This is a genomic window from Nonomuraea pusilla (genome assembly GCF_900109355.1).
Lineage (GTDB): Bacteria > Actinomycetota > Actinomycetes > Streptosporangiales > Streptosporangiaceae > Nonomuraea > Nonomuraea pusilla.
Genome location: NZ_FOBF01000006.1, coordinates 341026 through 427968, shown reverse-complemented (window position 1 = coordinate 427968; position 86943 = coordinate 341026). Strand labels below are relative to the sequence as shown.

The following is an 86943-nucleotide window of genomic DNA, read 5'->3' as shown; positions in this document are numbered from 1 at the left end:
AACGCCAAGAACTACCGCATCAGCCACGCCTTCCAGCAAGCCTGCGCCGAACTGGGAGCCCGCCAGAAGTTCACCCGCCCACACTGCCCGTGGACCAACGGCAAGGCCGAACGCTTCAACCGCACCCTGGCCACCGAATGGGCCTACCACCGGCCCTACACCAGCAACCAGCACCGCACCCAGGCCCTCGGCCCCTGGCTGAAGCACTACAACACCACGAGACCACACTCAGCCCTCGGCGGCCGGCCACCCATCAGCCGACTGACACCAAGTTCATGACCAAGTACATCTAGTTCACAGAGCTCTCCAGATGGGCGAGCGCGCTGTCCAACAGCGCGGGGGCGTCCATCTCCGGGTCCTTGGCCCAGTCCAGCCACACCGACAGCAGGATGCCGAACACCGCACCTGCGACGGCTCGCACTCGGTCGTCGGGTTGCGGACGGCCGAGCCTGGCGGCGACCAGTTCGGTGAGCGTCTGCTTGGTCCTGGTGATGTTGGCGAGGCTGGCCGCCCACAGCGAGGGGACGCTGAGCACCAGCGCCTGGCGCTCCTGCTTCGCGGTGACGTCTGCGTCGGTCAGGTCGCTGAACACGGCCCGGAAGGCGTTGCGCAGCGCCGGCACCGGGCCGAGTTCCGGCGGCTGAGCCGCACACGCCTCGGCGATGAGGGTGTCGTAGTCATCGAGGGTGACCAGCGCTTCCTTGGTCGGGAAGTAGCGGAACACCGTCCGGTGCGAGACGTCGGCCGCTTGGGCGATCTGCTCGACGGTGGTGGCGTCGTAACCCTGCTCACGGAACAGGCGCAGCGCGTGCCGCTGAATGGCGGCGCGAGTGCCGGCCTTCTTGCGCTCCCGCAGTCCGGGCTGCTCGGAATCTGACATCATGCGAAATCCTTCAGCGGGATGACCGTCCGGTACTTTCCGCCGGCGGATTGCTGCGGCGGCTCCTCAGCGCGTTCCAGGATGACATGGTCCAGCTTGTGGTCGGCGAGCAGGCCGCCGATCCCGTCACGCACCGCCCGCCATACTGTTTCCGGGTCCGCCCCGGGCAAGGGCAGCATCCGTATGCGCAGGCTCGCGGGGCTGGTTTGGACGATCTGGTAGAGCTGTACTCCAGGCGTGCGGTCCACCAGGGTGTTGAGCATCAGCGGCGCGATGACGACCTCGCCCCGTCCGATGGCGAACGTGAGCAGGTTGGCCACGCGTCCCTGTACCCGTATGGCCGGCAGGGGGTTGCCGCACGGACACGGATCAGGCCGTTGTAAGACGCTGTCGCCGAGGTCGTAGCGCAGGATCGGCTGTACTCGGTTGGCCAGATTGGTCACCAGAACGGTGTGGGACGGCCTGCCCGGCGGGGTCGGGGAGTAGTCGGCTTCGACCGGTTCGACCAGGGCCCAGTCGCTGTTGACGTGATACCAACCGTGCCCGCAGCCCTCCGTGAGGAAGGGACACTCGCTGGCGCCGTAGGTGTCGCGTACCTTGGCTTCGAAGGCGCCGGCCATCCGCGCGTAGTCACCGCTGGTCAGCGTCTCGCCGGCGGGTTCGACCACTACTGGCGCGATGCGCAGCCGTCCCGACTCCTGCTCGGCGGCGAGCATGCTGAGGACGCTGCCGTATCCGAGCAGGAGGGCGGGGCGGAACTCGTTGAGCGCCTCGACGAGTTCACCGAGAGGGGTGTGCACGGAGAAGAGGCGGATGGCCTTGCGCTGCAGCCGGTGTGCGCGCATGCGGGCGGCGCCGGCCGAGACCAGGAAGTGGCCGTTCGCCGCGGCCACGATGGCCATCCGTCCGCCGCCTGCCACGATCCGGGTGATATCGGCGAGGCCCAGCCAGGAGCCCATCATCCGGATGCTGAGGGCGTAGTTGACTGCGACGTCCCGATCGTCCTTGACGAAGATCGCGGGGTTTCCTGTGGTGCCTGAGGTGGTGACCAGCAGGTATCGGTCGAGGAACCGTCCACCTACCAGTCGCGGATCCGCGGCGAAGGCGCGCGCCCGTGCCAGCGTCACCTCGCGGTCGGTGGCCCAATCGTCGTAGTGCGCCATCAGCGCCTTCTTGTCGGTGACGGGCAGCGATGCGGAGTCGTCGACGCCGGGGGGCAGGCCGCTGTAGAGATCGCGGTAGTAGGGCGAGCCGGTGCGGGCGTGCTGGACGAGCTCGGCGAGCCGCCGTCGCTGAACTGCCGCCCACTCGTGGCGCCTCCTGGCGCGGCGTGCGTCTTGCAGCAGCCGTGGAACGCTTTCCTTCATGTCGAACATTATGTCACACGAATGCCAAATGTCAGTCTAATGACAGATTTTGACGTGACCTGCGATGTCTCGATTCGGCCCGTGTGCGTGCCGTGCAGGCGGGCTCAGCCGGGCCCGGGCGGTCCTTCCCCTCTGGTGTGCAGACGTCCGTCGGGCTTATAGTCATGTTCATGACTACTCATGTTCATGAGTATTGAGCCGATGGCCCTCAGGCATGCGGTGCTGGCGGCGTTGCTCGACGGCGAGTACAGCGGATACCAGCTCACCAAGATCTTCGACATCGGCGTGTCCAACTTCTGGTACGCCGCCCCGCAGCAGCTCTACGCCGAGCTGACCAAGCTGGAGGCAGGCGGCCTGGTCACGGGGCGGGAGGTGGTCCAGCGGGGTCGGCCCAACAAGCGGTTGTTCAAGGTGACCGACGCCGGGCTCCGCGAGCTGGCCGCCTTCGCCGCCACACCGGCCAAGCCCCTGCTCATCCGCGACGACCTGGCCGTCAAGGTGCACGCCGTCGACCTGCTCGACCCGGCGCCGGTGATCGAGCAACTGCACGACCGAGCCCGGGAGGCCGCCGCCAAGCTGGAGGTGTTCGAGCAGCTCCTGCTGCGCCTGCGCGGCGACCTGGACGAGGAGACGTTCCTGCGCCAGGGCGAGCACGTCGGCCCCTACCTGTCCTGCCTGGCGGGGTGCAGGCTGGAGCGTGAGACCCGAGCCTGGTGCCTGGAGACGGCGCGGACGCTCGGCGAGCGCATGGCGCGCGCAGGAAGGGACATCTCATGACCGTCTACACGCGTTACGTCGCGCTCGGAGACAGCCAGACGGAGGGGCTCGGTGACGGCGACGACGTCAACGGTCACCGCGGCTGGGCCGACCGACTCGCCGAGCACCTGGCCCGCGCCAACCCCGATCTCCTGTACGCCAACCTCGCGGTCCGCGGCCGGCTCGCGGGCCAGATCCGCTCCGAGCAACTGGCCCCCGCGCTGGCGATGCGTCCCGACCTGGCCACGGTCATGGCGGGCATGAACGACCTCATTCGCCCCGGGTGCGAGCCCGCCGCCGTGGCGGAGGTGCTGGAGGAGATGTACGCCGCCCTCACCAAGTCGGGCGCACACGTTGTTACCGTGACTTTTCCGGATATCGGGAAGATCGCCCCGATTGCCCGGCCGCTCCGGCCCAAGGTGCTCCACCTCAACGCCCGCATCCGCGCCGCCGCCGCCCGCCACGGGGTCACGGTGGTGGACACGTTCACGATGGGGTTCGTCACCGACGCCCGCATGTGGGGCACGGACCGGCTGCACGCCAGCCCGGCCGGCCACGCCCGCATCGCCGCCGCCCTGGCCCACTCCCTCGGCCTGCCGGGCAGCGACGACACGTGGATGCTGCCCTTCCCGCCGTCGCCCCCGGCGCCCGCGTGGCGGGTGGCGGCGGCCGAGGTGCGCTGGCTCGCCACGTTCGCGGGCCCGTGGATCGGCCGCCGCATCCGCGGCCGCTCCTCGGGCGACGGCCGCACGGCCAAGCGGCCGGAGCTCACGCCCTGGGCCGAGCCGGCCGCGGGCCGTGAGGGAACTCCTGGTACGCGATCTCGCTCCTGATCCCCGGTCGCCTCGGTGAGCTTCTTCCGCCCGCGCCTTTCGGCGTGTCAACTCCTGGCCACCAGGTCCCGGTCCCCGGCCGGGAACGCCGCGCATCGCCTTGGACAGGCGGTCAGGCGCGGCCCTTGAGCATGCCGTGCCAGTACATCGCGGGCAGGCCGTACCGCTTCAGCAGCCACATGTCCCTGCGCTCCTTGAGGGTGTCGATCAGCGGGAACGACGGCGTCGGCCGGAGGTCGTAGTCGAACTCCGCGAGCAGCATCTTGTCGCGCGCCGTCACCAGCGGGCAGGAGGTGTACCCGTCGTACCGCGCGGTGGGCGTGCGGCCCTTCGCCGTGGCGAGCAGGTTCTCGACGACCACCGGCGCCTGTTTGCGCACGGCGGCGCCGGTCTTGGACGTCGGCAGGTTGGCGACGTCGCCGAGCGCGAAGACGTTGGGGTAGCGCGGGTGGGCGAGCGTGTGCTTGTCGACGTGGACGTAGCCGAACGGGCTGGCCGCGTCCGCGAGGGGCGACGTCTTGACCCAGTCCGGGGAGCTCTGCGGCGGCACGGAGTGCAGCAGGTCGTAGCCGAGCGTCTGCTTCCCGCCGCCGCTCGTGATCGTCACCTCGCGGCGATCCGGGTCGACGCCCGCGAGCTCCGAGCCCAGCCGGACCTCGATGCCGTAACGCGCGGCGACGCCGGTCAGCACCCTCGCCCAGTCGGGCGCCTTGAAGATGACCTGGTCAGGGATGACCTGCACGATCCTGATGCGGTCGAGACGTCCCTGCTTCCGCCAGTGGTCGGCCGCCAGGTAGGCGATCTTCTGCGGTGCGCCGCCGCACTTGAACGGGCCGGAGGGCTGGGTGAACACGGCGGTGCCGGAGCGCAGGCCGCGGATGAAGTCCCAGGTGCGCGGCGCGAGTTCGGGCGAGTAGTTGCTGGACACTCCGTCACGCCCCAGCGTTCCCGCCAGGCCGGGCACGGCCTGCCAGTCGAGCTGGATCCCGGCGGCCATGACGAGGAAGTCGTAGCCGATCTCCGTGCCGTTCCCGGTGGTGACCGTCTGGACGTCGGGATCGACGGAGACGGCGGCGTCCTTGATCCAGCGGACGCCGCCGGGAATGACGGCGGCCTCCGGCCTCCGGGTGCCGCCGATCTCGGCCTGGCCCCCGCCGACCAACGTCCACAACGGCTGGTACCAGTGGACGTCGGACGGGTCGAGCAGGGCGATGTCCGTGACGCCGGCCCGGCGCAGGCGGGCGGCGACGGTGATGCCGGCGGTCCCCCCGCCGACGATGAGCACGCGATGCCGTTTCGAGGCGGATCCGGGCGTGATGGACATGGTTGAGCTCCTGAGATTCGGCGGCGACGGCTGTCGCACGCGAGAGGGGAAAGACGCCGGGGGCTGCCGGGACCGCGAGGGGCCCGCGCCCCCGGCTCGGCCAGTCGGATGCCGGGACGCGCGAGGGGTCCCGCCCCCGGCTCCGCCGGCCGGATGCCGGGACGCGCGAGGGGTCCGCGCTCCCGGCTCCGCCGGCCGTATGGTGACCTACGCCCCGGCGGCGGCGAAGGCGCGCTGCCAGGCGTCGTAGCCACCGATCAGGTCGGCCACCCGCTCTCGCCCCTCGTGCTCCAGCAGGCCGGCCGCGATGGCGGAGCGGGCGCCGCCCGCGCAGTAGACGACGACGGGACGGTCGGCCGGCACCTCGGAGAGCCGCCCGGCGAGCTGCGCGAGCGGGATGTTCACCGATCCCTCGATGGCGCCCCCGGCGACCTCTCCCTCGTTGCGCACGTCCACGAGCAGCGGCGGCTCCGCCCCCGCGAGCGCCTCGCGCAGGTCGAGCGCGGTGAGCCGCGTCGAGTGAGCCACCTCGCCTGGCGCGGCGAGGAAGGCGGCCTCGGGCTCGCGCAGGTATCCGGTGACCGTGTCGAAGCCGATCCTCCCGAGGCGGGTCACCACCTCCTCCTCCCGGTCCTGCGGGGCGATGACGACGATCTCGCTGCCCGGCCTGACCACCATGCCGACCCGTTCGGCGAACCGTCCGTCGGCCGGGACGCCGATCGAGCCGCGCAGGTGGGCGAGGGCGAAGTCCTGGGAGTCGCGGGCGTCGACGACGACGGCGCCGGCCGCCCGCGCGGCCAGGAACTCCTCGGGTGACAGCGGCCGGACGTGCGCGGCCACGTCGAGGAGTTCGTGGTTCTTCCTGTTCAGCACGGCGTCGTAGACGAAGTAGCCGGGCGCGGGCGGCTGGCCCTCCGTGACGATGGCCAGGAACTCGTCCTCGCTCATGGGCGCGCACGCGTAGTTGGTCAGCCGCTGCATGCCGATGGTGGACTGCCGCTCCGTCGAGAGGTTCTTGCCGCAGGCCGAGCCGGCGCCGTGCGCCGGGAACACCCGCACCGCGTCGGGCAGCCCCATCAGCTTGTGCTGGACGCTGTCGTACAGCATGCGGCCGAGCTGGTCGGCCGTCGTGCCGAGCGAGGCGAGCAGGTCCGGCCGCCCCACGTCGCCGATGAACAGCGCGTCTCCGGTGAGCACGCCGTAGGGCACGGTGTCGGAGGCCTGCTCGTACACCAGGACGCTGATCGACTCCGGCGTGTGCCCGGGAGTCTCCATGATCTCCAGGACGACGTCGCCGAGCTCGACGCGCTCGCCGTCGGTGAGCTTGCGGATGGGGTACTCGGCCTCGGCCCTGCGCCCGTAGCCGATCCAGGCGCCCGTGCGGGCGGCCAGTTCGAGGTGTCCGGCGATGAAGTCGGCGTGGAAGTGGGTGTTGATCACGCCCTCGATCCTCAGCCCGTGCGCCTGCGCGTCCGCGATGTACTCGGACACGTCGCGCCTGGGGTCCACCACTACGGCCCGGCCGGTCTCCGGGTCACCGATCATGTACGAGGCCTGCGAGAGGCAGTCCAGGTAGTACTGCGTGAAGAACATGTCGTCCTCCTGCGGTTCGATGGGGTTGTGTCGACTATACCCTGGGGGGTATATGGGTGGGTCGGGGCCCCGGTCCCCGACTCGGGGATCTCCCCGACCCGGTGCCGCCGACCGTCACCGGGCGCGTCTCGTACATGCGCACGGCGACGACCAGCCCGGACAGGCCGGTGAGCGCGGCGACCGTCCAGACCGCGGCGGGAATCCCGTACAGGTCCGCCACGACCCCGGCGAGCAGGGCGCCCGCGGCGAATCCGCCGTCACGCCACAGCCGGTACACCCCGACCGCCCTGGCCCGCCAGGCCGGATGGGCGACGTCGCCGACCGCGGCGAGCAGGGTCGGGTAGACCATGGCCGTGCCGAGGCCGAGCAGGGCCACGGCCGCCGCCCACACGGAGAGCGACGCGCCCACGGCCACCAGGGCGAGGGCGACGGCCTGCGTCGCCATCCCGCCGACGATCAGCCACTTGCGGCCGATCCGGTCCGACAGCGCGCCGGTGGCCAGTTGCCCGAAGCCCCAGACCGCCGGATAGAGGGCGGCGAGCAGCCCGATCCCTGCGGTCGAGAGCCCGTGGGCGGCGAAGAGGATCGGAAACAGCCCCCAGGCCAGACCGTCGTTCAGGTTGTTCACCATGCCCGCCTGGGAGGCGGCGGACAGCGCCGGCTCCCTGAAGCTGGTCAACGTCAGGATCCGGCGGGTGCTCAGCGGGCTCACCGCCGTCCCCGCCTCGTGGTGGGCGTGCCCCCGGGTCTCCCGTACGGCGAGCGTCGACAGGCCGAGCCCCAGGGCGGCGTAGGCGGCGCCCAGCAGGAACGGCGTCGGGCGCAGGCCGTACTCTCCGGCGAGATGCCCGGTGGCCATCGCCGTGACCGCGACCGCGACGTACCCGGCGGCCTCGTTGAGCCCCATGGCGAGGCCGCGGCGGCCGGGACCGACCAGGTCGATCTTCATGACGACGGTGGTGGACCAGGTCAGGCCCTGGTTCACCCCCAGCAGCACATTGGCGGCGATCACCCAGCCCCAGCTCGGTGCCCAGATGAGCAGCAGCGGCACGGGCAGGCCGATCAGCCACCCCGCGACCAGCACGGGCTTCCTGCCGTACCGGTCGGACAGGGTCCCGGCGAGGAAGTTCGTGATCGCCTTGACCGTGCCGAAGGCGAGGATGAACGTGAGCACGCCGATGTAGGCGTTCAGGTGGAAGGTCTGCCCGGCGAGCAGCGGCAGCACCGTCCGCTCCTGGCCGAGCATCCCGCCGACCAGCGCGTTGACGGCGACGAGCAGGGTGAACTGGGCGAGGTTGGCCCGCAGCCCCAGGCTCGGCGGGCGGACGGCGCCCATGCCGCCCGCCGCGGGAACCGGCCCGGCGCGCCGGGGTGGTCTCCGTGCCATGTCAGCGCCGGGCGGGCTGCCCGGCCACGTGGCGGCGGATCTCGGCCATGTCGAGCGCCCGGACCTGCGCGATGAGGTCGTCGAGCACGGGTTCCGGCAGCGCCCCGGGCTGGACGGCGACGATGACGCCGTCGCGGATCGCCATCAGGGTCGGGATGGAGGTGATGCGGAACGCGTTCGCCAGTTCCTGCTCCGCCTCCGTGTCGACCTTGCCGAAGACGATGTCGGGATGGCGCGCGGCCGCCGCCTCGAAGATCGGGGCGAACCGGCGGCACGGGCCGCACCAGGCCGCCCAGAAGTCCACCAGCACGATGCCCTCCGCGGCGACCGTCGCGCTCCAGTTGTCCCTGGTCAGTTCGGTGACCATGTCCCTTCCTCTCTCTTGACCCGCGGGGCGTCAGCCGCGGTTGGCCTCGGGGACGGGCACCGCCCGGTCCCCCCGCCCCTTCCTGAGGAGCAGGTACGTGACGGCCGCCAGGACCAGCGCGCCGCCGGCGAGCAGCGCCGCGACGCCCCACATGGTGTGGAACAGCGCTGACGGCGCCTGCTGGACGAGCACGAAGCCGCCCATCACGAGAACGAACCAGCCGAAGCCCTTGCGCAGGCGGTCCGCCTGGATCCGCCCGGCGAGTTGCCCTCCCACCAGCCCGCCGACGACCGCGGCCGCGGTGACGGGGAGCGCGATCGTCCAGTCGATGGGGACGGTCTGCAGGTATCCGGCGAGCCCGGCGAGCGACTTCAACGCGATCACCACCAGCGAGGTGCCGACGGCCATGCTCATGGGCATTCCGCCGAGCAGCACGAGCGCCGGGACGACGAGGAAGCCGCCGCCCGCCCCGACCAGGCCGGTGACCAGTCCGACGACGACGCCCTCGGCCAGCACGTGCGCGATGGGCAGGTCCTTGCGCGCCGGCGCCTGCTCGGGCGTCCTGCGGCCGCGGATCATCGCGGTCGCGGTGGCCAGCATCATCAGCGCGAACGCGGCCAGCAGCACCGCGGGCGGCAGGTGCGGCCCGATGAGGCCGCCACCGTACGCGCCCGCCATGCCCGCCGCGCCGAAGATCAGGCCGGTCTTCCACCGGATCCGCCCGGCGCGGGCGTGCCCGACGGCGCTGACGGCGCTGGTCACGGCCACGACGAACAGGGACATCGCGATGGCCGCCTTGGCCGGCACACCCGCGAGGTAGACGAGCAGCGGCACGGTCAGGATCGACCCTCCGCCGCCGAACAGGCCGAGCGTCAGGCCGACCACCACGGCGCCGGCAAGGGTCAGGGCGAGCATGGGATTCCTTCCCTTCATACCCTAGGGGGTATATAGGAGACAGTCTGCCCCGCCGTACGGCGGGGCCGGAGGTCAGGCCCTGGAGCGCGCGGGCTTGCGGATGCAGGCCATGGCTTCGTCGACGTCGACCCTTCCGCGGTTGTACGGCAGCCTGGAGAGCAGCATCCCCATGGCGCAGGTGTCGGTCAGCGCGGCGAAGGTCAGCCCCGCGCCGACGAAGGCGCCCACGAAGCGCGCGCCGGGCAGCCACAGGTCCGCCACGATCGACGTGAGCACGATGCCTCCGGCCACGAGGCGGACCTGACGCTCCAGGCTCCACTTCTGACGGCCGCGCACGACCGGCGCCCCCGAGGCGATCCAGGCGTTCATGCCGCCGGAGAGCACGACGGTGTCGGGCAGCCCGGCTTCGCACAGTTTGTTCTGCGCCTGGGTGGCCCGGCCGCCCGACTGGCAGATCAGCAGCATCCTGCCGCCGGCGTCCGCGACGATCTGCCGCAGGTGGGCGTCCACCTGGTCGAGCGGCAGGTTGACCGCACCCTGGATGTGCGCGGTCTCGAACTCGGCCACGGTCCGCACGTCGACGACGAGCACGTCCGGGTTGGACGCGATCAGGGCGCGCGCGCTGGCGGGGTCGATGGTCTGGGATGGGCGGTCCATGCTCATGGGTCTCTTCTCTTTCTCAGCGTCTCGCGGCGGTGCCCGCGAGGGGTCATGGCGCGGCCGGTCAGGCCGCGTGGCGGGCGGCCTTCGCCGCGACGACGTCGGGGACGCCGGCGCGGTCCAGCACCACCGCCCGGTAGCCCTCGCGGGCGAGCAGGGTCGCGGCGATCGACGCGCGGCGGCCGGAGCCGCACGCCACGAGCACCGGGCGGTCCCTGTCGAGCTCGGCGGGGACGCCCTCGGCGACCAGGTCGGGGAGGAAGCGCTCCACGGCTCCCTCCAGGCGTGCGGCGGCGCGCTCGTTCGGCATCCGCACGTCGAGCACCTGGGCGTCCGGCCGCTCCGTCAGCGCGACGAAGGCCGCGAGGTCCACCAGCTCGAACCGGCCGGTCGCGGCCGTGCCGACATCGCTGCCGACATCGCTGCCGAGGTCGCTGCCGAGGTCGCGCACGACGCCCCGCACGCTGTCGATCCCGATCTGGGCGAGCTGCGTGACCGCCTCGGCGACGTCCTGGCCGGGCTCCGCGACCAGGACCAGCGGCGACCCGTACGGCAGCAGCCACCCGGCCCAGCTCCCGAAGTCGGTGCCCTCCTCGATGCCGACGGAGCCGGGCAGGAAGCCCTCCGCCTGCGCCTTCCTCGGGCGGATGTCGACCACGTGGGCGTCGCCGGGCACGTCGGCGACCGCCAGCTCGGGAACCTCGATCGCGGGCATCGGCGGCACCCCGAGGGTGTTGGCCGGGCCCATGTACGCGTAGAAGGCCGGGATCGGCATGGGCGCGGCGAGCAGTTCGTCGGCCAGCCGGTCGGCGTCGTCGATGGCCAGCAGCGGGTTCGTGCTGATCTCGTCGCCGATGGTGGAGGTGTAGCGGCCCGCGCCGCTCGCGGTGCAGAACGACCCCTCGCCGTGCGTCGGGAGGAGCTCGACCTGCGGCGGCAGCGCCGCGAGCCTGCGCAGCGAGCCGTGCTGGAGCCTGGCCAGGGTGCGTGCCCTGGCCGTTCCCAGCAGGTCGGGACGGCCGGCCGAGGCCACCAGGAGGCTGCCGCCGGAGAAGACCGCGGTCGGCTCGCCGTCGATCAGCACGAGGTAGCTGGTGTGCTCCGGCGTGTGGCCGGGCGTGTGGATCGGGCGGATGACGAGCCCGTCCTCCCCGCCGATCTCCTCCAGGTGGAAGGCCGGCGTGTGGCGGTAGGCCGGGGCTGCGGCGGCGGGCAGGACCAGCTCGGCGCCGGTGCGCAGAGCGGCCTGCTCCCCGCCGGAGACGTAGTCGTTGTGCAGGTGGGTCTCCAGCACGAAGCGGAGCTCCACGTCGCGGTCGGCGGCGGCCCGCAGGAACCGGTCGATGTCGCGCTGCGGGTCGACGAGCACCCCCTTGCCCTCGTGCGTGAGCAGGTAGGTCTGGTCGCCGAGGCCGGGAGTGCGGAAGGACGTGATCTCCACGGTTACCTCACTTTCACGGAGAAGATACCCCAGGGGGTATAGTGGTGGCAAAAAGCGGCAGGCGAGCGCCGCCGGATTCGGGAAGGGTCAGGGAGAAGGGCGTGCGGGACGGGCTGCTGGACCACGGTCAGGCCGCACCCGCGACCACCTGGCCTCCTGCGCGCACCCACCCCTTGGTGCCGCCGGCCACCGAGTACGCCTCGATCCCGGCTCGGCGCAGGAGCGCAGCTCCCGCGCGGCTCCGGTTCCCCGAGGCGCAGATCACATAGACGGCGCCGCCGCGCGGCACCTCCGAGATCCGCCCGAGCAGACGGCCCAGCGGGATCGGCAGCGCGTCCGGCACATGGCCCGCGGAGAACTCGTCCGGTTCGCGGACATCGACCACCGTCGCGCCGTCGCGGTACGCCTCGGCGAAGCGGGCGAGATCGACTTCCGGGCTCATACGGTTTCCCAACGTGTTGGTTACCCCAGGGGGTATACAGAGGTTACAGTGAGTCACGCGAGGGCGAGGAACAGCTTCTCCATCTCGGCGGCGCTCATGGGCGGCTCCTCGCCGCGCTCCTGCGCCGCCTGGCAGTACCGCAAGCCGCTCGCCACGAGCGTGAAGCCGGCCCGGTCGAGCGCCTTGGAGACCGCCGCGAGCTGGGTGAGCACCTTCGCGCAGTCCTCCCCCGACTCGATCATCGCGATCACGCCGGCGAGCTGGCCCTGCGCACGCCGCAGGCGGGTCACCGCGCCGCCGACGTTCGCCTCGTTCATTCGCATGCCTTCAACATACCCCGGGGGGTACCGTGACTGCAAACGGACCGGGTCAGGCGGCGTCGTAGACGAGGAGCCCGCCGTCGACAAGGCGCGCGCCCGCGGTGGGCCGGTGTTCGCTGAGCCGCCCGTCATGGGCCAGGTGCAGGACGGGAACCCGGTGGACCAGCACGGCGTAGTCGGCGATGATCCGCCGATGACAGCGCCACCAGACCGCCTCGCTGCACATGATCGCGGTATGGGAGGCCGCCGCCTGGTCCAGGAGCTCCTTGAGGGCCGCGTGGAACTCCGGCCCGCGGCTGTAGCCGGCGTACCCCCGGAAGGAGTCGTTGCGCCAGAACGTGTCGGGCGAGTCCGGAGGCGGCCTGCGGAACCCGCCGAGCCGCCTCTCCCACCGGTAGCCGATCCCCTCCCCCGGCAGCCACGCGGAGAGCTCGTGCCTGCCCACGTGGGGGACGCGCCGGCTCCCCGGCGCCGTGCGGACGTCCACGACGGCCTCCGCGTCCACGCCGTGCAGGAGGGCGGCGATCAGGTCCTGGGAGGCGGTGCCGTGGCCGAAGGTGAACAGCGGAGGCGCCTGGACGCGACCGGCGGACGACGGACCCAGGTCGGCGGTGGCCACCGGCGGCCCCTACCCGGCGGCCCGAGCGCCAATCGCCTGACCAGGACGCCACCGCGGGTCACCCCGCTGCCGCGAGCGGTGCAAGCGGGGGGCAATCCCGGCGCAAGGCGCGGGGACTAGCGTCGCGGCGTGTCCACTCCACTGGTTCTCGGCGGCGCCGCCCTCGCGGCGGCCGCGACGCTGACGCTCGCCCCCGCCGTCCCCGCCTCCGCCGCCGCCCCTGCCTCCGCCCGGGTCGCCTCCGCGCCTCGGGACGTGGCGGACAAGCTGTTCGACGCCTGGCTGGCCCGCGACCGCACGGCCGCGGCGAGGGCGGCCACCCCCGCCGCCGTCAACGCGATCTTCGGCTACGTCTACCGGGCGCCCGACCGCTTCGGCGGCTGCTCGGGCGCCGTGTGCAGGTACGTCCACACCAGCGTGCGCGTGCCCGGCGGGCTCGACGGCATCGCCATGGTCGTGACCGGCTCGAAGGTCACCAAGGTCTACCTGTCGCGGCACCTCGTCAAGCCGTCCGCCGCGGCCGGGCACCTCTTCGCCGCCTGGAAGCGGAACGACAGGTACGCCGCACTGGAGGTCGGCAGCACGGCCGCGGTGAACACGCTGTTCCGGGTGAAGTACGACCCCCGCGGCGTCACCCACCACTTCCAGGGCTGCGGCAAGGAGCCCAAGGGGTACTCGTGCGCCTGGTCCTACGAGGGCGGGGCGATGCTGATGCACGTTGTCCGCGGCTCCGCGTCCGCCGGCTTCGAGGTCGGCTCGATCACCTACCTCGCCGACTGAGCGTCGCCGATCAGGTGTGAACGCGCCGGCCCGTGGTAGCCGACCCTCGAGGACGACGACACGGGAGGCGGCATGGCCCAGGCACTCCTGACCGACGAGGAGATCGACACCGCGCTGGTGGCGCTGGAAGGCTGGCGGCGCGACGGGAACGCCCTGGTCAAGGACGTACCGGTGCCGCCCGACAGCCACGACTGGCTGAGCAGGGCGGTGATGAACGAGGCCGAGGTGCTCGACCACCACCCCGACATCGAACGCGGCGAGCACGGCATCCGCTTCCGGCTGTCCACCCACAGCGCGGGCGGGGTGACCGCGCGGGACGTCGAGCTGGCCGCCCGCATCGACCAGGTGCTCGACGGCGGCGCCCGCGACCGCGGCTGAGCCGGGCGACCCGCCTTCCTGGGCGGGTGACCCCCTCCCGGATGACGGTGGCCCCTGCGCGTGCCCGAAGCTGGGATCCGACGATCACCCCAGCCAGAAGGACGTCATGGACAACCACCTCTCCGCCTCCGCCGGCGGGCGCGCCCGGGCGCGCTCGCTGGGCGTCGTCGTCGGCGCGCTGCCGACCGGCCCCCTGAACGCGATCACCGACGTCGAAGGGGTCCTGGTGGGTCACACCACCCTGGACGACGGCGCCGACCTCCACACCGGCGTCACCGCCGTCGTCCCCCGGCGGCTCGCGACCGCGCCCGCCGGGCTGCCCGCCGCCGTCCACACCGGCAACGGGTTCGGCAAGCTGGTCGGCTCCACGCAGATCGACGAGCTGGGCGTGCTGCAGTCGCCGATCGTCCTGACGGCCACGTTGTCGGTGTTCCGCGCGGCCGACGCGCTGCTGACGTACCTGATGGAGCTGCATCCGGACGGGCTGTCGTTCAACCCGCTCGTGGGGGAGACCAACGACGGCTTCCTGTCCGACATCCGGCGCCGTCCCGTCACCGAGCGGCACGTCCTCGACGCGCTGCGCGGGGCGTCAGGCGGCCTGCCCGCCGAGGGCTGCGTGGGGGCGGGCACCGGCACGACGGCCCTCGGGTTCAAGGCCGGCATCGGCACCTCGTCCAGGCGGGTGGCGCTGGACGGCGGCCCGGTGACGGTCGGGGCGCTGGTGCAGGCGAACTTCAGCGGCGTGCTCACCGTGCGTGGCGTGCCGATGCCGGTGGAGGAGCTCCTGCCCGGGGTGCGGCACGAGGAGCCCCCCGGCAACTCCTGCATGATCGTGGTCGCCACCGACGCGCCGCTCGACGCGCGCCGGCTCGGCCGCCTCGCCCGCCGGGCGATCTTCGCGATGGGACGGGTCGGGGCGGCGTACTCGCACGGGAGCGGCGACTACGCGATCGCCTTCAGCACCGCGCCGGCGCACCTCCCGCCCCTGCCCGACGACGCGCTGAACCCCGTCTTCGCCGCCGTGCTGGACTCCGTCGAGGAGGCGCTGCTCAACTCCGTCTTCATGGCCACGACCACGACGGGCGTCGGGGGCCGTACGAGCTACGGGGTGCCGTACGACCGGCTGCAGGGAGCGGGCGCGCGTCCCTGACCCGGTTGTGCGCCAGGCCGTGGGCGGTCTTCGTTGACGAGATCTTTCCCGTTGCCGGGGCCGCCACGGCCCCGGGCTTAGCCGGGTGTTACGCGCGCGCTTCTAAGGTGGCGTCCGAGCGTTCTCGGGAGTGTCGAATGTCACAGAGGAAGGTCAAGCGCAGGCGCGCCGAACTGCGGCGCGAGGAGGCCAGGCGGCGGGAGCAGGCCAGACGGCGGGCACGCCGGGCCCTGTGGGTCGCCGCCGGAGTGGTGACGACGGCGGCCGTCGTGACGGCGGCGCTGGTGCTCGTGTCGCTGCGTTCGCCGGGCACCGCCTCGGCGCCGGTCACGAACACCTCGCGGCCCAGCCCCGCCCCCGGCGGCTCGCCGCCCACGACGTCACCCTCCCCGGTGCGAACCGGCGGGTAGGGCCGCGCGATGTTTTACGGGTAAAACACCTGCTAAAGTTTCATGGTGCAGAGTGTCCCATTTGTCCAGCTTCGATCGCATATGTGGCTGCCCGTCCGCCGTGCTCTCCGGCTCGCGCCGCTCGGCGACATCTGGCACAAACCCGCGCTGAGCGCCGTGGCGGCACTCGCCGTGGTCCAGCTCACCCTGCTCGCCGCCGACCGGCTCGACCTCGTCCTGTACGCCTCCGCGGGCGCGATGTGCGCGCTGTACGGGCACGCCCTGCCGTACGCCGCGCGGGCCAGGGCGCTCGCCTGGGTGGTGCTGGGCATGCTGTCGAGCACCGCGATCGCGCTGGTCACGGCCGCGCTCACCGACTCGGTCGCCATCAGGGTGGCCGTGGCGGCGGCCCTCGCCGGGCTGCACAAGGCGGCGTGCGACGCGACCAGGATCGGGCCGCCGGGGAACGTCGTGCTCACCTTCATGGCGGCCGCAGCGGCGTTCGCGCCGCAGCGGCTCGGCGACGTCCCCCTGCACGTCGGGATCGGGGTGGCCGGAGGGGCCCTCGCCTGGATGGTGGGAATGGCCCCCGCCCTGGTCCGGCCGAGCGGCCCGGCGCGGATCGCGGCGGGGCGGGCGCTGGAGGCGGCGGCCCGGCTGCCGCGCGCCCGGGCCGGGGACCGGCACGCTCTCCGGCGGCCGCGGCAGGCCGCCGTCGCCGGTCAGGACGAGGCCGGGCCGGGCCGGACGACGTTCAGGCGGGTCCTCCTGGACGTGGCCGGCGACTGGCGGACCGTCGCGATGGTCACCGGGGGCACGGCGCTGGCGGGCTGGGCGTCGATGGCGCTCGGCGTCGGCAGGCCGTACTGGGCCGTCGTCACCGCGGCCGCGGTGTTCGCCGCCGGCACCACGGCGTCCTGGAACCGGGCCTTCCAGCGCGTCGTCGGCAACCTGCTCGGCGTCGCGCTGTTCACGCTGCTCGCGCCCCTGACCGGGCTCGGGCCGCTCGCGCTCGTCGTGACGGTGCTGGCGCTGCAGTTCGTGACGGAGGCCGCCATGACCCGCAACTACTGGCTGGGCACCGTGTTCGTCACGCCGATGGCCATCTTGATGACGGAGTTCGCGGGGAGGCAGCCGGTCGCCACGCTCGTGGCCGACCGCTGGCTGGACACCTGCCTGGGCGTCGCCGCCGGGCTGCCGGCCTGCCTCCTCCTGCTGCACCGGCGGGCGGCGCACCGGCGGGGACGGACGGCGAGGACACGAGGACGCGCCGCCCTCGCCCGGCTGTCCACGCTCCCCATGCTCCCCATGCTCCCCGTGCTCCGCACGCTCCCCGCAAGGAGCGCGCCGGCCGGCTCAGCCCGTCAGGCCGGAGGCGGTCGCGATCAGGCCGCCGTCGACGACCAGGTCGTGCCCGTTGACGTAGGACGCCTCATCTGAGGCGAGGAACGCGACCGCGTCCGCGACCTCCTCGGGCGTGCCGACGCGACCGGCGGCCACGGCCGCCACGACGGCGGCTTCGGCCTCGGCGGAGATGTTGTCCTCGAACATGGGGGTGCGGATGTAGCCGGGGCTCACGGAGTTGACCCGGATGCCGCGGGACGCGAGGTCGGCGGCGAGGGTACGCGCCAGATTGTGCACGGCGGCCTTGGTCGCCGCGTAGAGCGAGGCGCCCGGAAGGCCGCGGTGCAGCGTCCAGGAGGCGTTGATCACGATCGCCGCGCCGTCGGGCAGCAGCGGAAGCGCCTTCTGGATCGTGAAGAACACCCCCTTGACGTTGATGTCCACGGCCCGGTCGAACTCCGCCTCGGTCACGTCGCCACCGTGCCGGAACGAGGCCACACCGGCGTTGGCGAACACCACGTCCAGGCGCCCGTACCGGTCACGGAGCCCGGCGGTCAGCGCGTCCAGGTCGGCGAGGCCCGTCACGTCGCAGCGCACCGCGAGCACGCGGTCCCCGCCGCCTGACTCCTCGGCCGCGGCGTCCAGCCTGGCCTGGTCGCGGCCGGTGATGACGACCCGCGCGCCCTCGGCGAGCAGCCGCCGCGCCGTGGCCAGGCCGATTCCGCTCGTGCCGCCGGTGACGAGCGCGATCTTGTCCTCGAATCGGGAGGTTCTCTGCGTCATGGGACTCAGCGTCCCAACCGGCGTCCGGCGTATACAGTGCGTGCTCAGCCTGTGAGTGCCACCACCACCCTGGGGGCGTCAGGCCGGGAGCCGCGCGAGCTGTTCGAGCCGGCCCTCGGTGCCGGGCAGCGGGTTGTACAGCTCCAGGTGCCAGTCGGGACGGCCGGCCACGGTCAGGGTCGTCAGGTCGAAGAACAGATCACCGGCCTCGGGGTGGCGAACCGCCTTCACGGCCTGCACCGGCGCGCCCACCTCGTGCCGCGCCCACAGGCGGGCGAACTCGGGGCTCACGGCGGCCAGACCGTCCACCACCCGGCCGAACTCCGGGTCGTCAGGAGCATGCGCCGCGTCGGCGCGGAACGCGGCCACCACGGCCGCCGCCACCGAGGCCCACCGCGGGTGCGCGGCCCGGTGTCGGGGGTTGGTGAAGAACGAGGTCAGACAGTTGTGGTCGGCGTCGTCGTAGCCGAACACCGCCCGCGTGGCGTCGTTGACGGCGAGCAGGTTCCAGTACCGGTCGCGGAGGATGGCCGGGCGCGGCGCCCACGCCTCCACCAGCCGCCGCAGTTCCGGGGTGACGGGAGCGCCGGGCGACCCGCCCTCGCCCGGCGGCGGGTTGAGACCGGCCAGCAGGTACAGGTGCGCGCGCTCGGGCCCGTTCAGGCGCAGCGCCCCGCTGATCGCGTCGAGGACCTCGGCCGAGACGTTGATGTCGCGGCCCTGCTCCAGCCAGGTGTACCAGGACACCCCGACGCCGGCCAGCACGGCGACCTCCTCACGCCGCAGACCCGGAGTCCGGCGCCTGCCGGCCGCCGCCATGCCGACGTCGCCGGGCGTGAGCCGGGCCCGGCAGGCGCGCAGGAAGTCGCGGAGCTGCTCACGGCGGCCGTGCCGCCCCCTCTGGGAGGACTCGCTGGTCATGGATCGAGGAACAACGACGCCGGGCCCGCGCTTCCTCCCCCGGAGCGCCGGGGCCGGGCGGAGAGGGCGGGCTCGCGCGTACGATCGGAGTGATCAGGAAGCCGTACCCGACAGGAAGGACCGGCACGTGGAGGACGCCATGGCGGTCGCGCTGCGCCAGTGGCGGCAGGTCCTTCCTGACGCCGACCTCGACACGATCGCCGTCATCGGCAGGATCAACCGGTGCGCCGCGCTGCTGCAGCACGCGGCGGACACCCCGCTGGGACGGGCCGGGGTGAACCGGTCGGAGTACGACATCCTCTGCGCGCTCTTCCGTGTCGGCGGTGAGCTGACTCCCGGCAGGCTGGCCAGGGAGACGTTCGCGTCGGGCGCGGCCGTGACCAAGCGGATCAAACGCCTGGAGGATCTCGGCCTGGTGGCCCGGCGCGCCGACGAGCGGGACCGCCGGGTCGCCCACCTCTCGCTCACCGACAGCGGCAGTGACCTGATCAGCCGGCTGCTGCCCGAGCAGCTCGCGTACGAGAACGGGCTGCTGTCCGGCCTGCCTGACGACCGCGAGCGGCAGCTCGCCGAGCTGCTGGCCGAACTCCTGCTGCTGCTGGAAGGCCGCCTCGGCGGCATGATCGGCTGACAGCCCGCCCGCCCGCGCCGTCGCCCCCCAGCGGCATCGCGGCGGGCCACGGCGGGGAGCTCGGCGACCACCTGACGTCGCCCTACCGCCCCCGGGAAGGACTGCGCGGCCAGGAACTCCTCCCAGGTGCGGCGGCCGACGGCGCGCTCCGGGGCGAGGTTCGCGCCCGCCCGGTACGCGGCCGCCGCCCTGCCCGGCGTCCTGACCGGCAGGATCAGGCGGCGCCTGCCGCTCGCCCGCAGGTAGTCGCGGGCGAGGTCGTCCATCCCGTACACGCGCGGCCCCGCCAGGTCGGGCACGAGGCCCGCGGGCTCGCCGAGGGCGAGCTCCGCCAGCCGGGCGGCCACCTCCCCCGAGTCGACCGGCTGGAACCGGACGCCCGCCCACGTCGGGATCACCGGCAGCTTCGCCATCTGCCCCAGCGTCGCGAGGATCCACTCGTGGAACTGGGTGGCGCGCAGCGTCGTCCAGCCGACGCCGGACTCGGCGACGACGCGGAGCACGCGCACCTCGCGGCCGGTGGCGCGCAGCAGCGGCACGACCTGGCGGCCCAGCGTGCCCGTGCCACCGGTGACCAGGATGGAGGACGTCATGACTGCTCCGAACTCGTACGGTCCAGGGGCCTCGCGCCCCGGTCCCTCATGGGTCTTCACTGCCTCGACCCCTGGCACGGATCGAACGTGACACGACCGCCCGAGAATTTCTCGTCCGGGAGGGGGAGCAGGGCCGGTGACCAGCACGACAAGCCCACCGACGACCCTGAACGACCCCACGGCGGACGACCCGTCGAGCGACGAGAGCTTCCCCCCGGAGCGCCCCGCACCCCCGCCCCCACACGGGAGGCAGGGGCGCAGCCGGTTGGAGGGGATGGTCAGGCTTCTGCGAAGAGGCGGTCGTAGGCGGTGGAGTGGCGGCCGGCCATGAAGGCGAGGAACTCCCGGACGAAGGCGCTGCGCGAAAGACGCCCGTCGCCGCCGCGCGGCTCCCCACCGCGCGGCTCCCCACCGCGCGGCTCCCCACCGCGCGGCTCCCCACCGCGCAGTTCGCCCCCGCGCAGTTCGCTGCCGCGCAGTTCGCTGCCGAAGGCCGTGCGGAACAGCATGCGGTACTCCTCGGCGCTGACGCTCTGGTCGTCGTCGCTGTCGGTGGCGTCGAACAGCACCTCGGCGACCCGCATCAAGGCGGGGCTCGCCAGGGTGGTGACCGCCGAGGCGTACTCCTGAGCGGTGATGCGCCCGTCGCCGTCGGCGTCGAGACCGGAGTGGAGCTCCTGCCACCAGGCGGCGTACGCCGTGAAGAGGCGGTTCTCCATGTCCTCGTCGAGGTCGAGGCGGGAGGCGATCTCCCTGGCCATGGCGGCGAGGTCGGGCCAGTCGAGGTAGCCGTCGCCCGTCTGGTCGAGGACCTCGGCGAAGAACGCGGCGGCCGTGCGGCGGGCGGAGCCGCCACCCCCGCCGCCGCCCCCGCCGCCCCCGCCGTCGGCCCCGGCCCCGCCCTCGGCCGACCCGGCTCGCGCCGCGGGCTCCGCATGCGCGGGGCCGTCGGAGGCGTCGGACGCCTCCGCCCACGGGGACGGCTGGGCCTGCGGCTGCGTGAGCAGGCGCAGCAGCTCGCCCGCCCGCGCCGCCTGGTGCAGCAGCGCCCCCAGCACCCTGGTGGCGGGGTCGGGGGCGTCGTCGTCGCCGGCGTCGAGGACGCCGAGGACGGACGTGACCCGCGTCAGGGCCGGAGGCAGGACGCGGGTGGCGACACCCGCCGCCAGGTACGCCCCGCGCATGAGCGCCTGCGCCGCCGGTGTCACGGTGATGCCGGCCTGCCGGCGGTAGCTCTCGGGGAGCGAGGCCACAGTGATCGCGCTGCCCACCGGGCCCACCACGGCCCGGATCGCGGACCAGAGGGCGGGGTGGTCGCGCAGCAGGGGCGGCGGCGGCACCTCGGCGAACACCCGGTGCAGCACGGCCCTGACCGCCTCGTTGTCCTCCAGCCGCTTGCGGATCACCTCGTCGTAGTAGTCCCAGAACTCGGGGAGGGTCGGCGGCAGGTTGCCGGGGTCGTCGCCCATCAGGGCGAGCAGGCCGCGGAACTCGGCGTACATCTGCTCCTGCTCGCCGGTGCCGAGCGGCCGGCCCCCGAGGCGGCACATCGTGACGGTCGACTCGAACAGCGTGGCCATCACCCAGGCCCGCGCCTCGGGGTCGGTGGCGTCGTACGGGCGGCCGTGGGAGTCGGTGCCGGAGATGCGGGCGTGCAGGCGGTTGAGCCGGTGCGCCTCGCGGAGGCGCACCTGCTCGTCGTCGCCGACCAGCCGCTGCGTGCTGGTGATCGTGTTGCGCAGCCGCCGCCACGGGCGGGCGACGAACGTGGAGTTGCCCGTGAGCGCCCCGCCGATCGGCGGGTACGCCGCCTCCAGCACGCTCGCCCTGCTCGCCGCCAGCCCCCAGCGTGCCTCGTTGCAGTACTGCCGCAGCAGCGGGTAGGACCCGCCGGCGGCGTCGGTGGTGCCGGACATCTCAGCTCCTTCCTGTCGTCGCGGCGGGTGCCGCGACCCCTGCGGTGCGGGCGGGCGCCCCGACGCCGCCGAAGCGGCGCTCGCGCCGGCGGTAGGCGTCGAGGCATTCCCAGAAGTGCCCGGCACGGAAGTCGGGCCAGAGCACCTGGGGGAACATCCATTCGGCGTAGGCCACCTGCCAGAGCATGAAGTTGGAGATGCGTTGCTCGCCTGACGTGCGGATGACCAGGTCGACGTCGGGGGTGTCGGGGTGGGGCAGGTGGCGGGCGAAGCTCTCCTCGGTGACCTGCTCCGGTGGCACCCCCTCGCGGATGAGGGAGCGCGCGGCGCTCACGATGTCGCGGCGCCCGCCGTGGTCGAACGCCACGGTCAGGGTCATGCGTGTGTTGCCCGCCGTCAGCGTGGTCAGGGCGTCGATGTCGGCGGCCAGGGACGGCGGGATCCTGGTGTCGGCGTCGCCCAGGAACCTGCACCGGATGCCCCGGGCGTGCAGCATCAGGGCGTGTTTGCGTACCACGCGCTGCACGAGCCGCATGAGGAAACGGACCTCTCCCTGCGGGCGCCCCCAGTTCTCGGTGGAGAACGCGAAGAGGCTCAGCCACGGGATGCCGGCGGCGTGCGCGGCCTCGATCACGTCGATCACGGCCGCCTCGGCTGCCCGGTGGCCGTTGGTGCGCGGTGACGAGCGCAGCGCCGCCCAGCGCCCGTTTCCGTCCATCACGCACGCGACATGGCGCGGCAGACCGCTCACCGCTTCCCGCCCTCCCCTTCGACCGCCGGCCACCTGACGTGGCGCCCACCGAGACCGCCCGTTGGGCAGGGCTTTAACTGTAGCTTACGTTCAGTGCTCGAAACATCACTGACCGTGTCGAGGGGCGGCGGCTCCTGTCACAGCGACGCCTTCAGTCCCGAGCCGCACAGCGGCGCCACGACCGTGCCACCGAGCAGGGGCGAGCCCTCGGCGCGCAGCCGCCGCACGGCCGCGTACGGCACGGCGGCCGTCGGCTCCACCCACAGCCCGCGGGCGGCGAGCGCGGCGTGCGCGGCGGCGATCTCGTCCTCGGCCACGGTGACGACCCCGCCGCCCGTGGCCGCCACGGCCTCCAGGACGCGCGACCCCCTGGCCGGGGCGGCGACGGCGATGCCTTCCGCCACGGTCGGGAGCGCCGCCCGCACGGGCTCGGGCTCGGGGCGTCCGGCGGCCCAGGCGGCGGCGAGCGGCGCGCAGCGCTCCGCCTGGACGGCCACGATCCGCGGCACGCCGCCGCTCAGCCCGGCGGCACGCAGCTCCTCGAAGCCGCGCCAGGCCCCCAGGACGAGCGTGCCGTTCCCCGCCGGGAGCGCCAGCACGTCCGGGACCGCCCCGCCGAGCTGCTCGAAGACCTCCAGCGCGAACGTCTTGGTCCCTTCGTGGAAGTACGGGTTGTGGACGTGGCTGGCGTAGAACGCGCCCGTCTCGCCGACCCGGGCCATGGCGGCGGCAGCCGTGTCCTCGCGCGACCCCTCGACCACGGTCACCGCCGCGCCGTGCCCCCTGATCTGGGCCAGCTTCTTCTCGCTCGTACGGGCCGGCACGAACACCTCGGCGGGCAGACCGGCGCGGGCGGCGTACGCGGCGGCGGCGGCGCCCGCGTTCCCGCTGCTGTCGGCCACCAGCCGGGTCGCGCCGAGCGCCCTGGCCAGCGCCACCAGCACGACGGCGCCCCTGTCCTTGAAGGAGCCGGTGGGTGACGCGTACTCCAGCTTCAGCCGCAGCCCGCCGTCCTCCTCGACGAGCGGGGTGCCGCCCTCGCCCATGGTGACCTCCCGCCACGGCAGGTCGCCGGCGTCCAGGTAGCGCCACAGGGACGCGGTGTCGCGGCGCGGCGGCCACGGCAGGGCGGCGGGCGGCAGGTCGAGCAGGCCGCCGCAGTCGCAGCGCCAGCGGTCGGCCGTGGGCCGGTACGTCCGGCCGCACCGGCACGAGTAGGCAGTGATCATGACCTCATCGTCACCCGGGGCCGCGGCCCGCACCACCCCCACGGGTCAGGGCACCGGGTGCCAGGCCTCGTCCTCGGCCGCGAGGTCGTCGAACAGGTCGAGCGCGTCCGGCAGGCCGGGCACGGCGCACTCCTCGCCCGACAGCGACAGCTCCGCCCACACGGCCTTGCCCCTCCTGGTGAAGCGGGTGCCCCAGCGTTCGGCCAGCCGCGCGACGAGGAACAGGCCGCGCCCGCCCTCGTCGGTGACGGCGGCCCGGCGCGGGCGCGGCGACGTCTCGCCCGCGTCCCACACCTCGCAGATCAGCGTCCTGTCGAGGATGAGCCGCGCCTGGATGGGTTCGGCGCCGTAGCGGATGGCGTTCGTGACGAGCTCGCTGAAGATCAGCTGGGCACTGAACCCCAGCTCCTCCAGGCCCCACTCCGCCAGGGCCCGCGCGACCTGCGACCGCATCGGCGGCACCATCGCGGGGTCGGGCGGCAGATCCCAGCGGACGACCCGGTCGGGGCCGGCCACCCGCGTGCGGGCGACCAGCAGCGTCGCGTCGTCGGCCAGCGGCCCCGCCGGGACGCCGTCCAGCACGCAGGCGCAGGTCTCCTCGGCCGTGGCCGCGGGCCTCCCCAGGGTGCGGCGCAGCCGTTCGACGGCCGCCGCCTGGTCGCCGTGCCCGGCCACCAGCCCGTCCGTGTACAGCACCAGGCTGCTGCCCTCGGGCAGCTCCAGCTCGGCGGTGTCGAACGGCGGCCCGCCCCGGCCGAGCGGCGGCCCCGCCGGCACGCGGGGCACCTCCACCTCGCCGGAGGGGCGCACCACGGCGGGCGCCGGATGGCCCGCCGACGCGATCGCGCAGCGCCGCGTGGTGGGGTCGTAGACCGCGTACACGCAGGTCGTGCCGATGACTCCGCGGTCGGACGGGGCGTCGGGGGCGGGCTCCTCGCCGTCCTTCCCGGCCCGGCCGCCCTCCTCGCGGGCCATGCGCAGGACGAGGTCGTCCAGGTGCCCCAGAACGTCCTCGGGCGGCAGGTCGAGCGCGGAGAAGTTGCCGATCGCGGTGCGCAGCCGGCCCATGGTGGCAGCCGCGTGCAGGCCGCGTCCGGGGACGTCGCCCACCACGAGGGCGACCCGCGCGCCCGACAGCGGGATCACGTCGAACCAGTCGCCGCTGGCCCCCTCCTCGGCGGGCAGGTAGCGGTAGGCGGCCTCGACGGCGTTCTGCTCGGGCAGGCTGCCGGGCAGCATGCGGCGCTGCAGCGCCAGCACGGTGGCCCGCTCGCGGGTGAAGCGGCGGGCGTTGTCGATGCAGACGCCGGTGCGGGCGCCCAGTTCCTCGGCGAGCCAGAGGTCGTCGTCGTCGAAGGGCAGCGACCTGCTCGACCGGGTGAACGTCGCCAGGCCCAGGACGGTGCCGTGGGCGCACAGCGGGACGGCGATCACCGAGCGCGGCCCGTCGCCGTTGCCCGCCGGGACGGACCACATCACCGGGTCGCCGCCGGACAGGCATCTGGCCTGCTCGGCGCACAGGCGCCGGTCGACGGGCTCGCCGGCCTGCTCGGGGACGTGGACGCCCGCCGCGCCCTGGACGGCCACGCGGCGCAGCCCGGCGCACGGGTCGCCGCCCTCCTCGCCGCGCAGGACCGCGTCGGGGAGGTCCACGGTGACGAGGTCGGCGAACCGCGGCACCGTCACCTCGGCGAGCTCCTGCGCCGTACGGACGGCGTCGAGCGTCTGGCCGATGCCCATGGCCGCCTCGAACAGCAGCCGCAGCCGCCGCCGCGCCGACACGGCGAGCTGGCCGACGCCCGGTTCGCCCGCGAGGAACAGGGACGGGTCGGTGAGCGCGGGACGCGCCCGCGCGGCCTCCGCCGACCCGTTCACCGGTGAGCCGCCGCCCGCCTCCGCGCGCGGGGCCTCCGGGGACGGCCGGGCGGCCGGCGGGCCCCCGGACGGGACACCCCGAGGCGGTGGGGCGGACGTCGCCGGGAGGTGCAGGCGGGCCCCGGACTCGGGAGGCGGCGCCAGGGCCCCGACCGTCTCGGGCGTGCCGAGCAGGGGCACGTCCGCGAACGGCCGCCAGGACCCCTCGCCGATCCTGACCTGCGCCACCACCCCGACGAGCCCCGTGGCCTCCACGCGCGGCACCGCCCGCAGGACGGCGACCCCGCCGTGCGACAGCGGCACCTCGACCGCCGCGCGCCGGCCCCGGGCGATCAGCTCCATCGCCTTCTCCTCCAGCATGAGGCGGTCGCCGCGCGGCAGCCGGCCGATCGCCGGCTCCTCCTCCGCCTTCGGCGGCGGCACGTCGCCCGCGCTCATGAACGCCTCCAGCAGGCTGCGTTCGCGCTCGCTGCTCTGCTCCAGCAGGCGCTGCTCGACCGCCTCGGCCACCTCCCTGGCCATCGTCTCCATGGCGGGATGCGCCCGGCGCGCCAGGCTGCAGATCGTCACGACGCCCCAGGCCCGGCCGCTCAGCGGGTCGAGGATGGGCGCGCCGACGGCGGCGAACGGCTGCAGGCACGCCGCCATGTGCTCGTACCCGGAGATCGCGAAGGCGCGCCGCTCGAGCAGGGCGCTGCCGATGGCGTTGCCGCCGAGGCGGTCCTCGGCGTAGCACATGCCGGGGATGGCGCGGTTGGCGTCGAGCGCGCGGAGCAGGGAGCGGTCGCTCGCGTAGCGCAGCACCATCCTGGCCTGGTCGTCGGCGAGGATCAGGCCGACGTCGGCGTCGGCGATGGCCGCCCGCCTGCGCTCGAACACGGGCCTGGCGGCGCGGACGAGCGGGGTGTCCAGGTCGAGCTCTTCGGGCTCGGTGAAGCCGAGGCGCTCGGGGACGAGCCCCCTGTCCTGGCTCCGGCGCCACGAGCGCAGCACCGGCGGGCGCACGCGCCCCTCGACGGTCTCCCCGCCGAGGAAGCGCTGCAGGATCCGCTCGGTGTACTGGGCGCCGCCTCCGGCGCCCGCCGTGCCCTCGTGGCCGGTTGTCGGCTTGGTCACGCCTGATGCATCTCCCCCAAGATGGGTATCAGGGCGGCTGGAAATCAACCCAAAGGAGTCTATTCCTCACATACTCCACCAGACCTCAGGAAACAGTGTCATCAATCGGCAAAAACCGGCCCGGCCCGGGAACCGACCAGCGCGGCCGCCTCCGCAATCCCCGCAGCCGCTGCGCTGCCGGGCGCGACGCGCGACCGCCGAAGGCGGCTCGGAGGTGACAGAGTTCACACGGCGGGCTCCTCCGCGGTGAGGCCGCGTACGCGGTCGCGGAAGGCGCGAGCGCGGGCGCGGAGCGCGTCCAGGTCGCCGCCGTGCGGGGCGTCGCCGAGCACCTTCATCGCCTCGCGCAGCGCGGTCGAGCTGACGCCGAGCCGCGCCTGCAGGGCGGAGACGTCGAGGCTGTCACCCTCCCTGACCTCTCCACCGAAGATCATCGCAGCGATCGCCTCGACCGTCTGCCCGTGGAGCCCCCGCCCCCGTACGCCGTCGTCATGCAGAGTCCTTCACTATGCTCCATCCACCGTCCACGACGACGCCGGCGCCGGCGCCGGTCATGAACGCGGCCTCGTCCGAGGCCAGGAACGCGATCACCGCGGCGACCTCGCCGGGCGTGCCGAACCGCCCGAGCACGGTCGCGCGCACGCTGCCGGCCCGCCCCTCGTCGTCCACGCGGTCCCAGGCCGGGGTCATGATCGGCCCGGGGAGCACGCAGTTCACCCGGACGGCGGGGCCGTACTCGACGGCGAGCTGCCGGGTGAGCGCGGTCAGCCCGCCCTTGGCCGCCGCGTACGCGGGATGGCCGGGCAGTCCGACGAGGGCGTGCACCGAGGAGGTGAGCACCATCGAGCCCGTCTCCATGCGGGGCAGCAGCGTGCGGGCGGCGAGGAACGCGGCGGTCAGCCCGACGCCGAGCTGCCGGTTCCAGGACTCCAGCGTGGTCTCGTGGGCCGGGGCGACCTCGACGGCGGCGGCGTTGCTCACGATCACGTCGATCGGCCCCCACGCGGCGACGCGCTCCCAGGTGTGCTCGGCGGAGACGTCGCCGCGCAGGTACTCGACGCCGCCCGGCGCGCCCTCGGGGGGCGCGGGGGCGACGTCCACGGCGAGCACGCGGGCGCCCTCGGCGGCGCGCACCGGGTGGTCGTTGTGGTTCAGCAGGAACAGGTCAGGCCCCGGCCGCCCGGCAGGCGAGCTGCAGCGCGAGCCGCTGCTGCGGGTCGTCCAGGTCGGCCTGGAGCAGCGTCTCGATGCGGCGGATGTTCCTGCTCACCGCGTTGCGGTGCAGGTGCACCTCCTCCGCCGCGCGCGCCGGCGAGCCGTGGTGGTCGAGGTACGCGCGCAGGATGGCGAGCAGGTGCCTGGCCCGCTCACCGCCCAGGTCCAGCACCGGCTGGAGCAGGTCGCGCACCGCCTGCTGCGCGGCGTCGGAGGCGTACCACTCCTCCAGCATCCGGTCCAGCCCGGCCAGGTCGTACGTGGCGAGCGGGGCGGAGCTGCGGCGCAGCGCCGTACGCGCCTCCGAGGCGCACGTACGCAGCCCGAGCAGCCCCTGGTGGGCGGTGCTCACGCCGCACCGCAGCCGCGCGCCCGCCGGGCGCACCCGTTCCATCAGCCGCGCGGCGTCGCGCACCGCCTCGCGCGGCCCCGCCCGCCCGGGGTCGCGCGGCCGGCTGCGGACCACGACGAGCGCGTCACCGGCGATCGCGCCGTTCCACGACGGGCCGACCAGCTCCCGCGCCGCGCGGGCCGTGCGCGACGCCAGCGTGTCGAGCAGGGCGTAGCGCTCGGGGCCCTCGTCCATCACGGGCTCCAGGCGCAGCACGACGTGCCAGTCGTCGATCGGCAGGCCGAGCGCCCTGGCCCGCGGCGCCAGCTCCTGCGCCTGCTTCTCCGGCGCGACGAGCAGCTCGGTCAGGAGCTGGGCGCGCGAGCGGCCGGGCAGCTCGTCGGCCGGCCCGGCCGCGGCGGCCAGCGCCGCGAGCCTCAGCACGATCGACGCGGCCGTGCCGAGATGCCCGGCGGGCGCGTCGGCCGAGAACTCGTCGCCGTCAGCGCGTACCTCCACGCCGAGGGCGGCGCCCGCCTCCCGCGCGATGCGCTCGGGGACTCCGCCCGCGCCGCCCTGGCCAGCGCGTCCGACGCGTCGCCCGCGACCGCCCGTTCGAGCCCCGCGACCAGCCCCGCCAGGTCGGCGCCGTGGGCAAGGGCGAGCGTGACGCCCCCGCGCTCCGCCAGCGCCGCGGCACTGCGCGCGACCCCCGCCACCAGCCCCGCGGCCGCCGGGCGCGACGCGCCACCGGCGCCCGCGCCGCCCAGCGGGTCTCGATCGCCGAGGTCGCCGGTCAGCACGAGGGCCGCCGCCCCTGCCGCCGCCGCGTCGCGCAGGGCCACGTCGAGGCGGTAGCCGGTGGCCTGGACCGACGCCGCCCTGGTCAGCACGACGATCGAGCCGGGCGGCTGCGCCGCGACGTCCTTCAGGTCCTCCACCAGACGCACCCCGGACGCGTCGCGCGGCTCGCCGGGACCTGCCAGCACCATGAGCTCATCCTGCGGAAACATGCCTGAAGTGTGCCACGCGCACACCCGCGCCGCGAAAGAGGTGCTCGCAGTACATCGGGCTTGACCTGCGGGTTCATAACCTGGGCGGGTGCGCATCGACACCGGCCTGCTTCCCGCGTTCGCGCGGGGCTGCGCCGTCCTCGGATCGGGGGGCGGCGGCCCCGTCGCGATCGGCCGCGCCGCCGCCCGGCAGGCGCTGGAGGACCACGGCCCTGTCGAGGTCGTCTCCCCCACCGAGCTCGACCCGTCGCTGCTCGTCATGCCGGTCGGCACGGCCGGGTCGTCCGCCGTGATGTCCGAGCGGGTCGGCGGCACCGAGGAGCCCGTGCACCTGCGCGACAAGATCGAGGAGCTGTTCGGCGCGCCCGTCGGAGCCGTCATGGCCAGCGAGATCGGCGGCACCAACGGCTGCCTGGCCGTCGCCTGGGCCGCCCGGCTCGGCCTGCCGCTCGTGGACGCCGACGGCATGAGCCGCGCCTTCCCCGGCATGGACCAGACCGTGATGCAGCTGCGCGGCGTCTCCCCCACCCCGGCCGTCATGTGCGACGAGCGCGGCAGGACCGTCGTCATCGACCACGTCACCGGCCGGTGGCTGGAGCGGTTCGTACGCGCCTCGCTGGAGGCGTTCGGCGGGCAGGTGGCGACCAGCGAGTACGTCCTGCGCGGCCACCAGGTCGCCTCCTGCACCGCGCTCGGCTCCGTCACCAGGGCCGTACGGCTCGGCGAGCGCCTGCCCGAGCCCATCGTCACCGGCAAGATCGCGGAGGCCGGGGGGTCGGTGCTCGTCGAGGGGCTCGGCCCCGACGAGGGCCGGCTCGTGCGCGTCGAGGCGGGCAGCGAGTTCCTCGCCGTCATCGAGGACGGCGCCCCGGTGGCCGCCGTGCCCGACGTCATCGCCCTGCTCGACACCCGCACCCGCGAGGTGGTGCAGACCGAGCAGGTCAGGTACGGCCTGCGGGTCGCCGTGCTCACCGTGCCGTGCGACCCCGTCTGGCACACGCCCGAGGGCCTGCGCCTGGCCGGCCCCGCCGCGTTCGGCCTGACCGGCCTGACCGCCCTAGCCGCCCCCGGCGGCCTGACCGGCGGCAGCGGTACGGGCGGCCCCGGCGGCCCCGGCGGCCTTGGAGGTCCTGCAGGGGCGGCAGGTGCCGCAGGCCCGCTCGCCGACCGGCGTGAGGTGGCGCCGTGAGAGCGGGGATGGACGTCGAGCGCGAGGGTGCGTCGTGAGGGCCGGGGTGGACGTCGGGCCCACCAACACCGACGCGGCCCACCTCGCCGACGACGGTTCCGTGCTCGCCACCGTCAAGGTCGCGTCCGTGCCCGGCGACCCGGCCGCCGGCGTGCGGGCCGCGCTCGCCCGGCTGCCGCGGCGCGAGCTCACCCACGTCGCCGTCGGCCTGCGCGCCACCGCCGCGTCCGTGGTCAGGAGGCAGGGGCTGCGCAAGGTGGGCGTCCTGCGCATCGGCGGCGCGCCCGCGCGGGCCGTGCGCCCGCTGTCCGGCTGGCCGCCCGACCTGCGCGAGGCCGTCAGCGCCGGGTACGCCATCGTGGACGGCGGCGGCGGGCTCGACCCCGAGGACTGGGCGCCGCTCGACCGCGACGCCGTGGCCCGCTTCGCGTCCGGCGTGGCGGGCAGGGCGCAGGCCGTCGCCGTCGCGGGCCTGTTCTCCCCGCTGGACGGCGACCAGGAGCGGGAGGCCGCCGAGATCGTCCGCGCCGAGCTGGGCGACCTGCCGATCGCGCTGTCGGCCGACCTCGGCTCGATCGGCCTGCTGGAACGCGAGAACGCCACTGTGCTCGACGCCGCGCTGTCCGGCGTGGCGGGCGCGCTCGCCGACGGGCTGGCCGCGACGCTGGCCGAGCTGTGTCCCGGCGCCGCCGTGCTGGTGACGCGCGGCGACGGCACGCTGATGAGCCTGGAGCACCTGGCCAGGCATCCGGGGCTGAGCCTGGGCAGCGGTCCCGCGTCCGTGCTGCGCGGCGCGGGCGTGCTGGCCGGGCTGGGTGACGCCGTCGTGGCGGACGTGGGCGCGCGGCGCATCACGGTCGGCGCGCTCGCCGGCGGCTTCCCCGAGGAGGCCGTCGGCGGTGCGGAGATCGGCGGGGTGCCGGTCGGCTTCCGCGTCCCCAGCCTCATCAGGGTGCCCGTGCCGTTCGACCCGGCGGACCTGGCCGAGGCCGTGGACCGGCTGCAGCCCGGCCCTGGACGGCTGCCGCTCGTCGTGGTCGGCGGCGGCGCGGAGTCCGTGCCGCAGGGGCTGCACCCGCCCCACGGGAAGGCGGCGGGCGCGATCGGCGCGGCCGTCTCCCCCGTCGGCGGCCAGTACGAGCGCATCGTCCGCGCTCCCGACCGCTCCGCGCTCGCCCAGGCGATGGAGGCGGTCGCCGAGGAGGCGCGGGCGGCGGCCGTGCGCGCCGGGGCCGACCCCCGGCACGTCCGCATCCTGGAGGCGGCCGACACCCGGCTCGCCTACCTGCCGGGCCCCTTCGTCAAGCTCCGCGCCCGCGCCGCCGGCCCTCCCTCGCGCCTATGACCCCGCCCCCTCGGCCCCGCGCCCTCCTCCGCCTGTGAAACCCCCCGCAGAAAGGCAACGTCCGTGATCGACGCCGACTACCCACTCGAGCGGGTGCCGCCACGCGCCCGCTACTCCTGGTTCAACGTGGCCGTCCAGAGGTTCGGCCAGCTCTCCGACCTGACGCAGTTCCTGCTCGGCGCCACGCTCGGCGCGGGGCTGTCCTTCTGGGGCGCGTTCTGGGCCTTCACCCTCGGCTCGGTGATCCTGGAGATCGTGTGCATCTTCGTCGGCATCGCCGGCATGCGCGAGGGCCTGTCCACCTCGATGCTGGCCCGCTGGACCGGCTTCGGCCGCTACGGCTCCACGCTCATCGGCGTCGTCATCACGCTGAGCCTGTTCGGCTGGTTCGGCGTGCAGACCGCGGTGTTCGCGGCCGGCCTGCACTCGATCATGTCCTGGCTGCCGCTGTGGGCCTGGTCGCTGGTCGCGGGGCTCGGTGTGACGCTGCTGGTCGTGCGCGGGTTCAAGGCGATGGGAATGACGGCGTTCATCACCGTGCCCGCCTTCCTCGGCCTGGCCGGGTGGGCGATGTGGGTGGAGATCTCCCGCCACGACCTGGGCTCGCTGGTCGCCTCGCCGCCGTTCGGCGAGCCGATCACCATCGCGACCGGCGCGACGATCGTCGCCGGGTCGTACATCGTCGGCGCGGTCACCACGCCGGACATGACCAGGTTCAACCGCAACACCGGTGACGTCGTCAAGCAGACCCTCGTCGGCATCTCCCTCGGCGAGTACGTCCTCGGCCTGGCCGGGGTGCTGCTGGCGTACGCGGTGAAGTCCTCCGACGTCGTGGCCATCATCACCGCCTCGTCCGGCGTGGCGGGGGTCATCGTGCTGATCTCCGCCACCGTGAAGATCAACAACTGGAACCTGTACTCGTCGGCGCTGGGCCTGCTCAACGCCGTCGAGTCGACGACCGGCGTGCGGCTGAACCGGGTCGGCGTCACCGTCGGCATCGGCGTCCTCGGCAGCCTCCTCGCCGCCGCCGGCATCCTGGAGCGGTTCACCGACTTCCTGCTGATCCTCGGGGTCGTCACCCCGCCGGTCGCCGGGATCATGGTGGCCGAGTACTTCATCGTCCGGCGCTGGCGGCCCGCCCTGGACGCCTCCCGCGCCACCGGGCGCCTGCCCGACACCGAGCCCACCTGGGTGCCCGCGACGCTCGTCATCTGGGCGGCGTCCGCGCTGGTCGGCTGGCTCAGCGACCACTACCAGTGGTTCGGCATCCCCGCGCTCAACTCCCTCCTCCTGGCGGGCGTGGCCTACGTCGTCGCGGGCCGGCTCGGCCTCGTCCGCGGCACCCGCGAACAGGCCGTCGAACAGCCCGCCACCCTCACCGTCTGACGACAGAAAGCCCTCACATGCGCATCGGCATCGACGTCGGCGGCACCAACACCGACGCCGCCCTCATCGGCGACGGCGGGCAGGTGCTCGCCGCCGTCAAGTCACCCACCACCGAGGACGTCACCAGCGGCATCGCCGCCGCCCTCGACGCACTCGGCGCGACGGACGTGTCCGCCGTGATGATCGGCACCACCCACTTCGTCAACGCCCTCGTGGAGGCGGCCAGGCTGGAGCCGGTCGCCGCGGTGCGGCTCGGCCTGCCCGCCACGGCCGCGCTGCCGCCCCTCGTGGACTGGCCCGACCGGCTGCGCGAGACGGTCGAGGGCGCGGTGCACCTGTGCCACGGCGGCCACGAGTACGACGGCTCCCCCATCTCCGCGCTGGACGTGGACGAGCTGCGCGCGGTCGCCGCCGACATCAGGCGGCGCGGGCTGCGCTCGGTCGCGATCTCCTCGGTGTTCTCCCCGGTCAGCGACGACTCGGAGCGGCGCGCGGCCGAGATCCTCGCCGCCGAGCTCGGGCCTGACGTGCACCTGTCGCTGTCGGCCGAGATCGGCCGGGTCGGCCTGCTGGCCAGGGAGAACGCCACCATCGTCAACGCCGCCCTGCGGCCGCTCGCCGACCGCACGGTGGCCGCGTTCGGCGAGGCGCTGCGGCGGGCCGGCATCGACGCCCCGCTGTTCCTGTCGCAGAACGACGGCACGCTCATGGACGTGGACCACGCGCGCCGCTACCCGGTCGCGACGTTCGCCTCGGGCCCGACCAACTCCATGCGGGGCGCGGCGTACCTGTCGGGACTCACCGACTGCGCCGTGGTCGACATCGGCGGCACCACGTCCGACGTGGGCATCCTGTCCGGCGGCTTCCCCCGCGAGGCGGCCGGCGAGGCGATGGTCGCCGGGGTGCGCACCAACTTCCGCATCCCGGACGTGCTGTCGATCGGCATCGGCGGCGGCTCGATCGTCGGCCCCGACGGCTCCGTCGGGCCGCGCAGCGTCGGCTTCAGGCTGTCGTCCGAGGCGCTGGTGTTCGGCGGCTCCACGCTCACCGCGACCGACCTGGCCGTCGCCGCCGGCCGCGCCGAGATCGGCGACCCGTCGCGGGTCGCGGGCGTGGACCACGAGCGCCCGCTGAAGGTCGTCGCCGAACGGGTCGCGGAGGCGGTGGACCGCATGCGCACCTCCGCCGCCCCGCTGCCCGTCGTGCTGGTCGGCGGCGGAAGCGTCCTCATCGACCGGCTGCCCGGCTTCGACGACGTGCGCCGTCCCGACCACTTCGAGGTGGCCAACGCGGTCGGCGCGGCAATCGCGCAGGTGGGCGGCGAGGTGGACCGCGTCTTCTCGGGGCCGCGGGAGACCGTGCTCGCCGAGGCCAGGGCCGAGGCGGTGGAGCGCGCGCTGCGCGCGGGCGCCCGCGAGGGCAGCGTGCGGATCGTGGACGTGGAGGAACTGCCCCTCGCCTACCTGCCCGGCGACGCCACGCGCGTCCGCGTGAAGGCCGTCGGCGACCTGGACCTGGAGAAGATCGATGCGTGAGATCGGGATCGACGCCCTGGACGACATGGCGCGCGGCGCCGGCATCCTCGGCACCGGCGGCGGCGGGGACCCGTACGTCGGCAAGCTGCTGGCCCGCGAGGCGATCCGCCGGCACGGCCCGGTGACCGTCTACGACATCGACGAGGTGCCCGCGGACGCCACCGTGGTGCCGGTGTCGAGCATGGGGGCGCCCACGGTGCTGCTGGAGAAGCTGCCCGGGGGCACCGAGGAGCTCACGGCGCTGCGCGCGCTGGAGGCGGTGCTGGGCCGCCAGGCCACCCACATCGTCCCGATCGAGGTCGGCGGCGTGAACTCGATGATCCCGATCGCCGCGGCGGCCCAGGCGGGCCTGCCGCTCGTGGACGGCGACGCGATGGGCCGGGCGTTCCCCGAGGCGCAGATGGTGCTGCCGACCCTGATCGGCGTGCGCAACACGCCCATGGCGGTGGCCGACGACAAGGGCAACACGCTGGTGCTGGACGCCGTCTCGAATCACTGGGCCGAGCGCATCGCGCGGGCCGCGTGCGTCCAGATGGGCTGCCAGGTCTCCTGCGCCGACACCGTGCTGCGCGGCGACCAGCTCCGCGACGGACTGGTGCCGGCCACGCTGACGCTCGCGGAGGAGCTGGGCCGCGCCGTCAGGGTGGCGCGCGCCGAGCACGCCGACCCGGTGGCGGCGGCGGTCGCCGTCCTCGGCGGGGTGACGCTGTTCTCGGGCAAGGTGGTGGACGTCGAGCGGCGCACGACCGGCGGGTTCGCCAGGGGGCGGGCCAGGCTGGAGGGCACCGGCACGCTGGAGCTGGACTTCCAGAACGAGCACCTGCTGGCGCGCAGGGACGGCGCGATCGTCGCGACCACGCCCGACCTGATCTGCGTGCTCGACACCGACTCCGGCGAGCCGGTCACGACCGAGGCGATGCGGTACGGCCTGCGGGTGACGGTCGTCGGCGCGCCGTGCGACCCGCGGTGGACCACGCCGGCCGGGCTGGAGCTGGCCGGGCCGCGCTACTTCGGCTACGACTGCGACTACCTGCCGCTGACGGCCGCCTGACGGCCGCCTGACGGCCTCGCAGGGCCGGTGAGGGCGCGCGTCCCGTACGGGGCGCGCGCCCTCACCGTTCCGCCCTTTCCGTTTCGCCAGGAAAGACGGGCTTGACGCCACCCCCGCCCCCGAATGATGATAATTCCGACTTAAAAAGTAGGAATCACTGGAAAGGGGAGGTCGTGCGAGCGCTCATCCTGCTCGGGCTCGTCGGTTTCGCGGCCCAACTCGTCGATGGCAGCCTGGGCATGGCCTACGGCGTCACGTCGACCACGCTCCTGCTCGCCATCGGCACCAACGCCGCGGCGGCCTCGGCCACCGTGCACCTCGCCGAGATCGGCACGACCCTCGCGTCGGGCATCTCCCACTGGCGCTTCGGCAACGTCGACTGGAAGGTGGTCGTGCGGATCGGCATCCCCGGCGCCGTCGGCGCCTTCGCCGGCGCGACGTTCCTGTCGAGCCTGTCCACCGAGGTCGCCGCCCCGGTCATGTCGATCATCCTGCTCACCCTCGGCGTGTACATCCTCGTCAGGTTCACCGCGTTCGGGCTGCCCCGGGGCAACCTGGGCAAGCCGCTGCGCCGCCGCTTCCTCGCCCCGCTCGGCCTGCTCGCCGGCTTCGTCGACGCCACGGGCGGCGGCGGCTGGGGCCCCGTCGGCACCCCCGCCATCCTGGCCAGCGGCCGTCTCGCGCCGCGCAAGGTCGTCGGCTCCGTGGACGCCAGCGAGTTCCTCGTCGCCATCGCCGCCAGCGTCGGCTTCTTCGTCGGCATCGGCTCCGAGAACATCGACTTCGCCTGGGTGGCGGTGCTGCTGCTCGGCGGCGTCATCGCCGCGCCCATCGCCGCCTGGCTGGTCCGCCACATCCCGCCGCGCATCCTCGGCTCCGCCGTGGGCGGCGTGATCGTCCTGACCAACGTACGGAGCCTGCTGCGCAGCGACTGGATCAAGGCGTCCGGCGGCGTCCAGACCGTCGCCTACCTGGTCATCGCCGTCGTCTGGGCGGCCGCGGTGGCGTACTCGGTGCGCGAGTACCGCCGAGACAAGGCCAACGAGTCGGTCGAGGCCGTCGAGTCCGCCGAGTCCGCGAGGCAGCGCCGAGGGGCGGAGGAGGAGCCGGCCTCCGCCTGAGGCCACGTCGGCGCCGGCCCGGTCATCAGCCGCCGGGCCCGGCGCCCGCGCCTTCACGACAGCCCATGAGAATCTCCGCGCGCACCCAGTACGCACTCGGCGCCATGCTCGCCCTGGCCGTGGCCGACGGCCCCCTCCGGTCGGAGCGCATCGCCGCCTCCCAGGACATCCCCCGCCGCTTCTGCGACAACATCCTGCTGCAGCTGCGCAGGGCGGGCCTCATCCACAGCCAGCGCGGCCCCGACGGCGGCTACTGGCTCGCCCGCCCCGCCGAGGCGATCGCGCTCGCCGACGTGATCCGGGTGACAGAAGGCGTCGAGCCGGCCGCGAGGCCCTTCCCGAAGGCGGCGGCCCCGCTCACCCACATCTGGGACGAACTACGCGACCACGAGGACCGCCTCCTCGGCGCCATCACCCTCGCCGACGTCGTCGCCGACCGGTGACTCACTCGGTGACCCCGTGCCGCTTCAGCCGGGCGACGAGCTCGTCCATGGTCCTCGGTTCGAGCCAGCCCGCGCCGCCGTCGGTGAGCGGCACCCGCCCTCCGACGAGAGCCGTCCGGCTGCCGGAGCGCCGCGCGGCGAGGACAGGGTCCTCCAGGACGAGCCCCTGCGGGGGGATCACCATGAGCCGCGCGTCCCGGGGCAGCGGGTCCCCCGGGACGCGCACGGCGCCGGTCGACGCCTCCGGGGGCATCTCCCTCGGGTAGGCGAGCACCTTGGTGCCTGCCGGCATGGCCTTCTCGAAGTCGGCGACGCTCTTCGCCGGCTTCCACCGCTCCGCGGGCACCGATTCGTCACGGATGACAGGCCCCTGGTCGAAGGCGATGCAGGCGACGCCGGAGGCGAGGGACGGCGTCGCCTTCACACCCTTGAGCGGTTCCGTTATGCGAACGCGGAGGACGACCCGGTAGTCGAGGGGGCCGTTCTCGTAAGCCTCGGTGGCGGGCCCCTGCTGCCAACCGTCGATCACCCCGGCGACGACGATCGGCCTGTCCGCCGCGAGTGCCTCAGGGGAGTCGTACGCGGGGAAGTCGGGCATCGAGAGCCGCAGGAGCGAGACGCCGAGCGAGGTGTTCTGCTCGCTCAGCCGGGCCTCTCGCGCCGCGACCGGCACGGACGTCTCCCCCGTCCCGCAGGACGCCACGGCCACGAGGCCCGCGACCACCAGAGCGCCACCGATTCCCTTCCTCACCGAGCCTCCCCCTCCGCCGGCTGCGTGCTGAAGCCCCCCGAACGTAGCAGCTGAGCTATTCGGCCAAGGTTGCGTGACTGCGAGCCCGCGCCTTTCCCCTCTCCGCGACATAGCTTGGGATCATGCTCGGCGACGTCCTCAGCGGTCTCCTCGGCTTCCTCCTCGGCTGGACCCCACGCCGGTGGGCAGTGCCTCGCGCAAGGGTGCATGCCGATGGCTCGGTGACCGTTCCTGGCCAGATCCACGGTTTCCCATCGATCGACAGCGTGCGGGGCTGGATCGGCGGCTACCTGACGATCTCGGATCAGCAGGTGGTCCACACCATCGACAGGGACGCCAAGGTGCTGCGCAGGACCATCCCACGGGCAGGAGCCGCCGTCGAGATCCAAACGGAACAGGGGGCGGCATACGTGATCGTCTGTCTCACGACGCCCGACGGACGACACTTCAAGATCAGCTTCGATCGCAGCTACGATCAGGCCCTCGCCCAGTTCTCCTGAGGCCCCGTCCTGCCGATGCAGGTGGCAGCCGGTCCGGCCATCGATACCCGGCCGACGTCAGGTGACGAGCCACCGGCTAGGACTGGCCGGGCACCTCCAGCGCCGCGAGCACGCCTGGGGCCACCGACGCGCGGAACACGGCGTCCAGCTCGGCCGGGGTGGCTCTGAGCTCCTCGTCCACCCACTTGCGCACCAGCGCCATGAACGCGCCTGTCACGCAGGTGACCGCGAGGTCCAGCGTCGCCCCCGGCCGGGCGCCCCTGGCCAGCAGCTCCTCCCTGACGACGTCCTCCAGCAGGCTCTCGCCGTACGCCATGACCACCCGGCCGCCGCGCCGCCCGAGCAGCGCCCGCACCAGCCTGCGCTGCTCCCGTACATGCTCGAACATCGGCAGACTGAACGAGAACGGCGGCCCGTCGTGACGCGGCGCGGCCCGCAGGAACGCCATCTCCTCCAGCGCGCTGAACAGCACCGCCTGCTTGTCGGGGTAGTGCGCGTAGAACGTCGAGCGGCCGACGTCCGCGCGGGCGATGAGGTCGGTGACGGTGACCGGCTCGTACCCCTTCTCCAGGATCAGCTCCACGAGGGCGCGCTGGATCGCCTGCCGGGTGCGCCGCACCCGCCTGTCCACGTTTCCGGACACTTCACGGCTCCTGTTCGGTACGGCACACCTGGGCAGAAGTGTCGGTTGACCTCGCCCGCGCGGTGAACAGACTATTCATAACAGAACAGGTTGTTCGAGAGGAGACCACCGATGGGACTGGGCAAACTGCTGCACGATCACGCCGAGCACCAGGACGAGGGCGGCACGATCGACCACCCCCGGGCGTACGAGGTGGCCGCCCACCTCGGCCTGCTCGGCCGCAGGCGGGAGCTCTTCACCCGCCTCGCGATGCTGTCCGGGGCGCGGCCCGGCCACACCGTGCTCGACGTCGGGTGCGGCACCGGCTACCTGACGAGGATCCTCGCCCCCGTCATCGGACCGTCAGGGCACGTCACCGGCATCGACCCGTCCGAGCCGATGGTCGAGTACGCGCGCCGGCACGCCCCGGCCAACTGCACGTACCTCGTGGGCGAAGGGCAGGCGCTCGACCTGCCCGACGCGAGCTTCGACGTGGTCGTCTCCAGCCTCGCCGTGCACCACATGCCGCCGGCCGCGCGCGGCACCGCCCTGCGCGAGATGTTCCGCGTGCTGCGGCCCGGCGGGCGGCTGCTCGTCGCCGAGTACCGGCCGCCGTCGAACCCGCTGCTCGCCCGCGTCATGGACGTGCTGACCGGGCCCGCCATGCAGCACAACCCCAAGGAGCTGCTGGGGGGAATCGTGCCGGAGGCCGGGTTCCAGGTGGAGGAGGAAGGCGACCTGCCGGTCATGCTCTTCTACATCCGCGCCACCCGCCCGTAGCCCGAGCGCTGAAGCCGCCCTGACCCGGCGCTCCGGCCTGGCGCTCAGGCCCCACCGCTCCGTGCCTGACGTTCCGGCACGGCCTTCCGGCACGGCGTTCCGGCTGTGTCGGGAAAGCAGGCGGCCCGGCGCTCGGGAGAGCCGGGCGGTATGGCGCTCGGGAGAGCCGGGCGGTGCGACCCGGGCGTCCGGCAGGGCCCGGTGTGGGGCCCGGTGCAGGGCCCGGTGCAGGGCCCGGTGCAGGGCCCGGTGCAGGGCAAGGGCAGTCGGGACGCCGGGGCGCGGGCCTCCGGTTCCGGGGGCGACGACGCGCCGCCCTAGCATGGGACGCGGTTCAGGATCGGGCGTTCGGGCGGGGACGGATGGGCGGAGGAGCGTTGGGCGCGGCGCGCGGCGTGCCGCGCTGGCTGCTGCTCGCGCTGCTCGTCCTGCTCGTGACCGGCGTGTGGGGCATGCACACCCTCGGCCACGCCGGCTCTCATGCCAGGGCCCACGCCGGCTCCCACGACGGCCCCTCCACCGCCGCACCGGCGCACGCCGGCCTGTCCTCCCGGACGGGCGGCGCCCCCGGCACGCCCCCCGCCGCCGCCCTTCCCCGCACGACCACCATCCCAGGCACCTCCTTCCGAACGACGCCCGAGCCCGCCGCCCTGAGCACCTCCCTCCAGGGGACGCCCGTGCGCACCGCATGGAGCGCCTATCTCCAAGCGGCTCCCACTCCCGCCGCCCTGAACGCCCCCCTCCACGGGACGCCCGCGCACACGGCTCGGAGCGGCTCTCTCGGAGGGACGCCGGTGCCCGCCGCCCTGAGCGCCCCCCTCCAAGGGACGCCCGAGCCCGCCACCCTGAGCACCTCCCTCCAAGGGACGCCCGTGCGCGCCGTCCTGAGTGTCTTCTTCCCGGGGATGCCCGTGCAGGGCGTGCTGGTGGAGGCGGGGGCTGCGGCTCTGCGGACGGGGCGTGCGGTGGCGGCCGTCACGATGGGCACCATCGAGACGGGCACCGTCGGGATGGCGGGCGGCGAGATGGGGACCGTCGAGGTGGCGGGCGGCGAGGTCGGGGCTGCGGGTGCGGTGGGTGAGGGGCGTTCGGGGGAGGTGGCGGCGGGTGGCTTCCGGGGCGAGTGGCGGTCCGGGCATCGGCTGCCTGACCTCGATCCCGCCGCGGTGTGCCTGGCCGTCCTGACCTCGCTGCTCCTGCCGCTGCTCGCCGCCGCGTACGTGCGGGGACGGCTGGATGCCGCCACCGCCGCCGGGACGCGGCCCTCCGGCGGCCCCGTCGCCCGTCCGCCGCCCCGCGGCATGGGCATCCGGCTCACTCGCGTGTCGGTGCTGCGCATATAGGCCGCTCGCTGCTCGAAACGACAGCGAAGGCCATGCAGACATCGTCAACGGGAGTTCACCCAACCATGTCCATCAACCGTTCCACCGACCGCGTCACTGCTCGCGCCACTGCCCGCGCCACCGACCGGCCCAGCGCTCAGGCGGGCCGAGCGGCCGTTCTGCGGATCTCGTCCGCGATCGCCGCCGGAGCCGGCGCGCTCGTCCTCCTGACCGCCTGCGGCGGCAGCGGCACCGCGGCCCCCGCCGGGGAGAGCACGCCCGCCAGCGCCGCGGCGACGTCGCCCGCCGCCGGGACGGACGCCGCCCAGCCGTCGGCGTCCTTCAACGACGCCGACGTGATGTTCGCGCAGATGATGATCCCCCACCACCGGCAGGCCGTCGAGATGGCGGACCTGGCCGCCACGCGGGCCGCCGATCCCGAGGTCAAGAAGCTGGCGGCCACGATCAAGGCCGCGCAGGACCCGGAGATCGAGACCATGCGGGGCTGGCTGGAGACGTGGGGCAGGCCCGAGTCGGCCGGCGGCGCCGGGCACATGGGGCACGGCATGCCCGGCATGATGTCCGACGCGGACATGGACCTGCTGAAGAAGGCCAAGGGCGCCGCGTTCGACGAGAAGTTCGTCCAGATGATGATCGCGCACCATGAGGGCGCGATCGAGATGGCGAGGACCGAGCGGGCCCAGGGCGCGGACGCCGGGGCCAAGAAGCTGGCCGACGCCATCGAGTCGGCGCAGCAGGCCGAGGTCGAGCAGATGCGCGCCATCCTCGACCGGCTCTGACCCGGGCACCCGGGCGGCCACCACCGGCCGCCCGGCATCCCAGTACCAGAGTCCCGGTGCCGCCCGCGCGCGCGGGCGGCACCGGCGTGCCGCCGGAGCGTCCCGGCTCTCAGTGGGCGAAGACGCCGCGGACGGCCGCCTTGTGCTCCACCTCGGGCCGGACGAGCATGGCCAGCGACGCGACGCCGATCCACAGCAGGAACGCGAAGCCCATGATGGAGGTCATCACCATCGTGAACGCCGACGGCGCGGCGAGGAACCCGGCGAACCCGGTGATGAGGCCGATCAGCGCCACCACCATGCCGGCCCAGCCGAGCCACGGCCCGGCGAGCTCGCGGCGCACCATGGCCGCGCCCGCGCTGGCCGCGAACAGCGCCACGAGCAGGCCGATCGGGCCGACCGCGAGCATGTGCACGGCGTACAGGACGCGGGCCACCCCGAGCTCGCCGACGCCGATGGGCCGGGTGGCGAGGGTGGCCAGGGCGGTCATCGGGACCATGGCCAGCGCGGTCATGGTCGCCAGGCTGACGCCGGACACCAGGACGACGGGCGAGAACGCCTCGGCGCCGCCCTCGGCCCGCTGGAGCACGTGGCGCAGGTGCGAGATGAACCAGAGGAAGGCCACCACGGCCAGCCCCATCAGCAGGGCCGCCGTGAGCACGGCCGCCCGTCTCATGCCGAGGTAGCCGACGATGGCGACGGCGGACGCGTCGAGGCCCGGCGGGTTGGGCACCATCAGCAGCGCGACCAGCAGCAGCACGGCCGCCGCCAGCCCGCTGGCCGCCCCGATGCGTTCCCAGGATCGTTCGTTCATGACCGCCTCCCCCTTGACGAGGCCTGCCGATTCGGATGCCCGGGTGGCCGCGTCGTCGAGCGGGACGGAGCCCGGCGGCTCGCGATCCCCCGTCGCGACCATGGGCAATTGTCCGATTTGTACCATTACCCAGCATACGTCCCACGGTCCTGGGACGGCCGGGGACGGCTGCGATTCCGGACGCCGTGGCAGGACCGAACTCTCGACCTGCCGTCCGATGACGGCCGGCCCGTCTCCTGCAGGAGGCGGGCCGGCCCGGCGTGGGTCAGCGGGGGGCGGGCTGGGTGTCGCGGGCGGTGGCCGGCACCGCCGACGACCAGTACAGGGCCTTGGCCACCTGCGGGAACAGGCCCTTCGGGTGGTTGCGGAACAGCGGCTCGGTGCCGAACAGCACCACGGCCGCGCCGCGTTCGTCCCTGCCGCTGATCACGGCGGCCTGGCCGCGCGCGTCCTCCTGGCCGCCCCCGGTGCCGTCGGTGCGGGCCCGCCAGTGCCCGGCGACGAGCGGCCCGTCCGCCGCGTACGCCTGCTCGACCGTCACCTCGGCCCCGAGCCCGGTGAACCAGCGCGGCGAGTAGACGAACGAGTGGTCCGGCGCGCCGCCCCCGACGGCCGTGCCGGGGGACGTCACCCGGACGACGCCGTTGGCGTCGGACCGGCCGGCGACGGAGGTGGCGGTGAGCAGCCCGGCGGCGGCGTTGAAGGCCGACCCGGTGGCGCCCCTGCCGACCACGCCGCCGGTGGCGAGGAACGCCTCCAGCGCCGCCCTGGCCTGCGGGGTGAGCGCGGCGTGGCTGAGCCCGCTGGAGACGTACAGGACGTCCACGCCGCTCCAGTCGAACCCGGCGTTGAGCGCGGCGGTGGAGACGGGGGTGACGTCGAAGCCCATCTCGCGCAGCGTGAACAGCTCGTCGGCGGACGCCGCCGCGGCGATGCGCACCGGCGCGAGCGGCGTGCCCGCCGCGTTCCCGGCGGGGGTGAACGCGACCCCGTACCGTTCGGCGGCGGTGCGGGCGGCGTCGCGGGCGGAGGCGGGCAGCACGGCGGAGCCGTCGCCGGTCCAGCTCACCTGGACGCCCTGGGCGAGCAGGTCGTTGAGCGCCCGCACCTCCTTGGCGTCGGTGACCTTCATGGCGAGCGGCCCCGACGTGCGCGGCAGCGACCCGGTGGGGGCGGCGGCGGCGACCGGTTCGGCGGCGACGCGCAGCGTGCCCGAGGTGACGGCGTCGACGGTGGCGCCCCACAGCAGGGCGTGGCTCCAGCCGGAGATGTCGTACATGGCGTCCACCCGCGGCGAGATGTCGGCGCCGCGCTCCAGCATCACGTTGGCCAGCCCGCGCTTGGGCTGGTGCATGTCCACCACGTACGACCCGGCCGGGTAGGAGGCCCCGCCCGCGCGGAACGGCCGCGTCGCCCGCTCCACCCGGACGTCGTTGGCCACGAGGTGGTCGACGAGGCGGGCGGCGGCCGTGGCGGAGCGCTGCCCCGAACCGGCCGGGATCACGTAGGCGCGCGGGTAGGTGGTGGTGTAGACGTCCTCGGGACCGAAACCGGGGACGGTGCCGAGCGGCACCTCCCTGGCCGGCTCGCCCGCCGCGCCCCTGCGGAACATCTCGATCTGGTCGGCGACGAGCGCGTCGTGCCGGTCTCGGGCGAACGCGTACGTCGCCCTGATCGCGGCGGCGGCGACGGCGGTGTTGATCGAGGAGCGGCGGCGCAGCTCCTCGACGGGCTGCTGGGTGTAGTCGGAGCCGTTGACCCGCAGCGGGATCTCCACGGTGTGCGCGGCGACGGCGCCCTGGAACGGCGCGTACTGCGGGGTGAAGATGGGCGGCCAGTCGTCCCAGCCCTCGTCGGAGTCGCGGAACGGGATCTGCGGCGGGTGGACGCCGTCCTTCTCGACGGTGTGGCCGAGGGCCTTGACGGCGGCCTCCATGCCGAGGGCGTTGGCGTAGGCGTTCCTGATGAACAGGTCGTACTCGTAGTTGGCGCCGTGGGGCGGCGTGGTGGGCTCGATGAGCGTGCCGTTGACGTAGCCGTGCAGGTCGAGCATGACGACGGGCTGCGTGTCGATCATCACCTGGCGCATGGCCCGCACCTCGGGCTGGGAGGCGGTGACGAAGTCGCGGTTCATGTCGAAGCCGGCGCCGTTGGCGCGCACGCCGTTGAAGCGGCCGTCGGGGTTGGCGGTGACGTTGAAGTACAGCCGGGTGCGGTCGAGCAGGCGGGTGACGGCGGGATCGGTGCTGGTGGCCAGCTCCTCGACGACGCGCAGGATGGCGTCGGTGCCCTCCCACTCGTTGCCGTGGATGTTGCCGTTGACGAAGACGGGCGCCTTGTAGCGGGCGGCCAGGCCGCGGTCGCGGGCGGCGGCGGCCGGGTCGTTCTCGATGCGCTCGCGGATGCGGCGCTGCTCGCGCGCCTCGGCGCGGCTCTCGGGCGCGGTCACGGTGACGAGGTAGAGGTCCCTGCCCTGGTGGGAGCGGCCGATGACCTCGACGCTGACGCGGTCGCCGAGCCGCTGCAGCTCGTTCAGCCTGGGCGCGATGCCGTGGTACGGCACCAGGCCCAGCTTGATCGAGGCGTCGGCGGTGTTCTCGGCGGGCACGGGCAGCTCGGTCCGCCTGGGGTAGCCGCGGTCGCGGTCGTGGAAGAACGGGTGGCGGGCGGGGTCGTCGGGCGTGGCGGCCCGCAGCGCGGACGCGGCCTGCCCGGGGTCGCCGGCCGCCTCCTCGTTGCGCTCGGGCCCGTTGCCGAAGTCGCGGACGGCGGGCGACGGCGGGGCGGCGGGGTCGGCCGCCGCCGGCTGGACGAGCAGGGGCGGCACGAGGAGGGCGGCCGCGACGGCGGCTCCGAACAGGGGTGACAGGGGTTTGGACAGGCGCAAGGACGCTCTCCTTCGACGGGTGGACTCACGGCTTCCTGTGGTCGGCGGACCGGCTCGCCGTTCCTCGCGGCCGGCGGGCCGGCTCGCCGTTCCTCGTGGTCGGGGGCCGGCTCACGGCTCCCTGTAGTCGGCGGCGACGCCGATCAGCGCGATGAGGCCGGAGGCGAACTCCATGGCCTCGGCGTGCCCCTCGCTGAACGGCGGCTGGAAGCCCACGCCCTCCCACGTCCGCTTCTCCGGGTTCCACAGGTCGCTGCCGACCTCGAAGTCCCAGCCGAAGACGCCGAAGTCGTACCAGAGCTCGTCGGCGGAGTTGCCGGCGGCGGAGTACAGCACGTCGGTGACGGGCCCGGTCTGCTGCGGCCAGGTGACGGTGCCCCGCTCGGCGGCGATGGCCCGCTCGATCGTCCTGGCCGAGCGCATGAAGTACGCCTCCTGCTCGGAGGTGGGCCTCGGCAGCGTGACGCGGCCGTCGAGCTTGTACGCCCCGGGCGGCCACATGAAGTAGCCGCCGTAGCTGTGCACGTTCATGGCGAACTTGATGTTGCGGTACCTCTGGGCCAGCCACATGACGTTGCGGCTCTCGGGCTCGGAGTGCTCGGACGGCCCGGCGTACGTGCCGCCCTGGCAGTTGGCCGACGCGCCGACGTACCCGTCGGTCAGGGAGCCCACGGCGTAGTTGCGGTTGACGTCCACGCCCCAGGTGTTGCGCAGCGCCGGGTCGGACTGCTGCGCCGGGCAGTGGTTCGTCATGTTCTTCCGCTGGCTGTTGAAGTCGTAGAAGCTGTAGTTCGCGCCGTCGGGGTTGACGGTCGGCACGATGAAGAGGTCGGTGCGCCGCAGCAGCCTGCGGGTGGCCGGGTCGGCGGCGTGGTTGCGCAGCAGCCGCTCGGCGGCCTCGACGGTGACGAGCGGGGTCACCCACTCCCTGGCGTGCTCCTGGGCGTAGGCGAGGACGCCGGGGCGGGTGCCGTCGCGGTGCTCGCCGATGCGCAGGGCCAGCACCCTGGCGGGGGCGCGGGAGACGTCGGCGGGGGCCTTGAGGAAGTCGCTGAGCTGGGTCGGCGGCACGGGCGCGAGGACGCCGGCGCCGGGGTCGGTGCGGTACGTCGCCGCCTTGACCGGCAGGCCGGGCGCGGCGTTGATCGCGGCGGCGACCTGGGCGGCGGTGCTGGAGGGCGCTCCCGAGGCGTCGGTCGCCAGGCTCACCGTGATGATCTTGCCGTTCGCGGTGACGGCGAGCGGGCGACCGGGCGCGCCGGGGTTCACCAGCTCGACGGCGAGGTCGTTGCCGCCCTCCGAGCCGTACGCGTCGGAGGTGACGACGACGGCCGCCCCCGGCGGCGTGCCGATCAGGGCCTGGGCGTGGCGCCGGTAGCCGTTGGTGAGGTAGGGCAGCTCGATGACGTCGGTCAGGTCGGGGAAGCGCCGGTGCAGGTCCTTGACCCGCTCGTTGAGCTGCGCCGGGGTCATGTAGTGGCTGACGAAGTCCTTCTGGTAGCCGCTGCCGTGGCGGTCGGGCCGCTCGCCGCCCGGCCACTCCTCGACCCGCGCCTCGGCCGTGCCGCCGCCGGCGGAGGTGACGGTCACCCAGAGGGGCCGGTCCGCGGCGGGCACGGGCGCGTTCAGCTGGTGCCCCAGGTAGGCGCCCGCGTCCACGTACGGCACGAGGTCGGCCTGCCCGGTGGCGCCCTTCCTGCCCTTCCACGTCACGGTGAGCGCCGCGTCGGCGCCCGCGCTGCTCGACGCCTCGACCGACAGGAAGTAGCCGTCGCGGGACTCGAACCACACGGCCCGCTCGATGACGATCTGGTCCTGGGCGGCGGCGCCTCTGCGCTGGGGCCGCGACGGGGCCGTGGCCTCGCCCGCGAGGGTGGCGCCGAGCGGCCGCAGGGCGGCGAGCTGGGCGGGCGTGACGACGGCGTCCACCTGGATGCTGCCGTCGGGCTGCGGCCTGATCCGCTCGGTCAGGTCGGCGCCGGACCCGACGAGCCGCTCCATGGCGGCGACGTCGGGCACGGAGAGCGTGACGAGCGAGGCGGGCTCGGGGTCGGCCGGCCCGGCGACCGCCGGTGACGACGGCTCCGCGGCCACGAACGTCGAGAGGACGAGGACGAGAACGACTGAGGACGCCCGTAGGCCACGCATCGGCTCCTCCATATGCCGGTTTGGAGATCATTGAAAGCCGACTTCGGTGATCGGGCAAGACCCCTCGCCGGGCCGGTCGCCGGCGGACCTTACTTTCGTCAGGGGCGACGGTGGACGGTCGGCGGATCCGGCGGAGGGTGGCCGCTCCGTAGGTTTCCCTGGTCCGACTCGATCTGGAGAAGCCCATGAAGTCCCTCGCGGCCGCCCTGGCGGCCCTGGCGCTCGCCACCTCACCCGTCCAGCCCGCCCACGCCGCGTCCCCGGGCGAGCTGACGCCCGCCGCCGTGGACGCGTACGTGCGAGGGGCGCTGGAGTCCACCGGCCTGCCCGGCCTGTCCGTGGTCGTGACGCACCGCGGGCGGGTGGTGCACGCGGCCGGTTACGGCCACGACTCGGGCGGCCGCCCGGTCACGAAGGACACCCCGATGCGGGTGGCCTCCCTCAGCAAGTCGGTCACGGCGGCGGCCGTCATGACGCTCGCCGAGCGCGGCAGGATCGCCCTGGACGAGCCGGTGGCCGGGCAGTTGCCCGGGTTCGGGATGGCCGACCCGCGCGCGGCCCGCGTCACCGTCCGCCAGCTGCTGAACCAGACGTCCGGCCTGTCCGACGCCACCGTGGACATGGACGCCCTGGAGGACGCCTCCTCGCTCGCCGACTACGTCTCGCGCCTGTCCGGCTCGCGGCTGCGCGCCGACCCGGGGACGCGCTGGGAGTACTGCAACGTCAACTACAACCTGGCCGCCCGGCTGGTCGAGACGGCGAGCGGGCAGCGGTTCGGCGACTACCTGCGCGAGCACGTCTTCGGCCCGCTCGGCATGACGTCCAGCGCGGTGAGCGACCGGCAGGTCAGGCCGGCCGACGGGTACGTCTCCGTCTTCGGCGCCTGGGTGCCGCGCCGGGAGGCGCCCGGCTTCCTCGACGGCAGCGGCAGCGGCGGCGTCATCACGACGGCCGCCGACATGGGCAGGTGGCTGCTGATGCAGACGGGCGACGGCGGGCCGGTGCTCGACCGGGAGAGCCTGGAGACCATGCACCGGCCGGTCGGGGAGAGCGACTACGGCATGGGCTGGGGGCTCGACCACGACACCGGGCAGCTCGTGCACTCGGGCAACCTGTTCACGTACACGGCGGTCGAGGCCCTCTCGCCGAGGACGGGGTACGGCTTCGCGGTCATGGCCAACAGCGCGGCGCTGACCGACGAGACGTACACGATCATGCAGGGGCTGACGGCGATGAGCGAGGGCGGGACGCCCGAGGCGCCCGGCGGGGACCGGCGGCTCTACGAGCTGGTGCTGGGCGGGTTCGCGCTGGTGGCGGTGGCGCTGGGCGCGCTGGGGGTGGCGCGGGCGGGGCGCTGGGCCGCGCGCCGCGCCGGGCGCGCCCGATGGCGGGCCGGGCTGCGGCTGGCGCCCGCGCTGCTGCCCGTGGCCGTCCTCGCGGCCTACCCCGGCCTCGTCTCGTTCCTCATGAACGGCAGGGCGGTGACCTGGGCGCAGCTCACGTACTTCGCGGCGCCGCTGTCGGTGGCGCTGCTCGCGGCGGCCGTCGCGGGCGCCGCCACGACGGCGGCCCGCCTCACCCGGCTCCTGCGGCCCGGCGGGCGGCGCTCCCGCTGAACGCGGCGGCGGGCAGATCACCGCAAAGCCCTGCAATCCCCCTTCAGTGCGACGGCAAGGGCATTGAAAGCGGGCGGGGTCATGCTGCGGGCACCAGCGGATGAAGGGAATCCCCGATGAAGACCACGCGCTCCCTCACCGGACTCGCCGTCGCAGCCGGCGTCCTCGCCCTCGCCCCGGTCGTCGCCTCGGGCACCGCCCAGGCCGCCACCGGCGCGGCGTCCACCGCGTCCACGGCGTCCACGGCGTCCACGGCGTCCGCCGCCTCCGCCTCCGCCGCCTCTCCGGCCGCCGCCGCCAGGCGCTGGGGCCCGTACGCCGCCTCAGGCAACCGGGCGAAGGCGTCGGGCACGCTGACGGCCGCGCCGAAGGACGACCCCGCCGCCCCCGCCCCGTACGTCAGGGTGAAGGGCTCCATCACCGACCTCACCAGGAGCGCGTCCTCCTGCGGGCGGGCCGTCTTCCGCATCAGCACCTTCGACTCCGGGAACCAGCCGCACCTGTCCTACCGCGACTACCGCATCTGCTCGTACGGCAAGCCGCTCGGGTTCGCCTTCACCGAGCAGAACGTGGGCGAGGTCGAGCTCAAGGTGTGCGCCGAGAGCAAGACGGCCAAGCCGTCGACCACCTGCCTGTACTCCGGCACCTGGAAGTCCCTCTACGCCTACTACGAGTAGGCCGGGCAGACCCGCCGGTAGGGGACGTCCTCGAGGTGCCTGTCCCACTCGGCCCTGGTCAGGTCACGGCCCGCGCGCCGGCACACGGCCGCGGCGACCCGCTCGGGGCCTACGGGGATCTCCAGGACGGCCTCGTCGACCGAGGCGTACAGCATGCTTCCGTCCGCGCTGAACTCCAGCGAATCGATCCCCTCGACGGAGCGCGCGACGAACGGGCCGCCGAGCCTGTGTCGCGCGGTCACGTCCCAGAGCTGCACGCCGGTGCCTGTCACCCCGGCGAGGACGCTCCCGTCCGGCGAGAACCCGGCGACGCCGACCGCGCTCCCGGCGCTCGGCAGCGCCGGTGGCAGCGCCGTCGGCCCGTCCACGTCCCACAGCGTGATGCGTCCCGATCCCTCGGTGCTGACCGCCATCAGGCCGTTCCTGCTGACGGCGACGCCGCTGACGCCGTCGGGGGACGGGGAGAAGCCGCTGCCCACGGGCCTGCCGGTGGCGACGTCCTCGAAGCGGCCGTAGATGGAGGCGAGCCTGGTGCCGTCGGGCGTGAACGGGCCGCCGTCCAGCGTGCTCGGGCTGTCGTGCAGGACGCGGCCGGTGGCGGCGTCGAGCAGGAGCACCCGGAAGTCGAGGGTCTGCCCGCTCGGGTTGAGGGTGACGGCGACGGTCCTGCCGTCGGGGCTGAACGCCACCCGGTACGGCGGATGGACCTTGCCGTGCGGGGTGGGGACGGTCCAGGCCGTGCGGCCCGTCGCGGCGTCCACGAGGCGGATGACGTCGGGCTCCGCCACGACGAGGCGCCTGCCCGTCGCGTCGAAACCGGTCGCCCCCAGGGCCTCGGGGTCGACGCGGACGCGCCCCACCTCGGCGCGGCGGCGCAGGTCCCACAGCCGCAGCCACCTGTCCTCGAACCCGCCGACGGCGGCCGACCCGCCGCCGGGCGCCAGGACGGCGTGGCCGCCCAGCCGGACGGCGTGGACGCGCGGGGCGAGGTCGAGGCTGACGGCGGTGTCGTCCATGAGGTAGCGCAGGGTGGCGCCGCCGGCGTCGAACCTGACCTCGGACAGCGCGCCCGGCGCGCGGTAGGCGAGCACCTCCCGGTGGTCGGCGACCGTCCAGACGCGGATGTCGCGCCCGTTGAAGGCGGCCAGGCGGCGGCCGTCGGCGCTGAAACGCAGCCGCACCGCGTACCCGCAGATGTCGCAGTCCCAGTCGCGGCTGTCGCGCACCCGCCCGCCGGCCGCGTCGAGGAGCACGACGGAGCCTCCCGCGCCGCCCCCGCCGCCCGCGCAGGCGAGCGTGCGGCCGTCGGCGGTGAACGCGACGGCGTTCCTGCGGGTGCGGCAGCGGGCGTAGCGGTGCCCGGAGGTCCACCCGGGCAGCGTCACCTCCCTGAAGCCGCCGTCACCGGGGAGCAGCAGCCGCCTGCCGGTCGGGTCGACGAGCAGGTCCGCCCCGATGGGCACGCGGCGGCTGAACACCTCGCCGGTGGCCACGTCGAACACCCGGTAGAGGTCGTCGGCGAAGCTGACCGCGACCGTGCTCTCGTGCTCGCCGAACACCGCCCTCAGCCCGCCGTTCGACGCGGGGGGCAGCGGCCGGTCGAGCAGGCGGCGGCCGGTCGCGACGTCCCAGACGGCCAGCTCCTCCGTGGTGGTCTGCGCCAGCAGGCGGCCCGACCTGCTCAGCGACGGGTCCTGGAGGATCTCGCCCTTCATGCCGAGCGGCCAGCCGCCCGTGCGCCGGCCGGTGCGCACGTCGTAGAGGTTGACGCCGTCCTCGCTGACGCTCACCAGGGTGCGCCCGTCGCGGCTGAGCGTCCGCCTGGCGACGCCCTTGGCGGGCGGGTCGCGGAAGACGGCGCTCTCGTCCTGCTGGGACGAGGCCACCAGCGCCGACCTGGCCTCGGGCTGCGGCGACACCCGCCAGGCGGCGACGCTGAGCAGCATGGCCAGCACGGGGTCGGTGGTGCGCATGCCGTCGGCCTCGGCCGCGACCTGCCTGGCGGCGAGCACGTCGCGCTGCCTGGCGGTCTGCTCGCGCTGCGCCGCCGCCTGCGCGCCCTGCCAGGCGGCGAGCCCGCCGGCGGCCAGCGCGACGACCAGCAGCCCGGCCAGCGCGGTCGTGGTGAGCGCCCTGCGCCGGGCCCGCCGCCTGGTCAGCGCCGTGCCGGCCTGCAGGAAGTCGCGCTCGCGCGGCGTCAGCGTGACGTGCCGGCGGCCGGTCGCGGCCCAGTTCAGCGCCGTCTCCAGCCGGCTGCCCTGGAACAGGTCGCCGTCCTTCCTGCCGTGCTCGTCCCACTGCCGCGCGGCGCCGCTGATCTGCGCCAGCACGGCGAGGCCGGCCCGCTCGGCCTCCACCCAGGCCCGCAGCCGCGGCCAGGCGCGCAGCAGCGCGGGGCGTGACAGCGACACCTCGCCGCCGCCGTGCGCCACCACGTACGCGAACGCGGCGAGGATCCGCTCGACGGCCAGGCGCTCCTCCTCGGCGCGGCCGGCGTACAGGTCCTCCAGCGGGGCGCGGCGGGCGGCCTCCTGGCCGTCGTCCGTGACCGTCACGAGCCTGAGGAACACCTCGGCCGCCAGCTCGCGCTCCTCGGGGGCGAGCGCGGCGTACGCGTCCTCGGCGATCGCGCCGAGAGCCGGGTCGCCGCCGTGGGCCCCGCCATGGAGGCCGCGGACCCCGCCGCCCGAGGCGCTGCCCGCCGCGAGGAGCCGTCCCGTGTCGGCCGCCCCGAGCGCGCCCGTGCCGGCGACCCTGCCTGACACCCCGCCCGCCACGCCGCCCGCCATCCCGCCCGCCAGCAGGGCGAGCAGCAGGTCACGCGCCGCGGGCCGCGCCTCCGGGTCCTTGCTCAGCGCCGCCCCCACCAGAGCCGCGAGCGGCTCGGGCAGCCCCGTGAGGTCCGGCTGCGACGACAGCACGCGGTGCATGACGCCGCCCAGGTTGTCGGCGTGGAACGGGTCGCGGCCCGTCGCCGCGAACACCACGACGGCGCCCCACGCGAACACGTCCGCGGGCGGCCCGGCCCGCACGCCGGTCAGCACCTCGGGCGCCATGTACGTCGGCGTGCCCGACACCTCGCCGGTCCTGGTCAGCGACATGTCGGCCGTCCGCGCGATGCCGAAGTCGATGACGCGCGGCCCGTCGGGGCCGAGCAGGACGTTGTCGGGCTTCAGGTCGCGGTGCACCACCCCGGCCTCGTGGATCGCGGTGAGCGCGGTGGCGACGGCCGTGGCGAGCCGCACCAGGTCGTCCCCTGCGAAGCGGCGGCCCTGCGTGACGGCGCGGCGCAGGCTCGGCCCCGGCACGTACTCGGAGGCGATGAACGGTCTCGGGCCGTCGAGTTCCACGGCGAGCACCCTGGCCGTGCAGAACGACGCCACCCGCCGCGCCGCCTCCGCCTCGCGCTCCATGCGGTGCCGGTCGCCGCCGTGCAGCACCTTCAACGCCACCCGGGCGCCCCCGGCGTCGTACGCCTCGTACACGACGCCCTGGCCGCCCGCCCCGAGCCGCCCCGCCAGCCAGTAGCCGCCGATCCGCTGCGGATCCCCTGCCGCCAACGTTTCCACGGCGGGTTAGACGCCGACGTCCTGGCGCGGGTTGCGGCGTTCTCCCGGCCGGGCCCGGTTCAGGTTGGGTCTTGCGCGCCGCCTCCCGGCCACTTACGCTCCGCTCAAAGTTAGGAAGCTTTCTTAACTAACGATCGGAGCCGCCCCGTGAAGTCAAGGACAGCCGCCACGCTCGCCGTGGCCCTGGCCGCCCTCCTCGCGCCCCTGCTGACCGCTCCCCCGGCGGTCGCTGCGGCGCGGACGGCGCTCGCCGACCCCCTGGTGTCACAGGGGAAGCCGGCGACGTCGTCCTCCGTCGAGGCCGCCGGGTTCGAGCCCGGCAAGGCGGTGGACGGCAGCGCCTCCACCCGCTGGGCCAGCGTCGAGGGCCACGACCCCGAATGGATCCGCGTCGACCTCGGCACCACCCACGCCATCAGCCGGGTGCGGCTGAACTGGGAGGCCGCGTACGCCAAGTCGTACCGCGTCCAGACGTCGCCCGACGGGTCCACCTGGAGCGACGTCTACACGACCGGCGCCGGCGACGGCGGCGTGGACGACCTCACCCTGACCGGCAACGGCAGGTACGTCCGCGTGTACGGCACCCAGCGCGGCACCCCGTACGGCTACTCGCTGTGGGAGTTCGAGGTGTACGGCGCCCCGGCGGGCGGCGGCGACACCACGCCGCCCAGCGTGCCGGGCAACCTGGCGGTGACCGGCACCACGTCGGGCAGCGTCGGCCTGAGCTGGTCGCCCTCGACCGACGACGTGGGCGTCACCGGGTACGTCGTCTACCGGGGCGGCACGCAGGTGGCGACGGCGAGCGGCACCACCCACACCGACACCGGCCTGCAGCCCTCGACCTCCTACACCTACACGGTCAAGGCCAGGGACGCCGCCGGCAACCTGTCGGCGGCGAGCGCCGCCGTCACCGCCACCACCCAGCCGTCGGCCGGGGGCGTGGGCGTGCCGTTCGGCAGCCACGCGATCCCGTACGCGGCGGGCATGCTCCGCCCGTCCGGCGGCCAGTCCACGCTCGACGCCAAGGTGGTCGACTACTACCAGCGGTGGAAGTCGGCGTTCCTGCGGCAGAACTGCGGCAACGGCTGGTACCAGGTGATCTCCCCCGACGCCGACCACCCGTACGTCGCCGAGGCGCAGGGGTACGGCATGGTCATCGTCGCCACGATGGCGGGGGCCGACCCCGACGCCAAGAAGATCTTCGACGGCATGGTCAAGTGGATGCTCGACCACCCGTCCTCGATCAACCCCGACCTGCTCGCCGCCGAGCAGGACACGAGCTGCCGCAGCGTGAACGGCGGCGACGGCGCCACCGACGGCGACATGGACGTGGCGTACGGGCTGCTGCTGGCCGACCGGCAGTGGGGCAGCTCCGGCACGTACAACTACAAGCAGCTCGCCGTGCGGCACATCAACGCGATCAAGAAGGACGAGGTCAACCCGTCCACGAACCTGCTCAAGCTGGGCGACTGGACCAGTTCGGGCGACCAGTACTACTACCTCTCCCGCTCCTCGGACTGGATGGTGGACCACTTCCGCGCCTTCAGGAAGGCCACCGGCGACGCCGCCTGGGACACCATCAGGTCGAAGCACCAGAACCTGATCAGCACGCTCCAGGCGAACCACGCGCCCGCCACCGGGCTGCTGCCCGACTTCGTCGTCAACACCAACACCACCCCGAAGCCCGCGCCGGGCCAGGTGCTGGAGGACCCCAACGACGGCCGGTACTGGTGGAACGCCTGCCGCACCCCGTGGCGCATCGGCGACGACGCCGTGACCAGCGGCGACTCCGCGTCGCTCGCCGCGGCACGCAAGCTGAACTCCTGGATCAGATCCAAGACCGGCGGCGACCCGAACAAGATCGCCATCGGCTACCAGCTCGACGGCACCCAGATCTCCAGCGGCAGCGAGGCGGCCTTCTTCGCCCCGTTCGCCGTGGCGGCCATGACCGACTCCGGCAGCCAGGCGTGGCTCGACGCCCTCTGGAACAAGATGCTGGCGACGCCCATCGACACGAGCAGCTACTACTCGGCCAGCATCCAGCTCCAGGTCATGATCACCGTGACCGGCAACCACTGGGTCCCCTGACCCCTGCTCCCGGGCGCGCCCGGCCCGTCGCGGCGGGCCCCGGCGCGCCCCCTCACCCGTCCCCCTGGAGGGCCGATGTCAGGCACGACCACCTCGCGGCGGCTTCCTGCCGCCGGCGCCGTCGCGGCGCTCTCCCTCCTCCTCTGCTCCCTGCCGCCCGCCCCCGCGGCGGCGGACGCCACCGCGCGGGCCTCCACCGTGGACGTCTCCACGGCCGCCCAGCTCAGGAGCGCCCTGGCGGCGGCGCAGCCGGGGCAGACGATCCGGCTGGCGCCCGGCGTGTACCACGGGTCGTTCGTCACCCAGCGGCCCGGCACGGCCGCCGCGCCCATCACCCTGACGGGCCCGGCGGACGCCGTGCTCGTGAACGACGGGCCGTCGGGCTCCGCGCCCTCCTGCCCGGTGCCCACCGCCGGCTGGGACTCCGGGTACGGGATCTGGCTGTACGGCGCGCCGTACTGGCGGCTGACCGGCTTCACCGTGCGCGACTCGAAGAAGGGCATCGTCCTGGACCGCTCGCCGCACGTCGTCGTCGACGGCGTCTCGGTCCACCACGTCGACGACGAGGCGGTGCACTTCCGCAGGTCGTCCTCCGACGGCGTGATCCGGAACTCCCGGATCAGCCACACGGGGCTGGCGCAGCCCGGCTACGGCGAGGGCGTGTACATCGGCTCCGCCGGCTCCAACTGGGGCTGCCACGGCGACAGCGGCGGCGCCGACCGCTCCGACCGGGTCCAGGTGCTCGGCAACCGGTTCGGCCCGTCCATCGCGGCCGAGCACATCGACGTCAAGGAGGGCACCTTCGACGGCGTCATCCGGGGCAACGCCTTCGACGGCACCGGCATCTCCGGCCAGAACTCGGCCGACTCGTGGGTGGACGTCAAGGGCAACGGCTACCTGATCGAGGGCAACACGGGGACGGTCGCCGAACCCGCCGTGTTCGCCAACGGCTACGAGACGCACAACCCCTCGACCAGCCCGTCGTTCCCCAACGGCTGCGGCAACGTCTGGCGGGACAACGTCTCCGACCTCGGCGGGCTGGGCGGATACGCCGTCTACGTCACCTCGACGTCCAAGTGCGCGGGCGACCCGAACGTCGTCCACGCCTCCAACACCGTGACCGGGGCGTTGAAGGGGCTGACCAACATCGCGGTCACCCCGTGACGGCCGCGCCCGGCTCGCCGGCTCATCCGCAGCGGCCGGCGAGCCAGGCGCGGTACTCCTTCGTGTAGTTCGTCATCACGCTGCGCGGCCCGGCCCCCAGCACCGCCTGCCACTGGGCGGCGTTGCCCTTCCACGAGGGCGGCGGCTCCTCCCAGGCGACGCCGTCGGTCCACCGGGCCGCCGAGCCCTTCAGCAGCGCCGGGTGGCGCCTGCCCAGCTCGGCCTGGATCCACGGGTCCTGCGAGTACACCAGGATGCGCTGCGACGCCTGCCGCTCCAGGAGCGGGCCCGAGATCTCCTTCCACGCCCGCGCCGCGTACGCGGGGTTCGACAGGATCGGCTTGGTCTCGGGCTTGACCTCCAGCAGCGCGACCAGCCCGCGCGAGCGCACGTGGTCCAGCCACTGCCGCAGCGAGTAGACGCCCTGCCCCTTGTACGGCCCCCTGTCGATGCGCCGGTCGCGCAGGTTGTCGCCGCCCGCCGTCCACCAGATGTCGGTGATGTTCTTCTTGACGCCCGTCAGGCCGTGCGTGGAGGTGTTGTGCCACATGACGGCCTTGGTCCCCTCACGGGTGAGCTGGACGTCGCCCTCCACGCCGTCGGCGCCCCGCGCCTTCTGGTCGTCCACGCCGCGCGGGTGGTTGGGCTGGCGGACCTGGTCCCTCGCCCAGGCGTCCGGCCCCGTGGGGTAGCCGCCGTGCCCGAACACCAGCGGGCACGCGGGCGTCCGGCGCGCCTCCCGTGCGCCGGACTCGGCCGCCGCCGCGGCGGGCGCCGTACCGGCCAGCAGGACGGCGGCCAGGACCGCCGCCGGTGTCACGGCCGCTGTCTTCCTCGTCACGCGCCGGGCCCCTCTCCCTCGTCCTCCGTACGCCGACGATGATCGGCAGAGGGCAGGGTACGGGCCACCACCCCACGGATCAAACCGCGCCCCCGCCGGGGAAGGGACCGGCGGCGACGTCAGCCGAGAGCGCGGCAGCATGGTGACCCGGGCGCGGTCAGGACGGACGGATGAGGCCCCTGCGGGTGGCGGCGGCGACGGCCGCGGTGCGGGAGTCGACGCCGAGCTTGGCGTAGATGTGCACCAGGTGCGTCTTGACCGTCGTCTCGCTCAGGAACATCAGCCTGCTGATCTGCCGGTTCGACATCCCCGCCGCCACGTGGCCCAGCACCTCCAGCTCCCGGGGGCTCAGCGTGGCCGCGGGGGCCCGGACCCGGCCCAGCAGGCGGGAGGCGACGCTGGGCGCCAGCGCGCTCGCCCCCGCCGCCGCCGACCTGATGGCCGCGTGCAGCTCCTCCGGCGGCGCGTCCTTCAGCAGGTAGCCGGTGGCGCCCGCCTCGATCGCGGCGACGATGTCGGCGTCGGTGTCGAACGTGGTCAGCACCAGCACGCGCGGCCCGTCCAGCTCCGCGATGCGCCGCGTGGCCTCGCTGCCGTGGATGCCGGGGCCGAGCTGGAGGTCCATCAGCACCACGTCGGGACGCAGGCGGCCGGCGGCCTCCACGCCCGCCTCGCCCGTGGCCGCCTCCTCGACCAGTTCGAAGTCCGGCTGTCCGGCGAGCATCGCCCGCAGCCCCGACCGCACCACCGGGTGGTCGTCCACCAGCACGATGCGGATCATCCGCCGCTCCCTCCGTGCGCCGGCAGTGGCAGCGTCGCCGCGACCGCCGTGCCCTCCCCGGGCGCCGACTCCACCGCCAGCGACCCGCCCAGCTCCGCCACCCGTTCCCGCATCGCCCGCAGCCCGTACCCCTCGGCCTGCCCCGGGAGGAAGCCGCGGCCGTCGTCGTACACGTCGAGCACCACCGCGTCGTCCAGGTACGTCAGCGTCACCCCGGCGTTGCGCGCGCCCGCGTGCCTGCTGACGTTGCCCAGCGCCCCCTGCGCGATGCGCAGCAGCGCCAGGTCGTAGCCGGGAGGCAGCGGCACCGGCGTGCCCGACACCTCGAAGCGCACCCGGGTGGCCGTGCCCGCCGTGGCCGAGTCGCTGATGCCGCGCAGCGCCCCCGCCAGCGAGGACTGCCGCAGCGCGGGCGGCGTCAGGCCGCGCACGAAGGTGCGGGCCTCCTCCAGGTTGTCCTGCGCCGCCCGCTCGGCCTCGGCGATGCGCCGCGCCGCCTCGGCGGGGCGGTCGGCCAGGTCGGCGCGGGCGGCGCGCAGCAGCAGGATGATGCTCGACATCCCCTGGGCCAGCGTGTCGTGGATCTCCCTGGCCAGGCGCTCCCGCTCGGCCAGCCTGGCCGACTCGCTCTCCGCGCGCAGCAGGCGGTCCCGGGTGCGTACCAGGTCGTCGATCAGGACGCGCCGCTGCTCGCTCTCGGCGTACAGGGCCTTGTACACCAGCGCCATGAGCGTGGCCACGACCGCCCCGATGGCCGGGCCGATCACCTGCGACGCGCTCAGCCCGCCCGCGTGCCAGCCGTCGGCCGCGACCGCGGCGGCCGTGAGCGCCGCGACGGCGGGCAGCGCGGCGCGCAGCGGCAGCAGGTGCAGGCAGGCGAAGAACAGCGGGAAGGCCAGCCACACGAACCTGGGCGAGGTCGCGGCGAGCCCCATCCACCCCGCCGTCACGGCGGCCAGCCACACGCGGCCCAGCAGCAGGTGGACGTGCCCGCCGAAGTCGGGCAGCCGCGCCTCGACGAACAGCCCGAGCCCGTACAGCGCGCCGAGCAGGGCTCCTCCCGCCGCTGCCGCCGCCAGGCCCTCCCGCAGCGCACCGGCCAGCGCCACCGCCAGCAGCACCGCGAACGTGCCGTGGATGGCCCATCTGAGCAGCCTGAGCGCGGGCGGGAACGGGAAGTCCATCATGTCCCGCTCACTGTAGGTGATGGCCGCGACCTGCCGGGATCGTTCGAAAGGTGGATTCCGGGCCGTCCGAAGGGACCGGGTACGGCGGCGCGTCCTCACGACGCGGCGGGCGGCCGCGGTGCCGGAGGGTGGGGGCGTTCCGATTTCCGCCGACCCGCGACAGGGGGACCGCGCCGTGTTCGTGGCGCTCAGAGACCTGCGTTTCGCCAAAGGACGGTTCGCCCTCATGGGCGCCGTCGTCTTCCTCATCACGCTGCTCGTGACCATGCTGTCCGGCCTGACCGCCGGGCTCGCCCGGGAGAACGTCTCGGCCGTCGAGGGGCTGCCCGCCGACCACGTCGTCTTCTCCGGCGGCCAGGACGGTCCCTCGTTCGCCGACAGCCGCATCGACGTCGCCACCTGGCAGGGGTGGCAGGAGGTGGACGGCGTCACCGCGCGCCGGCTCGGCATCTCCATGGCGCGGCTCGCCCACGGCGACCGCACCACGGGGGCGGCCCTGTTCGGCGTGGACCGGGCGACGGGCGCCGCCGCGCCTGACACGGTCCAGCCCGGCCAGGTGGAGGCCGGCACGGTCGTGCTGTCCGCCGGGCTCGCCTCCGACGCCGGCGTGCGCGCGGGCGACACCGTCCAGATCTTCGGCGCGGACTTCACCGTGCGCCGCGTCGCCGGCGCCGCCTCCTACAGCCACGCCCCCGTCGCCTGGATCGGCATCGACGACTGGCAGCGCGTCGCCCGGCAGGGCGGCGACGACGCGGTGGCCACCGTCCTCACGCTGACGTCCACCGGCGAGCCCGACCTCGCCGCCGCCGACCGGCGGCTCGGCACCGCGGCAGTCCCGCTCGCCGACGCGCCCGCCGCCATCGGCTCCTTCTCCTCCGAGAACGGCTCACTGCAGCTCATGCGCGGGTTCCTGTTCGCCATCTCCGCCCTCGTCATCGGCGCCTTCTTCACCGTCTGGACGATCCAGCGGCGCGGCGACGTCGCCGTGCTCAAGGCGCTCGGCGCGAGCACCGGCTACCTGCTGCGCGACGCCCTCGCGCAGGCCGTCGTCGTGCTGCTGGCCGGGGCCGGGGTGGGCGGCGCGCTCGGCGCCGCCCTCGGAGCGCTGGCCGGCGAGGCGGTGCCGTTCGTCCTGTCGCCCGCCACCACCGTCGTGCCCGTGGCCGTGATGATCCTGCTCGGCGCCGGCGGTGCCGCGCTCGCCATCCGCAAGATCACCTCCGTCGACCCGCTGACCGCCCTGGGAGCCTCCCGATGACGTTCGACTCCCTCGACCCGCTCACCACCTTGGGGGCCTCCCGATGACGCTCAAGCTCGCCGACGTCGTGCTGACCTACCCGGACGGCGACCGCACCCTCACCGCGCTCGACCACGCCGACCTCGCCGTCGCGCCGGGCGAGTTCGCCGCCGTGGTCGGCCCGTCAGGCTCCGGCAAGTCGAGCCTGCTCGCCGTCGCCGCCACCCTCATCACGCCCGACGCCGGCGCCGTCACCGTGGCCGGGCGCGACGTGTCGGGGGCGAGCGCCGCCGAACGCACCAGGATCCGCCGCGACCACGTCGGCATCGTCTTCCAGCAGGCCAACCTGCTCGCCTCGCTCACCACGCTCGACCAGCTCCTCGTCATGGCCGACCTGGCGGGGCGCCCGCCGCGCGCCGCCGCCGGACGCGCCCGCGAGCTGCTCGCCGCCGTCGGCCTGGAGGGCAAGGAGCACAAGCGCCCCCACCAGCTCTCCGGCGGCGAACGCCAGCGCGTCAACATCGCCCGCGCGCTGATGAACTCCCCCGAGGTGCTGCTCGTGGACGAGCCCACCAGCGCGCTCGACCACACGAGGGGCGAGGCCGTGGTCGCCCTGCTGGCGGGGCTGACCAGGGAGAAGGGCCTGGCCACCGTCATGGTCACCCACGACCTCGCCGCCCTCGCCCTGGTGGACACCGTCCACACCATGGCCGACGGCGTGCTCACCCACCCCTGAGCCTGGCGGCCCTCGGGTTCTGCCGGGTGACGCCCCTGGGTGCGCCGTCGTCCGGGGTCAGGCGGGCGACGCTCCTGGGTGCGCCGTCCACCGGGGTCAGGCGGGCGACTCTCCGGCGAAGACGCGCAGTTGGAGGGCGAGCGTCGCGTAGTAGCCGACGAGGGTCGTCAGCTCGAACAGGCCGCGCTCGCCCAGCGCCGCCACCGCCTCGGCGTACTCCCCGTCTGTCAGGGTCCCGTGCCGGGTCAGCGCCGCCGCCGCGCGGACGGCGGCCCGTCCGGCGGCGTCGTCCGGTTCGGGCAGCGCGCCGGAGCGCAACGCGGCCAGCTCCGCCTCCGTCAGGCCGCAGGCCCGTCCCACGGCCTCGTGCGCCTCACGCTCGAAGTCGCTGCCCCAGTGCGCGGCCACCACCAGGACGGCCAGCTCCCGCGCCCGGTCGCCCAGCGTGGAGCCGTACCGGACGGCGGCGCCCAGCGCCTGGAGCGCGCCGCCGACGGGCGGGCTGAGCAGCATGGCGTTGAAGGGGCCGCGCAGGCGGCCCTCGGCGTCGGTGAGCGCGAACGCCTGGGGCCCCGCCGCCCTCGGCCCGCCGGTGATCGCCCGGTAGACCTCCGCCTGCTCGTCGTCCAGCTCACCGGGCCTCAGCCCCGGCAGCCGACCGCCCATCGACACCCCTCGTCCCTCCCGAAAGCCTCGTGACGCGCACCCGGCGCGTGAGGAGAATATCCCGGTACGTTCCCGCAGCTCCTGGAGATCACGTGTCGCGTCGCATCACCCCCCTCGCCGACCCCGTCCCCGGCCCCGCCAGCCACCGCCTCGCCTGGCTGGCCGCCGACGCGGCAGGGGTGCCGGTGGGGTCGGCGTTCCTGCGCCTGTTCACCCGGGAGGGCCAGGACCACCTGGCCGAGCTGGAGATCGCCGTCCACCCTGCGGAGCGGCGCAAGGGCGTGGGCTCCGAGCTGCTGGAACGCGCCGTCGCGGAGGCGCGCGAGCAGGGGCGCCGGCGCGTGGTGGCCGGGACGGCGGCGGACACGCCCGGCGACGCGTTCCTCGCGGCCCGCGGCTTCGCCAAGGTCCTCGGCCTGACGTTCGCCAGGCTCGACCTGTCCCAGGCCGCCCAGGCCGCCCAGGCCGACGCTGACGCGGTCGCCGCGCGGGCGCGCCCCGGCTACCGCCTGCGCGCCTGGGAGGGCGTCGTCCCCGACGAGCTGGCCGAGACGTTCACGGCCTCCCGCCGGGCCATGGACGACATGCAGGTGGAGGACGCCGACTTCGGCGTCGTCGTCTGGGACGTCGAACGCGTCCGCGCGGCGGCCCGCGCCGTCGCCGAACGCGGCGACCTGCTGCACACCGTCGTCGCCGTGGACGAGTCCGACGGCTCGATCGCCGGGTTCACCGAGATGGTCGTCCCCGGCGACGGCGAGGGCGACGGCCGGCACTACGGCACCGGGGTCCTGCCGGAGCACCGGGGACGCGGGCTGGCCCGCTGGATGAAGACCGAGTCCGTCAGGTGGGCGCGTGAGCGTCACCCGCGCCTGTCCGGCCTGCTCACCGACACCGCCGACGGCAACGCCGCCATGCGGGCCGTCAACGACTCCCTGGGCTACCGCCCGACGCACCGCGAGCTGCGGTATCAGCTCGACCTCTGATCCCCGCCCCCGCCCCCGGACCCGTGGTCGGGGCGGGCGCGGGCGGGGTGGTCGCCGGGCGGAAGTTCTCCCTGCGGTCCAGTGCCAGCTTGGCGCGCCGGTAGCGGGCGCACCTGGCTTCCAGCTCCTCGATGGACATCCACTGATCGATCACGGCCACCAGGGTGGGCGCGCCGGCAGGGTGCGGGAGGCCCGCTTGGCGAAGACTTTCCACCCTTCCGACCCCTCCGGGAAGCCTGCGCGGTTCAGTCCTCCAGGACCTCCACGGTGCCGCGCTCGCCGTCCACCCTGATGCGCGCGCCGTCGCGTACGCGCATGGTGGCGTTGCCCGTGCCGACGACGGCGGGGATGCCGAGCTCGCGCGCCACGATCGAGGCGTGCGACAGCGGCGCCCCCATGTCGGTGACGACGGCGGCGGCGCGGGGGAACATCGGGGTCCAGCCGACGTTCGTCAGCGTGGTGACGAGGATCTCGCCCGGTTCGAGCCGGTCGCCCTCCTCCGGCCGCGAGATCACCCGGGCGACGCCCTCCACGACGCCTGGAGCCCCGGGGAAGCCGGTCACGCCGTCGGCGGGCGGCGTGGCGGCGCCGCGCGCGTCGTACAGGTCGGCGCGCCTGGCCGGGTCGGCGGCCCAGCGCACCGGGTCGAACCGCCCGACGATCAGCGTCGGGTACACCGGCAGCGCCGCGTACCGCTCGTGGGTGGCCCTGCGCACGGCGACCTTCTCCAGCGGGGCGGACGAGCCGCGCAGCACCGACAGCAGCTCGTCCAGGTAGAGGTGGAACAGGTCGTCGCCGTGGCCGGTCAGCTCGCCGGCGCGCAGCACGAACGCGCGCAGCACCCAGAAGGCGCGCATGTTCTCGGAGCGGGCCGCCTCGCGGTCGCGGACGACGCCGTTCCACCGCCGCACGCGCGCCCGCATCGCGGCCTCCTTGCGGGGATGGCGGGCGGCGAAGCGGGCCCAGGCGCGTTCCCTGGCCGCGCGCTGGCGGGCGAGCAGCGCCTCGGTGTCGGCCCGCAGGTCGCGCAGCCCCGCGAGCTGGGCGTCGATCCAGGCGGGGTCCTCGCCGGGCCTCGGGATCGACACCTCGAACTCGTGCGGCCCCCGGTGGCCGTACGTGCGGGCGAACTCGTCGCGGCTGATCTCGCCCCGGGCGAGCCGGCCGAGCCCGGTGAGCAGGCCCATGCTGGCCAGCCCGCCGTCGGCGTTGACGCCGGTCAGCATGGCCTCGGCGTCGGTGTCGCCCATCATCCGGCGCAGCTTGTCGCGGGTGAGGACGAGCGTGGAGCCGCCCTGGCGGCCGGCGGCCTCCAGCACCCTGCACGAGGTGACGACGTGCGGCTCGATCTCGCGTGCCCACAGGTCGGCCAGCTCGGACGGCGAGCCGGTGGCGGCGATCGCGGCCCGCAGTTCCTCGCAGCGCCGCTGGGAGGCCGCGAGGAAGGCGCGCATGCCCTTGAGGTTCTCGCGCACCCGCCGGCGGATGTGGACGGCCAGCGGCACCACCCGCCTGACGATCTCCCAGCGGGACAGGCCGAGCATGGGCACGTCGAGGCCGGGCGGGATCCTGCCGAAGACCTGCTCGACCGCGCCGAGCCTGCCCTGCATGCCGAGGGCTCTCGCGATGGAGAAGGTGACGCTGAGGTTCATGTAGAAGCGGCCGCCGATGTTGCCGACGAGGTCGAAGCCGGGCAGCGCGGAGGCGGACATCGCCTCGTGGATGAACAGCCGCACGAACGACCAGGTGATGGGCGTCATCACGTCGGGGATGGCCTCGCCGAGGTTGCCCGCGGTCCACAGGTAGTCGCCCTTGAGGCTGTCGTTCCACTCCTCGACCTCGGGCCGCAGGCCGGTGACGGGACGGGCCTGGACGACGGCGAACGCGCCGTCGCGCAGCGTCCACTCGACGTCCATCGGGGTGCCGTACAGCTCCTGGACGCGGGCGCCGAGCGCGGCCAGCCCGAGCGCCTGCTCCGGCGTGAGGACGGCGCGGCGGCGCAGCCCGCCGGGCACCGGCTCCTCCCTGGTGCCCCCGGCGACGCGGACCGTCATGACGGACTTGTCGCCGATCTCCTCGTGGACGACGGCGCCGCCGGAGACGACGACGGTGTCGGGCGTGACGAGGCCGCCGACGACCGCCTCGCCCAGCCCCCACGAGGCGTTGAGCACGGTCCTGTCGCGGGCTCCGGTGACGGGGTCGGCCGTGAACATGACGCCCGCGGCGTCGGCCTCGACCAGCGTCTGCACGACCACGGCCAGGGCGACGTCGTCGTGGGGGACGCCGTTCTGGTCGCGGTAGGCGATGGCGCGCGCGTTCCACAGGGAGGCCCAGCAGCGCCTGACCGCGTCGAGCAGCCCGTCGCGGGTGACGTTGAGGTAGGTGTCCTGCTGCCCGGCGAACGACATGCCGGGCAGGTCCTCGGCGGTGGCCGACGACCGCACGGCCACGGCGGCGGCCCCGTCACCGAGCGCGGCGTACGCGGCGAGGATCTCGGAGGCGAGGGCGGGCGGCAGGTCTCGGGCGGCGAACAGGGCGGCGATGCGGTCGGCGTCCCGCGCCTCGGCGGCCTCCAGGATCTCGTCCCGCATGCCGGCCACGTAGGCGCGGTACGCCTCGGTCGTGACGTGGAACCCGGGCGGCACCGGCAGCCCGGCCCGCGCCAGGCGCGCCAGCGACGCGCCCTTGCCGCCCACGGTGGCCAGGTCGGCCGCCGGGTCGTCGAGAGGGAGTACGGTCCTCACGACACACGCTCCTCAGTTCCCAGGGAGGCCGTCAGCTTGTGCGCGGCGACCTCCTCGACGGCGTCGAGATAGTCGAGGGTGGCCCGCGCGACGGCCTCGGCCTCCCCTGCGGTGGGCGTCCGGCCGCCGCCGATGGCGCGGTCGACCGTGTCGGCCAGCAGCGCGGCGATCTTCTCGTCGGGCTGCCTGGCGGGCTCGGGCACCGCGGTCGGCAGGAAGAGGAAGCCGTACAGCACGGAGCCGATGACGACGCCGAGGTCGGCGGCGGGGGCGTCGCGGACGAGGCCCAGCGCCTGCAGCTCGCGCAGGTAGCGCTCGAAGCCCGGGCCCAGCTCCAGCGCGCTCGCGCTGGTGCGTTTGCGCCGGGTGAGCTTGCCGAGCACCTCGGAGTCGGACAGCAGCACCGCCTTCAGCAGCGGCCTGCGCAGCAGCCCCAGGGCGAGCCGTTCGAACAGCTCGCGCGGGGTGGCGGGCCCGCTCGCGCGCACCTCCGCCAGCATGTGTACGCGCTCGCGCCGCAGCAGGGCGGCGAACAGGTCGTCGCGGGTGCGCCAGTGCAGGTAGATCGTGCCTTTCGCGACCCCTGCGGCCTTGGCCACGTCGTCGATCGTGGTCTTGTCGTACCCCCAGCGCAGGACGAGCTCGGCGGCGGCGTCGAGGATCCTGTGCGCCCGTTCGAGCTGACGTGCGGGATCCTGCGGAGGACGCCCAGCCCTGACCATCTGTCTCACCTCAATTGTTTGACTGAATGACAGTATTCGTTCATTTAATCCACCGCAAGACGCGACATCTTCGGTACGTCGCCCCCGGCGCCGAGAAGCGCCGTAGCCTGGAGGCCATGGCCAAGGCGTTCTGGATCGACCAGGAGTTCGACAGGGATCGTGACGGGCGCTTCGCCGTGCACGTACGCAAGAACCTCGAAGAGCTCGAGGAGTTCGAGTGGGGTGACATCGCGCCAGTCCGCTTCGCGTGCGCGGCCTGGCGGCTGGCCACGCCGCCGTCGCTCACCCCCGGCTACGTCCGCTGGGACCGCCGCGTCCTTGAGGCCACCTGCCACCGCAACACCTGGGACGGCACCCTGACCGCCCGCGTCCGCCTGGTCTCCCCGCTGCCGCAGGAGCTGACCCGCTCCCGCGCCTGGTGGCGCGACCGGGGCTGGCTCGGCTGGCAGGAGACGTTCGGCCAGTACGTCGAGCCCACCCAGCAGGACCTCGCCAGGCACCCGTTCCTGCGGGCCACGCTGCTCGTCGAGGCGCCCGTGCCGCTCGACGACCTGCCTCCCGAGCCCGAGGGCCCGCACGACGAGGTCGAGCAGAGCGCCCAGCGGGCCGTCGCCGTCCTCGTCCGCGAACTGAACGCGCTGGTCACCCCCGTGCTGGACCAGCTGCCCTGACCCGCATGGCGGGTCAAGCGCCGGGTAGCGGGCCGCCATGAGATTACCGATCGTCTCGCTGACGTTCGCGCTGCCCGCGGTTGCCGTCGTGCTCTGCGCCTCGGGCTGCGCCGCCGACCCGGCCGGCCCGGCCCGCACGGCCGAGCGGTTCCACGCCGAGTTGTCCGCCCACCGCGAGGAGTCGGCCTGCGCGCTGCTCGCCCGCGTGACCGCCGAGCAGCTGCCCGACCCCGGTCAGAGCTGCGCCGACGCGCTGCGTGAGCTGCGGCTCGACGCGGGCGGCCCGATCAGGGCCGTGAGCGTGTGGGGCGAGGACGCCCAGGTGCGGATGGCCGGCGACACCCTGTTCCTGCACCGGTACGCCGACGGCTGGCGGGTGCGCGCCGCCGGGTGCGCGCCGGTGCCCGGCCGCCCGTACGACTGCGACGTGGAGGGCTGAGCGGTGCGGACGATGTTCACGCTGACGGTGCTCGTCATCGTCTGCGGCCTGGCGTGGTTCCTGGCGATGGGGTGGTCGCGGCTGTGAGGTGGCTGAAGGACAACGCCCTGTCGCTGGCGTTCCTCGTGATGTTCGTGCTGGCGCTCGCCGGGCAGGCGGTGGCGGGCACGCTGGAGTTCAACGACCGGCAGGTGGCCGGCGGCGGCGAACCGGTCTCCGTGCCGCACTTCGTGGCCTCGTCCGACTTCGCCGTGGACGTGGCCGAGAACTGGCAGTCGGAGTACCTGCAGTTCTTCCTGTTCATCATGCTGACCGTCTGGCTCGTGCAGAGGGGCTCGCCCGAGTCGAAGCAGCCCGGCGAGGAGGGCGGGGAGTCCGACGAGCGGCAGCGCGTCGGCCCGCACGCCACCGCCGCCTCCCCCGCCTGGGCGCGGCACGCGCGCGGGCCTCGGCTGTGGCTGTTCAGCAACTCGCTGGGCCTGGCGATGGGCGCCGTCTTCCTGCTGTCGTGGCTGGCGCAGTCGGTGGCGGGGCAGGCCGCCCACAACGCCGAACGGCTCCAGGACCTGCGCGACCCGGTGACCTGGGGCTCGTACGTCACGTCGGCCGAGTTCTGGAACCGCAGCCTGCAGAACTGGCAGTCGGAGCTGCTGGCCGTGCTGTCGATGGTGGTGCTGTCGATCTACCTGCGTCAGCGCGGCTCGCCGGAGTCGAAACCGGTCGGGGCGCCCCACTCGGCCACGTCCACGGAGGGGTGAGCGGGGGCGGGCGGCGCGGTGACGACGGCGACGATCCTCGTGCCCGGCGCGAACGCGCCGCGCCGCGCGAGGTCGAGGACGCCGTACAGCATCTTCGCGACGTAGACGCCCTCCACGCGGTGGCGCGCGGCGAACCGGTCCAGCTCGGGGGTGGAGCGGGCGTAGCCGCCGAAGTGGTGGTCGAGGTCGATCGACCAGTTGTCCCAGGTCCGGCCGTACGCCGCCTGCTGGAGCGCCGCCACCTCGGCGTTGAGGAAGGCGGCCCCCTTCAGCACGGCGAAGCCGAGCGCCCGCCTGCCCTCGGGCAGCCCCGCCGCGATGCCGGCCAGCGTGCCACCGGTGCCGACGGGGCAGCAGACCAGGTCGTACCAGGCGGGGTCCTGGAACCCCGGCGGAGCGGGGATGTCGGCGGGGAGTTCCGCGCAGCCGCGCACGGCCGCCGCGTTGCTGGCGCCCTCGGGGAGCACCGTCACGTCGCCCCACCGCTCGCGCAGCCGCTCCAGCACCTGCGGCGTGTGCTTCAGCCGGTACGTCGCGCGGTCCATGTAGGCGAGCGTCATGCCGTGGTCGGCGGCGTAGCGCAGCGACCAGTTGAGCGGCAGGCGCTCCTCGCCCCTGATGATCCCGATGGTCTCGACGCCGCGCTCGGCCCCCGCCCTCGCCGCGGCCCTGACGAGGTTCGAGTACGCCCCGCCGAACACCAGGAGCCTGCGCACCCCGTCGAGGTTGTACTTGAGCTTGCGCGGCTTGTTGTCGTCGCGCATCAGGAACACCCGGACGTCACCGAGCCCTGGATCCAGGAGCTCCTCCATGGCGCTAGTCTACGGTCGGGACTTTGTTGAGGAGTGTTGGATTATGCGCGTTGTTGAAGCTTTCCGTGGCGCTTTCGGCGCCGATCCCGAGACCGTCTGGCACGCCCCCGGCCGCGTCAACCTCATCGGCGAGCACACCGACTACAACGACGGCTTCGTCCTGCCCTTCGCCGTCCCCTGGGGCGTCACCGCCGCCGTCAGCCGCCGCGCCGACTCCACCATCCGCCTCCTCTCCCTCCAGGCCCCCGGCGACCCCCTCACCCTGACCTCCCACGACCAGGCCACCGGCTGGTCCCGGTACGTCGTCGGCGTCCTCGACCTGCTCGGCGACAGGGTCCGCGGGGCCGACATCGCCGTAGACGGCGACATCCCGCAGGGCGCCGGGCTCAGCTCCAGCGCCGCCCTGGAGGTCTCCGTCGCCTCCGCGCTCAACGACCTGTACGACCTCGGCATGACCCCCATGGAGGTCGCCCTCCTCGGCCAGAAGGCCGAGAACGACTTCGTCGGCATGCCCTGCGGCATCATGGACCAGGCCGCGTCCGCCCTGTGCGAGGAGGGCAAGGCCCTCTTCCTCGACTGCCGCTCGCTCGGCTCCCGCACCATCCCCCTCGACCTGGCCTCCCACGGGCTGCGCATCCTCATCATCGACACGCAGGTCCACCACGAGCACGCCGGCGGCGAGTACGCCAAGCGGCGCGCCGAGTGCGAGTCGGCCGCCCGCAAGCTCGGCGTCCCCGCGCTGCGCGACGTCACCGACCTCGCCGGCGCCCTCGACCTGCTCCAGGGCGTCGAGCGCAGGCGCACCATGCACGTCGTCACCGAGAACCACCGCGTCGAGGCCCTCGTCGGCCTGCTCAGGGCCGGCGCCGTCACCGAGATCGGCGCCCTGCTCAACGCCTCCCACCTCTCGCTGCGCGACCAGTACGAGGTGTCCTCCCCCGAACTGGACGTCGCCGTCGAGGCCGCCGTCCGGGGCGGGGCGCGCGGGGCCCGCATGACAGGCGGCGGCTTCGGCGGCTCCGCGATCGCCCTGGTGGCCGAGGACCGCCTGCGCAGCGTCCAGGACTCGGTGACCTCGGCGTACGCCGAGCGCGGCTTCCAGCCCCCGCGCTTCCTCCCCGCGACGCCGGCCAGAGGCGCCCACCGCCTGTCCTGACCGGCCGCCGACGACCCGGGGGCGGCGCGGCGCGGAGGCCCGTCGAGGTGCTGGGGCGGATTGTCGGAGCGCTTCGCTAGCGTCTCCGCATGGCGAACTTCGTACTGGTGGCGGGCGCCTGGCTCGGAGCGTGGGCCTGGGACGACGTCGTCCCCGAGCTCCGCGCGGCCGGCCACGGCGCGCACCCCCTGACCCTGTCCGGCCTGGCCGAGAAGCGCGGCGTGCCCGCCGGGCAGCAGACCCACGTCCACGACATCGTCGCGGAGGTCGAACGGCTCGACCTGGGCGACGTGATCCTGGTCGGCCACAGCTACTCCGGCATCCCGGCGGGTCAGGCCGCCGAGCGCATCGGCGACCGGCTGTCACGCGTGGTCTTCGTCGACGCGAACGTGCCGGTCGACGGCGAGTCCTTCGTGTCCGTCTGGCCCGAGGGCCGGCCCGCCGTGGAGGCGTCGATCGCCGAGCACGGCGGCTTCTGGGCGCCGCTCACCGCCGCCGACTGCGCCGGCCAGGGCCTCACCGACGAGCAGATCGCCCGCGTCGTCGGCGGCTCCACCCCGCACCCCGGCGCGTCCCTCACCGAGCCCGCCGTGCTGGAGCGCCCCCTGTCGGAGCTCCCCGCCACGTACGTCAAGTGCCTGCTCGACGGCGACGAGCCGTCCCCCGACGTGGCGAAGCTCCTGACCAGCGAGCACTGGCGCCTGGAGACGATGGACACCGGCCACTGGCCCATGTTCTCCGAGCCCCGGCGCCTGGCCCGCCTCCTCCTCGCCCAGCCCTCGCACTGACCCCGGGGCCGCCAGGCATCAGGAGCCGGAAGGCACGGGCAGGCGGAGGCCGAGGGTCGAAGGCGCGGGCGCGCGGAGCCCCGACGTCACAGAGCCGGGAAGCGCGGGGGGCGGCGCTCCAGGAAGCTCGCCACCCCCTCCTCGAAGTCCGGGCGCCGGAACGACTCCAGCATCTCCTTCGTGGCCGCCCTCGCCGCCTGCTCCAGGCTCGCGTCCCAGTCGTGCCACACCTGCCGCTTGATCACCGCCATGGAGGCGGGCGAGCTGTGCACGGCCAGCTCCTTCGCGTACGCCCGCGCCTCCCCCAGCAGCGCCTCCCCTGGCACCGCCCGGTTCACCAGCCCCAGCTCGTACGCCTCCCGCCCGCTGAACACCCGCCCGGACAGCAGCACGTCCATGGCCCGCTGCTGCCCCATGACGCGCGGCAGCACCCACGACAGCCCGTACTCCGCCACCAGGCCGCGGCGCGGGAACGCCGTGGTCCACTTGGCGTCCTCGGCGGTGAACACCAGGTCGCACACCAGCGCGTGCACCATCCCCAGCCCGGCGCACGCCCCGTTGACCGCCGCGACGACGGGCTTCCTGATCGTCGTCGGGAACGTGTTGGGCCGTGGGTCGGGCTCCTCGTCGTACTCGCCGGTCTGGATCGCGGCGAGGGTCGCGAAGTCCGCCCCCGAGCAGAACCCCCTGCCCGCCCCGGTGACGACGATCGCCCTGACCTCCGGATCCCGCTCCGCCTCGGCCAGCAGATCGAAGTACCGCCGCCCCATGGCGCCCGTCCACGCGTTGAGCGTCTCGGGCCGGTTGAAGGTCAACGTCAGAACCCCTCGATCCACCGAGGAGAGAACGAGCTCACCCATGCCCCAACAGAACCATGTTCTGTCCAGCGAAGGCAACCCGCGGCGAGCGCCCGTTCCCCAGGTCGGCCGCCTAGTCAGACGACAGGACCCGGCATTCGGGTCAGGGGGCGGAATGTCATCGCGGTCGAGTCCGCCAGGTTGTAGATCGTCAGCCGGCCGCCGTCGAAGACGAAGTGAATCGCGATGTCTCCGTACTGCGGATCCGAGGGTTCCCATTCGAGCAGGGCGACGTCCAGCAGCGTCCGCCCGACGAGCCGCTCCAGCCTGCGCGGCCCCTTGCTCCGCCAGGTCAACGCGAAGCAGGAACGCTCGAGCGGTTCACGGACGTCGACGCCGCCCCACGTGATGGCCACCTTGTCGAACTCGCGATGGCAGATCTCGACCTGGCGCCCCTCGAAGTCGAGGATCACCGGCCCGTCCTCGAACCAGGTGGTGCGTCCCTCTCCCCACAGGAGCCAGCGCCGCGCGCCTTCCGCACGTGCGGGCGAGCGTCCCCAGGGGGAGCCGCGGCGGCGGCGCCGACACGGGTGCGGACGGCGCCGCGGCGCGTACGGGCGGCGCCGTCACGGCCTCTGCCGGGCCTGGCTCAGGCTAGTCCGGGCGGGCTCCCCTCACAAGATCACGGAGGGTCAGTGGTGGTGGACGTAGGCCGGGGTGAGGGTGCGGGTGTCGTAGTAGCGGTGGAAGACCGGGGTGGCGCTGCCCGACAGGGGTGGCACGATCCACGACCAGTCCGCGGGGCAGGCGCGGCCCGCCTTCTCCTCGCGTTCCAGGTGCTTGAGGAAGCGGCGCGACTCGGTGTGATGGTCGGCCATCGTGACGCCGGCCCGCTCGAACGAGTGGAGCACGGCCACGTTCAGCTCCACGAGGGCGCGGTCGCGCCAGAGGCTGCGTTCGGTGGTGGTGTCCAGGCCGAGGCGTTCGGCGACGAGCCCCAGCTGGTCGTAGCGGTCGGCGTCGGCGAGGTTGCGGGCGCCGATCTCCGTCCCCATGTACCAGCCGTTGAAGGGGGCGCACGGGTAGCAGACGCCGCCGATCTCCAGGCACATGTCGGAGATGGCGGGCAGGGCGTGCCAGCGCAGCCCCAGTTCGGCGAACCACGGGTACGCGGGGTGTTCGAGCGGCACCTCCAGCACGGCGTCGCCGGGCAGGGTGCACAGCAGGGGCGCGCCGAGGGCGTCCTGCACGACGAGGGGCAGGACGTCGAAGCGGCCCCGCCCGCCCTGCCAGCCCAGTTTGACGGCGGTCTCGGTCAGCTGGACGTTGCGGGGGTCGCCGACGATCTCGCCGTCGTCGGCGCGGTATCCGGCGTAGCGGATGAGCTGGTCGTTGAGGATGCGGGGGGCGGGCAGGCCGGGGGTGTCGGGGGCGAAGACGGTGATCGTGGGCCTGATCCTGCCGTCGTTGGTGGCCTCGCGCAGGTGGGCGACGCACTCGACGGCGACGCCCTCGGCGGAGGTGACCTGCCTGCGGTCCCGTACCTTGAGCGAGCGCCAGTAGAGCCGCCCGATGCAGCGGTTGCTGTTCCGCCAGGCCACGCGGGCCCCGAACTGCAGCTCCTCGTACGTGTGGGTGTAGGTGCCGGTCTGCGCGACCTCTCGGGCGACGTCGCGCAGCCGGGCGTGGAGGTTCCCCGTGGCGGGGTTCTCGGCGTGGAAGAGCCTGAGGAAGCGCTCGGCCTCGCGGAGGTCGGTGACCCGTCCGGCCGCGGACTGCGCGGGCCGGGCGTCGAAGGGACTCAGGGACCTGATCCAGGTACGCACGCAGCAACCATTCCGTCGGCGGATCGCCCCGCCGGTTCCGGGCCGGCGAAACGTCCTGGTGGCGGCGTCCCTCTCCACGCCGCGCTCACGGCTTCCCGCGGCTGCCGTCCGGCGTGGCGCCGGGCGGCCGACTCCCATCCTGAACCCAGGAAGCGCCCCTTGTCCCGGCAAATGGAAAATCGCGTGACCTTACGGTTACAAATCGCGATAAAGCCGGTCGATGGCCCGCCCCTGTGACTCATCTCACGAACCCGATCTTGCACACCGCCCGGCGAGGCAGGCCGAGGGCCGAGGCCGAAACGTGATCGGAACCGCGCGTGCCGGAAGGGCCCCAGGAAGGACGCCGGCCGGGCCGGCAGGAGACTCCGGCGAAGGCCCGCACCCCAGCGTGACCAGGGATTTCGGGGCGCACATGACGAAGCCCCCTTCCCAGGGGAAGGGGGCCTCTGTGGTGGCTCCCGCGATAGGACTCGAACCTATAACCTGCCGGTTAACAGCCGGCTGCTCTGCCGTTGAGCTACGCGGGATCGACCGTTTGCGCTGTTCGGTGACCCTTTCGGGCCCTTCCGTCGGGCGCAGGAATAGATTAGCGCACTCAGAGAGTGCGTGTCGCATCGTGAGTGGGGTAGGCCCGGAGACAGCGGAGGTGCAATATGCGTTATCGGATGACATTCGCCATCGGGCTTGCTGTCGGGTACGTCCTGGGCAGCAGGGCCGGGCGGGAACGGTACGAGCAGATCAAGCGCACGGCGCAGCGCGTCGCGGACAACCCGAGGGTGCAGCAGGCCGCGGGCGTGGTCGGGGCGCAGGCGTCACGGCTGGCGGGAATGGCCAGGTCGCGGGTGGGTGGCACGCTCCAGGACAAGATCCCGTTCCTGGGCGAGAAGAGGCAGCACCCTGACGCGGGGACCGGCTGGCCTGAGGAGGACCTCGCGGAGCGGAGCACCCGCGAGACCGGCATTCCGTACTGACCAGGCGCGTCCTCCTCGGGCCCGGCCCTCGCCCCCGGCGGCGGCCGGGCCCGCGCCGTGCGCGGCCGAGGCCGGCGACGCCGCCTTGCGGCCGGGGCGGGCCCGGACGCCGCGCCGAGGCCGGCTCACCGAGGTCACACCCCCATGCTGCGGCGTACGCCCTCCAGGGCCTGTTCGGCCTGGGCGCGCAGGCCCGGGTCGCGGGCGTCGAGGCCCTCGTCGAAGACGAGGGTCCACCCGAGGACCTCCCCGCCGGGCCGGCGGCGGGCGACCAGCCGGACGCCGCCCCGCCCCGGCAGGTTCACGTGCTTGTTGACGACGATCGTGGCGTTCACCCGCTCGCGCAGCGTCTCCGGCAGCATGCGCGGCTCGGCGATGCGCTCGGTGTGCCGCGCGCCGTCCATCGTGCTGAGGCTGAGCCCGTCCTCGTCCCAGGACGCCTTGTCCACCTCCTCGTACGGCACCCTGGTGCCGTCGGAGAGGTACAGGGCGAGGGTGGTGGCGACGACGTGGCCGCCGCCCGAGGAGGCGAAGGTCAGCACCCGCTCCCCCGGCTCGGTGGCCAGGGATTCGCGCACGTCGGCGGGCAAACGGCGAAAGATGCTCATTCGTCAACGGTATCGGCGAGCAGGTCGAGGGTGAGCGCCGCGCTCCAGGAGAAGTCGCGGCAGCCGCGCCCGCTGCCGTCGAACGGGTCGAAGCACTCGCGGAAGCCGGACTGGCGGACGAGCCTGAGCGTGGCGCCCGCGAGCTGGGCGCCGAGCTGGTGCAGCGCGTGCGCGTCGGCGGCTCGGCGCAGCAGCCAGTTGGTGTTGACCCAGGAGGGGCCGCGCCAGTAGCGGGTGCGGTCGAACTGGGGGGCGCGGATCTCGCAGCTCGGCACGGGGTAGCCGGTGGCGCCCATGAACCGGGCGGACTCCAGCACCTCGACGGTGGCGCGGACCCGGTCGGAGGGCAGGCCGGGGTCGAGCAGCGGCCCGAACCCGCCGACGGTGCACACCCTGATGAGGCGTCCGGTGCGCAGGTCTCGGGCGTGGAAGCAGCCGTCCCAGAGGCGGTCGAGGAGGGCCCGCCTGATGCGTTCCGCCTGCTCGGTGTGGGGGGCGGGGTCGGCGCGGGCGAGCGGCGCGAGGTCGGCCATGGCCTGGCAGGAGGCGAGCCAGACGCCGTTGAACATGGGGTCCTCGACGGCGAACGGGTGCTCGTCGCGCAGGTACTCGGGCCGGTAGCCGGAGTCGCGGTAGCTCAGGGCGAGCCTGACGTAGCGGTCGTGGGCGCTGTCGGGGCGGCGCTGTTCGAGGTCGGGTTCGCGGTGGCCGTGGCGGAGCTCGGGGAGGGCGGCGAGCGCGTCGTCCCAGGCGGGGCTGTCCTCCATGCCGGACTCCCACGGGTGGACGATGGCGGCCAGGCCGTCGCCGCCGAGGTCGCGGGTGGCGGCGAGGTGGGCGTGCTGGGCGGCGAGCGCGGGGTAGACGTGCCTGACGAACGCCGCGTCGCCGGTGTGCCGGTACAGCCACCACAGGGCCAGGGCGTGCAGCGGCGGCGCGGTGAGTCCCGAGGTGAGGACGCGCGGCGCGGAGGGGTTGTCCTGGGAGCGCCACACGGACGGCCCCGGGAAGTACGCCTCGCGGGTGTGGAAGACGATGTGCGGGATCATCCCGTTGGCCCACTGTCCGCGCAGCAGGCTGGTCAGCTCGTCGCGGGCCCGGTCGGGCCGGTGCCTGGCCAGGCCCATGACGACGAACGCGGAGTCCCAGCTCCACTGGTGCGGGTACAGGCCGGGGGCGGGCACGGTGCCCGTGCCTGTCCAGTTCGCGTCGAGCACGGCGAGTGCCTCGCGCCCGAGCGCGGCGTCGTCGACGGCCGGCCGCCCCTCCATCTCATCACTATGCCGCGTGAGACGGCTTCACGCCATGTCCTCCGGAATCGTCCAGATAAATGCCTCTCAGCTGCGCTTGGCCCACTTGGTCAGCAGCATGACGCCGAGGGCCACGGCGCCGATGACGAGCGCCCACTTGAGGAGCGTGAAGATGAAGCCCACGAGCGGGCCGAGCAGCATGAACGCGACAATGATCGCCGCGATGGCCAGAAGAATGCGTCCCATGTCCTCGACGCTAGACGACGCGTTAAGCGGTTTGCAGGCGAGCAGGGGTTGAATCAGGGACAACTCAGGGCCTACCCCGACTCTCCGGAACCTAGTGGTCAAGCCTCCCGTTGAGGGGGTAAGACACGGGGCATCGGGGGCCCTCTTCACGGGGAGCGTGATGAGCCTGGGACCACCCATGAGCAGGGAGGGCGCCGAGCACGCCCTGCGCGCTCGGGCCGACGAGCGCGACCGCATCTCGGGCGACCTGCTCGATCTGGAATCGCACACCACGTACCAGGTGCTCAAGAGTGCCTCGTTACGCGGGGAGACGGCGCGGCGCTGGAGCGAGGCGCAGGCGGCGCTGGCCGCTCTCTGGCTGCTCAACGACGCCTACCGGGCGGTGCTGCGCGAGGCCGAACGGGTCAGGGGCACGCGCGGCAGGCTCGGCGACAGCCAGCTCGCCGAGCTGACCGAGCTGCTGGCCGGGGAGTCGGTCGTGCTGCGCGCCGCCGCCAAACCGGTCGAGCAGCGCTCGCTGCTGCCCCAGGCCGACGAGCGGCTCACCCTGGACGAGGCCGTCGCCAGGATGGACGGCGCGTTCCGCCTGGTCACCTCCGCGCTGACCGCCATCGACGACGTGTGGACCGCCGCCCTCCCCCGCCTCGACGACGCCGACCGCGAGATCCGGGCGATCCGCGACCTGGAACGTGAGCTGGGCGAGCGGGTGGACCTGTCGGCCCGCGAGTCGGAGCTGCGGCGGACCCGCGCCGACGTGCTGGAGGACCCGCTCGGCGCGGCCGCCGGCCCGCTGCTCCCCGGCCTGGGCGAGCTGCTGGCGCTGCTCGGCGAGGTGCGCGCCGAGCTGGAGCAGGCCATCGCCGTCAAGCGCGAGTACGCCAGGAGACGCGAGGACCTGGTGGCGGCGCTCGACCGGGTCAGGGCCGCCGAGAGCGAGGCCAGGCTGGCCCACGGCGCGGTCGTCGTCAAGATCGCCCTGCCGCCGCAGGCGCAGCCGCGCGGCCGGGCCGAGGAGCTCGCCGCCGAGCTGGCCGCGCTCGACGTCTCCGCCGACGCCTGGCTGTCGCGGTCGAGGAGGCTCGCGGCACTCGAGGCCGAGACGGTCAGGGCGGCCGACCAGGCGCACGCCGCCGCCAGGGCGCTGTACGGACTGGTGGCCAGGCGCGACGAGCTGCGCGGACGGCTCGGCGCCTGCCAGGCCATGGCGGCGCGCAGGGGGATGGCGGAGGATGCGGAGGCGTCCCGGCTGTTCGACCAGGCGCGGGCGCTGCTGTGGACGGCCCCCTGCGATCTGACGAGGGCGGCGCGGGCCGTCGAGACGTACCAGCGCGCTATCAACGGAGGTGGCAGATGACCCGCTGCGCGCAGCCAGGCTGCACGGGCACCATCGACGAGGGCTACTGCGACCTGTGCGGCTCGGCCGCGACCCCGGTGTCAGGTGGCCCCGCGTCCGGGGCGTCCCCGGCCCCGAGCACGGGCTCCCCCAGCGCGCCCGCGCCGCAGACCCAGCCGGTGAGCAGGGGCACCAGCTCCCCGGTGAGCAGCGGCCGGTCGCGGGCGGGCGTGCTCGGCACGCTGGCGGACCTGCCGTCGGTGCCCTACCGCGACCCGGCGGGCGCGATCATGGCCGACCCGCAGGTGCCCGAGGAGAAGCGGTACTGCGCCAACCCCGACTGCGGCAAACCGGTGGGACGCTCCCGCGAGGGGTTACCCGGGCGCACCGACGGCTTCTGCCCGCACTGCCGCACGCCGTACTCGTTCACACCGAAGCTGCACAAGGGGGACCTGGTCGCGGGCCAGTACCGGGTGCTCGGCTGCCTGGCGCACGGCGGCCTCGGGTGGATCTACCTGGCCGCCGACGAGAACCTCGACGGCCGCTGGGTGGTGCTGAAGGGCCTGCTCAACACCAAGGACGCCGAGGCGCTCGCCGCCGCCGAGGCCGAGCGCAGGTTCCTGACGACGGTGGACCACCCGAACATCGTCAAGATCTTCAACTTCCAGCGCTCGAACGGCCTCGACTACATCGTCATGGAGTACATCGGCGGCCAGTCGCTGCACGAGCTGCGCCGCAAGGGCCCGCTGCCGCTGCGCGAGGCCCTCATGTACGGCAGGGAGATCCTGCAGGCGTTCGCCTACCTGCACGAGCAGGACCTGGTGTACTGCGACCTCAAGCCCGCGAACGTCATCAGGGTGGGCAGGCGGCTCAAGCTCATCGACCTGGGCGCGGTGCAGCGCGCCGGATCGCCGCCGGGCACGTCGTGGGCCACGGTCGGCTACCACGCGCCCGAGCTGGATTCCCGGCCGTCGTCCGTGGCCTCCGACCTGTACACCGTGGCGAGGACGCTGGCGGTGCTGACGATCCCGTCGTTCAGCCCGGCGAAGGGCGGCGTCGCGGCGCCGCTGCCGCAGGACTGCGGCGACGAGTCGTACGGGCGGCTGCTGCGCAAGGCGACCGCCCACGACCCGGCGGCGCGGTTCCAGAGCGCCTGGGACATGGAGGAGCAGCTCGTCGGCGTGCTGCGGGAGGTCAGCGCCCTGGAGGAGGGGGTGCCGTACCCGGCGCCCTCGACGCTGTTCGGGCCGGAGCGGACGGCCGTGGGCACGGCGCTGTCGGACGACACGAGCGTGGTGTTCGACCCGCTCGACCCGGCGGCGGTGCCGGGGGCGCTGCCGGTGCCGCACGTCGATCCCGCCGACCCCGCGGCGGGCGCCCTCGCGGGCCTGCTGGGCGGGTCGGGGGCGGACCTGGTCGGGCAGCTCGCGGCGCTGCCGCAGACGGCGGAGACGAAGCTGATGCGGGCCAGGCTGCTGGCCGAGGAGGGCGCGCAGGAGGCGGTGACGGCCCTCGACGAGCTGGACCGCGAGCTGCCGGGCGACTGGCGGGTCCTGTGGTACCGCGGCGTCCACGCGATGGCGGCGGGCCAGGCGGGCCAGGCGGCGCGGCTGTTCGACGCGTGCGTGTCGGAGCTGCCCGGCGAGCAGGCGCCGAAGCTGGCGCTGGCCTTCGCCCTGGAGTGCGCGGGCGGCCCCGCCGCCCCGTGGTACGAGCGGGTGTGGCGGACCGACCACGCGTACGTGAGCGCCGCCTTCGGGCTGGCGAGGACGGTCCGGCTGGCGGCGCTGGACGAGGTGCCGCGCTCCTCCAGGCACCGGGTGGCGGCGCAGGCGGCGCTGGTCGCCTCGGTGGCGAGGCGGCCGGGCCCGGCCGGGGTGACGTTCGACGACCTGCTGGAGGCGGCGGGCCGCCTGGACGGCCTGGCCGACCTCGACCCGCGCCGGCGCGACCTGCTCACCGCGGAGCTGCTGCGGCGCGCGCTCGACTGGCTCGGGGTCAACCAGCCGCCGCCGGGGGCCCGGCTGGCGGAGGCGTACTTCACGGAGGCGGGGCTGCGCAGGCAGCTGGAGAAGATCTTCAGGAGGCTGGCGGTGTCGGCGCAGACCCGGCAGGAGCGTCACGCGCTGATCGACCAGGCGAACGCCGTGCGGCCGAGGACGTGGCTGTGATCTGCCCGATGTGCGAGGCCTCCGTGGAGGCGACCCACCTCTACTGCGAGGCGTGCGGCCACGCGCTGTCGGCTCCGGTCTGCGCCTCCTGCGGCGCGGCGGCGGTGGACGCCGACGGCTACTGCGAGCGCTGCGGCCTGCGCCAGCCGACCGGCAGGGACCACGCCGAGATCGTCCTCGACGGCGGCGCGGCGGGCGTGACCGACAAGGGGCTGCGCCGCGCCCGCAACGAGGACGCCATGGCGCTGGTCTCCTCGGGCGGCAGGATCGTGACGGTCGTGTGCGACGGCGTCGGCAGCTCGCCGCGCGCCGACGAGGCGTCGGCCGTGGCGGTCGAGACGGCGGCGGGGGCGCTGGCCAGGGGCATGCCGACGGAGGAGGCGTTCGCGCTGGCCGCGCGCGCCGTGGCCAAGCTCGGCACGTCGGTGGACGACGCACCGGCCTGCACGTACGTGTCGGCCGTCGTCGAGAACGGCACGGTGACGGTCGGCTGGGCGGGCGACACGCGCGCGTACTGGCTGCCGGGCGGGCACCTGCTGACCGAGGACGACGCGGCGCCGACCGGCGAGATCACCGCCTGGCTGGGCGCGGACGCGGGCGACGTGGCCCCGCAGGTGCGCGTCTACGCCCCGCGCGCGCCCGGCCTGCTGCTGGTGTGCAGCGACGGCCTGTGGCGCTACCTGCGGGGCCACACCTTTCCCGCGACGGATTCCACACCTCCCATCGAGACGGCCCGCGCGCTGCTGCGCCACGCTCTGGAGAGCGGCGGGCAGGACAACGTGACCATCGTCCTCATCCCCCTAGGAGACGCGCATGGGTGAGCAGCCCACGTTCAAGCTGGAGATCGACCAGAACAAGTACCTCTCCCTGGACGGGCGCGAGGTGCACGCCATCCTCACCGTCGGGTCCACCGGGGAGGCGGTGGCGCAGGCCGGGCCGTCCGAGGCGGCCGAGGTGATCATCGTGGACACGTCCGGGTCGATGAGCGGCGGCAAGATCCGCGAGGCGCGGCAGGCCGCCGCGACCGCGGTGCAGGCGCTGCGCGACGGCGTGTACTTCGCGGTGGTGGCGGGCACCGAGTCGGCCAAGGTCGTCTACCCGGGCGGCACCGGCATGGCGCGGGCCTCCGCCGCCACCCGGGCGGAGGCGGTGCGCGCGGTGAACCGGCTGAGCGCCCACGGCGGCACCGCCATCGGCGAGTGGCTGAAGCTCGCCGGCCACCTGCTCAGCGGCCACCCGAACGCGATCAAGCACGCGCTGCTCATGACGGACGGCCAGAACAACGAGCGTCCCGACGTGTTCGCCGGGGTGCTGCGGGCCTGGAGCGGCACGTTCGTCTGCGACAGCCTCGGCGTCGGCGACGACTGGGTGCCCGCCGAGCTCCGCAAGATCGCCGAGGCGATGCTCGGCACCTTCGACTTCGTCAGGAACCAGGCGGACCTGCCGGAGTTCTTCCGCAGGCTGACGCAGGCGTCGATGAGCAAGACGCTCGCCGAGCTGTCGCTGCGCGTCTGGGTGCCGCAGACGGCCAAGCTGAAGTTCGTCAAGCAGGTCTCCCCCACGCTGCTCGACCTGACCGGCAAGCGCGCCGACGTCAACCCGCTCACCGGCGACTACCCGACCGGCTCGTGGGGCGCAGAGGAGCGCGAGTACCACCTCTGCGTGGAGGTGCCGCCTGGCCAGGTCGGGCAGGAGATCCGCGCGGGCTGGGTGAAGCTGGTGCGCCCGGACACCCAGGAGGTGGTGGCCAGCGGCAACGTCCTCGCCCAGTGGACGGACGACCTCGCGCAGTCCACGCGGATCAACCGCAAGGTGGCGCACTACACCGGGCAGGCCGAGCTGCACGAGCTGATCCAGGACGGCCTGAGCGCGCGGGCGGCGGGCGACGTGGAGGGCGCGACCGCCCGCCTGGCCAGGGCGAAACAGCTCGCGGCCGAGTCAGGGCGCGAGGACACCGCGCGGCTGCTGGAGAAGGTGGTCGAGGTGGATCCGGCGACGGGCACGGCGAGGCTGCGCAGGAACGTGGACAAGGCCGACGAGATCGAGCTGGACACCGGGTCGGTCCGCACCAGCCGGCTGCGCAAGGACGGCGTCTGATGGCCACCTGCCCGCAGGGCCACGCCTCGGGGGCTGACGACTACTGCGACGTGTGCGGCACGCAGATGGCGTCCCTGCCGGCGGCCGGGAGCGCGCCGCGGCCCTCCGCCCCCGCCGGGCCGTCCGGGCCGTCCGGGCCGTCCGGGCCGTCCGGGGCGTCCGCGCCCGCCGAGGAGTGCCCGGTCTGCCGCACCCCGCGCGCCGGGCTGTTCTGCGAGCTGTGCGGCCACGACTTCACCGGCGCCGGCGGGCCCGTCCAGGTCACCGGCGCCCGGTGGGAGGCGGTCACGGCGGCCGACCGCGCCTACTACGACAAGGTGATCGCCGAGGGCGGCCCCGACGCGCACGCCGTCGCGTTCCCGCCGTACTGCCCCGAGCGCTCCTTCGCCCTCTCCGGGGAGCAGGTGCGCGTCGGACGGCGCAGCAGGGCGAGGAACCTCCAGCCCGAGATCGACCTCTCCGGCCCGCCCGAGGACCCCGGCGTGTCGCACCTGCACGCCGTGCTGCTCGCCCAGCCGGACGGCTCGTGGCTGCTCGTCGACCCCGGCTCGGCCAACGGCACCCAGGTGAACGGCAGGCCGGTCACGGTCAACGTGCCCGTGCCCGTCGGGCCGGGCGACCGGATCCACCTGGGCGCCTGGACGGTCATCACCATCAGGGAGGGAACCCCGTGACCATGGTGCAGGCCCGGGTCGCGAGCCCGCCGGCGCGCCGCAGCGTGCCGGGCTCCATCCGGGTCATCTCCGGCATCACCGTGGCGTCGCTCGCGCTGCTGTTCGCCGCGCTCGCCGTCGGCGGCGTGAGCGCCCGCGACGGGCTGCGGGTCATCGGCCGCGACGCCGGGCCGCAGGTCGTCGCCACCGCCGGGCTGTACTTCGCGCTGAGCGACATGGACGCCCAGGTCGCCGACGTGCTCGTGCTCGGCAGGGCGTACGAGCAGCAGCGGCGGGCCGCGCTGGCCAGGTACGACGAACGCCGCCTCGAAGCCAACCGGGCGCTGCTGAAGGCGTTCGAGCTGTCCGGCGACAACCCGGCCGAGCGCCGCACCGCCGAGTCCCTGCTCGACGGGCTGGGCCGTTACGAGCGGCTCGCCGGCCAGGCGCTGCTGCTGAACGAGCGCTCCTCGCACGAGCCGGGGCCGCCGCCCGACGAGGTGGTGCGCACCTACCGGCAGGCCACCGACCTCATGCGGCTCGTCCTGCTGCCGCAGGCCTACAACCTGACGCTGGAGAACGGCACGATCGTGCGCCGCACGTACGACGAGAAGGCGGTCGTGGTGCCGCTCGTGCGGGTCGCGGTGGTCGTGGCCGGGCTGCTGGCGCTCGCCTGCCTGGTGTGGCTGCAGGTGTTCCTCGCCAGGCGCTTCCGCCGGGTGTTCGGCCCCGCGCTGCTCGCGGCCACCGTGGCGACCCTCGTCGCCCTCGTCGCCGGCGTGGCGGTGCTCGGCCAGGACCAGGAGGCGCTGCGCCGCGCCAAGAAGGCCGGGTTCGACTCGGTGCTGACCGTGGCGAGGGCCAGGGCCATCAGCACCAGCATGCAGGGCGACGAGAGCCGCTACCTGCTGGACAAGGAGCGGGCCGACACCTACGAGCACACCTTCCTCGACAAGTCGCTGGCCGTGCTCTACCTGGAGGCGGGCAACCTGTCCACCTACCACAAGGCCGTGGCCGAGCGGTCGTCGAAGGCGCTCGGCCTGCTCGGCCCGGAGCTGGCCGCCCGCGACGGCCAGGCGGTGCTGGAGACGTACCGCGGCTTCCAGGCGGCCGACACCGAGTTCCGCCGGCTCGTCGCCGAGGGACGGAACGCGGACGCGGTCGCCGCCAGGCTCGGCCCGGTGCGCCAGGCGTTCGACGCCTACGACCAGGCGCTGCTCGTCATGTCCGGCCGGCACGAGAACGTGTTCGAGCGGGCCATCGACACCGGCGAGAGCTCCCTCGACAACCTGTGGCGGCTGCTGCCCTTCGCGATCGGCGGGATCGCCCTGCTGATGTTCGCCGGGGTGTGGCCACGACTGAAGGAGTACCGGTGAGACGGGCGCTGGCAGTGGTGCTCGCCCTGACCGCGCTGGCCGCGTCGGCCTGCGGGGTCGGCGGCGGCGAGACGCTCCTCGACAAGGACACCGTCGTCATCGGGGTGCGGCCCGACCTGCCGCAGGTCGGGTTCCGCACCTCGCGCGGCACCTTCGAGGGCTTCGACGTGGACGTGGCCGCCTACGTCGCCAAGAAGCTCGGCAAGAAGGCGGTCTACCGGGCGGTGCTCGCGGCCGACCGGGAGAAGGTGCTCGTCGACGGGCAGGCCGACATGGTGCTGGCGACGTACACGATCAGCCAGGACCGCAAGGCGAAGGTGCTGTTCGCGGGGCCTTACCACATCTCGTACCAGGACATCCTGACGCGGCCTGGCGAGCAGATCCGCAACGTGCGCGACCTCAGGGGGCGCACCATCTGCAACGTCAAGGGGTCGAACGCGGCCGACCGGGTCGTGGTGGAGCGCGGCATCGCGGCGCGGCTCGCGCCGTTCGACGACTACGCGGCCTGCCTGTCGGCGCTGAAGGGCGGCAAGGTGGACGCGGTCACCACCAACGACGTCATCCTGGCCGGGCTGGCGATCCGCGACGGCTCGGGGCTGCGGCTGGCCAACGCCCAGTTCAACGAGCAGCGCACGGGCGTCGGCCTGCGCAAGGGGGACGTCGCCGGCTGCGAGGCGGTGAACCGGGCGATCACCGACATGTACCAGGACGGCACCGCCTCCCGGCTGCTGCACAAGTGGTTCGGCTCGGCGGGGCTGGACCTCAGCACGATCGCCGTGCCGCAGTTCGAGGGCTGCTCCTGAGGGTTGGCGCCTGAAGGGCCCGGGCCTGGTGGCCCGGGCCCTTCCGCCCGCAGGCGTCAGTCGAGGTAGTCGCGCAGCATCTGGGCCCGCGTCGGGTGGCGGAGCTTGGCCAGGGTCTTCGACTCGATCTGGCGGATGCGCTCACGCGTCACGCCGAACTCCCTGCCCACCTCCTCCAGGGTCCGCGGGTGACCGTCGGCCAGCCCGAAGCGGAGCTGGATGATGCGCTGCTCGCGGTCGGACAGCGTGGCCAGGATGTCCTCCAACTGGTCCTGCAGCATGATGAAGGCCGCGGCCTCCATCGGCACCACGGCGTCGGCGTCCTCGATGAAGTCCCCGAGGTCGGAGTCCTCCTCGCCGATCGGCGACTGCAGCGAGACCGGCTCCTGGGCGATGCGCTGGATCTCCACCACGCGGTCGACCGGGAGGTCCATCTCCTTGGCGATCTCCTCCGGCGCCGGCTCGCGGCCGAGGTCCTGGTGGAGCTGGCGCTGCACGCGCACGAGCTTGTTGATCGTCTCCACCATGTGCACGGGGATGCGGATCGTGCGCGCCTGGTCGGCGATCGCCCTGGTGATCGCCTGCCTGATCCACCAGGTGGCGTAGGTGGAGAACTTGTAACCCTTCGTGTAGTCGAACTTCTCGACGGCCCTGATGAGCCCGAGGTTGCCCTCCTGGATGAGGTCGAGGAAGAGCATCCCGCGGCCCACGTACCGCTTGGCGATGGACACCACCAGCCGGAGGTTGGCCTCGATCAGCCGCTGCTTGGCGCGGGTCCCCTGCCAGACGAGCTCCCTGAACTCGGGGAAGGCCAGCGACGAGACCTCGTTGGCCAGCTTGTCCTCGGCGAACAGGCCGGCTTCGATCGACTTGGCGAGCTCCACCTCCTCTTCGGCGGTCAGCAGGGGCACGCGCCCGATCTCCCGCAGGTAGATGCGGACCAGATCGCTGGTCGGCGCCCGCTTGCCCACGTCTTCCTCATCGGCGCGGGTGGTCTCCTCGTCGCCCTGGGGCTCGAGGACCTCCACGCCGTTCTCGGCGAGCATCCGCACCACGCGCTCCAGCGCGTCGGACGGAAGCTCGGACCGGTCAAGCGCGGCTGCGACGTCATCGACGGTTACGCTCCCGCGCTCCCTTCCCTTCGCGACGAGGTCCGCCACCTGA

Annotated in this window: 82 protein-coding genes and 1 tRNA gene; 40 read left to right on the top strand and 43 right to left on the bottom strand. The window is 74.0% G+C overall.

Annotated features, from left to right (window positions below):
- Positions 1 to 279, top strand: a 279-nt coding sequence (locus BMX74_RS16335; protein ID WP_143078679.1) for an integrase core domain-containing protein, incomplete at its 5' end; no start/stop codon positions are given.
- A 10-nt stretch (positions 280 to 289) separates the two neighbouring features.
- Here the strand turns inward: BMX74_RS16335 and BMX74_RS16330 are convergent.
- A complete protein-coding gene (locus BMX74_RS16330; RefSeq protein WP_055503350.1) occupies positions 290 to 883 on the bottom strand; it encodes a TetR/AcrR family transcriptional regulator in 594 nt (197 codons plus the stop codon).
- Positions 880 to 2247, bottom strand: a complete 1368-nt coding sequence (locus BMX74_RS16325) for a phenylacetate--CoA ligase family protein (RefSeq protein WP_091101234.1) — start codon at positions 2245 to 2247, stop codon at positions 880 to 882. Before BMX74_RS16325 ends, BMX74_RS16330 begins: the two co-directional genes overlap by 4 nt.
- Positions 2248 to 2448: 201 nt before the next feature.
- Between BMX74_RS16325 and BMX74_RS16320 the strand changes: the two genes are divergently transcribed.
- Both BMX74_RS16320 and BMX74_RS16315 read left to right on the top strand, forming a co-directional pair.
- A complete protein-coding gene (locus BMX74_RS16320; RefSeq protein WP_055503351.1) occupies positions 2449 to 3024 on the top strand; it encodes a PadR family transcriptional regulator in 576 nt (191 codons plus the stop codon).
- The gene (locus tag BMX74_RS16315) at positions 3021 to 3836 is read left to right on the top strand and encodes an SGNH/GDSL hydrolase family protein (protein ID WP_091101175.1); all 816 of its coding nucleotides are present in this window, start codon (positions 3021 to 3023) and stop codon (positions 3834 to 3836) included. Before BMX74_RS16320 ends, BMX74_RS16315 begins: the two co-directional genes overlap by 4 nt.
- Positions 3837 to 3948: 112 nt before the next feature.
- Here BMX74_RS16315 and BMX74_RS16310 read toward each other — a convergent pair whose 3' ends face one another.
- The 10 genes from BMX74_RS16310 to BMX74_RS16265 all read right to left on the bottom strand — a co-directional run bounded on the left by BMX74_RS16310 (position 3949) and on the right by BMX74_RS16265 (position 12904).
- A complete protein-coding gene (locus BMX74_RS16310) occupies positions 3949 to 5160 on the bottom strand; it encodes an NAD(P)/FAD-dependent oxidoreductase (protein WP_091101172.1) in 1212 nt (403 codons plus the stop codon).
- A gap of 207 nt (positions 5161 to 5367) precedes the next feature.
- Complete coding sequence (locus BMX74_RS16305; RefSeq protein ID WP_091101170.1) at positions 5368 to 6753, bottom strand: MBL fold metallo-hydrolase; 1386 nt, start codon at positions 6751 to 6753, stop codon at positions 5368 to 5370.
- 34 nt (positions 6754 to 6787) lie between these two features.
- Positions 6788 to 8140 carry an MFS transporter gene (locus BMX74_RS16300; protein ID WP_256256974.1) on the bottom strand — a complete coding sequence of 451 codons (1353 nt, stop codon included), beginning with the start codon at positions 8138 to 8140 and terminating at the stop codon, positions 6788 to 6790.
- A 1-nt stretch (position 8141) separates the two neighbouring features.
- Complete coding sequence (gene trxA / locus BMX74_RS16295; RefSeq protein WP_055503355.1) at positions 8142 to 8507, bottom strand: thioredoxin; 366 nt, start codon at positions 8505 to 8507, stop codon at positions 8142 to 8144.
- A gap of 30 nt (positions 8508 to 8537) precedes the next feature.
- The gene (locus BMX74_RS16290; RefSeq protein ID WP_055503356.1) at positions 8538 to 9422 is read right to left on the bottom strand and encodes a sulfite exporter TauE/SafE family protein; all 885 of its coding nucleotides are present in this window, start codon (positions 9420 to 9422) and stop codon (positions 8538 to 8540) included.
- A 72-nt stretch (positions 9423 to 9494) separates the two neighbouring features.
- On the bottom strand, positions 9495 to 10085 hold the full coding sequence (locus BMX74_RS16285; protein ID WP_055503357.1) for a rhodanese-like domain-containing protein: 591 nt from the start codon (positions 10083 to 10085) through the stop codon (positions 9495 to 9497).
- 61 nt (positions 10086 to 10146) lie between these two features.
- The gene (locus tag BMX74_RS16280) at positions 10147 to 11523 is read right to left on the bottom strand and encodes an MBL fold metallo-hydrolase (protein ID WP_091101166.1); all 1377 of its coding nucleotides are present in this window, start codon (positions 11521 to 11523) and stop codon (positions 10147 to 10149) included.
- 127 nt (positions 11524 to 11650) lie between these two features.
- A complete protein-coding gene (locus tag BMX74_RS16275; protein WP_055503359.1) occupies positions 11651 to 11965 on the bottom strand; it encodes a rhodanese-like domain-containing protein in 315 nt (104 codons plus the stop codon).
- 53 nt (positions 11966 to 12018) lie between these two features.
- Positions 12019 to 12288, bottom strand: a complete 270-nt coding sequence (locus BMX74_RS16270; protein ID WP_055503360.1) for a metal-sensitive transcriptional regulator — start codon at positions 12286 to 12288, stop codon at positions 12019 to 12021.
- 46 nt (positions 12289 to 12334) lie between these two features.
- On the bottom strand, positions 12335 to 12904 hold the full coding sequence (locus BMX74_RS16265; protein ID WP_218153968.1) for a DUF488 domain-containing protein: 570 nt from the start codon (positions 12902 to 12904) through the stop codon (positions 12335 to 12337).
- A gap of 129 nt (positions 12905 to 13033) precedes the next feature.
- On the opposite strand from BMX74_RS16265, the gene BMX74_RS16260 reads away from it, so the two are divergent.
- The 5 genes from BMX74_RS16260 (at position 13034) to BMX74_RS44975 (ending at position 17041) form a co-directional block, all read left to right on the top strand.
- Complete coding sequence (locus BMX74_RS16260; RefSeq protein WP_091101163.1) at positions 13034 to 13684, top strand: hypothetical protein; 651 nt, start codon at positions 13034 to 13036, stop codon at positions 13682 to 13684.
- 72 nt (positions 13685 to 13756) lie between these two features.
- Positions 13757 to 14062, top strand: coding sequence for a 4a-hydroxytetrahydrobiopterin dehydratase (locus tag BMX74_RS16255; RefSeq protein WP_091101162.1), 306 nt, complete (start codon positions 13757 to 13759; stop codon positions 14060 to 14062).
- A 106-nt stretch (positions 14063 to 14168) separates the two neighbouring features.
- Positions 14169 to 15212 carry a P1 family peptidase gene (locus BMX74_RS16250; protein ID WP_091101159.1) on the top strand — a complete coding sequence of 348 codons (1044 nt, stop codon included), beginning with the start codon at positions 14169 to 14171 and terminating at the stop codon, positions 15210 to 15212.
- Positions 15213 to 15349: 137 nt separating this feature from the next.
- Positions 15350 to 15622, top strand: a complete 273-nt coding sequence (locus BMX74_RS16245; RefSeq protein ID WP_055503363.1) for a hypothetical protein — start codon at positions 15350 to 15352, stop codon at positions 15620 to 15622.
- An 81-nt stretch (positions 15623 to 15703) separates the two neighbouring features.
- The gene (locus BMX74_RS44975; RefSeq protein WP_091101158.1) at positions 15704 to 17041 is read left to right on the top strand and encodes an FUSC family protein; all 1338 of its coding nucleotides are present in this window, start codon (positions 15704 to 15706) and stop codon (positions 17039 to 17041) included.
- On the opposite strand, the gene BMX74_RS16235 is transcribed toward BMX74_RS44975, so the two are convergent.
- Together BMX74_RS16235 and BMX74_RS16230 are read right to left on the bottom strand one after the other, a co-directional pair.
- Entirely contained in the window at positions 16958 to 17728 is a 771-nt protein-coding gene (locus BMX74_RS16235; protein ID WP_055503365.1) for a glucose 1-dehydrogenase, read from the bottom strand. The genes BMX74_RS44975 and BMX74_RS16235 overlap by 84 nt on opposite strands.
- Positions 17729 to 17806: 78 nt before the next feature.
- Positions 17807 to 18649, bottom strand: a complete 843-nt coding sequence (locus tag BMX74_RS16230) for a helix-turn-helix transcriptional regulator (RefSeq protein WP_091101155.1) — start codon at positions 18647 to 18649, stop codon at positions 17807 to 17809.
- A 127-nt stretch (positions 18650 to 18776) separates the two neighbouring features.
- Between BMX74_RS16230 and BMX74_RS16225 the strand changes: the two genes are divergently transcribed.
- Positions 18777 to 19280, top strand: a complete 504-nt coding sequence (locus BMX74_RS16225; protein ID WP_201784521.1) for a MarR family winged helix-turn-helix transcriptional regulator — start codon at positions 18777 to 18779, stop codon at positions 19278 to 19280.
- 871 nt (positions 19281 to 20151) lie between these two features.
- Here the strand turns inward: BMX74_RS16225 and BMX74_RS16215 are convergent.
- From BMX74_RS16215 to BMX74_RS44965, 8 genes are all read right to left on the bottom strand, one after another.
- A complete protein-coding gene (locus BMX74_RS16215) occupies positions 20152 to 21789 on the bottom strand; it encodes an oxygenase MpaB family protein (protein WP_091101154.1) in 1638 nt (545 codons plus the stop codon).
- Between the two features lies 1 nt (position 21790).
- The gene (gene uppS, locus BMX74_RS16210) at positions 21791 to 22540 is read right to left on the bottom strand and encodes a polyprenyl diphosphate synthase (protein ID WP_091101151.1); all 750 of its coding nucleotides are present in this window, start codon (positions 22538 to 22540) and stop codon (positions 21791 to 21793) included.
- A 137-nt stretch (positions 22541 to 22677) separates the two neighbouring features.
- The gene (locus tag BMX74_RS16205) at positions 22678 to 23769 is read right to left on the bottom strand and encodes a pyridoxal-phosphate dependent enzyme (RefSeq protein ID WP_055504076.1); all 1092 of its coding nucleotides are present in this window, start codon (positions 23767 to 23769) and stop codon (positions 22678 to 22680) included.
- A 45-nt stretch (positions 23770 to 23814) separates the two neighbouring features.
- Positions 23815 to 26760: a SpoIIE family protein phosphatase gene (locus BMX74_RS16200; protein WP_218153966.1), complete on the bottom strand. Its 2946-nt coding sequence runs from the start codon at positions 26758 to 26760 to the stop codon at positions 23815 to 23817.
- A gap of 224 nt (positions 26761 to 26984) precedes the next feature.
- Positions 26985 to 27257, bottom strand: coding sequence for a GntR family transcriptional regulator (locus BMX74_RS16195; protein ID WP_256256981.1), 273 nt, complete (start codon positions 27255 to 27257; stop codon positions 26985 to 26987).
- The gene (locus BMX74_RS16190) at positions 27250 to 27894 is read right to left on the bottom strand and encodes an SDR family NAD(P)-dependent oxidoreductase (RefSeq protein WP_256256972.1); all 645 of its coding nucleotides are present in this window, start codon (positions 27892 to 27894) and stop codon (positions 27250 to 27252) included. Before BMX74_RS16190 ends, BMX74_RS16195 begins: the two co-directional genes overlap by 8 nt.
- A 31-nt stretch (positions 27895 to 27925) precedes the next feature.
- Positions 27926 to 28825 (bottom strand): PucR family transcriptional regulator, encoded by a 900-nt coding sequence (locus tag BMX74_RS44970; RefSeq protein WP_218153965.1) that lies wholly within the window; start codon positions 28823 to 28825, stop codon positions 27926 to 27928.
- A complete protein-coding gene (locus BMX74_RS44965) occupies positions 28744 to 29319 on the bottom strand; it encodes a hypothetical protein (RefSeq protein WP_143078678.1) in 576 nt (191 codons plus the stop codon). Before BMX74_RS44965 ends, BMX74_RS44970 begins: the two co-directional genes overlap by 82 nt.
- An 88-nt stretch (positions 29320 to 29407) precedes the next feature.
- Between BMX74_RS44965 and BMX74_RS16175 the strand changes: the two genes are divergently transcribed.
- The 7 genes from BMX74_RS16175 (at position 29408) to BMX74_RS16145 (ending at position 37389) form a co-directional block, all read left to right on the top strand.
- Positions 29408 to 30508, top strand: a complete 1101-nt coding sequence (locus tag BMX74_RS16175; RefSeq protein WP_091101143.1) for a DUF917 domain-containing protein — start codon at positions 29408 to 29410, stop codon at positions 30506 to 30508.
- Positions 30509 to 30542: 34 nt separating this feature from the next.
- Positions 30543 to 31853, top strand: a complete 1311-nt coding sequence (locus tag BMX74_RS16170; RefSeq protein ID WP_091101141.1) for a hydantoinase/oxoprolinase N-terminal domain-containing protein — start codon at positions 30543 to 30545, stop codon at positions 31851 to 31853.
- A 63-nt stretch (positions 31854 to 31916) separates the two neighbouring features.
- Entirely contained in the window at positions 31917 to 33239 is a 1323-nt protein-coding gene (locus BMX74_RS16165) for a purine-cytosine permease family protein (protein ID WP_055503375.1), read from the top strand.
- Positions 33240 to 33256: 17 nt separating this feature from the next.
- The gene (locus BMX74_RS16160; protein WP_091101138.1) at positions 33257 to 34774 is read left to right on the top strand and encodes a hydantoinase/oxoprolinase family protein; all 1518 of its coding nucleotides are present in this window, start codon (positions 33257 to 33259) and stop codon (positions 34772 to 34774) included.
- A complete protein-coding gene (locus BMX74_RS16155) occupies positions 34767 to 35825 on the top strand; it encodes a DUF917 domain-containing protein (protein WP_055503377.1) in 1059 nt (352 codons plus the stop codon). Before BMX74_RS16160 ends, BMX74_RS16155 begins: the two co-directional genes overlap by 8 nt.
- Positions 35826 to 35998: 173 nt before the next feature.
- Positions 35999 to 36946: a sulfite exporter TauE/SafE family protein gene (locus BMX74_RS16150; protein WP_091101136.1), complete on the top strand. Its 948-nt coding sequence runs from the start codon at positions 35999 to 36001 to the stop codon at positions 36944 to 36946.
- A gap of 65 nt (positions 36947 to 37011) precedes the next feature.
- Positions 37012 to 37389, top strand: a complete 378-nt coding sequence (locus BMX74_RS16145; RefSeq protein WP_055503379.1) for an RrF2 family transcriptional regulator — start codon at positions 37012 to 37014, stop codon at positions 37387 to 37389.
- 1 nt (position 37390) lies between these two features.
- On the opposite strand, the gene BMX74_RS16140 is transcribed toward BMX74_RS16145, so the two are convergent.
- Positions 37391 to 38140, bottom strand: a complete 750-nt coding sequence (locus BMX74_RS16140) for a hypothetical protein (protein ID WP_143078677.1) — start codon at positions 38138 to 38140, stop codon at positions 37391 to 37393.
- A 122-nt stretch (positions 38141 to 38262) separates the two neighbouring features.
- On the opposite strand from BMX74_RS16140, the gene BMX74_RS16135 reads away from it, so the two are divergent.
- Positions 38263 to 38640 (top strand): hypothetical protein, encoded by a 378-nt coding sequence (locus tag BMX74_RS16135; RefSeq protein ID WP_091101131.1) that lies wholly within the window; start codon positions 38263 to 38265, stop codon positions 38638 to 38640.
- 76 nt (positions 38641 to 38716) lie between these two features.
- Here the strand turns inward: BMX74_RS16135 and BMX74_RS16130 are convergent, their stop codons facing one another.
- Positions 38717 to 39283, bottom strand: a complete 567-nt coding sequence (locus tag BMX74_RS16130) for a TetR/AcrR family transcriptional regulator (protein WP_091101129.1) — start codon at positions 39281 to 39283, stop codon at positions 38717 to 38719.
- 111 nt (positions 39284 to 39394) lie between these two features.
- Between BMX74_RS16130 and BMX74_RS16125 the strand changes: the two genes are divergently transcribed.
- The 3 genes from BMX74_RS16125 to BMX74_RS16110 all read left to right on the top strand — a co-directional run bounded on the left by BMX74_RS16125 (position 39395) and on the right by BMX74_RS16110 (position 42164).
- Positions 39395 to 40042 carry a class I SAM-dependent methyltransferase gene (locus BMX74_RS16125; protein WP_055503382.1) on the top strand — a complete coding sequence of 216 codons (648 nt, stop codon included), beginning with the start codon at positions 39395 to 39397 and terminating at the stop codon, positions 40040 to 40042.
- A gap of 377 nt (positions 40043 to 40419) precedes the next feature.
- Positions 40420 to 41385: a hypothetical protein gene (locus tag BMX74_RS43025; protein WP_143078676.1), complete on the top strand. Its 966-nt coding sequence runs from the start codon at positions 40420 to 40422 to the stop codon at positions 41383 to 41385.
- Between the two features lie 65 nt (positions 41386 to 41450).
- The gene (locus BMX74_RS16110; protein WP_091101122.1) at positions 41451 to 42164 is read left to right on the top strand and encodes a DUF305 domain-containing protein; all 714 of its coding nucleotides are present in this window, start codon (positions 41451 to 41453) and stop codon (positions 42162 to 42164) included.
- 109 nt (positions 42165 to 42273) lie between these two features.
- Here the strand turns inward: BMX74_RS16110 and BMX74_RS16105 are convergent, their stop codons facing one another.
- The 3 genes from BMX74_RS16105 to BMX74_RS16095 all read right to left on the bottom strand — a co-directional run bounded on the left by BMX74_RS16105 (position 42274) and on the right by BMX74_RS16095 (position 48013).
- Entirely contained in the window at positions 42274 to 42978 is a 705-nt protein-coding gene (locus BMX74_RS16105; RefSeq protein WP_143078675.1) for a hypothetical protein, read from the bottom strand.
- Between the two features lie 265 nt (positions 42979 to 43243).
- On the bottom strand, positions 43244 to 45865 hold the full coding sequence (locus BMX74_RS16100; RefSeq protein ID WP_256256971.1) for a M14 family zinc carboxypeptidase: 2622 nt from the start codon (positions 45863 to 45865) through the stop codon (positions 43244 to 43246).
- A gap of 111 nt (positions 45866 to 45976) precedes the next feature.
- Positions 45977 to 48013 carry a M14 family zinc carboxypeptidase gene (locus BMX74_RS16095; RefSeq protein ID WP_201784522.1) on the bottom strand — a complete coding sequence of 679 codons (2037 nt, stop codon included), beginning with the start codon at positions 48011 to 48013 and terminating at the stop codon, positions 45977 to 45979.
- Between the two features lie 185 nt (positions 48014 to 48198).
- Between BMX74_RS16095 and BMX74_RS16090 the strand changes: the two genes are divergently transcribed.
- Together BMX74_RS16090 and BMX74_RS16085 are read left to right on the top strand one after the other, a co-directional pair.
- Positions 48199 to 49629: a serine hydrolase domain-containing protein gene (locus BMX74_RS16090; protein WP_091101118.1), complete on the top strand. Its 1431-nt coding sequence runs from the start codon at positions 48199 to 48201 to the stop codon at positions 49627 to 49629.
- Between the two features lie 116 nt (positions 49630 to 49745).
- The gene (locus tag BMX74_RS16085) at positions 49746 to 50306 is read left to right on the top strand and encodes a hypothetical protein (protein WP_091101116.1); all 561 of its coding nucleotides are present in this window, start codon (positions 49746 to 49748) and stop codon (positions 50304 to 50306) included.
- On the opposite strand, the gene BMX74_RS16080 is transcribed toward BMX74_RS16085, so the two are convergent.
- A complete protein-coding gene (locus BMX74_RS16080) occupies positions 50297 to 53866 on the bottom strand; it encodes a WD40 repeat domain-containing serine/threonine protein kinase (RefSeq protein WP_177227360.1) in 3570 nt (1189 codons plus the stop codon). The genes BMX74_RS16085 and BMX74_RS16080 overlap by 10 nt on opposite strands.
- Before the next feature lie 156 nt (positions 53867 to 54022).
- Between BMX74_RS16080 and BMX74_RS45635 the strand changes: the two genes are divergently transcribed.
- Positions 54023 to 55963 carry a glycosyl hydrolase family 8 gene (locus BMX74_RS45635; RefSeq protein ID WP_091101111.1) on the top strand — a complete coding sequence of 647 codons (1941 nt, stop codon included), beginning with the start codon at positions 54023 to 54025 and terminating at the stop codon, positions 55961 to 55963.
- Positions 55964 to 56038: 75 nt separating this feature from the next.
- Positions 56039 to 57127 carry a right-handed parallel beta-helix repeat-containing protein gene (locus BMX74_RS16070; protein ID WP_091101110.1) on the top strand — a complete coding sequence of 363 codons (1089 nt, stop codon included), beginning with the start codon at positions 56039 to 56041 and terminating at the stop codon, positions 57125 to 57127.
- 22 nt (positions 57128 to 57149) lie between these two features.
- On the opposite strand, the gene BMX74_RS16065 is transcribed toward BMX74_RS16070, so the two are convergent.
- The 3 genes from BMX74_RS16065 to BMX74_RS16055 all read right to left on the bottom strand — a co-directional run bounded on the left by BMX74_RS16065 (position 57150) and on the right by BMX74_RS16055 (position 59936).
- Complete coding sequence (locus tag BMX74_RS16065) at positions 57150 to 57968, bottom strand: glycerophosphodiester phosphodiesterase family protein (RefSeq protein ID WP_177227359.1); 819 nt, start codon at positions 57966 to 57968, stop codon at positions 57150 to 57152.
- 157 nt (positions 57969 to 58125) lie between these two features.
- Entirely contained in the window at positions 58126 to 58749 is a 624-nt protein-coding gene (locus tag BMX74_RS16060; RefSeq protein ID WP_055503393.1) for a response regulator, read from the bottom strand.
- Positions 58746 to 59936, bottom strand: coding sequence for a sensor histidine kinase (locus BMX74_RS16055; RefSeq protein WP_177227357.1), 1191 nt, complete (start codon positions 59934 to 59936; stop codon positions 58746 to 58748). Before BMX74_RS16055 ends, BMX74_RS16060 begins: the two co-directional genes overlap by 4 nt.
- 175 nt (positions 59937 to 60111) lie before the next feature.
- Between BMX74_RS16055 and BMX74_RS16050 the strand changes: the two genes are divergently transcribed.
- Together BMX74_RS16050 and BMX74_RS16045 are read left to right on the top strand one after the other, a co-directional pair.
- Complete coding sequence (locus BMX74_RS16050) at positions 60112 to 61194, top strand: FtsX-like permease family protein (RefSeq protein ID WP_091101107.1); 1083 nt, start codon at positions 60112 to 60114, stop codon at positions 61192 to 61194.
- 43 nt (positions 61195 to 61237) lie between these two features.
- On the top strand, positions 61238 to 61909 hold the full coding sequence (locus BMX74_RS16045; RefSeq protein WP_055503395.1) for an ABC transporter ATP-binding protein: 672 nt from the start codon (positions 61238 to 61240) through the stop codon (positions 61907 to 61909).
- Positions 61910 to 62005: 96 nt separating this feature from the next.
- Here the strand turns inward: BMX74_RS16045 and BMX74_RS16040 are convergent, their stop codons facing one another.
- Complete coding sequence (locus tag BMX74_RS16040; protein WP_055503396.1) at positions 62006 to 62575, bottom strand: carboxymuconolactone decarboxylase family protein; 570 nt, start codon at positions 62573 to 62575, stop codon at positions 62006 to 62008.
- Between the two features lie 92 nt (positions 62576 to 62667).
- Between BMX74_RS16040 and BMX74_RS16035 the strand changes: the two genes are divergently transcribed.
- On the top strand, positions 62668 to 63558 hold the full coding sequence (locus BMX74_RS16035) for a GNAT family N-acetyltransferase (RefSeq protein WP_091101105.1): 891 nt from the start codon (positions 62668 to 62670) through the stop codon (positions 63556 to 63558).
- A gap of 245 nt (positions 63559 to 63803) precedes the next feature.
- On the opposite strand, the gene BMX74_RS16030 is transcribed toward BMX74_RS16035, so the two are convergent.
- Both BMX74_RS16030 and BMX74_RS16025 read right to left on the bottom strand, forming a co-directional pair.
- Positions 63804 to 66302 carry a PEP/pyruvate-binding domain-containing protein gene (locus BMX74_RS16030; protein ID WP_091101103.1) on the bottom strand — a complete coding sequence of 833 codons (2499 nt, stop codon included), beginning with the start codon at positions 66300 to 66302 and terminating at the stop codon, positions 63804 to 63806.
- A complete protein-coding gene (locus BMX74_RS16025) occupies positions 66299 to 67024 on the bottom strand; it encodes a TetR/AcrR family transcriptional regulator (RefSeq protein WP_055503398.1) in 726 nt (241 codons plus the stop codon). The genes BMX74_RS16030 and BMX74_RS16025 overlap by 4 nt, the downstream gene beginning before the upstream one ends.
- A 116-nt stretch (positions 67025 to 67140) precedes the next feature.
- Here BMX74_RS16025 and BMX74_RS16020 point away from each other — a divergent pair, with 116 nt between their 5' ends.
- The 3 genes from BMX74_RS16020 (at position 67141) to BMX74_RS16010 (ending at position 68892) form a co-directional block, all read left to right on the top strand.
- Positions 67141 to 67695, top strand: coding sequence for a hypothetical protein (locus BMX74_RS16020; RefSeq protein ID WP_055503399.1), 555 nt, complete (start codon positions 67141 to 67143; stop codon positions 67693 to 67695).
- A gap of 37 nt (positions 67696 to 67732) precedes the next feature.
- Entirely contained in the window at positions 67733 to 68134 is a 402-nt protein-coding gene (locus BMX74_RS16015; protein WP_091101100.1) for a hypothetical protein, read from the top strand.
- Between the two features lie 83 nt (positions 68135 to 68217).
- Positions 68218 to 68892, top strand: coding sequence for a DUF6766 family protein (locus tag BMX74_RS16010; protein ID WP_218153964.1), 675 nt, complete (start codon positions 68218 to 68220; stop codon positions 68890 to 68892).
- On the opposite strand, the gene BMX74_RS16005 is transcribed toward BMX74_RS16010, so the two are convergent.
- A complete protein-coding gene (locus tag BMX74_RS16005) occupies positions 68826 to 69704 on the bottom strand; it encodes a 1-aminocyclopropane-1-carboxylate deaminase/D-cysteine desulfhydrase (RefSeq protein WP_055503402.1) in 879 nt (292 codons plus the stop codon). The two genes, BMX74_RS16010 and BMX74_RS16005, sit on opposite strands and share 67 nt — an antisense overlap.
- Positions 69705 to 69747: 43 nt before the next feature.
- Between BMX74_RS16005 and galK the strand changes: the two genes are divergently transcribed.
- Positions 69748 to 70860: a galactokinase gene (gene galK / locus BMX74_RS16000; protein WP_091101097.1), complete on the top strand. Its 1113-nt coding sequence runs from the start codon at positions 69748 to 69750 to the stop codon at positions 70858 to 70860.
- Between the two features lie 89 nt (positions 70861 to 70949).
- The gene (locus BMX74_RS15995; protein WP_091101095.1) at positions 70950 to 71648 is read left to right on the top strand and encodes an alpha/beta fold hydrolase; all 699 of its coding nucleotides are present in this window, start codon (positions 70950 to 70952) and stop codon (positions 71646 to 71648) included.
- Positions 71649 to 71734: 86 nt separating this feature from the next.
- Here BMX74_RS15995 and BMX74_RS15990 read toward each other — a convergent pair whose 3' ends face one another.
- The 4 genes from BMX74_RS15990 to BMX74_RS15975 all read right to left on the bottom strand — a co-directional run bounded on the left by BMX74_RS15990 (position 71735) and on the right by BMX74_RS15975 (position 74798).
- Positions 71735 to 72508, bottom strand: coding sequence for an enoyl-CoA hydratase-related protein (locus BMX74_RS15990; protein WP_091101092.1), 774 nt, complete (start codon positions 72506 to 72508; stop codon positions 71735 to 71737).
- Between the two features lie 74 nt (positions 72509 to 72582).
- Entirely contained in the window at positions 72583 to 72918 is a 336-nt protein-coding gene (locus tag BMX74_RS15985) for a hypothetical protein (protein ID WP_091101089.1), read from the bottom strand.
- A 219-nt stretch (positions 72919 to 73137) separates the two neighbouring features.
- Positions 73138 to 74271, bottom strand: a complete 1134-nt coding sequence (locus BMX74_RS15980; RefSeq protein WP_256256970.1) for a nitric oxide synthase oxygenase — start codon at positions 74269 to 74271, stop codon at positions 73138 to 73140.
- Between the two features lie 452 nt (positions 74272 to 74723).
- Positions 74724 to 74798 (bottom strand) — tRNA-Asn (locus BMX74_RS15975).
- A gap of 126 nt (positions 74799 to 74924) precedes the next feature.
- Between BMX74_RS15975 and BMX74_RS15970 the strand changes: the two genes are divergently transcribed.
- On the top strand, positions 74925 to 75242 hold the full coding sequence (locus BMX74_RS15970; protein ID WP_055503407.1) for a hypothetical protein: 318 nt from the start codon (positions 74925 to 74927) through the stop codon (positions 75240 to 75242).
- A gap of 134 nt (positions 75243 to 75376) precedes the next feature.
- On the opposite strand, the gene BMX74_RS15965 is transcribed toward BMX74_RS15970, so the two are convergent.
- From BMX74_RS15965 to BMX74_RS44085, 3 genes are all read right to left on the bottom strand, one after another.
- Positions 75377 to 75850, bottom strand: coding sequence for a hypothetical protein (locus BMX74_RS15965; RefSeq protein ID WP_055503408.1), 474 nt, complete (start codon positions 75848 to 75850; stop codon positions 75377 to 75379).
- A complete protein-coding gene (locus tag BMX74_RS15960; RefSeq protein ID WP_055503409.1) occupies positions 75847 to 77121 on the bottom strand; it encodes an amylo-alpha-1,6-glucosidase in 1275 nt (424 codons plus the stop codon). Before BMX74_RS15960 ends, BMX74_RS15965 begins: the two co-directional genes overlap by 4 nt.
- Before the next feature lie 66 nt (positions 77122 to 77187).
- Complete coding sequence (locus BMX74_RS44085) at positions 77188 to 77346, bottom strand: hypothetical protein (protein ID WP_176573342.1); 159 nt, start codon at positions 77344 to 77346, stop codon at positions 77188 to 77190.
- A gap of 160 nt (positions 77347 to 77506) precedes the next feature.
- Here BMX74_RS44085 and BMX74_RS15955 point away from each other — a divergent pair, with 160 nt between their 5' ends.
- The 7 genes from BMX74_RS15955 to BMX74_RS15925 are packed head-to-tail and all read left to right on the top strand — an operon-like array spanning position 77507 to position 85779.
- The gene (locus BMX74_RS15955; protein WP_143078674.1) at positions 77507 to 78700 is read left to right on the top strand and encodes a hypothetical protein; all 1194 of its coding nucleotides are present in this window, start codon (positions 77507 to 77509) and stop codon (positions 78698 to 78700) included.
- Positions 78697 to 80850 (top strand): serine/threonine-protein kinase, encoded by a 2154-nt coding sequence (locus tag BMX74_RS15950; RefSeq protein WP_082534904.1) that lies wholly within the window; start codon positions 78697 to 78699, stop codon positions 80848 to 80850. Before BMX74_RS15955 ends, BMX74_RS15950 begins: the two co-directional genes overlap by 4 nt.
- Positions 80851 to 80858: 8 nt before the next feature.
- Complete coding sequence (locus BMX74_RS15945; RefSeq protein ID WP_143078673.1) at positions 80859 to 81671, top strand: protein phosphatase 2C domain-containing protein; 813 nt, start codon at positions 80859 to 80861, stop codon at positions 81669 to 81671.
- A complete protein-coding gene (locus tag BMX74_RS15940) occupies positions 81664 to 82947 on the top strand; it encodes a vWA domain-containing protein (RefSeq protein WP_091101081.1) in 1284 nt (427 codons plus the stop codon). Before BMX74_RS15945 ends, BMX74_RS15940 begins: the two co-directional genes overlap by 8 nt.
- On the top strand, positions 82947 to 83621 hold the full coding sequence (locus tag BMX74_RS15935; RefSeq protein WP_091101078.1) for an FHA domain-containing protein: 675 nt from the start codon (positions 82947 to 82949) through the stop codon (positions 83619 to 83621). Before BMX74_RS15940 ends, BMX74_RS15935 begins: the two co-directional genes overlap by 1 nt.
- Before the next feature lie 2 nt (positions 83622 to 83623).
- Positions 83624 to 84976 (top strand): hypothetical protein, encoded by a 1353-nt coding sequence (locus BMX74_RS15930; protein ID WP_420538132.1) that lies wholly within the window; start codon positions 83624 to 83626, stop codon positions 84974 to 84976.
- Positions 84973 to 85779, top strand: a complete 807-nt coding sequence (locus BMX74_RS15925; RefSeq protein WP_091101074.1) for a transporter substrate-binding domain-containing protein — start codon at positions 84973 to 84975, stop codon at positions 85777 to 85779. The genes BMX74_RS15930 and BMX74_RS15925 overlap by 4 nt, the downstream gene beginning before the upstream one ends.
- Before the next feature lie 56 nt (positions 85780 to 85835).
- On the opposite strand, the gene rpoD is transcribed toward BMX74_RS15925, so the two are convergent.
- Entirely contained in the window at positions 85836 to 86939 is a 1104-nt protein-coding gene (gene rpoD, locus BMX74_RS15920; RefSeq protein ID WP_236714709.1) for an RNA polymerase sigma factor RpoD, read from the bottom strand.
- Positions 86940 to 86943 lie beyond the last annotated feature (4 nt).

What these genes read in the sequence shown, in the direction of transcription:
- BMX74_RS15935 (WP_091101078.1), top strand. Translation starts at nt 82,947, where the DNA reads ATGGCCACCTGCCCGCAGGGCCACGCCTCGGGGGCTGACGACTACTGC.
- BMX74_RS15965 (WP_055503408.1), bottom strand. Translation starts at nt 75,850, where the DNA reads ATGAGCATCTTTCGCCGTTTGCCCGCCGACGTGCGCGAATCCCTGGCC.
- BMX74_RS16060 (WP_055503393.1), bottom strand. Translation starts at nt 58,749, where the DNA reads ATGATCCGCATCGTGCTGGTGGACGACCACCCGGTGGTGCGGTCGGGG.
- BMX74_RS16290 (WP_055503356.1), bottom strand. Translation starts at nt 9,422, where the DNA reads ATGCTCGCCCTGACCCTTGCCGGCGCCGTGGTGGTCGGCCTGACGCTC.
- BMX74_RS16045 (WP_055503395.1), top strand. Translation starts at nt 61,238, where the DNA reads ATGACGCTCAAGCTCGCCGACGTCGTGCTGACCTACCCGGACGGCGAC.
- BMX74_RS16040 (WP_055503396.1), bottom strand. Translation starts at nt 62,575, where the DNA reads ATGGGCGGTCGGCTGCCGGGGCTGAGGCCCGGTGAGCTGGACGACGAG.
- BMX74_RS16005 (WP_055503402.1), bottom strand. Translation starts at nt 69,704, where the DNA reads ATGGAGGAGCTCCTGGATCCAGGGCTCGGTGACGTCCGGGTGTTCCTG.
- BMX74_RS16015 (WP_091101100.1), top strand. Translation starts at nt 67,733, where the DNA reads ATGAGATTACCGATCGTCTCGCTGACGTTCGCGCTGCCCGCGGTTGCC.
- BMX74_RS15970 (WP_055503407.1), top strand. Translation starts at nt 74,925, where the DNA reads ATGCGTTATCGGATGACATTCGCCATCGGGCTTGCTGTCGGGTACGTC.
- BMX74_RS16285 (WP_055503357.1), bottom strand. Translation starts at nt 10,085, where the DNA reads ATGAGCATGGACCGCCCATCCCAGACCATCGACCCCGCCAGCGCGCGC.
- BMX74_RS16255 (WP_091101162.1), top strand. Translation starts at nt 13,757, where the DNA reads ATGGCCCAGGCACTCCTGACCGACGAGGAGATCGACACCGCGCTGGTG.
- BMX74_RS16070 (WP_091101110.1), top strand. Translation starts at nt 56,039, where the DNA reads ATGTCAGGCACGACCACCTCGCGGCGGCTTCCTGCCGCCGGCGCCGTC.
- BMX74_RS16085 (WP_091101116.1), top strand. Translation starts at nt 49,746, where the DNA reads ATGAAGACCACGCGCTCCCTCACCGGACTCGCCGTCGCAGCCGGCGTC.
- BMX74_RS16205 (WP_055504076.1), bottom strand. Translation starts at nt 23,769, where the DNA reads ATGATCACTGCCTACTCGTGCCGGTGCGGCCGGACGTACCGGCCCACG.
- BMX74_RS16305 (WP_091101170.1), bottom strand. Translation starts at nt 6,753, where the DNA reads ATGTTCTTCACGCAGTACTACCTGGACTGCCTCTCGCAGGCCTCGTAC.
- BMX74_RS15940 (WP_091101081.1), top strand. Translation starts at nt 81,664, where the DNA reads ATGGGTGAGCAGCCCACGTTCAAGCTGGAGATCGACCAGAACAAGTAC.
- BMX74_RS16325 (WP_091101234.1), bottom strand. Translation starts at nt 2,247, where the DNA reads ATGAAGGAAAGCGTTCCACGGCTGCTGCAAGACGCACGCCGCGCCAGG.
- BMX74_RS15950 (WP_082534904.1), top strand. Translation starts at nt 78,697, where the DNA reads ATGACCCGCTGCGCGCAGCCAGGCTGCACGGGCACCATCGACGAGGGC.
- BMX74_RS16110 (WP_091101122.1), top strand. Translation starts at nt 41,451, where the DNA reads ATGTCCATCAACCGTTCCACCGACCGCGTCACTGCTCGCGCCACTGCC.
- BMX74_RS16160 (WP_091101138.1), top strand. Translation starts at nt 33,257, where the DNA reads ATGCGCATCGGCATCGACGTCGGCGGCACCAACACCGACGCCGCCCTC.
- BMX74_RS16245 (WP_055503363.1), top strand. Translation starts at nt 15,350, where the DNA reads ATGTCACAGAGGAAGGTCAAGCGCAGGCGCGCCGAACTGCGGCGCGAG.
- BMX74_RS44975 (WP_091101158.1), top strand. Translation starts at nt 15,704, where the DNA reads ATGTGGCTGCCCGTCCGCCGTGCTCTCCGGCTCGCGCCGCTCGGCGAC.
- BMX74_RS16300 (WP_256256974.1), bottom strand. Translation starts at nt 8,140, where the DNA reads ATGGCACGGAGACCACCCCGGCGCGCCGGGCCGGTTCCCGCGGCGGGC.
- galK (WP_091101097.1), top strand. Translation starts at nt 69,748, where the DNA reads ATGCGCGTTGTTGAAGCTTTCCGTGGCGCTTTCGGCGCCGATCCCGAG.
- BMX74_RS16330 (WP_055503350.1), bottom strand. Translation starts at nt 883, where the DNA reads ATGATGTCAGATTCCGAGCAGCCCGGACTGCGGGAGCGCAAGAAGGCC.
- BMX74_RS16055 (WP_177227357.1), bottom strand. Translation starts at nt 59,936, where the DNA reads ATGATGGACTTCCCGTTCCCGCCCGCGCTCAGGCTGCTCAGATGGGCC.
- BMX74_RS15990 (WP_091101092.1), bottom strand. Translation starts at nt 72,508, where the DNA reads ATGGGTGAGCTCGTTCTCTCCTCGGTGGATCGAGGGGTTCTGACGTTG.
- BMX74_RS16090 (WP_091101118.1), top strand. Translation starts at nt 48,199, where the DNA reads ATGAAGTCCCTCGCGGCCGCCCTGGCGGCCCTGGCGCTCGCCACCTCA.
- BMX74_RS16135 (WP_091101131.1), top strand. Translation starts at nt 38,263, where the DNA reads ATGCTCGGCGACGTCCTCAGCGGTCTCCTCGGCTTCCTCCTCGGCTGG.
- BMX74_RS16250 (WP_091101159.1), top strand. Translation starts at nt 14,169, where the DNA reads ATGGACAACCACCTCTCCGCCTCCGCCGGCGGGCGCGCCCGGGCGCGC.
- BMX74_RS16310 (WP_091101172.1), bottom strand. Translation starts at nt 5,160, where the DNA reads ATGTCCATCACGCCCGGATCCGCCTCGAAACGGCATCGCGTGCTCATC.
- BMX74_RS44965 (WP_143078678.1), bottom strand. Translation starts at nt 29,319, where the DNA reads ATGTTTCCGCAGGATGAGCTCATGGTGCTGGCAGGTCCCGGCGAGCCG.
- BMX74_RS15955 (WP_143078674.1), top strand. Translation starts at nt 77,507, where the DNA reads ATGAGCCTGGGACCACCCATGAGCAGGGAGGGCGCCGAGCACGCCCTG.
- BMX74_RS44085 (WP_176573342.1), bottom strand. Translation starts at nt 77,346, where the DNA reads ATGGGACGCATTCTTCTGGCCATCGCGGCGATCATTGTCGCGTTCATG.
- BMX74_RS15960 (WP_055503409.1), bottom strand. Translation starts at nt 77,121, where the DNA reads ATGGAGGGGCGGCCGGCCGTCGACGACGCCGCGCTCGGGCGCGAGGCA.
- BMX74_RS16125 (WP_055503382.1), top strand. Translation starts at nt 39,395, where the DNA reads ATGGGACTGGGCAAACTGCTGCACGATCACGCCGAGCACCAGGACGAG.
- BMX74_RS16320 (WP_055503351.1), top strand. Translation starts at nt 2,449, where the DNA reads ATGGCCCTCAGGCATGCGGTGCTGGCGGCGTTGCTCGACGGCGAGTAC.
- BMX74_RS16235 (WP_055503365.1), bottom strand. Translation starts at nt 17,728, where the DNA reads ATGACGCAGAGAACCTCCCGATTCGAGGACAAGATCGCGCTCGTCACC.
- BMX74_RS16145 (WP_055503379.1), top strand. Translation starts at nt 37,012, where the DNA reads ATGAGAATCTCCGCGCGCACCCAGTACGCACTCGGCGCCATGCTCGCC.
- BMX74_RS16155 (WP_055503377.1), top strand. Translation starts at nt 34,767, where the DNA reads ATGCGTGAGATCGGGATCGACGCCCTGGACGACATGGCGCGCGGCGCC.
- BMX74_RS16095 (WP_201784522.1), bottom strand. Translation starts at nt 48,013, where the DNA reads ATGCGTGGCCTACGGGCGTCCTCAGTCGTTCTCGTCCTCGTCCTCTCG.
- BMX74_RS16275 (WP_055503359.1), bottom strand. Translation starts at nt 11,965, where the DNA reads ATGAGCCCGGAAGTCGATCTCGCCCGCTTCGCCGAGGCGTACCGCGAC.
- BMX74_RS15995 (WP_091101095.1), top strand. Translation starts at nt 70,950, where the DNA reads ATGGCGAACTTCGTACTGGTGGCGGGCGCCTGGCTCGGAGCGTGGGCC.
- BMX74_RS16020 (WP_055503399.1), top strand. Translation starts at nt 67,141, where the DNA reads ATGGCCAAGGCGTTCTGGATCGACCAGGAGTTCGACAGGGATCGTGAC.
- BMX74_RS15945 (WP_143078673.1), top strand. Translation starts at nt 80,859, where the DNA reads ATGTGCGAGGCCTCCGTGGAGGCGACCCACCTCTACTGCGAGGCGTGC.
- BMX74_RS16270 (WP_055503360.1), bottom strand. Translation starts at nt 12,288, where the DNA reads ATGCGAATGAACGAGGCGAACGTCGGCGGCGCGGTGACCCGCCTGCGG.
- BMX74_RS16215 (WP_091101154.1), bottom strand. Translation starts at nt 21,789, where the DNA reads ATGTCCGGCACCACCGACGCCGCCGGCGGGTCCTACCCGCTGCTGCGG.
- BMX74_RS16230 (WP_091101155.1), bottom strand. Translation starts at nt 18,649, where the DNA reads ATGACCAGCGAGTCCTCCCAGAGGGGGCGGCACGGCCGCCGTGAGCAG.
- BMX74_RS15930 (WP_420538132.1), top strand. Translation starts at nt 83,624, where the DNA reads ATGGTGCAGGCCCGGGTCGCGAGCCCGCCGGCGCGCCGCAGCGTGCCG.
- BMX74_RS16315 (WP_091101175.1), top strand. Translation starts at nt 3,021, where the DNA reads ATGACCGTCTACACGCGTTACGTCGCGCTCGGAGACAGCCAGACGGAG.
- trxA (WP_055503355.1), bottom strand. Translation starts at nt 8,507, where the DNA reads ATGGTCACCGAACTGACCAGGGACAACTGGAGCGCGACGGTCGCCGCG.
- BMX74_RS16105 (WP_143078675.1), bottom strand. Translation starts at nt 42,978, where the DNA reads ATGAACGAACGATCCTGGGAACGCATCGGGGCGGCCAGCGGGCTGGCG.
- BMX74_RS16025 (WP_055503398.1), bottom strand. Translation starts at nt 67,024, where the DNA reads ATGGTCAGGGCTGGGCGTCCTCCGCAGGATCCCGCACGTCAGCTCGAA.